Source organism: Kitasatospora sp. NPDC032757, from assembly GCF_055579305.1.
This window is the reverse complement of the sequence record NZ_JBVINN010000003.1, coordinates 185,985-297,232: the sequence shown is the minus strand read 5'-3', so window position 1 is coordinate 297,232 and position 111,248 is coordinate 185,985. Positions and strand designations below refer to the sequence as shown.

Sequence of the window (111,248 nt, the reverse complement as noted above, 5' to 3'; positions counted from 1 at the left end):
CTCCCCGCGCCGGGCCGTGGCCGGGCAGGAGGCCCGGGTCCACCTGCGGGTGGACAACGTCTCCCGGGTGCCCACCGGCCTGTTGCTGCTGGAGGACAAGGTCCCGTACGTGCTCGGGCCGCGCCCGCGGTTCGTGCTGGACCGGGTCGAACCGCGCGGGAACCGCGAGGTGTCCTACCGGGTCCGCTCCGACCTGCGCGGCCGCTACCCGCTCGGGCCGCTCCAGCTGCGGCTCTCCGACCCGTTCGGGATGTGCGAGCTGAACCGTTCCTTCGCCGCCTCCGACGTCCTCACCGTGGTGCCGCAGGTCCAGAACCTGCCGCTCGTGCGGCTCAAGGGCGAGTGGACCGGCCAGGGCGAGAGCCGCACCCGCACCCTGGCGCTGGCCGGCGACGACGACGTCATCCTGCGCGAGTACCGGCACGGCGACGACCTGCGCCGGGTGCACTGGAAGTCCACCGCCCGGTACGGCGAGCTGATGGTCCGCCGCGAGGAACAGCCGCAGAAGGCCCGCGCCACCGTGCTGCTCGACACCCGGGACGCCGGCCACCGCGGCAGCGGCCCCGCCTCCTCCTTCGAGTGGGCGGTCAGCTGCGCCGCCTCGGTCGCCGTCCACCTGCTGGAGCGCGGCTACCAGACCCGCCTGCTCACCGACACCGGTCACTGCGTCCCCGGCCCGGCCGCCGGCGGCGGCAACACCGCCGCCGAATCCTCCGGCCTGATCCTGGACGCGCTCGCGGTGGTCGACCTCTCCGACGGCGGCGGGCTCTCCCGCGCCGAGGAGCCGCTGCGCACCGCCGGCGAGGGCCTGCTGGTCGCCGTCCTCGGCGAGCTGGACGAGGCGCAGACCGCCCGGCTGGCCCGGCTGCGCAACCGCACCGGCGGCGCCGTGGCCTTCCTGCTCGACACCGGCACCTGGTCCGGTCTGCGGATGCTCGCGCCCGAAACCGGCGGGGACGAGTTCCGAGACCGGGTCCGGCAGCTGCGGGAGGCCGGCTGGACGGTGCTCCCGGTGCGCGCCGGGGACTCCGTCCCCGAGCTGTGGCAGGCCGCCGACCGGACCGAGTCGCCCTCCCCCTACCGAGAAGAGGCCGGCGCGTGACCACCCGGGCCAAACTGACCGTGTACTCGGCGCTGGCCACCGCCCTGGCCGCGCTCTGCCTCACCCCGCTGCTCACCGGCAGGAGCTGGATCGCCCACGCCCTCCTGGTGATCACCGTGATCGCGCTGGCCGGCGCGGGCCTGCGCCGGACGCCCTTCTACCGCTGGACGGTGCCGCTCGGGCAGCTGCTCGTCCTGTTCGTGCTGCTGCTGGTCGGCTTCGCGAGCGCCACCAACAAGTTCGGCGGCGTGCTGCCCGGCCCCGAGTCGGTGCACACCCTCAGCAGCGTCCTCGGCCGCGGGCTGGACGACATCCGGCAGTACGCCATCCCGGCGCCGCCCGAGCCGGGCCTGCGGCTGATCCTCGTCGCGTCCGTCGGGCTGATCGCCATCATGGTGGACACCGTCGCGGTGACGTACCGGCGCTCGGCGCTGGCCGGGCTGCCGCTGCTGGCGCTCTACTCGGTCGGCAACGGCCTGGCCGGTGACCACGGCAGCTGGGTCTGGTTCGGGCTCGCCTCCGCCGGCTACCTGGTGCTGCTCTTCGCCGAGGGCCAGGACCGGGTCTCCCGCTGGGGCCGGGTCTTCCGCGGCACCTCGCGCGGAGCCGAGGGCTCCGGCACGCTCAGCCTGAGCGGCCAGCGGATCGGCGTCCTGGCGCTGGCGCTGGCCCTGCTGGTGCCGGTGTTCCTGCCGCACTGGGACGGCGGGCTGATCCACACCGGCTCCAACGGCGCCTCCAACGGCGGCACCGGCACCGGGGGTGTCTCCAGCCTCGACCCGCTGGTCACCCTGGAGTCCGCGCTGACCAAGCCCAGCGACATCGAGCTGCTCACCTACCGGATGGACAGCAGCCTGGCGGACAACGCCTACCTGCGCACCGGTTCGCTGGACTCGTTCGACGGCACCGCGTGGAAGCTCAGCAATCCCGGCACCACCGACTTCAAGGGCTCCTTCGCCGCCCCCGAGGGGCTCGGCAACCTCGAGGTCCCGGCGGTCCAGGGCGACTTCCAGGTCTCCGAGAAGCTGGACTCCGCCTGGCTGCCGATGCCCTACCCCGCCAAGAACGCCACCGTCCCCGTCCCCGGCAACTGGAAAGTGGACACCCTCACCGGGACCGTCCAGCCGACCAAGGACAAGGCGATCAAGGGCCTGCACTACCAGGTCACCGCGTACGACGTCCGGCCCACCGCCGAGGAGCTGCGCCAGGCGCTGCCCGCCCGTCCGCAGATCGCCGGGCACTACACCGACCTGCCCAAGGACCTCCCGCCGGTGGTCCGGCAGCAGGCCGAGGCGGTCACCAGGAAGGCGCCCACCCCGTACGACAAGGCGCTGGCGCTGCAGGACTGGTTCACCGGCCCCGACTTCAGCTACCGCACCGACATCAAGGCCGGCACCGGCAACGACGCGATCGTGGAGTTCCTGCGCAACCGCAAGGGCTTCTGCGTGCACTTCGCCTCCACCATGGCGGCGATGGCCCGCACCCTGGGCATCCCGGCCCGGGTCGCGGTCGGCTTCACCCCGGGCGAAAGCAAGGGCAACGACCGGTACTCGGTCAACGGGCTGATGTACCACGCCTGGCCCGAGCTGTACTTCGAGGGCTTCGGCTGGACGCGCTTCGAGCCCACCAAGGGCCGCGGTGTGGCGCCCCGTTACACCGAGCCGCTCCCCGCGGCCACCACCGCGCCGAGCACCGCGCCCACCGCCGCCGCGCAGAGCAGCGGGCCGGTCGCGGTGCCCTCCAGCAGCAGCGACTGCGACGCGAAGCTGCGACGCATGGGCGAGTGCGGGGACCAGAAGAAGAGCGCCACCGGCGCCCAGGACGAGTCCTGGCTGCTCTCCTGGCAGGTGCTGGCCGCCTTGGCCGGCGTCCTGGTGCTGGTCGCGCTGCTGCTCACCCCGATGCTCTGGCGGACGCTGCTGCGCCGCCGCCGGCTCGGCGCGGGCGGGCGGCGGCGGCCCGGCGCTGACGGCCCCGCGGAGCCGACCGACGAGCAGGTGCTGGCCGCCTGGGACGAGCTGATCGACTCCGCCTGGGACATCGGCATCCAGCCGGACGAGTCGCGCACGCCGCGCGCGACCGCCCGCCGGATCTCCGAGGCCGCCGAACTGGACGAGGCCTCAGCGGCCGCCGCCGGCCGGGTGGCGCTGGCCACCGAGCGGGTGCTCTACGCCCGCTCCGCCCAGGTGTCGGCCCCGGTGGCGGCGGACGTCCGGACCGCCCGGGACGGGCTGCGGGCCGGCGCCGGCCGGGCCGGGCGGACCAGGGCGGTGCTGCTGCCGCCGTCCTCGGCCCAGCTCTGGTGGAAGGTCTCCGACGCCGTGCTGGCCGCGCGGCTCACGGTGCGCGACCGGATGGCCCGGGCGGCCGGCACGGTCACCGGTCCGGTCCGCCGGGCCTGGGGCCGGCTGCGACGCCGGGGCGGTACGGGTGGCCCGGACGGCACCGAGTCCTGAGACCGGACACGCCGAGGGCGGGCAGTCGGATCGACTGCCCGCCCTCGCGGCGTTCGTGCGGTGGTACCCGCAGGCCTCGTGCCCGGAGGCTCAGAAACCGCCGGTCTGCTCGTCCCGGCGGCGCTGCCAGCGTTGCTCGACCCGGTCCATCATCCCCGCCTTGCGGCGCGGAGCAGCGGCCGGACGGGGCCCGGAGGTCTGGCCGGCCGGACCACGGCGCCAGCCCGTCACGGCGAAGACCGCACACCCGAGCATCACCAGGAACCCGACGACACTGACCCAGATCTGGTCGGGGACGACCATGCCGCCCATCAACAGGCCGATGCCCACCACGAAGCCGCCGACGGCCAGATAGACCCGTCGACGGGTGTGGGTGCGCAGCCCGGTTCCCTCAAGCGCCGACGCGAATTTGGGATCTTCGGCATACAGCGCTCGCTCCATCTGGTCGAGCAGTCGCTGCTCGTGCTCCGAGAGCGGCACGGAGTCCTCCTACTCGTCGGTCGCGGGTGCGACCGGTCCGCCGCCCCGGTCGGGGAGGCAAGTCCAATCAGCCTTGAGAACATGCGGTCGGACGCCTGTGCGGGGGCCCGGGCCCGTGTCGTCCATATGCCCCATGCATCCGGCTGTCATGCTTTCCGGCTTTACCCAGATCATACGGTCCACGGGCCCGTTACGGGGTGGTCGGCCACGCGTGGGCCGGGCCACTCCGGGCCGTCCGGGCCGCACTGGGCTCAACGCGGTGAGGCCCGGACAAGTGCCCGACCGGGTGGAATCGGCCGGGACCTGGGGAGCTTCGGAGGAGAGGGGAGGAGAAGAGGGGTGAGACGGGTCGGCGAACGGTGCCGACCGCCCGGGTCAGGCCAGGGTGGCCAGCAGGTGCAGCTGGGTCGCCACGGCGTGGAAGGCGGGCTGCCCGGCGGCGGCCTCCTCCAGCTTGAGCAGCGCCTCCAGCGCGCCCGGCTCGGCGTCGACCAGGACGCCCGGCACCAGGTCGGCGAAGACCCGCACGCCGTGCACCGAGTCCACCCGCAGGCCCGCGCCGACGGCGAGCCGGTCGAGCTCCTCGCCGGTGAAGCGGCGCGGCATCGGGTCGGCCTCGCCCCAGCGACCGTCGGAGGCCTCCAGCACCGTCCGCGCGTCGTTGAAGTGGCCCCCGAGCGCGCGGGCCAGCACGGCGCCGTTGCGGTTGGCGGCCAGCAGGCTGACGAAGCCGCCGCGGCGCAAGGTCCCGGCCAGGCTGCCGAGCGCGTCGGCCGGGTCGTCCACGACCTCCAGCACGCCGTGGCAGAGCACCGCGTCGACGGTGCCGGGCGCGACCAGGTCGGGCAGCGTCTGGGTGTCACCCTGGACGGCGCGGACCAGGTCGGTCACACCGGCCTCGGCGGCCCGGCGCTCCAGCGCGAACAGCGCGTCGGGGCTCGGGTCGACCACGGTGACCCGGTGCCCGAGCCGGGCGACCGGCACGGCGAAGTTGCCGGTGCCGCCACCGGTGTCGACCACGTCGAGCACCGGCTGGTCCAGCTCGGCCGCCCGCTTCTCCAGGGCTGCCCGCACCACCTCCCACACCACGGCGGTACGCAGGGCGCTGCGGGGACGCGTCGGGTACAAGGTGGGACTCCTTGGCACGTGCAGATCGATCAGGACGCCTCCACCTTAGTCCGGGCGGGCGGCCGGGCCGCTGCGGGCCGCCGGGCCGCGCCGCCGGGCGGTGGCCGGTCACCGCCGGGCGCCCGGGTCGTGGGGGCCTCCGGCGTCGTCCGGCGGGAGCCGGGGGGCGGGCGGTGCCGGGTGCAGGCCGAGCAGCCGCTCGACCAGCCGGAGGAAGAGCGCGGAGTTGCGGATCAGGTCGTCGGCGTCTCGGGCCGAGGCGGCACCCCTGATCCCGGCCTCGGCGGCGGCCCGGCGGCGGGCGCCGGCCGCGAAGTACACCGCCCACTCGGCGAGTTCGGGTGCGACCTCGGGCAACACCTCCCAGGCGCTGCGGATCGCCCGGCGCCGCCGGGGGCTCTTCTCCGGCCGGCCCCGGACGGCGAGCACCGCCGCGACGGTGCGCAGCGCGGCGAGGTGGGCGGCGGCGTACCGCTCCAGCGGGTCCTCCAGGGCGCGGGAGCGGGTGAGGGTGCGGTGGGCGTCGGCGAGCAGGTCGAGCGCGGCGGGCGGGGCGGCGACCCGGCGCAGCACCGGGTGGACGTCCCCGCCGGCGGGAAGGTGGGCGCCGGGCCGGTCGGCACCCGGCTGGTGGGTGCCCGGCCGGTGGGCGGCGAGGTGGAGGCGGGCGGTGACGGGCTCAGGCCGGCTGATGGTCATGGTCTCCCCCGTTCCGAGGCAGCGCACGGGCCGGATGATCCGTGCGTCTCCATCGTGAACGGGACCACTGACAATGCGGCCCCGAGGCGTCGCACGCCTGCTCCGGGCAGGACATGCGTGCGGGCGGCGGTCGCCGGCCGCTCCCCCGCCGGCCCGCGTCCCACCGCCCCGCACCCGCCGGAGCGCCGTCCCCCCACCGGCGGCGCTTCGGAGCCCCCCGGGTCACCGGTCCCCCCTGACCCCGCTCCGCCGCCCCGTGTCGGCGGTGCGCGGCCTACGACCGGCTCCGGTGCGGACCCGCCGGTGTCGTCCGCCGGCCCCCGTGGCCGGCGGACGGCACCTGTCCGCCGTCCCGGGCCCGCAGTGCCCGACGCGCCGCCGACCCGGTGCCACCACTCTCCCGTCTCCGCAGGTCGGAGGCCATCCGCTCAGCTACTCAACCGTGCGTCTGAGTATCCGTACTCAGCCCGCCCGGGGAGGGAACCGGAGGGCTCCCGCCCGGCGTCCCGGTACGGTACGGCGAGCCGGGCGGATCCCGGCGGCACTCCGAGGGAGGGAACGGATGACGATCGTTCCGCTGATCTTCACCAGCGGTCTGGCGAGCGGGATCAACGCGTACGCGGTGGTGCTGCTGCTCGGCCTGCTGGGCCGGTTCGCCGGGGCCGACTCGGTGCCGCCCGCACTGGAGCGCACCGACGTGCTGGCCGCAGCGGCCGTGCTGTTCCTGCTGGAGGCGGTGGCCGACAAGATCCCGTACGTGGACAGCCTCTGGGACACCGTCCACACGGTGATCCGCCCGATCGCGGGGGCCACCGTGGGCGCGCTGATCGCGAGCACCGACCCGGGCTCGCTGCCCGAGGTCGCGGCAGGGGCGATGGGTGGTGCCACGGCGCTGGTCAGCCATCTGGTGAAGGCCTCGCTGCGAATGGCGGTCAACACCTCGCCCGAGCCCGCCAGCAACATCGTGGTCAGCCTGGCCGAGGACCTCTCGGTGGCCGGCCTGGTCACCCTGGCGATCTTCCATCCGTGGCTGGCCGCCTCGGTCGCCGCAGTCCTGCTGATCGCCGGCCTGCTCATGGTCTGGTTCGCGATCAACCGCATCCGGCGGTTCCGGGCCCGCCGCCGCGAGCGCAAGGCCGCCCGCGCGGCCGGCGCCCGACCGGCGGAGGAGGCGTCCGTCCTGCGGTCATAGGATGCGGGCCATGGCAAGGATCGTCATCATCGGCGCAGGAATGAGCGGGCTCGCGGCGGCCTCCCGGCTGGCGACCCTCGGACACCGGGTGACGGTCTGCGAGGCGAGCGGGACGTACGGCGGCATGGTCGGCCGGTACGAGCGGGACGGCTTCGCCTTCGACACCGGCCCCGGGCTGCTCACCCTCCCCGCCGTCTACCGCGACCTCGCTCTGAAGACCGGCAAGGAGGCGCTGGAGCAGCTGGTCGGGCTGGCCCCGGTCGACCCGGAGAGCCGGCACGTCTTCCCCGACGGCACCGACCTGACGCTGCCGAACGCCTCCCGCGGCGGCGTCATCCAGGCGCTGGACGCCACGTTCGGCGCCGGTTGGGGCGCCCGCTGGGCCGAGGTGATGAACCACGGCCGCACGGTCTGGGAGGCGACCCGCCGCCCGCTGCTGGAGGAGCCGCTCCCGGCCGACCCCGCACCGCTGCACACCGACCCGTACCCCGGCCCGCCCCGCAAGGGCCTGGCCAGGCTCCTCCGCCCGCGGCCCCGGACGCTCACCGGTGTGGCCGCCCAGGAGCTCGGTGGCCACCCGGCCCTGACCGCCCTGCTGTCCGAGTACGCGCTGCGCTTCGGCCTCCACCCGGACACGGCCCCGGCGAGCGCCACCGTGCTGCCGTACATGGAGCAGTCCTTCGGCGTCTGGTATGTCAAGGGCGGCCTCCGCGCGCTGGCCGACGCGGTGTACCGGCGCTGCGAACTGCGCGCCGTGGACTTCCGCTTCGACACCGAGGTCATCGCGGTGGCCACCAAGGACGGCCGCGCCTGCGGCGTCGACACCACGGCCGGCCGGATCGACGCCGACGTGGTGGTCTCCTCGATGGACGCCTGGTCGTTGTTCAGCCGGCGCATCGCCGAGTGGCCGGACGGCGGCGACCCCGCCGAGTGGGGGCACTACGAGCAGCCGAACGGCCGCTTCGTCGTGCTGCTCGCGCTGCGCGGGGCGCGGCCGGACGGCACCCCGCACCGCACCGTGGTCCACGCCGCCGAGCCGGCGGCCGAGTGGAACGCGCTCACCCTTGGCGCCCAGCCCTGCGAGCACCCGACGGTGCAGGTCCTGCGACCCGACGACTCCTCGCTGCGCCCGGACGACGACCACGAGAGCGTCGTCCTCACCGTGACCGTGCCGGGGCAGGGCGATGTCGACTGGACGGAGCCCGGCCTGGCCGACCGCTACGCCGACCGGCTGCTGGACCACGTCGACGCGGCCGGGCTCGGCCTGCGCGAGCGGGTGCTGTGGCGAGTGGTGCGCACGCCCGAGGACACCCGCCGGGAAACCGGCGCGTTCATGGGAGCCGTCCCCCGCCCCGCGCTGGCCGGGCAGGGCGGGAACTTCCTGCAGTCCGCCAACGAGTCACCCGTCCCCGGCCTCTACCTGATCGGCGGCGCCGCCCACCCCGGCGGCGGGCTGGCCCGGGTCGGCATGTCGGCCTGCATCGCGGCCAACCTCATCGGCCCGGCCTGAGCGCGCCGCGCGGGGGAACCGGCCCGGCCGACTCCCTCTGCGGCGCCGCGCCCGGCTCAGCCCTGCTGCTGCCAGGTGTTCTGCTGCTGGTAGCCGTACTCGTAGACCGGCTGCTGCGGGATGCCCTGCTGCGGCTGCTGCTCGGGCTGCCACTGCTGCTGGGCCTGCTGCGCGTGCTGCGCCTGCTGGTCGTAGCCGTACGGGTCGGGCTGCTGCTGGTACGTGCCGTAGGCGTCGGGCTGCTGCTGGTAGGCCGCGTACTGGTCCGGCTGGACGGCCTGCTGCTGGTAGCCGCCGTAGCCCTGGTCGTAGGCGAAGGCCGGCTGCTGCTGGGTCTGCCACTGCTGCTGTTGCTGGACGTTCTGGTCCCAGGCCTGCTGCTGCGGGGCGTCGTAGCCGGCCTGGTAGGCCTCGGCGTACGGGTCCGGCTGGGCCTGCTGCGGCTGCTGCACCTGCTGCTCGTAGTACCCGGGCGCGTAGACGCCGTCCGCGGCGAGCTCCTGCATCTCGAAGGCGGCGGTCTGCTCGACGGCGGGGGCGTCCTCGGCGGCCGGTGCCGGCTCGGGGCTGCTCTCCTCGACCGCGCTGACCGTGCCGATCCGGTCGACCGCCACCGCGGTGGCCACCACCGCCCCGCCGGTCAGCGCTCCGAGCAGCGGCACCTTGGCGAGCGGGCCGGGCAGGCCGCCGTCGGCGCTGCGCAGCGACCAGCCGGCGGCGTAGCCGCGCTTCACGGAGAGGGTGACGAGGGTCTGGCCGAGCGCGAAGAGGGCCGCGCCGGCGCCGATCACCACGACCGAGCCGAGCGCCATCCCGGCGGGCACCCCGAGGAAGCCGGCCAGGGCCAGGGCCCGCCAGTGCACCGGGGCGCGGTTCTGCAGCAGCAGCTCGGCGACCAGCCAGAGCGCCACCACCGCCAACGCGGCGTACAGCAGCAGGTATCCGATGCCCATCCGCCCGCTACCTCCAGTCGCGTGCCCGCGCGCGCCGCGCGTGTGCGGCGACTGTACCGGTTCAACGGCCGGGGTACCGCATCGCGTTCCCGGCGGCTCCCGCCCGTGCGGGGTGCCGCCGGCCGCCGGCCCGGCCGGGCCGGCGGCGCAGCTCAGCGCTGGTGCAGACCGAGGTTCTGGTAGATCTCCAGGGTCGCGGTCGAGTGGTTGAGCGTGATGAAGTGCAGGCCGGGGGCGCCCTCCGCGAGCAGCCGCTCGGACATCGCGGTGGCGTGCTCCATGCCGACCTCGCGCAGGGCGGCCGGGTCGTCGATGGCCGCGCGCAGCCGGGCCTCCAGCTCGGCCGGGAAGGCCGAACCGCTCAGCTGCGGGAACCGGTCCAGCTGCTTGGCGTTGGTGACCGGCATGATCTCCGGGATGATCGGCGTCTCGCAGCCGGCCGCCGCGACCCGGTCGCGCAGCCGCAGGTAGTCGTCGACCTCGAAGAACATCTGGGTGATCGCGTAGTCGGCCCCGGAGCGGATCTTCGCCACGAAGTGGCGGATGTCCTCGTCCCAGTCGGTCGAGCGCGGGTGCATGTTCGGCGAGGCGGCCACGCCCACGCAGAAGTCGCCGATGCCCTTGATCAGCTCCACCAGCTCGTACGCGTAGGTGACCCCCTGCGGGTGCTTCACCCACTCGCCCATCGGGTCGCCGGGCGGGTCGCCGCGCACCGCGAGGACGTTGCGTACGCCCTGGTCGGCGTACTGGCCGATGATGTTGCGCAGCTCGGCGATCGAGTGGTCGACGGCGGTCAGGTGGGCGACCGGCGTCAGCGTGGTCTCGGTGGCGATCCGGCCGACCATGTTGACGGTGCGCTCGCGCGAGGAGCCGCCGGCCCCGTACGTCATGCAGACGAAGTTGGGGTCGAGCGGTTCGAGCCGGCGGATGGCGTCCCAGAGACGCTGTTCGCCGACCTCGGTGCGCGGGGGCATGAACTCGAAGGAGAAGGATCGCTTGCCGGCCGCCAGAAGCTCGCGGACCGTCAGCGCGCGGTCTGTTCTGGTGGAAGCGACGCCGAGTGCCATGCTGGCAGGTTAACCGTCGGTCGAAGGGCACGGACAACTCGGTCCCACCAATTGAGACAAGTGGTGGACGGTATTCCGCTTCCCGGCCCCGCCGCTCCGGGAGGCCCCGGAGGCTCGTCCGTACAGCTGTTCCCGGCCGCCCGGCTAGGCTTGCTGCACCCCCTGCCAAACTCCCGGAGCCTCATCGTGACCTCGTCCAGCAACCGGCCGGCCAACCCCATTGACGTGGAGGACGTGCGCGGGCGCGTCAACGCGGCCCTCGCCGGCTTCATGGACGGCCAGGCGGCCCTGCTCGGGAAGATCTCCCCGCAGCTGGCGCCCGCGGTCGAGGCGCTGCGCGACTTCCTGCTGGACGGCGGGAAGCGACTGCGCCCGGCGTTCTGCTACTGGGGCTGGCGCGGCGCCGGCGGCCCGGCGGCCGGCGAGGGCATCGCCAACGCGGCGGCCGCCCTGGAGCTCCTCCAGGCGAGCGCGCTGGTCCACGACGACCTGATGGACCGCAGCGACACCCGCCGCGGCCTGCCCTCGGTCCACCGCCGCTTCGAGGCCCTGCACCGCGACAGCGGCTGGCGCGGCGACCGCGAGCAGTACGGCGCCTCGGCCGCGGTGCTGCTCGGCGACCTGCTGCTGATCTGGTGCGACGAGCTGTTCCTGCGCTCGGGCCTGGACCCGGCGGCGGTGCTGGCCGCCAAGCCGATGTTCGACCTGATGCGCACCGAGGTCATGGTCGGCCAGTACCTGGACGTGCTGGAGCCGGTCGCCGGTGACTCCACCGACCCGGGCGCGCTGGACCGGGCGCAGACGGTGCTGCACTACAAGTCGGCCAAGTACACGATCGAGCGGCCGCTCCAGGTCGGCGCGCTGCTGGCCGGGGCGCGGCCGGAACTGGTCGAGGCGTACGGGGCGTTCGGCCTGCCGCTGGGCGAGGCGTTCCAGCTCCGGGATGATCTGCTCGGCGTCTTCGGCGACCCGGCGGTCACCGGCAAGCCCGCCGGGGACGACCTGCGCGAGGGCAAGCGGACCCTGCTGGTCGCGCACGCGATGCGCGGGCTGTCCGCCGCCGACGCCCGCCACCTGGACGAGCGCCTCGGTGCGCCGGACCTCGCGCCCGAGGAGGTGGCCCGGCTGCGGGCCCTGGTCGGGCGCAGCGGCGCGCCCGAGCTGGTGGAGCGGCGGATCGAGGAGCTGATGCGGCAGTCGCTGACCGCGCTGGAGGCCGCACCGCTGGCCGACGGACGGGCCCGCGAGGTGCTGCTGGCGCTGGCCGAGGCCGCCACCGTCCGCAAGTACTGAGGAGTACCCGGGGCGCGGCGGCGGCCTCGTCCGGCGTCTGTGCGTCCGTACGTCTGCGGCGTCAGGCCTGGCGCAGCCGCCGGGCGAGCGCGGCGGCGGCCGCCTGCGGGTCCTCCGCGGCGGTGATGGCGCGCACCACGACGACCCGGCTCGCACCGGCCGCGAGCACCTCGTCCAGGTTGCCGAGGTCGATGCCGCCGATGGCGAACCACGGCCGGTCGGTGGCCCGCCCGGCCGCGTACGAGACCAGGCCGAGGCCGGGCGCGTGGCGGCCGGGCTTGGTCGGGGTGGGCCAGACCGGGCCGGTGCAGAAGTAGTCCACGCCGGGCTCGGCGATCGCCGCGTCCACCTCGGCCTCGGCGTGGCAGGAACGGCCGATCAGCACGTCCTCGCCGAGGATCGCCCGGGCGGCCGCCACCGGCAGGTCGTCCTGGCCGAGGTGCAGCACCTCGGGGCGGGCGGCGTGCGCGACGTCGGCGCGGTCGTTGACCGAGAGCAGCTTGCCGTGCCGGCGGCAGGCGTCGGCGAAGACCTCCAGCGCCGCCAGCTCCTGCTTGGCCTCCAGCCCCTTGTCACGGAGCTGGACGATGTCCACCCCACCGGCCAGCGCCGCGTCCAGGAACTCGGCGAGGTCGCCCTGCTCACGCCGGGCGTCGGTGCACAGGTAGAGCCGGGCGTCGGCGAGCCGCCGGCGCAGCGTTTCCGCGGCCATCAGATCAGCATCGCCTGGGCGCGGCGCTTCACCTCGGTGCCGCGGTTCTCCCGGAGCGCCTGGATCGGGCTGCCCGGCAGCGACGGGTCCTCGGTGAAGAGCCACTCCAGGATCTCCACGTCGTTGTACCCGCAGTCGCGCAGGACGGTCAGGGTGCCGGACAGGTGCTTGACCAGGCCCGGGCCGTCGATGAACGCCGCCGGCACCTGCAGCGACCTGTTCGGGCCTCGCCGGATCGCGATCAGCCCGCCGTTCTTGACCAGGTCACGCACCTCGGTGACCCGGACCCCCCACTGCTCCGAAATGTCGGGCAGGTACATCCACTCGGGGACCAGGGCTTCAATCTTGCTTTCGATCTCACTCACGCCACCAGACTGCCACCTCCGCGGCCCGCCGCGCACCAGCCGGCCGCCCGGGGGCTCGTCCAGCGGCCCCCGGCGCTACCCCGCGGCGGCCGACTTGAGCGGTACCGCCGGGTCCGCGGCCCGGGCCCGGTCCAGCACCGTGGCGCGTTCGACCAGCCGGCGGCCCTGGGTGAGGTCGCGTGGGCGGTCGACGGTGAGCAGGGCCCGCAGCGCGCCGTCGCGCAGCCAGAGCACGGCCCAGGTCGGGTCCGCCGGAGAGCCGCGCCAGACCAGCTCGTCGCCGTCGCCGTGCCGGCCGACGTACTGGACCATCCGGCCGAACTGCTCCGACCAGAAGTACGGCACCGGGTCGTACGGGGCGTCCGCGCCGAGCACCGCGGCGGCCGCGGCCTCGCCGGACTGCAGCGCGTGGTCCCAGTGCTGGACGGTGAGCCGGCCGCCCGTCCGGGCGGAGGGGTAGCTCGCGCAGTCGCCGGCCGCGTAGACGCCGGGCAGGCCGGTGCGCAGCCGCTCGTCCACCAGGACGGCGCCGGCCGCGTCCAGCTCGACGCCCGAGCCGGCCAGCCAGTCCGTCGCCGGGCGGGCGCCGATGCCGACAACCACCTCGTCGGCCGGCAGGTGCGAGCCGTCCGCCAGCAGCACCGCCCCCGGCTCGACGGCAGCGACGGCGGCGCCGCAGCGCAGCTCGACCCCGGCCTCGGCGTACCAGGCGGCCATCGCCCGGCCGATCTCGGTGGGCAGCGCGCCGGGGACGGGCGCCGGGCCCGCCTCGACGACCGTCACCTCGCAGCCGGCCGTGCGGGCGGCGGTGGCGACCTCGGCGCCGATCCAGCCCGCGCCGACCAGCACCAGGCGCAGGCCCGGGCGGAGCAGGGCGCGCAGGGCGAGCGCGTCGTCCAGGGTGTGCAGCAGGTGTGCGCGCTCGGCGCCGGGCAGGACGCGCGGAGTGGCGCCGGTGGCGATCACCAGGGCGGCGTACGGCAGGTCGCCGCCGTCGGTGTGCAGGAGGCCGGGGGTGAGGCCGGTGGCGCGGCGGCCGGTGAGCACCTCGATGCCGAGGTGCGCGAAGTCGATGTCCAGGGTGGTGGCGTCGGCCTTGCCGAGCAGCACCTCCTTGGAGAGCGGCGGCCGGTCGTAGGGCGCGTGCGGCTCGTCGCCCACCAGCACGATCCGCCCCTGCCAGCCGCCCCGCCGCAGGCCCGAGGCGCACTGCGCCCCGGCCAGCCCGGCCCCGACCACGACCACCTGATCCGTCCCGCTCAGCTCTGCCACGCCGTCACTGTACTGGCGCCCGCCGGGCGCGCCAGGGGGCGTCCCACCTTTCGTACCCGCCCCTCGGCAGCACCGGCCACTCCCGCTCCTCCCGGCCCCGCGGCCCACTCCCGCCCCACCCTCGTGCGCGCCTTCGGCGCCGCCGGCCGCCCGGCCTGCTCGGGCCCCGGCCGCCCGCGTCCCACCCTTCGTACGCGCCTTCGGCGGCTCGGACGCCCGGAGTTAAGGTGGGGGCACCATCACGGGAGCCCGGCGGACCGGGCTGAGAGGCGGGCTGACACGGCCTGCGACCGTCCGAACCTGATCCGGGTCATACCGGCGAAGGGAGAGCAGCGACTTTGACACGCTTGGCACCGGACGCCCACGCCGGCGTGCTGGTGATCGGCGGGGGCATCATCGGCCTCGCCGTCGCCTGGCGCGCCGCCCAGCGCGGGCTGGAGAACATCGTGGTGGCCGACCCGCGGCCCGGCGGCGGCGCCGCCCAGGTCGCGGCCGGCATGCTCGCCCCCGTCACCGAGCTCCAGTACGGCGAGGAGCCGCTGCTGCGCCTGGGCATGGCCTCCAACGAGCGGTACGCGGCCTTCGCCGCCGAGCTCACCGAGGCCAGTGGCGGCCAGGACACCGGCTACCGCCCGTGCGGCACCCTCGCCGTCGCCCTCGACTCGGACGACCGCGAGGAACTGCGCGAGCTGCACGCCTTCCACCGGCGGCTCGGCCTGGACTCGCAGTGGCTCACCGGCCGCGAGGCCCGCCGGCTCGAACCGATGCTCGCCCCGGGCGTCCGCGGCGGCCTGCACGTCACCGACGACCACCAGGTCGACGGCCGCCGGCTCGCCAAGGCGCTCGTCCTCGCCTGCGAGCGGGCCGGCGTCCGGCTGCACCGTGCCGAGGCGACCGAGCTGCTGGCCGAGGGCGGCCGCGCCACCGGCGCCCGGCTCGCCACCGGCGAGACCGTCACCGCCGATCAGGTCGTCCTGGCCGCCGGCCCGTGGAGCCACCAGCTGCCCGGCCTGCCCGAGGGCGTGCTGCCGGCCATCCGCCCGGTGAAGGGCCAGATCCTGCGGCTGCGGATCCCGGAGGCGTACCGGCCGTTCCTCTCCCGCAACGTCCGCGCGGTGGTCCGCGGCCGGCACCTCTACCTGGTGCCCCGTGAGAACGGCGAGCTGGTGATCGGCGCCACCAGCGAGGAGCAGGGGTACGACACCACCGTCACCGCCGGCGGCGTGTACGAACTGCTGCGCGACGCCCACGAGTTGGTCCCCGGCATCACCGAACTGCCGCTGGTGGAGACGTCGGCCGGGCTGCGCCCGGGCTCGCCCGACAACGCGCCGCTGCTCGGGCCGACCGCCCTGCCCGGCCTGGTCGCCGCCACCGGCCACTACCGCAACGGCGTGCTGCTCACCCCGGTGACCGCCGACGTGGTCGCCGAGTACCTGGCCACCGGCACGACGCCGGACCTCGCCGCGCCGTTCTCCCCCACTCGCTTCACGACGAAGGTCCCCGCATGAGCGACATCCCCCTCACCGTCAATGGCGAGCCCCGCCAGGTGCCCGCCGCGACCACCCTCGCCGAGGTGGTGGCCACCCTCAGCCGGGCCAACTCCGGCGTCGCCGCCGCGCTCAACGAGGCCGTGGTCCCGCGCAGTTCGTGGCCGCTCACACAGCTCTCGGCCGGCGACCGGATCGAGATCCTCACCGCCGTGCAGGGAGGCTGACCATGGCTGACGACCTGCTCACCATCGCCGGCACCACCTTCGACTCGCGCCTGATCATGGGCACCGGCGGCGCCCCCAGCCTGGAGGTCCTGGAGCAGGCGCTGCGGGTCTCCGGCACCGAGCTGACGACCGTGGCGATGCGCCGGGTCGACGCCACCACCCAGGGCTCCGTCCTGGACGTGCTCACCCGCAACGGCATCCGCATCCTGCCCAACACGGCCGGCTGCTTCACCGCCGGAGAGGCCGTGCTGACCGCCCGGCTGGCCCGCGAGGCGCTCGGCACCGACTGGGTGAAGCTGGAGGTCATCGCCGAGGAGCGGACCCTGCTGCCCGACCCGATCGAGCTGCTGGACGCCGCCGAGACGCTGGTCGACGACGGCTTCACCGTCCTCCCCTACACCAACGACGACCCGGTGCTGGCCCGGAAGCTGGAGGACGTCGGCTGCGCGGCGATCATGCCGCTCGGCTCGCCGATCGGCTCCGGCCTGGGCATCCGCAACCCGCACAACTTCCAGCTGATCGTGGAGGGCGCCAACGTCCCGGTGATCCTGGACGCGGGCGCCGGCACCGCCTCGGACGTCGCGCTGGCGATGGAGCTGGGCTGCGCCGCCGTCATGCTCGCCTCGGCGGTGACCCGCGCCCAGGACCCGGTGCTGATGGCCGAGGCGATGCGGCACGCCGCCGAGGCCGGCCGGCTCGCCCACCGGGCCGGCCGCATCCCGCGCCGCTTCCACGCCGAGGCCTCCTCGGCGATGGCGGGCCGGGCCGACCTGGACACCCGCGAGCGCCCGGCGTTCTGACCCCGAAGGGCCCGGACGGTGTCACAACCCGGGTACAGAGAGCCCCGGGAGCGGTGCCGCCCGGGGCTGAGGGCCCGTCTGCGCCACTAGACTCGCCGGGTGGACAAGGCGGACATGGCATTGCACGACCCCCTGATCGGTTCCCTGCTCGACGGCCGGTACCGGGTCGAGCAGCGCATCGCGGCCGGCGGGATGTCCACCGTCTACCGCGCCACCGACACCCGGCTCGACCGGGTCGTGGCGCTCAAGGTGATGCACCCCTCGCTGGCCGGCGACGAGGGCTTCACCGGCCGGTTCATCCGCGAGGCCAAGGCGGTCGCCCGACTCGCGCACCCCAACGTGGTCAACGTGTTCGACCAGGGCGCGGACGGCGGAAACGTCTTCCTCGCCATGGAGTACGTCCCCGGCCGCACCCTGCGGGACCTGCTCCGCGACCGCGGCGCGCTCTCCATCCGCGCCGCCCTGGACATCCTGGAGCCGGTGCTCGCCGCGCTCGGCGCCGCCCACCGGGCCGGTCTGGTCCACCGCGACGTCAAGCCGGAGAACGTCCTGATCACCGACGGCGGCCTGGTCAAGGTCGCCGACTTCGGCCTGGTCCGGGTGCTGAACGCCGCCGACGGCGCGGCCGCCTCCACCACCGCGACCACCGGCACCGTCCTCGGCACCGTCTCCTACCTGGCCCCCGAGCAGATCCGCCCCGGCGACGGGACCGACCAGCGGGTGGACGTCTACGCCGCCGGCATCCTGCTGTACGAGATGCTCACCGGCCACCGCCCGCACACCGGCGAGAACCCCGTCCAGGTGATGTACCGCCACCTGCACGAGGACGTCCCCGCCCCCTCGCTGACCGTGCCCGGCGTCGTCCCCGAGCTGGACGCCATAGTGGCCGGCGCCTGCGCACGCGACCCGCAGGCCCGCCCGTACGACGCGGTCGAGCTGCTGGCCGCCCTCCAGCGGGTGCGCCGCACGCTCACCCCGGCCCAGCTGGACGCCGAGCCGCCCGCCTCCACGCTGGACAGCCCGCAGTACCCGACCAACGAGCCGACCTCGGTGATCCGGCCCGCCGTCACGGCCCGGGCCGTCTCCGCACAGGCCGTCTCCACACGGACCCACGCGACGGACACCGCGACGGACGCCGCCCCGGACGCCGCCCCGGACGCCGCGCCGGTCGAGCGGACCAGCGTGCTGGACGTCCCGCCGGAGGTCATGGAGCAGCTGCTCGCCGAGCCGCGCCCGTACGACGAGCCGCCGCCGGTGCGCACCGGCCGCCCCGGCCCGCTGCGCCGCCTCCCCCGCAAGCCGCTGGTCTGGGCCTCCGTCCTGGCCGCCCTGGTGCTGCTGGTCGGCGGCACCACCTACGCGCTCTCCGGCGCCCTGTACACGACGGTGCCGGGCGTGCTCGGCAAGGACCGCGCCGAGGCGCAGCGGATCCTGGACGGCGCGGGCATGCACGGGCGGTTCACCGAGGTCTTCAGCGAGACCGTCCCCGCCGGGCAGGTGATCTCCACCGACCCGGGGGTCGGCGCCCGGGCCCGCAAGAGCGACGCCGTCGGCGTCACCGTCTCCCGCGGCCCGAAGCGGATCGCCGTACCGGAGCTGGCCGGAAAGCCGGCCGACCAGGCCGCCGCCGCACTGGCCGGCGTCCAGCTGGCCCGCGGCAACGTCACCGAGACGTACAACGACACCGTTCCCGAGGGCGCGGTGATCAGCAGCTCGCCGGCGGCCGGGCAGCAGCTGGCGGAGAACTCGCCGGTCTCGCTGGTGGTCAGCAAGGGCATGGTGCCCGTCCCGGACGTGACCGGGATGTCCAAGGACGACGCCGCCAAGGCGCTCCAGGCCGCCGGCTTCGCGATGCAGAGCAGCGGCGTCAACCTGTTCGGCACCGGCAAGGTCTCCAGCCAGTCCCCCGCCCCCGGCGAGCGCCGCCCGCAGCACACCGTGGTGACGGTCAACTTCCCCTTCATCTAAGGATTTTGCCAGGCGCCGTGGGGACATGGGGCGTAGCGTGGAGCCAGGCCTGCCCGGCCCCGCCCGCCGTAGAGTCGGGAGGGCTGCGGCGCCGGGACCTCCGGACGGGGCTGCGCGGCGGCCGGTATCCGAGGATGTGGTCGTCATGGGCGGACCCACCGTCGACGGCTTGAGGGAGCGCGTGCGGGGCGCGGTGATCACCCCCGCGGACGAGGGGTACGAGGAGGCCCGCCGGGTCTACAACGGCATGGTGGACCGCCGGCCGGCCGTGATCGTCCGGGTGGCCAACACCGGCGACGTGATGTCCACGGTCGACTTCGCCCGGGACAACGCGCTGGACCTCGCGGTGCGCGGCGGCGCCCACAGCGCACCGGGCTTCGGCACCTGCGACGACGGCGTGGTGATCGACTTCTCCGGGCGGCGGGGCGTGCGGATCGACCCGGAGCGCCGGACGGCACACTGCGAGGGCGGCGTCACCTGGGGCGACCTCAACGCCGCCGGGTACGTCTTCGGCCTCGGGGTCACCGGCGGGATCATCTCCACCACCGGCATCGCCGGGCTCACCCTCAACGGCGGCTTCGGCCACCTGGCCCGCGGGCTGGGCCTGAGCTGCGACAACCTGCTCTCGGCCGACGTGGTCACCGCCGACGGACGGTTCCACACGGTGAGCGAGGAGAAGGAGCCGGACCTCTTCTGGGCGCTGCGCGGCGGTGGCGGCAACTTCGGCGCGGTGACGTCCTTCGAGTACCGGCTGAGCCCGGTGGCCGACGTGATCGCCGGGCCCATGGTCTACGAGCTGGAGCACACGGCCGAGGTGCTGCGGTTCTACCGCGAGTACATCCGGGACGCCCCCGAGCAGCTGGGCCTCTTCCCCGGGTTCCACCTCGCGCCGCCGCTGCCGTTCATTCCGGAGGACCGGGTCGGCGACCCCTTCATCCTGCTGGTCCCCTGCTGGGCCGGGCCGCCGGCCGATGCGGAGAAGGTGCTCGCCGCGCTGCGGGACGCGGCGCCGGTGGTGGCCGAGGGGGTCGGCCCGGCGCCGTACCCGGCGTTCGCCGCCGTCTTCGACCCGCTGCTGCCGCCGGGCCTCCAGCAGTACTGGAAGGGCCTCTTCGCGACCGAGCTCACCGACGGGGCGATCGCCGCCCACATGGAGTACGGCCCGCGGGTGCCGACGGTCAACTCGGCGGTGCACATCTACCCGATCAACGGCGCCTGCCACCGCGTCCCCGCCGACGCGACGGCCTTCTCCCACCGGGACGCGACCTTCGCCACCGTGATCGCCGGCGTCTGGCCGGACCCGGCCGACAACGCCGCGAACACCGCCTGGGTCCGCGACTACTACGCCGCCCTCGCCCCGCACTCCGACGAGGCCGGCTACATCGGCTTCATGGACCACGACGACCAGCACCGGATCGAGGCCAACTACCGGGGCAACTACGACCGCCTGGTGGAGCTGAAGCGGCGGTACGACCCCGGCAACCTGTTCCACCTCAACCAGAACATCCGGGCCTGACCCGCGGACGACTAGCGCAGCGGCCCGTCGCCCGGCTCCTCCTGGTAGGAGTAGCGCTGCTCCTGCCAGGGGTCGGCGAGGTTGTGGTAGCCGCGCTCCTCCCAGAAGCCGCGCCGGTCGGCCCGCATGTACTCGACCGCCCGGACCCACTTGGGCCCCTTCCAGGCGTACAGCTGCGGGACCACCAGCCGGACGGGGAAGCCGTGCTCGGCGGTGAGCGGCTCGCCGTTGCGGTGGGTGGCGAAGACGGTCCGCGGGTCGGCGAAGTCGGCCAGCCGCAGGTTGGCGCTGTAGCCGTACTCGGCCCAGACCATGACGTGGGTGACGTCGGGCGCGGGGGGCACCTGCTCCAGTACGGCGGCGGCGGACACGCCCGTCCACTCGTTGCCGAGCATCGAGAACTTGGTGACGCAGTGCAGGTCGGCCCGGACGGTGGTGCGCGGAAGGGTGCTGAAGCCGGCGAAGTCCCAGCTGTGCTTCTCCGCCGAGGCGGTCGCCCCGAACACCTGGAATTCCCAGGTCAGTGGCTTGAAGCGGGGCACCGGGCCGTAGTGCAGGGCGGGCCAGCCGCGTTGCGGGCGCTGCCCCGGAGGGAGCCTCGGGTCAGACAGGGGAAGCGGTTCTTGTTCGGACTGACCCATGGGTCCATGGTGACAGACGGCGGACAACGCCCGGTGCGCGCCCCTTTCCGGCGCTGCACGCCCGCCCGTACGGGTCAATAGCCAACCAAATCGGATATTCCGACACATGTCCTACTGAGTGTGAACTTACTGGAATTTCGTCCCACCGCGATGCCAGGATGCGTGCAGCCGCAGGCACGGCCGAGGTTCCCGGACGCACAGCAGGAAGGCAGCGCCATGAAGGGCGACGCAGAGGTCATCGAATTCCTCAACGAGCAGCTCACCGCCGAGCTGACCGCCATCAACCAGTACTTCCTGCACGCGAAGATGCAGGAGAACTTCGGCTGGACCAAGCTCGCCAAGCACACCCGGCACGAGTCCTTCGACGAGATGAAGCACGCCGAGGTGCTCACCGACCGGATCCTCTTCCTGGACGGACTGCCCAACTACCAGCGGCTCTTCCACGTCCGGATCGGCCAGACCGTCAAGGAGATGTTCGAGGCGGACCGCCAGGTCGAGGTCGAGGCGATCGACCGGCTCAAGCGCGGGATCGTGGTGATGCGGGCCAAGAACGACGTCACCTCGGCGAACATCTTCGAGTCCATCCTGGCGGACGAGGAGCACCACATCGACTACCTCGACACCCAGCTCGAGCTGCTGGAGAAGCTCGGGGAGGCGCTCTACATCGCCCAGCTGGTCGAGCAGCCGGAGTCCTGAGAGCGGCGGGCGCCCCGAACCGTCAGGCTGCGCGCAGCGGCGCGAGCGGGGCTGCTTCCGACGGCGCGGCCTCCGAGGAGGCGGCCTCCGGGTCGGCCAGCCCCAGCCTGGCGGCCAGCCGGGCGGTCGGGCAGGGCCGCGCGCCGTGCTCGCCCAGCAGGGCCTGGATCCTCCGGACGCAGGAGCCGCAGTCGGTGCCCGCCTTGCAGCCCTTGGCGATCTGGCGCGGGCTGTTGGCACCCGCGTCGATCTCCTTCTTCACCTGGGCCTCGGTGACCGCATGGCACATGCACACGTACATCGCGGTCTCTCCCGGGGGTGCGGCGGAGTGGATCTTGACTAAGGCATGCCTTAGCTCACTAAGCCTCACCTTACCCGGCGATCCGGGCACGAAAAAGCCCCTCCGGGCTCGGGAATCCCGAATCCGGAGGGGCCTTCGTCACATCAGGGGCCGGCCGGGGCCGGTCCGAGCCTCGTGGGCTCAGTGGCCGCCGCGGTACATCTCGGCCACCAGGAACGCCAGGTCCAGCGACTGGCTGCGGTTGAGCCGCGGGTCGCAGGCCGTCTCGTAGCGCTGGTGCAGGTCGTCGACCAGCACCTCGTCGCCACCGCCGACGCACTCGGTGACGTCGTCGCCGGTCAGCTCCACGTGGATGCCGCCCGGGTGGGTGCCGAGAGCGCGGTGCACCTCGAAGAAGCCCTTGACCTCGTCGAGCACGTCGTCGAAGCGGCGGGTCTTGTGGCCGCTGGAGGCCTCGAAGGTGTTGCCGTGCATCGGGTCGCAGATCCAGACCGGCTGTGCACCGGAGGCCGTGACCTTCTCCACCAGGGTGGGCAGGTGCTCGCGGATCTTGCCCGCGCCCATCCGGGTGATGAAGGTGAGCCGGCCGGGCTCGCGCTCCGGGTCCAGCTTCTCGATCAGGGTGAGCGCCTCGTCGACCGAGGTGGTCGGGCCGAGCTTCACGCCGATCGGGTTGCGGATCCGGGAGGCGAACTCGATGTGCGCGTGGTCCAGCTGGCGGGTGCGCTCGCCGATCCAGACCATGTGGCCGGAGACGTCGTACAGCTCGCCGGTGCGCGAGTCCACGCGGGTCAGCGCGGTCTCGTAGTCGAGGATCAGCGCCTCGTGCGAGGAGTAGAACTCGACCGTCTTGAACTCCTCCGGCGCCACGCCACAGGCGTTCATGAACGCCAGCGCGTTGTCGATCTCGCGGGCGAGCTGCTCGTAGCGCTGGCCGGCCGGCGAGTTGCGCACGAAGTCCTGGTTCCAGGCGTGCACCTGGCGCAGGTCCGCGTAACCACCGGTGGTGAACGCGCGCACCAGGTTGAGCGTCGCGGCGGACGCGTTGTACATCCGCTTCAGCCGCTCCGGGTCCGGGATGCGGGACTCGGGGGTGAAGTCGAAGCCGTTCACCGAGTCGCCCCGGTAGACCGGCAGGGTCACGCCGTCACGGGTCTCGGTCGACTTGGAGCGCGGCTTGGAGTACTGGCCGGCGATCCGGCCGACCTTCACCACCGGGACGGAGGCGGCGTACGTCAGCACGGCCGCCATCTGCAGCAGGGTCTTCAGCTTGTTGCGGATGTGCTCGGCCGAAACGCCGTCGAAGGCCTCGGCGCAGTCGCCGCCCTGAAGGAGGAACGCTTCACCACGCGCAACGGCAGCGAGCCGGGCGCGCAGCTGGTCGCACTCGCCGGCGAAGACGAGCGGCGGATAGGCGGCGAGCTCAGCAAGGGTCTTGCGCAGAGCCTCTTGGTCCGGCCACTCAGGCTGCTGCGCCGCGGGCAGGGACTGCCAGGGGTGATTTGTCACGGTCACACGGCAAGGCTACGGGGTGCGACAACCGATTTGTGACCACTGCCCGAGGGATGAGACACCTGCCGGACATTCGTATGACGGCCCCGCCCGGTCCTGCGCATCCGCTACGCTCGACGCATGAACGCGCCGCACACCTACTCCTGGTGGTGGGCCGACCCCTCGGGTGGCCCGCAGATCCCGCGTTCCTAGACGAACACGACGGCCGCCCCTCGGGGCGGCCGTCGGCGTATGAGCAGACGGCCCTCCCGGGAGCGGAACTCCAGTACCGCCCCCCGCCTCCACCCGGAAGGAAGCCGCCACCGTGACCACCGCCACCGACCTGCTCGCCCGACTGACCGGCCCGGACGCCCCCGCCTTCGCCCTGCTGCACCGCCGCACCCCCCGGCTCGCCCCGGACACCGTCGAGGTGCTGCTGGGCACCGTCGGCAGCTACGAGCGGCTGGCCGACCTGCCGGTCCGCGAGGGCGTCCCGGCCGGCGGCCCGGTGCACGACCTGCTCGCGCTCGTCCCGTACCGGCAGATCCGCGAGCGCGGCTTCGAGGCGCACGACGACGCCACCCCGCTGCAGGCCCTCGCGGTGACCGAGCAGTACGCCCTTCCGCTGGCCGAACTGACGCCCGCCCTCCCTCAGCTGCCGGTCTCCCTGTCCGGCGGTGCGTTCGACATCGACGACCAGGAGTACGCCGGCATCGTCCGCCGGGTGATCGAGGACGAGATCGGGCGCGGCGAGGGCGCCAACTTCGTGATCCGGCGGGACTTCACCGCCACCCTGGAGGCCCGCGGCGGAGCCGCCGACGGACATTGCTCCCCCGCCCTCGCGCTCACGCTCTTCCGCCGGCTGCTCCAGCAGGAGCGCGGCGCCTACTGGACCTTCCTGGTGCACACCGGTGACCGCGTGCTGGTCGGCGCCTCCCCCGAGGTGCACGTGCGCCAGAGCGGCGGGACGGTCGTGATGAACCCGATCTCCGGCACCTACCGCTATCCGGCGGGCGGCGCCGACCTCGACTCGCTGATCGCCTTCCTCCACGACCCCAAGGAGCTGGAGGAGCTCACCATGGTGGTCGACGAGGAACTCAAGATGATGTGCACCGTCGGCGACCTCGGCGGCCAGGTGCTCGGGCCGCGCCTCAAGGAGATGTCCCACCTCGCGCACACCGAGTACGAGCTGCGCGGGCGCACCTCGCTGGACGTCCGCGAGGTGCTGAAGGAGACGATGTTCGCCGCCACCGTCACCGGCAGCCCGGTGCAGAACGCCACCCGGGTGATCAGCCGGTACGAGCGCGGCGGCCGCGGCTACTACGCCGGCGCGCTCGCCCTGATCGGCCGCTCGGCCAGCGGCGGCCAGCAGCTGGACTCCCCGATCTGCATCCGCGCCGCCGACATCGACCCCGCCACCGGCCGTCTGGTCGTCCGGGTCGGCGCGACCCTGGTGCGCCACTCGGACCCGGAGTCCGAGGTCGCCGAGACGCACGCCAAGGCCGCCGGGGTGCTCACCGCGATCGGTGCCCGCCCCGCGCCCGACCGGCTGCCGAACCCGTCCGGCCCGCGGCTCGCCGACGACCACCGGGTCCAGGCGGCCCTGGACGCCCGGCGCGCCAACCTGGCCCCGTTCTGGCTGCGGATGCAGGAGCCGGTCAGGATCACCCACGCCGAGCCGACCCTGGTGGTGGACGGCGAGGACACCTTCACCTCGATGCTCGCCCACCTGCTGACCTCGCTCGGCCACCAGGTCACCGTCGTCCGCTTCGACGAGCCCGGCCTGCGCGAGCGGGTCGCCGCCCACCGGGGCCCCCTGGTGCTCGGCCCCGGCCCGGGCGACCCGGCCGCGGCCGACGACCCCAAGATGGCCGTGCTCCGCCCGATCGTCGCCGACGCGCTGGCCGCCGTCCGCTCCGGCGCCCGCACCGCGCCGCTGCTCGCCGTCTGCCTCAGCCACCAGCTGCTCTCGGACGTCCTCGGGCTGCCGCTGGCCCGCAAGGCCGTGCCGTTCCAGGGCGCGCAGGAGAGCGTCGACCTGTTCGGGGTGAAGCGCACGGTGGGCTTCTACAACACGTTCACCGCGCGCTGCTCGGACGCGGACGCCGCCCGGCTGGCCGCCGATGGCGTCGAGGTCTCGCGCGACCCGCTGACCGGCGACGTCCACGCGCTGCGCGGCCCCGGCTTCGCCGGCCTGCAGTTCCACCCGGAGTCGGTGCTCACCCGCGACGGTGTGGACATCGTCGCCGGGCTGCTCCGGGAGGCCGCCGCCGTCCGCGGCTGAGGTTCCCCGCAGGTCCCCGAGCGGTGCGCCGCCCGTGCGGCGCGGCGTACCGCTCAGATCTCGTCGTCCAGGCCCTGCTCTATCGCGTACCGGACCAGCTCGACGCGGTTGTGCAGCTGGAGCTTGCCGAGGGTGTTCTGGACGTGGTTCTGCACCGTGCGGTGGGAGAGCACCAGCCGGTCGGCGATCTGCCGGTACGACAGCCCCTTGGCGACCAGCCGCAGGACCTCGGTCTCCCGGGCCGTCAGCTGCGGGACGGCGGGGGCGGTCGGCGCGGCGGGCTCGGCGGCCAGCCGGCGGAACTCGCCGAGCACCAGGCCGGCCAGGCCCGGGGTGAAGACCGCGTCGCCGACGGCGGTACGGCGCACCGCGTCCAGCAGCTCGTCCCGGCCGGCCGACTTCACCAGGTAGCCGGTCGCGCCGGACTTCACCGCCTCCAGCACGTCCGCGTGCTCACCGCTCGCGGAGAGCACCAGGACACGCACCGACGGGTCCTGGGCCACCACCTGGCGGCAGGCCTCGGCGCCGGAGAGGCCGGGCAGGTTGAGGTCCAGCACCACCACCTGCGGGGCGCAGGCGCGGGCCCGGCGGACGGCCTCCTCGCCGTCACCGGCGGTGGCCACCACGTCCAGCCCGGCTTCGGCGAGGTCCCGCGAGACGGCGTCGCGCCACATCGGGTGGTCGTCCACGACCATGACCCGCACCGGCCGGTCGGGCGTCGGCAGGTCGGTCGTCGGCCGGTCAGTCGGCTGGTCGGTCATCAGAGCCCTTCCTCGGGACGCGGAGTTCGACCTCGACGCCCTCCCCGGGCACCGAGTACAGCTCGGCCGTGCCGCCGAGGTCCAGCAGCCGGCCGCGGATCGACTGGGAGACACCGAGCCGGCCGGCCTGCTCCGCCTCGCCGAGCCGCCCGGGGGCGAAGCCCGGGCCGTCGTCGCGGATGCTGACCGTGACGGCCTCCGGCTCGTCCTCGACCAGGATCCAGGCGCGGGCCCCGGAGCCGGCGTGCTTGCGGACGTTGTCCACGGCGGCGCCGACGGCCGCGGCCAGCTCACCGGCGGCCGGAGCGGGCAGCAGCACCGGGGTGCCGGGGGCGGAGAGCGTGATCCGCTCGTCCGCGTACGCGCCGAGCAGCATGCGGAGGTCCCGCGGCTCCAGCGGTGCGCGCTGGGCCGGCAGCGGGCCGCCGCTCATCAGTGCCCGCAGCGCGCGCTCCTGCTCTCCGGCCAGCCGGCCCAGCTCGGCGAAGTCGGCGTTCCGGCCGTCACCCTTCTCACCGCCCTTGCGCTGGACCAGCGCGAGCACCTGGAGCACGCCGTCGTGGATGTCCCGGGAGAGCCGCTCGCGCTCCCGGTTGGCGGCCTCCACCTGGAGCGCGCGGGTGAGGGTCGCCTCGCTGGCCCGGGCCAGTTCGATCACGTAGCCGATCGCACAGCCGGCCACCATAAGCAGCACGATGTTGTGGATGTTGTCGCCGGTCGGACCGCCGTGGCCGAGGATGTTGGCCACCCCGATCACCGAACCGGCCGCCGCCGCCCAGCGCCAGCCGCCCCGGCCGGCGAAGCCGAGCACGGTGCCCGCCGCCCAGATGGTCGGCAGGGTGGGCGCGCCGTGGCTGATCCGGGCCGGGTCGTCGGTCAGACCGCTCATCACGATGCCGGTGACGGCGAGCGTGAGGTCGGTGCCGAGCACGTACCAGGTGCAGCGCTGCGGCCCGGCGAAGGCACGGGTGCTGGCCAGCGTCCAGAGCGTCAGCGCGCCGAGGTAGATCCAGCCGGCGACGGGGTGCAGGAACTCCAGGTACGAGTTGAAGAAGCGCAGCACCGCGTAGCAGAGCGCCAGGACCCGGAAGAAGGAAATGGCCCGCCAGAGCGGCAGTTCGACGGACATGCCGCCGGCCGCGACCGCCCCGCCGACCGCAGCCGTTCTGCCACCGTCCGTCATCGTCCCCGCCCCTCCCTCGGCGGCCGGGGGCGTGTCCGACGGTCCCCGTCGCGCGCCGGGGCGGGAACCGTCGGACACGCCCTCAGGCCGGGCCGCTCCTGCTGGTCCTACTCGGCGGCCTTCTGGTCCTGCTCCGCGGCCTTCTGCGCCTTCTCCGCCTCGGCCTTCTCAGCCTTGGCGGCGGCCTGCTCGGCCTTCTGGACCGCCTTACGCTCGGCGTCCGCGCGCTTCTTGTCGTCGGCGATCTGCCGCTTGGCGGCCGTCGCGTAGATGTCCACGTACTCCTGGCCGGAGAGCCGCATGATCTCGTACATCACCTCGTCCGTCACCGAACGGAGGATGAAGCGGTCGTTCTCCATGCCGTGGTAGCGGGAGAAGTCCAGCGGCCGGCCGATCCGGATGCCCGGGCGGATGCCGAAGTTGGGGACCACCTGGCCGGGCGGCTGCACCTTCTCGGTGTCGATCATCGCAACCGGGATCACCGGCGCGCCGGTGGCCAGCGCGACGCGGGCCAGGCCGCCGACCTTGCCGCGGTACAGCTTGCCGTCGGGCGACCGGGTGCCCTCCGGGTAGACGCCGAACAGCTCGCCGCGGTCCAGCACCGCGATCGCGGAGCGGATCGCCGCCTCGCCGGCGCCGCGCACGCCCGAACGGTCCACCGGCAGCTGGCCGACGCCCTTGAAGAAGGCGGCCGTCAGCTTGCCCTTCACACCGGGCGTGTTGAAGTACTCGGCCTTCGCGATGAAGGTCACCCGGCGCTTGATCAGCGCGGGGAAGAAGAAGGAGTCCGAGAAGGACAGGTGGTTGCTCGCGATGATCGCGGCACCCTCGGTGGGGATGTTCTCCTCACCCTCGATCCACGGCCGGAAGAAGATCCGAAGCAGTGGCGCGACGATCATCTTCATCAGTCGGTAGAACAACCCGGGCCTCCTGTTATGCGGACCGGTCGATCCTAATGCCCCGCGGCGGCCGCCCGCGCCCCGCCCCGCCCCGGCGGGGCGTCCGGAGGGGGTGTACGGCGGGGGTGTACGGCGTGGGCAGGCACATGGGACGATGCGGTTTCCGCAGCCTGCCGTTGCCGTACCGCCCTTTCCCGCGTCCTCTTCTCAGCGTCCCCGCCCGCGAAGGAGCCCGCCATGCCGCTGCTGCCCGGTGCCGAACCGTACCGCCACCGGGGCGGACCGGTGGGCGTGCTGCTCTGCCACGGCTTCACCGGCTCGCCGCAGTCGCTGCGCCCGTGGGCCGAGGAGCTGGCCGCGGCCGGGTACACCGTCGCACTGCCGCTGCTGCCCGGGCACGGCACCCGCTGGCAGGACATGCAGGTGACCCGCTGGGAGGACTGGTACGCCGAGGTCGAGCGGGAGTTGCTGGCGCTGTCCGCCGAGTGCGAGCAGGTCTTCGTCTTCGCCCTGTCGATGGGCTCCTCGCTGGCGCTGCGGCTGGCCGCCCTGCACGGGCCGGCCGTCTCGGGGCTGGTGCTGGTCAACCCGTCGGTGCGTTCCGACAACCCCGCAAGTGTGCTGCTTCCGGTGCTGCGTCACCTGGTGCCCAGCCTGCCCGGGATCGCCAACGACATCGCCCGCCCGGGCTCGGCCGAGCTCGGCTACGACCGGACGCCGCTGCACGCGGCCTGGTCGCTGACCAGGCTCTGGAAGGACGTCCAGGGCCGGCTGCCGCAGGTGACCCAGCCGGTGCTGCTCTTCCACAGTCCGCAGGACCACGTCGTCTCGCCGGCCAACTCGGAACTGGTGCTGGCCCGGATATCCTCGACCGACGTGACGGAGCGGCTGTGCCAGCGCAGCTACCACGTCGCGACGCTGGACCACGACGCGGCGGAAATATTCACGGCCAGCCAGGACTTCATCCGACGGCTGGCTCCCGCACACGCGGCGGGCGCCACCCGGGTCGAATCCGACGATCACCAAGGCTGAAGGGCCGGAAGTGCACGAGAGCAGCACGGCGGGCGGCGAGGACGAGGCGCCCCGCGAGGACGCGGAGAACGAGAAGGCCGAGGGCGCCGACGGCGCCGACGGCGGTAAGGACACTGGCACGAACCGTGGCCCGGGCACCGGTGCGGACGCCGGCAAGGGCGCCACCGGCGCCACCGGGGCCGCCGAGCCGCCCCGGGTGCGGCGCGCGCCCGAACGCAGCCAGGCCGAACAGGACGAGATCTTCGCCGCGCTGGTCGCCCAGTTCGACGACCCCGTCGACCTCAACAACCCGAACTGGCCGGAGATCGAGAACCTCAGGGCGCGCGGCGAGCTGAAGGGCGGTTTCAAGGACGCCACCGAGCGCCGCAGCGACCCGGACGACCTCTCCGACCTGGCGCCGCAGCCCCGCCCCCGCTCCACCAAGCCCGTGATGCCGGCCGCCGCCTCCGGCCCGCGCGACTTCGAGCTGGCCGAGGAGACGGACGAGGGCCACTTCGTCCCGCCGGAGCCGCCGCCGCTGCCCGCCGCCGACGTCACCGCCAAGTTCGCGTGGCTGGCCGTGCTCGGCGGCCCGGCGCTGCTGCTGTTCGACGCGGTGGTCTGGCGCGAGGTCTCCGGCTGGCCGGCCTGGGTCGGGGTGACGGCCTTCCTGGGCGGCTTCGTCACCCTGGTGGTCCGGATGAAGGAGCGCGACGAGGACGAGCCCGAGGACCCGCACGGCGGTGCGGTCGTCTGACTCCCGGCCGGCCCCGCCCGCCGTTCAGCCGACCGGCAGTTCCAGGACGGCGAGCACCGGGAGATGGTCGGTGGCGGCCCGCAGGTCGGCCTCGGTGACGCCGGGCAGGCCGTGCGGGACGCCGCAGGCGAGGACGCGTACGCCGGGGGTGGCGAAGACGGCGTCGATCCGCTGGTAGGGGTTCTCCGGGACCGACGTGAACTCGCCGCCCCAGGGCGCGACCGCATGGCCGTCCTGGAGCCGCCCGGCCAGCAGCCGCCAGCCGGGGCCGTCCGGGTGTTCGTTGAAGTCGCCTGCCACCACGCCGAGTTCGGCGAGCCTCAGCTGGTCGAGCAGCAGCTCGAACTGCCCGTACCGCTCTGCCCGGTCCAGGCTCAGATGGCAGGCGGTGACGGAGAACGGCACCGAGCCGGCCACCCTGACGACGGCGCCGGCGAAGCCGCGGGCGTGCAGGCCGCGGGTCTTGGGCAGCAGCCGGTCGTGGACGCCGAGCACGTCCACCCCCAGCCGGCCGAGCAGCAGCGGTCCGGCGGCGGTCCGGCCGCCGCCGGACAGGACGACCGTGCCGGTCTGCCGGGCGAGCCACGCCGCCTGGCCCTCCGGCCGCCAGTAGCGCGGCGACTCCTGGACGCAGACCACGTCCGGTTCGCAGGCCCGGATCACCCGGACCAGGGCGTGCCGGTCGTCGCGCAGCGAGCGGACGTTGTAGCTGAGCAGCCGCAGCCGCCCCGGCCCGGGCGGCGGCAGCTCGGCCGGGCCGGCGCTCGTCGGTTCACTCGTCATGGCGGTCCTCCCCTGGCGTCCGGTGGTGATCCGTTGACGACCGTACGGCAGCGGGAGGGCCCGGCGGCGGGAGAACACGAAGGCAGGGGAACGCGGGGACAGGGCACCGGGGAACGCGAGGGCGGGGGAACACGCGCCGGCGGCGGCACGGCCGTGGCCCGGAGGCCGTGGCCGCGCCGCCGCCGCCGCCGGCGTGCGCGTGGTGGGGTCAGACGGTGCGGGCCAGGTCGGCCGCGCCGGAGATGCCGGCGGCCGATCCCATCGAGGCGAGCACCACCTCGGCGCGCGGGCGGTGCACCCCGCCGGTCAGGTAGTACTCGAAGGCCTTGGCGACCGGGTCGAGCAGCAGCCGGCCGGAGTCGGAGACGCCGCCGCCGAGCACGAAGACGCCCGGGTCGAAGAGCGCGGCGAGGTCGGCCATGCCCCGGCCCAGCCAGTCGGCCAGCTCGGCGTAGCACTCCAGGGCGAGCGGGTCGCCCTCTTCGGCGGCCTGGGTGATGTGGATGCCGCGGATGGTCTCGGCGACGCCGTCGTTGAGCTCCAGCATCCGCTTGCCGTGGATCGGGTCGGCGGCGGCCTTCTCGCGGCCGTAGCGGCGCAGCGCCCGGCCCGAGCCGTACTGCTCCCAGCAGCCCCTGCCGCCGCAGCCGCAGGCCAGGCCGTCGGGAACCATGTTGAGGTGGCCGATCTCGCCGGCCACGCCGAACCGGCCGCGGTGCATCCGGCCGTCCAGGACGAGGCCGCCGCCGATGCCGGTGCCGACGGTGATCAGCACCATGTCGTCGTGCCCGGCGGCCGCGCCGAAGCGGTACTCGGCCCAGGCGGCGCAGTTGGCGTCGTTCTCGACCACGGTGTCCAGGCCGGTGAGCTCCTCGATCCGGGTGCGCAGCGGCTCGTCCTCCCAGTCGATGTTGGGGGCGAAGATCACCGTCGAGCGGCCGCGGTCGACGAAGCCGGGGGCACCGACGCCGGCCGCGACCACGTCGGGGTACTGCTCCTTGAGCTCGCGCACGGCCTGCGCGATGGCGTCGACCGCCCACTGCGGGTCGGCCGGGGTGGGCACCCTGGTCCGGGCCAGGATCTCGCCCGCCTCGTTGACCACGCCTGCCGCGATCTTGGTCCCGCCGACGTCGACGCCGATGGTCAGAGCCATGTGTCCCTCAGCTATTCACTCGTTCCCGCTGGACGGAACGGTACCGCCCAACCCTGCCCCCGTATACACCGTCGCATACATTAACCGAAGACAATCGACGCCCAAGCTCGCCGATCCCCTTCAAAAGTCGTACATTCTTACCCGCACCGTCGCAGCGCGCAGCCACTTGGTGACTTTTTCGGGATCAGGGCTTCACAGCTTGTCGGACGGCCCGTCAGGCGTGTCGAGATCGATCCGCTCGCTGCGGGCGCCCTCGCCGGCGGTCCAGCGGTGCTCGTGACCGGCCACGGCGGCCCGGTAGGCGGCCAGCAGCTCGCCGCCGGCCGCGGCCAGCCCGCTGCCCGCGGCGGCCAGGTGCTCGTACACGTCGGGCTGCTTCTCGCGCAGGCGGTCGGCGAGGCCGGCCAGCGAGATCAGGGTCTCGGCGCCGGCCTCCTGGGCCTTCTGGCCGACGGCGCCGGCGAACCGGCGGACCTCGTCCACCAGCGGGCCCAGCTCCGGGCCGAAGGGGTGCTCGGCGGCCTGCTCGGTGCGGTCGTCGGCGGTGGTCATCGCGGGCGTCTCCTCGGCTCCGGCCGCGCCTGCGGCCACTGGCCCCGACGCTACCGGACCGGGCCCGTACCCCCGGGGCCGCTCGGAAGCCCCTGGCCACCCGGGAGTCTCAGCCGCGCGGCCAGAGCGCTGGGTCCGGCGCGAAGCGGACGGCGAGCGCCCCGTCGTGCAGGCCGGCGCCCGCGACGGTGCAGCGGCGCAGCGCCGAGGGCAGGGTGAGGACGCGCCGGTGGGCGCCGAGGCCGACCACCAGCTCGTCGCCGCGTCGCACCAGGTCCAGGTCGGCCCGGTCGGCGCCGGGCAGGGCGAGGTGCCAGACCAGCAGGCCGTCCTCGGCCAGCCGGTCCTCGACCGGCCACGGCTCGGGGGCGAGCGGCGCCGGGCCGGGCCCGGCCCCGTAGAGACGGTCGGCGACGGCCTCCAGGGTGACCTCGGCGAGGCCGGTGACCAGCACCGGCACGTCGCCGGCGGCGGCCAGGGCGGCCAGCTCCTCCTGCCGGCGGCGGGCCAGCCCGGCCAGCCACGGGTCGGGCGAGCCGGCGGCGCCGTCCGGCAGTGCGCCGTGCACCACGACGGCGTCCGGCCGGTGCCCGTGCAGGGCCAGCCCGGCGCGGATCCGGCGCAGTTCCTCGTACGGGTGTCCGTCCGCGGCGGTGACCAGGCGGACGCTGGTGCCGGGCGCGGTGATCGCGGCGCGGGCCTCGGCGAGCGCAGCGGCCGCCTTGGTCCGGGTCTCGTACAGCCAGTCGGCGGGCATCGGGACCCCGGCGAGGCCGGCCAGCAGCGGGCGCAGCGCCCGGGCGGCCTGGCGCTGCTCGGGGACGAGCCGGGCCAGGTAGCGCTCCAGCTGCTCGGGCAGGGCGAGCGTGCCGATCAGTTCGGCGGGCGGCGGGGCGAGCACCACCAGGACGTCCGCGTCGGCGGCGGGCAGGGCGCGCAGCAGGGCGAGCCGGGCGGTGCCGGGGAGGGCGGTGAGCTCCTCGGGGTCGAGCGGCTCGGCGCCGAGCAGGTCGAGGGCGGGCTTGAGCCGGCCGCCGATCTCGCCGAGGGCGTGCCGGAAGGCGGCCTGCTCGTCGGCCCGGGCCACGGTCAGCCCGGGCGCGTAGGCGGCGGGTTCGGCCTCCAGCCGGGTGCCGAGGACGGTGTCCAGGGCGCGGTGCGGGTCGTCGGCGGCCAGCAGCAGGGTGCGGCGACCCTGCCGGGCGGCGTGCAGGGCGGTGGCGGCGGCCACCATGGGCGCCGCAGCGTCGCCGCTGACCAGGATGGTGCGTGTGGCCGTCATGCCGTGCTGCCCCGCTTTCCGGGCGTCAGCCCTCGACGCGCTTCTTCAGGCCGGCCAGCGCCCGGTCGATGATGACCTTCTCGGCCTTGCGCTTGATCATGCCGAGCATCGGGATCTTGACGTCGACGGCGAGCTGGTAGGTGACCTCGGTCCGGCCGCCGTCGAGCGGGGCGAGCGCGTAGGAGCCGTCCAGCGAGCGGAGCATCTGGCTGCGCACCAGCGTCCAGCTGACCTCGCGGTCGTCGTCCCAGGTGTAGGCGAGGACGTGCTCGTCGCGGATGGCGCCGGCGTCGAGCAGCAGGCGCACCTGGGCGGCGCGGCCGTTCTCGGCGTTCTCCAGTACCTCGATCTCCTTGACCTCGCCGGTCCAGGCCGGGTAGGCGGCGAAGTCGGCGATCACGGCCATGACCGTCGCCGGGGTCGCGTCGATGGTGATGCTCGACCTGGTGTGCTCCGCCATGGAATGGCCCTCCGCGTCGTCCCTTGCTGCCGGCCCGGCCGAGCCTGCTCGGTCGGGTGCGCCCGGAGCAGGCTATCGCGCCCGGGGGCGCCCTCCGGTCCAGGGCCCGGTGGCCTGCCACGCCGCCGGGGCCCGGGCTCCGGCGGCGTGGCAGGCTACCGGTCGGTCACTCCGGGGCTGCCGTAGGGTGCCATTCGAACGACCCGGTCACGGCCTGGTCGGACCGGGTAAAGGTGTGACACTTCGAACACCGGAGCCGACCCCCCTGGTCGAAGCTGCCTACCGGGCAGTAACGTCCTGCCGTCCCGCAGCGTCGCGAACGAGGAGCAGTCTTGCTCGACTTCAGCCTTCCGGCCCTCTACCAGGTACCGAGCGGCGGTAACCTCTCCGACCTCGTGCACCAGAACGCCGAGCGGCACCCGAACGTCGCGGTGCTCAGTCGTAAGGTGGACGGCCAGTGGCAGGAGTTGACCGCCACCCAGTTCCTGGTCGAGGTGCACGCCGCGGCCAAGGGCCTGATCGCCGCGGGCATCGAGCCCGGCGACCGGGTGGGCATCATGTCCCGCACCCGGTACGAGTGGACGCTGCTGGACTTCGCGATCTGGTCGGCCGGCGCGATCACCGTGCCGGTGTACGAGACGTCCTCCGCCGAGCAGGTCGAGTGGATCCTCGGCGATTCCGGGGCGGTGGCAGTCCTCACCGAGACCGACCGGCACGCCGAGGTGGTCGAGCAGGTCCGCGAGCGCCTGCCGGAGCTGAAGCACACCTGGCAGATCGAGGCCGGCGCCCTGGCCGCGCTGGCCGAGGCCGGGCAGGACGTCTCCGACGCCACCATCGACGAGCGCCGCTCGGTGGCGACCTCCGACTCGGTCGCGACCATCGTCTACACCTCGGGCACCACCGGCCGCCCCAAGGGCTGTCAGCTGACCCACGGCAACTTCCTGGCCGAGCTCGGCAACGTGACGGCCCGCATGGAGTCGCTGTTCCGGACCGGCGAGGGCTCCGTCCTGCTGTTCCTCCCCCTCGCGCACGTGCTCGGCCGGATCGCCGAGATCGCCGCCGCGATCGCCCCCATCAAGCTCGGCCACGTCTCGGACATCAAGGACGTCACGGCCGAGCTCGCGTCGTTCCGCCCGACGCTGATCCTGGGCGTGCCCAGAGTCTTCGAGAAGGTCTACAACACCGCCCGTGCCAAGGCCCAGGCCGACGGCAAGGGCAAGATCTTCGACAGGGCCGCCGACACCGCGATCGCGTACAGCCGGGCGCTGGACGGCGGGGGTGCGGGCCTGGGCCTGCGGATCAAGCACGCCGTCTTCGACAAGCTGGTCTACAGCAAGCTGCGCGCCGCCCTCGGCGGCCGGGCCACCCACGCGATCTCCGGCGGCGCCCCGCTCGGCGAGCGCCTCGGCCACTTCTACCGGGGCATCGGCTTCACCGTCCTGGAGGGCTACGGCCTGACCGAGACCTGCGCGGCCACCGCCTTCAACCCGCACGACAAGCCGAAGATCGGCACCGTCGGCCAGCCGCTGCCCGGCTCGGCCGTGCGGATCGCCGAGGACGGCGAGGTGCTGCTGAAGGGCCCGCAGATCTTCACCGGCTACTGGAACAACCCGCAGGCCACCGCGGACGCCCTGCAGGACGGCTGGTTCGCCACCGGCGACATCGGCTCGCTGGACGACGAGGGCTACCTGACCATCACCGGCCGGAAGAAGGAGATCATCGTCACCGCGGGCGGCAAGAACGTCGCCCCTGCGGTGATCGAGGACCGGATCCGGGCGCACGCGCTGATCGGCGAGGTGATGGTGGTCGGCGACCGCAAGCCGTTCATCGGCTGCCTGGTCACCGTCGACGAGGACTTCTTCCCCAAGTGGAAGGAGCTGAACGGCAAGCCGGCCACCGCCACCGTCGCCGAGCTGCGCGAGGACGCCGACCTGCTGGCCGCCCTCCAGGCCGCGGTGGACGACGGCAACGCGGCCGTGTCGCACGCCGAGGCGGTCAAGAAGTTCCGCCTGCTGGACACCGTCTTCTCCGAGGAGAGCGGGCACCTGACGCCCTCCCTCAAGCTCAAGCGCAACGTCGTGCTGAAGGACTTCGCGGCCGACGTCGAGGCCATCTACCAGCGCTGAGGCCACACGCGAAGGGCCCCCGCCGAGGCGGGGGCCCTTCGGCGTGCGCTCAGCCCGCCAGCAGCGAGGTGAGCCGGCCGGCCAGCAGGTCCCACCGCCAGGACCGGTCCACCCAGCGCCGGCCGGCCTCGCCGAGGCGTCGGCGCAGCTCCTCGTCGTTCAGCAGCCGGACGATCCGCTCGGCCGCCGCGGCCGGCGAGCCGCCCGGCACCACGTAGCCGGTCTCGCCCTCCAGCACCGCGTCCGGCGCACCGCCGGAGTCCCCGGCCACCACCGGCAGGCCGGTCGCCGAGGCCTCCAGGTAGACGATGCCCAGGCCCTCGACGTCCAGCCCGCCCCGGCGGGTGCGGCAGGGCATCGCGAAGACGTCCCCGGCGCCGTAGTGCGCGGGCAGCTCCTCCCACGGCACCGACCCGGTGAAGCGCACCGAGGCGCGGACGCCCCGGGCGTCGGCGAGCTTCTCGAGGTCCGCCCGGTACGGGCCGCCGCCGACGATCAGCAGCACGGCGTCCGGCACGTCCGCGAGGATCTGCGGCATCGCCTCGATCAGGGTGTCCTGGCCCTTGCGCGGCACCAGCCGGGAGACGCAGACCACCACCGGCCGGTCCGCCAGGCCGAGCCGGCGGCGCAGCTCGGCGCCGCCCGACTCCGGGTGGAAGGTCTGCTCGTCCACGCCCGGCGGCAGCTGCACCATCCGCGCGGCCGCCTCCGGGCCGACCGCGCCGGCGATCCGGGAGCGGGTGTACTCGCCGAGGTAGGTCAGGGTGTCGGTGCCCGCGCCGATCCGGCGCAGCAGCTGCCGCGCCGCCGGGAGCTGGGCCCAGGCGGCCTCGTGCCCGTGCGTCATGCCGAGCAGCCGGCCGGCCCCGGCACGGCGCAGCGCGGGCGCCATCAGCCCGAGCGGGGCGGCCGCGCCGAACCAGACGGAGTCGCACTTCTCGGCCCGGAGGATCTCGGCGGCCCGCCGGGTGACCCGTGGTGTGGGAACCATCACCTTCGTCCGGTCGCGGATCACCTGGAACGGCTGCTCGGCGTCGAACCGGGCGACCTCGCTGCCGTCGCGCCAGGTCGAGGCGTACACCACGATGCTCCCGGCGGGCTGACGGACAGCCATGTTGTGGACGAAGGCCTGGATACCGCCGGGTCGCGGCGGGAAGTCGTTGGTGACGATCAAGGTCTTGTGCATCAGGCCACGGCTCGCTCGGTCGGGGGGTGCTCGGTGTACCGCTGGGTGATCCGTACGATAGGTCAACACCATGACCCGCCGGGAACGGAACCGTGCACGGCAACCGTTTCACCCCCGGGTCTGTCCTAGTACCTAGGCAGCCGGTGGGGCCCGCCCGGACGACGGCGCAGTGCCCGACACCGACCGCCCGGGCGTCCGTCTCGCGACGCCTCCGGTGGGACGTCCGAGACGAACGAGGGAGCGCAGTGGAGTTGGCCCCGGCCACCGAGTCCGGTAACCCCAGCGGCGCCGACGGCCCCGGCACGGCCCTGGCCGTCCGCCGGGAGCCCGTCCAGGCCCCCGCCCGCCCCGCCGGGCGTGCCGGGGCGCTCTGCGCGCTCGGCGGAAGCTGGCTGGCCACCCGGGCACTGCTGCTCCTGCTGGTGACCGGCGTGCTGCGGATGCCCGGCGGGGACGTCACCACCGACGTCTGGCTGATCTACCACGGCTGGTACGGCGTCCTGCAGACCGGCACCTTCCCGCTGGACGACGTCACCTGGCAGTACCCGCCCGGCGCCGCCCTGGTGATCATGCTGCCGGGGCTGCTGCCCTGGTCGTACCTGGTCTCCTTCTGGGTGATCTGCGGGATCGCGGACGCCGCCGCGATGGCCCTGCTGGTGCGGACCGGGCTGCGCAAGGGCCGGGCGCTGACCGGCGCCTGGGTCTGGGTGGCCGGCGTCCCGCTGCTCGGCCCGATGATCTACAACCGGTACGACGTCATCGTCACCGCGGTCGCGGTGGCCGGCCTGCTGGCGCTGATCCGCCGCCCGGCGATCGGCGGACTGCTGCTGGGCCTGGGCGGGATCATCAAGATCTGGCCGCTGATCGGCCTGATCGGCACCCCGTCCGGCCGGCGCACCCGCCGCGCCTGGACGGCCGCGGCGGCCACCGCCGTCTCGGTGGGCTTCCTGCTCGCGGCCGGGATGAACGGCGCGTTCGAGTTCCTGACGTTCCAGAAGGACCGTGGCGTCGAGGTGGAGTCGGTGGGCGCGCTTCCGCTGCACTTCGCCCGGATCGCCGGGGCCTGGGACGGCAAGGTGATGATGAACTACGGCTCGGTGGAGATGCTCGGGCCGTGGGTCAACGTGGTCGGCAAGGTGATGATGGCCGGCACCCTGCTGGGCTTCGCCTGGCTGCTGCTCTGGCGCTTCACCGCCAAGCGCCGCAACGCCGCCACCATGTACGACGCGGCGCTGACCGCGCTGCTGATCTTCACCGTGACCAGCCGGGTGATCAGCCCGCAGTACCTGGTCTGGCTGGTCGGCGTGGCGGCGGTCTGCCTGACCGTACGCGGCAGCAGCCAGCGGCCAGTGGCGCTGCTGATCCTGGCCGCGACGCCGCTGACCCTGGTGGAGTTCCCGCTGATGTTCAGCGAGGTGGTCGGCAGCGAGCCGTGGGCGATCACCTGGCTCACCCTGCGCAACCTGCTGCTGGTGGCCGCCACCGTGCTCTCCTGCATCCGGCTCTGGCGCTCCACCCGCGGCCCCGAGCAGCTGCCGCCCACCGTGGTGCTGGCGCGCCCGGAGCCCGCCTCCGCCTACCCGGTGCGGCCGGGTATCGCGTACGAGCAGGACCTGCTCGACGGCATCGACCGGCCGAGGGCCGGCGAGCGGCGCTAGGTCCTTCCGGCGGCGGACGGATCCTCGGTCCTGCCCGCGGCGGACGGGCCCTCGGTACCGCCCGGTCGATCGCGCGCCCGGCAAGACCGGCCGGACGGCGCCTATCCCCTGAGCCGCCGGACCTCGGCGAGCCAGAGGTCGGTGAACTCGGCGAGCCCGAGGCCCAGTTCGGCCCGGAGCACGCGGTCCAGCCACTGTTCCCGGCCGTCCCCCCGGCCCGCCGCGCCGACCGCACGGTAGAGGGCGACCAGCCGCTCGGGCCCGTGACGGCGGGCGATCAGCTCACAGGCCAGCCAGGACTGCTCGTAGGCCTGGGCGATGCCGGCGGAGCCGGCGGTGAAGTCCTGGTCGGCGGGCAGCGCCGTGGGCAGCCTCCCGGCGGCGACGTCGCGGGCCAGCTCGGGGGCGATCTGCTGCGGGGAGCGGCCCGAGCCCCGGTAGCCCGTCCAGTCGGCGACGCCCTCGGAGAGCCAGAGCGGCGTCCAGGAGCGGGTGTCGGCCCTGGTCGCCACGTGCGTGGCCTCGTGGGTGATCACCACCTGACGGCCGAAGTCGCTGAGCCCGCCGTACGCCTCGGGGTTGACCAGCACCCGGTCGGCCGGGGTGTGCCAGGGCGCGCCGGGCGCCGCGGTGGTGACGGCCGCCATGCCGGTCCAGGCGGCCGGGTCGGCCTCCAGCAGCCGGGCGAACTGTGCCTCGGTGGCGGGCAGTTCCAGCAGCAGCCGGCCCGCCCAGCCGGTGCCCCAGAGCGCGCCGACGGCCGGGACGGCGCGGTCGGCCACGGCGGCGAGCCCGGCCGCGTCCGGTCCGCCCGCCAGGCCGAGCACCAGGGTGTGCTCGCCGCGGGCGGGCGCGACGGTGCCGAGGTCCCAGAACGGCGGCGGGCCCCCGGCGCTCTCCTCCCGCTCGACCCGCCAGCCGCCGGGGGTGCGCAGCAGCGCGAGCCGGCGCGGGTACACCACGGGGTAGTCGTCGTACCCGGCCACCCGGACGGCCAGCTCGGCGGTGGCGCTCAGCCGGTCCGGCGCGCCGGCCGGGCCGAGTACGAGGTTGCGGTAGCCCGCCTCGGCCAGCGGCAGCGCAGGCGGCCCGGCGGCCAGGGCCCGGGCGCGTTCGGCCAGCAGTGCCGTCACCTCGGCCTGCTGGTCCGCCGCCGCCCGCGCGGGCGCCGCCGGGGCGGCCCCGGGCAGCGAGAGCTGGGCCAGCCCGCCGGCGGCGAGCAGCAGGGCACCGCGCCGGGACAGCGTGCAGCGGCGTGCCCCGGCGGCGGTGGAGGAAGGTCTCGGCCCGGACCGGCTCAGAGCCGGATCACCCCCGCGACGGGCATCGCGTTGACGCTCTCGTACCGGACCTTGGCACCCGGGTACGGGGCATGCACGATCACCCCGCCGCCGGCGTACATGCCGACGTGGTGCATGTCCCGGTAGAAGATCACCAGGTCTCCCGGTCGCGCGTCGGAGATGCTGACCCGCTGACCGGCGTACGCCTGGGCCTGCGAGGTGCGCGGCAGGGTCACTCCGGCCTGCCGCCAGCTCCAGTACATCAGACCGGAACAGTCGAACGCGCGGGGCCCGGTGGATCCGTACACATAGGGCGAGCCGATCATCTTCACGGCGGCGGCCAGCGCGGCGGCGCCGCGTTCGGAGGCGGGCGGGGCGGTGCCCAGGTCGAGCCGGTCGGTGCCGCGGGTGGCGCGCTGCTCGGCCTCGCGGGCGTCCTGCGCGGCCATCCGGGCCCGTTCGCCGGCGCCCAGGCTGTTGAGCAGCTTCTGCGCCTCGGCCAGCCGCTGCTGGATCTGCTGTTTGCTGTCGGCCAGGATGCGGCGGGTCTGGTCCAGCTCGGAGAGCTTGGCGGAGGTCTCGGCACGGCGCTGGTCGAGCCGGCGCTGACGGGCCACCACCTCGTGCAGCGTCTCGTTCTGCCGCTCGGCCGCCTGGTCCAGACTGCGGGCCCGGGAGAGGTAGCCCTCGGGGTCGGTGGAGAGCATCAGCTGGACGGTCTGCGCCATGCCGCCGCCGCGGTACTCGGCGCCGGCCACGGTGGCGAGGTCGCCGCGCAGCTGGTTGAGCTCGTCCTGGGCGACGGCGACCTGCTGCTGGAGGGTGCCGGTCTCGTGCTGGAACCGCTGCTGGGCGTCGAGCGCCGCGTTGTGCTTCTCCGAGGCCTGCTCGGCCTCGTCGTAGAGCTGCTCGACCTGCGCCTTGATGTCCTTGCGGCTGGAGGGCGTGTCCGGCGAGCCCGGCGCGGCCTGGGCGGTGCCGCCACCGGCCAGGCCGAGCACGGTGGTGGCCGCCGCTGTCAGCACCAGCGCACGGGCGAGCGCGTGCGCTCCTGACAGCGGGGAACGGCGGTGCACGGCCATGCGACGGTGGCTCCAATCCTGCGGCCCGGCCCCGCCGCCGCACCGGGGGCGGGCGGCTCGTGAGCGGGAGTCCGGTGGCAGACGTTAGCGAGTCCGGGCGATCGAGTCCAAACCCCTCCCAACCAGAATATTTGACCCTCAATCGGACATCTGCTCGAGCCGCCGGAAAAGCCGCAGGCCCGGCCTCCCACGAGGGGAGGCCGGGCCTGTCGGGGCCGATGCGGATCAGACGCGCACGATGGCGGAGATCGGCAGCATGGTGGCGGTCTCGTACCGGACCACCGCGCCGGGCTTCGGCGCGTGGATGACCTGCCCGCCGCCCACGTACAGGGCGACGTGGCTGGCGTCGGCACGGTAGATGATCAGGTCGCCGGGCTGGGCGTTGGCGATGTTGGTGCCGACGTTGGTCCCGTAACCGGCCTGCTGCTGCGAGGTACGCGGCAGCGAGACGCCCGCCTGCGCATAGGCCCAGCCGGTGAGGCCGGAGCAGTCGAAGGAGCTCGGGCCGGTGGCGCCGTAGACGTACGGCGAACCGAGCTTGCTCTCGGCGGCGGCGATCGCGGCGGCGGCGCGCGAGCCGTTGGCGGCCGGCGCGGCGGGCTTGGCGGCGGCCGGCGCCGAGGACGACGCACCGAGGTCGGTGCGGCTGTTGTCGCGGGAGGCGCGGTCGGCGTCGGCCTTGGCCTTCGCCTCGGCCTTGGCGGCGTCCGCCTTGGCCTTCGCCTCGGCGGCGGCCTTCTCCTCGGCCGCGCGCAGCGCCTGGCGCTCCTGCTCGGTCAGCGTGTTGAGCAGGTCCTGGGCCTTGGCCAGCTTGCCCTGGACCTCCTCCTTGGAGGCCTTCAGCTGCTGGGTGGTGGTCTCAAGCTCGCCGAGCTTGGCCTGGGCCTCGTTGCGGTCCTGGTCGAGCTTGCGCTGCTGCTCCTGGAGGTCCTTCAACGCACCGGACTGGGTGCTGCTGGCCTGGGTCAGCGCACCGGCCTGGTTCAGGAAGTTGTCCGGGCTGGACGAGAGCATCAGCTGGACGGTCGACGATATGCCGCCGTTGCGGTACTGCTCGCCGGCGATCTCGGCGAGGCCGCCCTGGGCCTCGGTCACCGAGGCCTGCTGACGGGCCACCTGGTCCTGGAGCTCGCCGACCTGCTTCTGCAGCTCCTGCTGCTTGGCCTGGGCACCGTTGTACTTCTCGGTCGCCTGCTCGGCCTGCTCGTTGAGCTGGTCGACCTGCTCCTTGACCTGGTCCTTGGTCGGCGTCGGGTCGGCGTGGGCGCCGGACTGCGCAGAGAGGGCGACGGCAGCGGCGGCGACACCGGTCAGGATCGAGACCCGGGCGCGGCCGGCAGGCTTGGGACGACGATGGGACGCCACGAAGGCGGACTCCTTCTTCCAACGCCCGCCTACCGGGTGAGCTGACGGGTTCGGGCCGGAAGCGTGCCCTACGACGCCTCACCGGCCGTTCCAGCGGCCGACCTGGCGCCGATTCACCCCGGAGGAACATGGTTCCCCGGCTCCGCTCCACAGCGCCCCCGACTGCTGGGCTCCCCGTCGGACCGGTCTGCGACCCGTCCCGCTGCTTCACGAACTCGGCGGTAAACCCCCGCCGCCACCCAGGCTGGGTGATCGACTGTGCGGTGGTTCGAGGCACGACCCTAGTAACAGAACCGTGATCCGTTCAAATCCTTGTCAGAAAAAAGACGGAAGAATACCCAAGTTCATTTGTGAATATGACCCGGTGTGACCAGCGCCGTACGCGGAGCTGATCATTTCTCACATACGACCGGGAACGCCGACGCCACCCCCGCTCGGAGGTGGCGCGGATCACAGGGCCGGATCCCGACCCCTGGGCGTGTCGGTCCGTCAGACCCGGCGGATGGTGTTGATCTTCATCGCGTCGGCCTTCATCACCTTCACCACGTCACCGGTGTGCGGCGCGTGCACCACCATGCCGTTGCCGATGTACATCGCGACATGGCTGCGGTCGTCGCGGTAGATGATCAGGTCGCCCGGCTGGGCCTCGGCCAGCGAGGGCACCCGCGAGCCGACGTTGCCCTGCGCCTGCGAGGTGCGCGGCAGCGAGACGCCGGCCTTCCCGTACGCCCAGACCATCAGGCCGGAGCAGTCGAAGGTGCTCGGGCCGGTGGCGCCCCAGATGTACGGCGAGCCCTGCTTGCTCATCGCGTTGGAGACGGCCGCCCCGGCGAGACCGGAGGCCTGCGGCAGGCTGCCGAGGTCGGCACGCTCGCTACCGCGCGAGGCCCGGTCGTCCTGCTGCTGGGCGGCCTTCAGCGCGGCCCGGTCCGCCGCACTCAGCGAGTTCAGCAGGTCCTGGGCCTCCTTCAGCTTCTTGTTGACCTCGGCCTTGGACTGGTTCAGGTCCTTGGTCGTGGTGTCCAGCGAGGCGAGGATCGCGGCGGCCTCGGTCTTCTGCTGGTCCAGCCGGCGCTGCTGGTCCTGGAGGCCCTTGAGCGCGTCGGCCTGGCTGGAGCTGGCCTGCTGCACGCTGGAGGCCTTGTCCAGGTAGCCGGACGGGTCGGAGGAGAGCATCAGCTGCACGGACGGGTCGATGCCACCGGTGCGGTACTGCTCACCGGCCACCGCGGCCAGCCCGCCCTGAAGCTGGGTCATCTGGTCCTGGCCGCGTGCCACCTGGTCCTGGAGCTGGTCGGCCTGCTTGCGGAGCTGGTCGGCCCGCTCCTTGGCGCCGTTGTACTTCTCGGTCGCCTGCTCGGCCTCCTCCTGGAGCTGGTCGATCTGCGCCTTCACGTCCTCCTTCTTGGGGGACGGGGTCGGCGCCGCGTGGGCGGCGACCTGGGCGGAGAGGGCGACCGCGGTCGCCGCGGCAGCGGTGAGCACGGAGACCCGCGCGCGGCTCGGCTGCTTGGGACGGCGGTGGGAGGCCAAGTGACCGGCTCCTTCTTTTTACGGACTCACCCAATCGAGTGAGAATCCGGAAAATAGGTTTGACGCCAGACCCTAGTGAAGATCCAGGCTTTGCGCCACTCCCCCGTTGGCGTGAACTCCGCCCCGCCGCCATGACTTCACGAGATCGCCACAGCACCGCAAGCCCGGCGCTGACCAGGCGTCACCCCGTCCGGCGGGGCCCGGGACAGCCTACGGCCGGGCCAGCCGGTTCAGCAGCAGCACCGAGGCGACAGGGCGCGCACCCGCCTTGCGCACGCCCTCCGCAACCTCCCGGTCGGTGGAGACCACGACCACCGGCCGGCCCTGGGGCTCGGCCCGCACCAGGCGTCTGATCAGCTCGTCCGCCGTCTCCCCGGTCCGGCTGAACCGCACCCGGACCCCGCGCGGCGGCGCCATGATCACCGGTACGTCCAGGTCCTGGCCGTCGAACACACAGGTGACCTCCGCCTGGGTGCGCTGCGCCAGCATCGCCAGCCCGCCCAGCAGCCGGATCCGCTGCTGCTCCAGCGGCAGCGCCGGATAGCCGGTCTTGGTCACGTTGTATCCGTCCACCACCAGATGGACCTGCGGGATCGCCAGCAGCTGGTCCAGCAGCGCCGGATCGTCCTCGGCCAGCCCGCGCCGGGCCACGTCGTGCGGCGAGGCCGCGCCCGGCACCACCGCCTCCACCAGGTCGGCCGGCCGGATCTGGGAGACCGGCAGGGCCAGCTCCCGCTGGAGGCCCTGCGCCGACTGCAGCACGGTGTCCAGCAGCAACCGCAGCCGCATGTCCTCGACGCTGCGCCCCTCACGGGCCGACCGGCGGCCCTGCTCGGCGGCGTTCTCCAGCTCGGAGATCCGGTGCCGCAGCCGGCGCGCCTCGTTCTCGGCCGCGCTGCGCTCGGCTCCCGACTGCGTCTTCAGCGCCTCCAGTTCGGCGCTGAGCCGGCGGGTCTCGGCCTGGGCCCGGCGGGTGTCGCTCTCCAGCGACCGCACCTTCCGGCGCAGCGAGTCGGCCTCCTTGCGGACGTCCTCGGACTCGGTCCGCTGCCGGTCCAGATCGGAGCGCGCCGCGGACCGCACCTCGGCCAGCTCCGCCTGCAGCTTCTCCACCAGCCGGGCCGCCTCGGCGGCCGCGCCCTCGGCGCCGGCCCGCTCCGCCTCCTCGCCGGCCTCGGACACCAGCCGGCTCCAGCCCGCCGAACGCACCAGGTAGGCGGCGGCCGCGACGTCCATCGGATCGGCGGCCCCGGGCACGCTGCCGGACTCCAGCGCCTTGACCAGATCGGGCTGGCCCAGCCGCAGCCGCTCCGCTATCCGCACCCGGAAGGCCGGCTCGGACTCCAGCGCGGCGGCCAGCGCGGTGGCCGCGTACTTGGCCCGCCGGGCCGGAGTGAACTTGGCGTACTGGCGCAGCGTCTGCGGCAGCTCGCCCGGCGGCAGCCCGCCGAGCGCGTCCGCGGCGAGGCCGACCACCCGGCGGCGCACGCCCTCGGGCAGCGGCCGGTCGAGCTTCTCGGGCGCCCGCTCGGCGGCGTTCTCGGCGGCCGTCCCCGCCGCCGTCCCGTCGGCGCGGCCTGCCGCCGGCTCGTCACCGCCGGACTCCTCGGCGCCGGCCGTCCCGTCCGACACCGGGTCTCCGGCCGGGGCGGGCGCGGACGGGGCTGCCTCGGCCGCGTCCGGCGCCTGCGCGTCCACAGCGGGCTGCCGCCCCTGCGGCCCGGCGGGCTCCTTCGCTGCGTCCACCACGTCCTCGGCTCCGATCCTGTTCCAGCGGCACGGCCAACGGCGGCCGCCCTCGTCCTCACGCTCCGTGCGCTCTGTCTGTATTGTCCCGTGCGGCGGGCGGCCGTGCCCCGCACCGCCGCCCTCCGCACGGGCCGGGCATCAACCCTGCTCGGCGGCCTCGGCAGCCTCGGCGTCCTCGGCCCCGGGGCGGGCCACGAGCTCGACCTGGTCCACCGCGTTGCACCAGCGGCAGCGCACCGACTCGATGGTCTCGCTGAGCACCTCGGTCTCCTCCACCTTGGACTCGCCGGCCAGGTCGAAGTGGAGGAACTCGGTGACCCGGGCGGAACGGGTAACGTCGAAACGGGTCAGGTTGCCGCACAGGGTGCAGCGCCAACGCGTCTCGGCAGTCAGGGCGGGGACGGTCATCGGGGGTCCTCTCGGGTGGTCCCTGGGTGGGCTCAGGCGCTCCCCCCGGAGCCCCGGCATCGGCGGCGGGAGGCGGGAATGCCCGCCCCAAGCCTATTGCCTGAGGCAACCGTCCCGACCACCGGTCACAGCGATCGGGCGGCCCGGACGCGCCCCCGGGACAGGTCCGCGAACTCCCGCTCGCGGGCGACGCCAGGAGTCCGCGGACAACCCCTCGACCGGACAGGACGTAGCCCACCTGCCGTAAGCCCGGTGCCGCCCGTGCCGGGCGGAGGGATGCTTGGCCGCATGGCGATCCCGGTCCTCGACCACACCGGCGCGCGGGCCGGCCGCCCGGCAGCTCCCGTCCCGGCCGTCAGCTACGCGCTGATCGCGCTCAACACCCTGGTCTTCCTGCTCGGCCCGGCCGCCGGGCTCAACCCGCTGTACGGGCGCGGCCAGGACCGGGTCTGCGCGGAGCAGCGGTACGAGCAGCGCTGGGGCGCCGTCCCGGCCGAGCTGCTGGCCGGGCGCCCGCTGACCGCCGAACAGCTCGCCGAGGCCCCCGACCCGGTGCCCGGCTGCCCGGCCCGGCCGACCCCCGGCAAGCATCCGGCGCTCGCGGTGCTCAGCGCGCTCTTCCTGCACGCCGGCTGGCTGCACCTGCTGGGCAACCTGCTCTTCCTCTATGTCTTCGGCCCCACCGTCGAGGAACGGCTCGGCCGGGCCCGCTTCGCCCTCTTCTACCTGGCCGCCGGCTCGCTCGCCACGTACGGCTTCGCGCTGGCCGAGGCGCACTCGCCGGGCTCCACCCGGGTGCTGATCGGCGCCTCGGGGGCGATCTCGGCCGTCCTCGGCGCCTACCTGAGGCTGCATCCGCGCGCCCGCGTCACCACGCTCGTACCACTCCTGCTCTTCCTCCCGCTGCGGTTCCCGGCCTGGCTGGTGCTCGGTCTCTGGTTCGCCCTGCAGTGGTGGTCGGTGCACTCGGCCGGGCCCGGGGTGGCCTACCTCGTCCACGTCATCGGCTTCTCGGCCGGCTTCCTGTACGCCTGCACGGTGGCCACCCGCCCCCCGCGACGGTCCGGCTGACGCCCGATACCCTGGCCGCACCTCACAAAGGAGCCCGAACAGTGATCACCGCCATCGTCCTGATCAAGACCAGCGTCGACCGCATCCCGGAGATCGCCGAGGCGATCGCGGCCATCGAGGGCGTCAGCGAGGTCTACTCGGTCACCGGCGGCTACGACCTGGTGGCGATGGTCCGGGTGCGCCGGCACGACGACCTGGCCGAGGTGATCCCCGGCCGGCTGAACAAGGTCCCGGGCGTGGCCCACACCGAGACCCAGATCGCCTTCCGCACCTACTCCCAGCACGACCTCGAGGCCGCCTTCGCGCTCGGCCTCGACGAGTAGCGCTCAGCCCTCCCGCCGCGTGTCCACGACGCAGCGGCCGCCCTCGTTGCGGTAGTTCCAGGCCGCGCCGTCCGTGACCAGCTCGCGGACGGCGGTCAGGAAGCGCTCGATGTGCTCGTCCGGGGTGCCGGCGCCGAAACTGACCCGGATCGCGTTCAGGCTCCGCTCACCCGGCAGCGACGGCTCCGGCGCGCCGCACTCGGACGGTGCCACCTCCTCGTCGCCGAGCAGCGTGCGCAGCAGCGGGTGCGCGCAGAACAGGCCGTCGCGCACCCCGATGCCGTACTCGGCGGAGAGCGCGGCCGAGAAGTGCGAGCTGTTCCAGCCCTGGACGACGAAGGAGAGCACTCCCACCCGGGCCGAGCCGGCGCCGAACAGGTTGAGCACCTTGACCTGCGGGACCTCCGCCAGACCGGCATTCAGCCGGGCGACCAGCTGCCGCTCGCGGGCCTCGAGCGCGTCGAAGCCGGCGTCGGTCAGCGCCCGGCAGGCCGAGGCGATGGCGTAGGCGCCGATCACGTTCGGCGAGCCGGCCTCGTGCCGGGCCGGGCCGGTGTGCCACTGGACGGCCACCGAGCCGTCGGTCTCCCGGGCCACCGTACGGGTGGCGCCGCCGCCGGCCAGGTACGGCTCGGCCGCGTCCAGCCAGTCGGCCCGGCCGGCCAGCACGCCGGCGCCGAACGGCGCGTAGATCTTGTGCCCGGAGAAGGCGATCCAGTCCACGTCCAGCTCGCGCACCGAGACCCGGTGGTGCGGGGCGAGCTGCGCGGCGTCAAGCACCACCCGGGCGCCGTACCGGTGCGCGGTCGCGGTCAGCTCGGCGACCGGCCAGAGCTCGCCGGTGACATTGGAGGCGCCGGTGACGCAGAGCAGCTTGGGGCCCTCGGGGGCCGCGGCCAGTGCGGCGTCCAGGGCGGCGACCGCCTCGGCCCGCGAGCGCGGGGCGCGCAGGTAGGTGACGTCCAGTCCGGCGTGCGCCCAGGGCAGCAGCGAGGCGTGGTGCTCGGTCTCGAACGCGAAGACCCGGGTTCCGGCCGGGACGGCACCGGCCAACAGGTTCAGCGAGTCGGTGGTGGCCCGGGTGAAGACCACCTGGTCGCCCTCGCGCAGGCCGAGGAACTCGGCGACGGTACGGCGGCTCTGCTCGAACAGGTCGGTGGAGAGCTGCGACAGGTAGCCGGCGCCGCGGTGGACGCTGCCGTAGTAGGGGGCGTAGGCGGCGACGTCGTCCCAGACCCGCTGGAGCGCCGGGGAGCTGGCCGCGTAGTCGAGCGCCGCATAGGTGACCTTCTCGCCGCTGGCCAGCGGGACCAGGACGTCGTGGCCGAGGACGGGGAGCGGGGCGCAGAGTTCGGTGGCGACGGACATGGGGATGCACTCCTCCTGGGTGAAGGACCCCGGGGAGTGCGTGCCGCCGGCGTCCGCGCTTGTCACGCGGACGGATTGCCGCGGGACCCGGTCCTCACCCAGGGCACCCCGCCACGGACGGAGGGTTGCCGGACAGCAAGCTGGGGCTTGGCGCTGTCACTCATGACCTGCCGGAGACTCTAGGTCGCGTCCGCCGGGTGGTCAAACACAGGTCCACCATCCGGACGGGGCTCGCCCTCCCGCCTGCGGGCCGCCCGGGCCCCGCGCGCTCATGCGGCGGGGCCCGCCCGGGGTCACTCCCCCGCGCGGGCCCCAACTACCGCCTCACGCCTTGCTGGTGGCCTCCGACCAGCGGTTCAGCAGGTCCAGTGCGGCGCCCGAGTCGATGGCGGCCGCGGCCCGCTCCATGCCCGCCGCCAGCTGCTCGGTGAGCGGCGCGTCGGTGAGGTCCAGCGCCACCAGCGCCGCCGCCGTGTTCAGCAGGACGGCGTCCCGCACCGGCCCGCGCTCCCCGGCCAGCAGCCGGCGGGCGACGTCCGCGTTGTACGCCGGGTCCGCGCCGCGCAGCGCCTCGATGCCGACCAGCTCGATGCCGACCTCACGCGGGTCGAAGGTGGTCTCGCCGACCTCGCCGCCACGCACGATCCAGACCCGCGAGGTGGTGGTGATGGTCAGCTCGTCCAGACCGTCGTCGCCGCGGAAGACCAGCGCACTGGAGCCGCGCCGGGCCAGCACCCCGGCGATCAGCCCGGCCAGCCGCGTGTCGAAGCAGCCGATCGCGTGGGCCGTCACCTTGGCCGGGTTGGTCAGCGGGCCCAGGATGTTGAACGCCGTCGGTACCCCGAGGTCGCGCCGGGCCGTGGCGGCGTGCCGCATCGACGGGTGGAACATGGCGGCGGAGCAGAAGGTGAGCCCGATCTCCTCGGCCACCTCGGCGACCCTCCGGGCGGAGAGGTCGAGGGCGATGCCCAGCTTCTCCAGCACGTCCGAGGAGCCGCTCGCCGAGGAGGCGGCCCGGTTGCCGTGCTTGACCACCTTGGCGCCGGCCGCCGCCGCGACGATCGCCGACATGGTCGAGATGTTGACGGTCTTGGCGCGGTCGCCGCCGGTGCCGACGACGTCCACCGCCGGGCCGGGGATCGAGAGCGGCTCGGCGTGCGCGTACATCGCGTCCACCAGGCCGGCGATCTCCCCGACCGTCTCGCCCTTGGCCCGCAGCGCCACCATGAAGCCGGCCACCTGGGCCGGGGAGGCCTCGCCGCTCATGATGCGGTCCATCGCCCACGCGGTGTCCGCCTGGCCGAGGTCCTCGCCCCGCAGCAGCACCGACAGGATGTCCGGCCAGGTGCGGACCACCTGCACGGGGTCCTTGCCGCCGTTCGCAGGGTTCACGTTCACCATGGCTGACTCCAGCTCTCGTCGGTTCCCGGAAAGGGATCTCCGTAGGGTTGGAGTCAGCCTATCGAGCGGCGGGACGCCACCGTCCCGCCGCGACCCTTCTTCTCTCCTGGTGAGATGCGCCCCTCTTACCGGGCCGCCGGTGTCCGCCTTCTACCGGGTGGCCGGTGTCCGCTTCGCCAGCCGGGCCCGGAGCAGGGTGGCGGCGGCCTCGGCCAGCGCCACCGGGTCCACCGGCTGGGAGATCGCCGCGTCGGCCCGGCTCCAGGCGGCCAGCCAGGAGTCCTGCGGCCGGCCGATCAGCACCAGCACGGGCGGGCAGCCGTAGATCTCGTCCTTCAGCTGCCGCCCGAGCCCCAGCCCTCCGGCCGGCACCGCCTCGCCGTCCAGCACGCAGAGGTCCACGCCCCCCTTCTCCAGTGCCTTCAGCACCGCGGGGGTCGTCGCGCACTCCAGGTAGGACAGCTCCGGCAGGTCCGCGGCCGGCCGGCGGCCGAGCGCCGTCAGCACCTGCTCGCGGGTGTTGCGGTCGTGGCTGTAGACGAGAACGGTCAGCGTCTCGTCGGTCGTGTACGCCATGGGCCCTGCTCCCTCGAAGTGTGATCCGGACCACGTTCGCCTCAATCCGGATGCTACTCCCGATCACCGGCCGCCGAGCCCCTCCCGCGAGATCCATCTCAAGCCGCCGCGCCCACGACTCACCCGCCCGGAGGACGGCGCGTCACCCTCAGCGGTGCGGTCCACCCGTACGGCCGACAGAACCGCCCTCCCCTTACTCCCCGCGGGCCGCACGGGCGTGCAGCGACACGCAGGGCAAGAGGGTCGAAGAGACCTTCGAAGAACCATCAGAAAAGGGACACGCCGCTGCTCAGCCCCCGTCCGGACGCTCCGTCGGGTCCCACTGGGGCATACCGCACGCACCGGACACTCCGAGGGACACCCCCCGGCGTGAAGACGGAATAAGGGACCGACATAATGTCCGTCGTGGCGACAGCAACAGCAGTAGAAACCGGGCACGCGCACGGATCGGTCAACCGGCCGAACATGGTCAGCGTCGGAACGATCGTCTGGCTCAGTTCCGAGTTGATGTTCTTCGCGGCCCTCTTCGCGATGTACTTCACGCTCCGCTCCGTCAAGGGAGCCGAGTTCTGGAGCGAGAAGGCGCACGCCCTCAACGTGCCCTTCTCCTCGGTCAACACCACGATCCTGGTGCTCTCCTCGCTCACCTGCCAGCTCGGCGTGTTCGCTGCCGAGCGCGGGGACGTGAAGAAGCTCCGGTCGTGGTTCGTCATCACCTTCGTGATGGGCGCGATCTTCATCGGCGGCCAGATCTTCGAGTACACCGAGCTGGTCAAGAAGGACGGCCTCTCGCTGTCCTCCGACCCGTACGGCACGGTGTTCTACCTCACCACCGGTTTCCACGGTATGCACGTGACGGGTGGTCTGATCGCCTTCCTGCTGGTCCTGGGACGGACGTACGCAGCCAAGCGCTTCACGCACGAGCAGGCCACCGCCGCGATCGTGGTGTCGTACTACTGGCACTTCGTCGACGTCGTGTGGATCGGCCTGTTCGCGACCATCTACCTGATCAAGTAACCAGCTGATCAGGTCGCTGGCCACCGGCCTCGGGCCCCCGCCCTCACCGGCGACGGGCCTCTTTGCCGGTGCCGACGCTCCCACCGACCGACCGCGCGCGCAGCCCTAGACAGGCAGCCTCGTGCCGGCCAGACCGGCCGCCGGGTGCACCCACCAGTCGACCAGATCCTGACACCGGGGTTATTCCGTGAAAAAGCTCTCCGCACGACGGCGCCACCCATTGGCGGCGCTGGTCGTCCTACTTCTCGCCCTGGCGGCAACCGGGGGGCTGTACGCCGCGTTCGCGCCCGCCGACAAGGCGCAGGCCGACGTCGCCGCGCAGTCGCTCGCGATCGATGAGGGCAAGAAGCTCTTCGCCGTGGGCTGCTCCTCCTGCCACGGCCTGAACGGCCAGGGCAGCAGCGATGGTCCCAGCCTGGTCGGCGTCGGCTCCGCCGCGGTCGACTTCCAGGTCGGCACCGGCCGCATGCCGGCCCAGCAGCCCGGCGCCCAGGTGCCGAGCAAGAAGAACATCTACTCGCAGGCGGAGATCGACCAGCTCGCCGCGTTCGTGGCCTCGCTCGGCCCCGGCCCGGTGACTCCGAGGGAGGAGCAGTACACCTCGACCAACCCCGAGGACATCTCCAAGGGCGGCGAGCTGTTCCGCACCAACTGCGCCCAGTGCCACAACTTCGCCGGCCAGGGCGGTGCCCTGACCCAGGGCAAGTACGCCCCGTCGCTGGAGGGTGTGGACGCCAAGCACATCTACGAGGCCATGCAGACCGGCCCGCAGAACATGCCGTCGTTCCCGGACACCACCATGCCCGAGGAGCAGAAGAAGCAGATCGTGGCCTTCGTCCGCCACACCACCAACGATGAGCCGAACCCCGGTGGTCTCACGCTCGGCAGCCTCGGTCCGGTGACCGAGGGTCTGTTCGGCTGGATCTTCGGTCTCGGCGCACTCATCGCGGTCGCGATCTGGGTCGCCGCCCACACCACCAAGGCCAAGAAGTCATGAGCCAGGACATGCCAGAAGAGAAGCTCCCGGAGTCGCACGGCTCCGCCGGGCACCACGAGGTGGCCGCCCACGGCGATCCGTTCGCCGACCCGGGCCTGCCGGCCCACGAACCGCGTCGCACCGACATCGACGAGCGGGCCGCCAAGCGCGCGGAGCGCCAGGTCTCGCTGATGTTCGTGATCTCGATGCTCGCCACGGTGGGCTTCATCGCCTCCTACGTGGCCATCGACCCGGACAAGATCGTCTACGTCTTCCCGCTGGGCCACATCAGCGCGCTGAACTTCGCGCTGGGCCTGACCCTGGGCGTGGCGCTGTTCATGATCGGCGCGGGCGCGGTCCACTGGGCCCGCACGCTGATGTCGGACCACGAGATCCCGGCCGAGCGTCACCCGATCGAGGCCGACGACGAGGTCCGCAACGACGTCATCGAGCAGTTCAGGACCGGCGCCGCCGAGTCCGGCTTCGGCCGCCGCAAGATGATCCGCAACACCCTCATCGGCTCGATGGCCCTGGTGCCGCTCTCCGGTGTGGTGCTGCTGCGCGACCTCGGCCCGCTGCCCGAGGACAAGCTGGAGCACACCGGCTGGGACGAGGCCACCCCGGCCAAGCCCCTGGCGCTCATCAACATGAACACCAACCTGCCGATGAAGGCCGAGGACGTCATCCAGGGGTCGCTGACCTTCGCGATGCCGCAGGGTCTGCACACCCACGACGAGGACTTCCAGCAGCGCATCGCCAAGGACGCCCTGATGCTGGTGCGCATCGCGCCGGAGGACATCAAGGACAACGCGTCCCGGGAGCTGGGCTTCGAGGGCATCCTCGCCTACTCGAAGATCTGCACCCACGTCGGCTGCCCGATCAGCCTCTACGAGCAGCAGACCCACCACGCGCTCTGCCCCTGCCACCAGTCGACCTTCGACCTGGCGGACGGCGCGCGCGTCATCTTCGGCCCGGCCGGCCACCCGCTGCCGCAGCTGAAGATCACCACTGACGAGAAGGGCTTCCTGGTCGCCACCGGCGACTTCGACGAGCCCGTCGGCCCGAGCTACTGGGAGCGTGCTCGATGAGTAGCGCGAGCAGCACCACCTCCGGTGCCTCCAAGCCGGCCAGCACGCGCGCCAAGCCCGCCAACAAGTGGGAGCAGGCCGCTGACTGGACGGACGGCCGGCTGGGGATCTACTCCCTCGCCAAGGCCAACCTGCGGAAGATCTTCCCGGACCACTGGTCCTTCATGCTGGGCGAGATCTGCCTCTACACCTTCGTCATCATCATCCTGACGGGCGTCTACCTGACGCTCTTCTTCAAGCCCTCGATGGGCGAGGTCATCTACGACGGGTCGTACGTCCCGCTCAAGGGCATCCCGATGTCCGAGGCGTACGCGTCGACGATGGACATCAGCTTCGAGGTCCGCGGCGGCCTGCTGGTCCGTCAGATCCACCACTGGGCCGCGCTGGTCTTCGTGGCCGCGATGCTCGTGCACATGCTGCGCGTCTTCTTCACCGGCGCGTTCCGCAAGCCGCGTGAGATCAACTGGGTCTTCGGCTTCCTGCTGCTGGTCCTGGGCATGTTCGACGGCTTCTTCGGCTACTCGCTGCCCGACGACCTGCTCTCCGGCACCGGCATCCGGTTCATGGAGGGCGCCGTCCTGGCGACCCCGCTGATCGGCACCTACATCCAGATGTTCCTGTTCGGGGGTGAGTTCCCCGGCCACGACATCGTGCCGCGGTTCTTCACCATCCACGTCCTGCTGATCCCGGGCATCATGCTCGGCCTGCTGGTCGCGCACCTGATCCTGGTCTTCTACCACAAGCACACCCAGTGGGCGGGCCCGGGCAAGACCGAGAAGAACGTCGTCGGCATGCCGCTGATGCCGGTCTACATGGCCAAGGCCGGTGGCTTCTTCTTCCTGGTCTTCGGTCTGATCGCGGTCATCTCCGCGGTCGCCTCGATCAACCCGATCTGGGCGTACGGCCCGTACCGCCCCGACCAGGTGTCCACCGACGCCCAGCCGGACTGGTACATGGGCTTCTCCGAGGGCCTGATCCGCATCATGCCGGGCTGGGAGATCGGCCTCTGGGGCCACACCCTGAACCTGGGTGTCTTCATCCCGCTGATGGTGGTCTTCCCGCTGGTCCTGGTCTCCATCGCGGCCTACCCGTTCATCGAGGGCTGGGTCACCGGCGACAAGCGCGAGCACCACATCCTGGACCGCCCGCGCAACGCCCCGGTCCGCACCGCGCTCGGTGCCGCCTGGATCAGCCTGTACCTGGTGCTGCTGGTCGCCGGTGGCAACGACCTCTTCGCCACCCACCTGCACCTGTCGCTCAACGACGTCACGTACTTCGTCCGGGTCGGCTTCTTCGTGGTGCCGGTGCTCACCTTCATCATCACCAAGCGCTGGTGCCTCGGCCTCCAGCGCCGGGACAAGGAGAAGGTGCTGCACGGCCGCGAGACGGGCGTCATCAAGCGCCTGCCGCACGGCGAGTTCGTCGAGGTGCACGCGCAGCTGCCGCAGGGCGACCTGCACAAGCTCACCGCGCACGAGCAGCAGCAGCCGTTCGAGCTCCCGGCCCAGACGGACGAGAACGGCGTGGCCCTCAAGGCCGGCATCCTCACCCGCACCCGGGCGAAGATCTCCCGCGGCTACTTCGGCGAGGGCAGCCAGATTCCCAAGCCCACCGCCGAGGAGCACCACGAGATCACCAGCGGCCACGGCCACCACTGATCCCGTACGCACCCCGCGTCACCCCCGAGGGCCGCTGACCAGACTTCGCTCTGGTCGGCGGCCCTCGGGCTTTCCGTCGTCCGTCCCGCCCTCGCCCCACCCTCAGGAGCCCTCGTGGAGCTGTCCGTCGACCCCGCCTCCGCCACTCCCCCGTACGAGCAGGTCCGCGCCCAGATCGCCGAGCGGGCCCGCAGCGGCGAGCTGCCGACCGGGCTGCGGCTGCCCACCGTCCGGGCCCTGGCCGAGCAGCTCGGGCTGGCCGCGGGGACGGTCGCCAAGGCCTACCGGGAGCTGGAGACCGACGGGGTGGTGGAGACCCACGGCCGGCGCGGCACCCTGATCGCCGCGACCGGCGACACCGGCCACCGGCTGGCCGCCGCGGCCGCCACCGAGTACGCCGAGCGGGCCCGGCGCCTCGGGGTGCCGCGAGCGGACGCCCTGGCGGCCGTGGAGACCGCGCTGCGGCTGGCGTACGAGGTGCCGGGCCGGGAGGGCTGAACGCCCCCGTGGCGGGCCCCGTCAGACCTCCGGGCGGATGATCCCGGTGGCGGGGGCCCGGGAGGACGGCGGGGTGGTGCTGACGGACTGTCCGAGGGCGCTGTGCTTGACCCAGTCGGCCCAGGCGACGTTCCAGTCCCCGAAGCCGTTGCCGAACGGCTCCATGGCGGCACCGTGGCTGTTGACCACCGTCACCAGGTCGCCGACCCGGGTGTTGTCGTAGAACCACTTGGCGTTCTCGGTGCTCATGCCGGTACAGCCGTGACTGACGTTCGCCACGCCCTGCGAGGCGACCGACCAGGGTGCGGCGTGCACGTACTCGCCGCTCCAGGTCACCCGGGTGGCCCACTCGACATTGAGGTCGTAGGACTCCGAGCTGCCTGCGGCTATGCCGATCGTCTCGCCGCTCATCCGGACCTGGCGCTCCTGGCCGAGCACCACCTTGACGCCGTTGCGGGTGTCGAAGCCGGGCTTGCCGGTGGTCACCGGGATCGTCCGGACGACCTCGCCGCCGCGCTTCAGGGTGAGCTCGTGGGCGGCGGCGTCCACCACCGACTCCACCCGCTCGCCGATCCGCAGGGCCAGAGCGGCGCGGTCGCCGCCGTAGAGGCCGTCCGAGATCCGGCTGCCGGTGTCGTCGAAGACCAGGCTGACGGTCGTCCCGGTCGGCCAGTACTCCTCCGGCCGGAAGTGCAGGTTCTTGTCGTCCACCCAGTACCAGCCACCGGTGACGGCGGGCTGCGAGGTGACCGTCAGGGCGCGCTCGACCTCCTGGCGGGCCTGCGGGTCCTTCACCGCCTCGGAGAGCTGCACGGTGAGCGGCTGGCCGACGCCGTAGAGGCCGCTGCCGGACGAGTCCGGGCCGAGCTTGGCCGTCAGCAGGCGCTGCCCGGCGAGGGTGGAGAAGCCCGCGGTGGTCTCGCCGCGGCCGCCGTTGCCGTCGGCGGCGGCGATCCTGACGGTGTAGGCGGTGGCCGCCTTGAGCCGCCCGGTGGTCTGCCAGCTGCGCTGGTCCTCCGAGAGCTTCCCGGCCACCACCCGGCCGTCCGGGCCGACCACGGTGACGTCGGTGAGCCGGCTGCCGGGGACGGCGGTCACCGTGACGGGCTGGGACGGGTCCACCGTGCCCTCGGCCGAGACGTGTACGAGCGGGGCCGCGTCGACCTTGTGGACGGCGCCGGTGACGTCGCCGTCCCCACCGGACGTGCAGGCCGCCAGCGGGGCCAGTACTGCGAGAGCCAGCGAGATGCTGCCTATACCTGCGATTCCGCGCCTGTCGGCCATGACCGCCTCCGAGGGGTCGCACGATTGATCAGATCGTAGGAACGGTCGACGGAAGAGCGACATCCGGGGGACCCGCCGTTGACCCACCGGAGTGAGCGCCTCACTCCGGAGACGCAAAAGGGCCGGGCATCCCGTGCGGGATGCCCGGCCCTGTGCGAGAGGGGAGGACCTACTGGTTCTGGTTCTCGCCCCGGTAGAACTCGAAGACCCAGCCGAAGAGGCCGATCATGATGATCGGGATCGACCAGTACAGCAGCCACCAGCCGAAGATCACTCCCATGAAGGCGAGCGCACCGCCGATCGCGAGCGAGAGCGGCTGCCAGCTGTGCGGGGCGAAGAAGCCCAGCTCGCCGGCGTCGTCCGCGACCTCGGCCTCGGGGTTGTCACCGGCGCCGCTGTCCACCCGGCGGGCGGTGAAGGCGAGGTAGTACCCGATGAAGGCGCAGAGCGCGAAGGCGAGGAACAGCGCCGTCGTGCCCGCGGCCTCGATACCGAGGTCGGAGTTGTTGGTCCACAGGCCGTACGTGATCGCCATCGCGAGGATGAAGACCGCGAAGCCGAGGAAGATCTTGCCCTGTTCCTTCATCAGGCGTCGCCCTCCTTCTTGCCCTTGCCCAGCTGCGGAGCGTCGTACTTGGCCGGGGTCACACCGGCGAGGTGCTTGGCCGGCTCACCGTGGTTCTCCAGGTAGTCCAGCGCGGCGATCTCCGGGTAGTGGAGGTCGAAGGCCGGGGATTCGGAGCGGATCCGCGGCAGCGTGAGGAAGTTGTGCCGCGGCGGCGGGCAGGAGGTCGCCCACTCCAGCGAGCGGCCGTAGCCCCACGGGTCGTCGACCTCGACCTTCTCGCCGTACTTGGCGGTCTTCCAGACGTTGTAGAGGAACGGCAGGATCGACAGACCGAGCAGGAACGAGCCGATGGTCGAGACGGTGTTCAGGGTGGTGAAACCGTCCGAGGCCAGGTAGTCGGCGTAGCGACGGGGCATGCCCTCGGCGCCGAGCCAGTGCTGCACCAGGAAGGTGGCGTGGAAGCCGATGAACAGCGTCCAGAAGGTGATCCGGCCGAGGCGCTCGTCGAGCATCTTGCCGGTCATCTTCGGCCACCAGAAGTGGAAGCCGGCGAACATCGCGAAGACGACGGTGCCGAAGACCACGTAGTGGAAGTGGGCGACGACGAAGTACGAGTCCGAGACGTGGAAGTCGATCGGCGGGGAGGCCAGCAGGACACCGGTCAGACCACCGAAGAGGAAGGTGACCAGGAAGCCGACCGTCCAGAGCATCGGGGTCTCGAAGCTCAGCGAGCCCTTCCACATGGTGCCGACCCAGTTGAAGAACTTCACACCGGTCGGGACCGCGATCAGGAAGGTCATGAAGGAGAAGAACGGCAGCAGCACCTGGCCGGTGACGTACATGTGGTGGGCCCACACCGTCACGGACAGACCGGCGATCGCGATGGTGGCCGCGATCAGGCCGGAGTAGCCGAACATCGGCTTGCGGCTGAAGACCGGGATGATCTCCGACACGATGCCGAAGAACGGCAGCGCGATGATGTACACCTCGGGGTGGCCGAAGAACCAGAACAGGTGCTGCCAGAGCAGCGCCCCTCCGTTCGCCGGGTCGAAGACGTGCGCCCCGAATTTACGGTCCGCCTCCAGGGCGAACAGCGCGGCGGCCAGCACCGGGAAGGCCAGCAGGACCAGCACGGCGGTCAGCAGGACGTTCCAGACGAAGATCGACATCCGGAACATCGTCATGCCGGGCGCGCGCATGCAGATGATCGTGGTGATGAAGTTGACCGCACCGAGGATCGTGCCGAAGCCGGAGAAGGCCAGACCCATGATCCACATGTCGGCGCCGACGCCCGGCGAACGGACCGCGTCCGACAGCGGGGAGTAGGCGAACCAGCCGAAGTCGGCCGCACCGTTCGGGGTGACGAAGCCGGCCACCGCGATGGTCGAACCGAAGAGGTACAGCCAGTACGCGAACATGTTCAGACGCGGGAAGGCCACGTCCGGGGCACCGATCTGCAGCGGCATGATCCAGTTCGCGAAGCCGGCGAAGAGCGGCGTCGCGAACATCAGCAGCATGATCGTGCCGTGCATGGTGAACGCCTGGTTGAACTGCTCGTTCGACAGGATCTGGGTCCCGGGACGAGCCAGCTCGGCGCGCATGACCAGGGCGAGGATGCCACCGATCAGGAAGAAGGCGAACGACGTGCCCAGGTAGAGCGTGCCGATCGTCTTGTGGTCAGTGGTGGTCAGCCACTTGATGATGGTCGAACCCGGCTTGCGGGTCCGCTGCGCCCCGACCGTGACGGCCCCGGCGCCCCCGCCGGCCGCGGCGGGCTCGTTGAGGATGGTCACTTCTCTTCACTTCCCATGGTCGTGATGCCGGAGGGCAACGCGCCGGTCTGGCCCTTGGCCCGCAGGTCCGCCAGGTGCTTGTCGTAGTCCGCGCGGTCGACGACCTTGACCTTGAACAGCATGCGCGAGTGGTCCACGCCGCAGAGCTCGGCACACTTGCCGTCGTACTCGCCCTTGACGTTCGGGGTGACCTCGAACTTGTTCACCACACCCGGCACGACGTCCATCTTCATCAGGAAGTTGATGGGCCAGAAGTCGTGGATGACATCACGCGAGGTCAGCCGGAACTCGACGGACTCGTTGACCGGGAGCCACAGCGTCGGCATCTCCGCAGGAGTGCCCACGTCGTACGCGGCGTCCTTGTTGGCCGGGTCCGGATTCTCGGTGTTCTCGTAGTTGAACGCCCAGCTCCACTGGAAGCCGACCACGTTGACCGTGTGCTGCGGCTTCTCGGAGACGGAGATCAGCTTCGACTCGTCGCGGGCGACGAAGTAGAAGAGAACCGAGACGATAATGATGGGGACCGCGGTGTAGAGCGCCTCGATGGGCACGTTGTACCGGGTCTGCGGGGGGATCTGCACACCGGTGCGGCTGCGCCGGTGGAAGATCACGCTCCAGAGGATCAGACCCCACATCAGTGCGCCCACTGCCAGAGCCGCGATCCAGGAGCCCTGCCACATGTGGAGGACCAGGGGTCCTTCCTCGGTGACGGGGCTCGGGAGGCCAAGCCTGGGGAGGTCGTTGGCCGAGCAGCCGGTAGCGGTCGCGATGACGAGGCCCAGTGCCAGCGCCTGAGGCAGCTTCCGCCGCATCGTGCGCCGCGGCGAGCGGTCGGAGCCGTTGGGACTCACGTAGCGCCTTCCCGAAGTCTCGCCCGCCTTCGCGTCGCCCCGCGGAGGATTGTGAGCCTCCCCGGCGACCCGTCCACGGGCACGGTTTGAATGCTTATGCGGGCCAAACCCTACTCCAGCCTTATGCGCTGCTGACGGGCAGGTCCCGGTAACGCGCCGCCCGGTCGCCCGATCAGGCCCCGCAAGGGCTGCGTCGCAGGTCATCGTAGGCATCCGAGGTCCGTACGCCCGATCGGGGGATGACCTCGGACAACGTGGGTGACGGTCCGTCGGACGCGGACGAATCGGACATTCGGGTTGATCGACTGACGGCCGGTGAGTCGTGGAAGGAGGCTGGAATACACCCGGGTGTGTCGTTAAATGTGACCGTGTACTTCGATGTGGCCTCCACCGCACCGCTCCACCCCGTCGCGCGGCAGGCGCTGACCGCCGCGCTGGACGAGGGTTGGGCCGACCCCGCCCGGCTCTACCGCTCCGGCCGGCAGGCCCGGATGCTGCTGGACGCCGCCCGCGAGACGGTGGCCGGGGTGCTCGGCGCCCGGCCGGACGAGATCGCGTTCACCGCGAGCGGGACACAGGCGGTGCAGCTGGGCATGCTCGGCGCGCTGGCCGGGAACCGGCGGCGGGGAGGGCACCTGGTGCACTCGGCCGTCGAGCACTCCAGCGTGCTGCACACCGCGGAGCGATGGGGGTCCCCCCGGCCGGAGGCTTGGGGAGGGACGGCGGGCGGCAGCGTCGCGGTCGTCCCGGTGGACCGGCACGGACGGGTGGACCCCGGGGAGTTCGCGGCGGCGCTGCGTCCCGACACCGCGCTCGCCGTCCTGCAGTCGGCCAACCACGAGGTGGGCACGGTGCAGCCGGTGGCCGAGGTGGCCGGGTTCTGCGGCGAGGTGCCGCTGCTGGTGGACGCCGCGCAGAGCGCCGGGCGGGTGGACGTCCCGGCGGGCTGGTCGCTGCTGACGGCCAGTGCGCACAAGTGGGGCGGACCGGCCGGTGTCGGGGTGCTGGCAGTGCGCAAGGGCGTCCGGTACGCCTCGCCGCTGCCGGCCGACGAGCGCGAGAACGGCCGGGTGCCGGGGTACGTCAACGTGCCGGCGATCGTGGCCGCGGCCGCCTCGCTGCGGGCGGTGCGGGCCGAGGCCGAGCGGGAGAACGCCCGGTTGCACGCCCTGGTCGAGCGGATCCGGGCCCGGGTGCCGCAGCTGGTACCCGAGGTGGAGGTGGTCGGCGACCCGGTACGGCGGCTGCCGCACCTCGTCACCTTCTCCTGCCTGTACGTGGACGGCGAGGTGCTGCTGACCGAGCTGGACAGGGCCGGCTTCGCGGTCTCCTCCGGCTCGTCCTGCACCTCGTCGACCCTGACGCCGAGCCATGTGCTGGCGGCGATGGGCGTGCTCACCGAGGGGAACGTCCGGGTCTCGCTGCCGTTCGGAGCGGCCGAGGAGGACGTCGAGCGGTTCCTCGCCGTACTGCCGGACGTGGTGGCCGGGGTCCGCGCCCCGCTCGGGCTGGACCTGCCGGCCCCGGCGGCGGCCGCGAGCGTCGGCGCCGGGTCCGAGCGCCCGGAGGCGAGCGGGCGGGTCACGGCCCCGCCAACGCCCCGAGCCGAAGGGCGCGCCGGTGCCGAAAGTGAGGAACGACAAGCGACCGACGAAGGAGGGCGCGCCGGAGAGAAGAGCGTCGGCGCCGGGTCCGAGCGCCCGGAGGCGAGCGGGCGGGTCACAGTGATCGATGCGCTCGGCAAGCGGTGCCCGCTGCCCGTCATCGAGTTGGCCAGGCGGATCGGCGAGGTGGCGCCGGGCGGGACGGTCGCCGTGCTGGCGGACGACGAGGCGGCCCGGCTGGACATCCCGGCCTGGTGCGGGATGCGGGAGCAGGAGTACCTGGGCGAGGCCCCGGCCGCCGACTACGGCGGCGACCGGGGCTCGGCCTACCTGGTGAGGCGAACGACCTGAGCCGGCGGGCTACTTGACCAGGTGCGCGCGGATCTCGGCGGCGGCCTCGGCGCCGTAGGCACCCTCGAAGCGCTGCAGGAAGGCGCTCGGGCGCAGCTCGTACTCCTGGGTGCCGACGGTCTCGATCACCAGGGTGGCGAGCATGCAGCCGAGCTGGGCCGAGCGCTCCAGGTCCAGCTCCCAGGAGAGACCGGCCAGGAAGCCGGCGCGGAAGGCGTCGCCGACGCCGGTCGGGTCGGCCTTGGTCTCCTCGGGGGCGCAGCCGACGACCACCGGGGGCTCGCCCTTGCGGTCGATCCGCACGCCCTTGTTGCCGAGGGTGGTGACCCGGGTGCCGACCCGGGTGAGGATCTCTTCGGCGTCCCAGCCCGTCTTGGTCTCGATCAGCGCGGCCTCGTACTCGTTGGTGAAGAGGTACGCGGCGCCGTCGACGATCTCCCGGATGTCCTCGCCGTCCAGGCGGGCCAGCTGCTGGGACGGGTCGGCCGCGAAGGCGTAGCCGCGGGTACGGCACTCCTGGGTGTGGCGGACCATGCCCTGCGGGTCGTCGGCACCGATCAGCACGAGGTCCAGGCCGCCGACGCGGTCGGCGATCGGCTTCAGCTCGATGTTGCGGGCCTCGGCCATCGCCCCGGTGTAGAACGAGGCGATCTGGTTGTGGTCCTCGTCCGTGGTGCACATGAAACGGGCGGTGTGCCGGGTCTCGGAGATGTGGACGGACTGGCAGTCCACGTTGTTGCGCTCCAGCCAGCTGCGGTACTCGGCGAAGTCCGCGCCGGCGGCGCCGACCAGGATCGGACGCAGGCCGAGCACACCCATGCCGAAGGCGATGTTCGGTGCGACACCGCCCCGACGGATGTCGAGGGTGTCGACCAGGAAGGACAGCGACACGGTGTGCAGCTGCTCGGCGACGAGCTGGTCGGCGAACCGGCCGGGGAACGTCATCAGGTGGTCGGTGGCGATCGAGCCGGCGACGGCGATACGCACGGGAGGTCTCCTCAGGATGGCGGCATGGCCACGGAAAGCAGGGGGCGAACCCACCCACGGTACCCGGCGGGGGGCGGCCGGCGGCAAGACCGCGGGAATTGGCACCGGCCACCGTCGAACGTGTACTACCCCCGGGTAGCTCTGGTGGGGGCCGGGTGGTCGGCCTAGGGTCGCTGCCAGGGGCCGGGTCCGGCCCCGACCGAGCCGTGGCAGTGCGGCCGCGGCACCGTGGATCGGAGCGATCACCGATGATGCCCAGTTACCGCCCACTGCGTGTTCCGCCGGCCCTGCGGGGTGACGCGGACGCCGAGACCCTGGACGCGCTGGTGGACTCCTCCCGGCAGCTGCGGCGGTTCTGGCCGCTGCTGGCGACCGGCCCCGAGCCGGCCGCCCCCGCCCGGGCCGGCTTCCGGGTCTCCTCCGGGGCGCAGCGGCTGGTCGCGGGAATGGCCGAATACGGCATGTGAACCGTCCCGGGGGCGGCCTCGCGGCCGGCCCGGCGGAGGGGCCGCGCGGAGGGACGGGAACCGGATTGGTCCGGGGCACGTCACATCCGCGCGGTACGGCCGGGAAGGCGGTGCCGCTGAGCCCTCGGGAGGATGGACAGATGGATCTGTTGGATCTGGAGCCGATGCCCCGGCGCACCGGTGGTGTGCCTGCCCGCCGGTCGCGCGGGCGGCGGACGGTGGCGCTGGCGGGTCTGGTGCTGGCGGCGGCCGTCACGGTCGCCGGGTGCGACGGGGGCGGCAAGTCGGCCTCGGACGCGGCCCCCGGCTCGGCGCAGCCGGTGTCCGCGAGTGCGACGCCGTCGGCGACCGCGTCCCCCGGTGGCGCGTCCTCCGCGGCGGCGCCGTCGGCCGGTGCCACCACGCCGGTGACGCCCCCGCCGGCCGATCCGTCGGCGAGCACCCCCGACCCCCGGCCCTCGTCGACGGCGCAGCCGCCGGCGCCCCCGGCCGATCCCCCGGGCAACGGCATCGCGGTCGGCGAGCCGGCGCCGAACGGGCAGGGGAGCGGAGCGGCGGTCCACCCCGCGGTCACCTACCGGGTGGACGGCAGCAAGCTGACGGTCTGGTTCTACGGCGGCGTCTGCGAGCGGTACGCGCTGAAGGCGGACGAGTCCAAGCCGGGCCGGGTGGACGTCAAGGTCACGCTGGCGGCGCCGGTTCCGGCCGGGCAGGTCTGCGCCGAGCTGGCCAAGCGGCAGACGGTGTCGGCCGAGCTGAAGCAGCCGCTGGCGGGCCGGGCGGTGACGGACCTCGCCACCGGGCAGCCGGTGCCGCTGGAGGCCGACCCGCACGTCGGTCCGGACCCGGCGACCCCGGACGTGTCCGGGAAGTAGGCGGCGGGCAGGCGGCACGGACGGTCCGCAGAAACGGCGAAGGCGGCCCCGGGAGGATCCGGGGCCGCCTTCGCCGTCTGCCGACTAGCTGAACGAGTCGCCGCAGGCGCAGGAGCCGGTGGCGTTCGGGTTGTCGATCGTGAAGCCCTGCTTCTCGATGGTGTCCACGAAGTCGACGGTGGCGCCGCCGAGGTACGGGGCGCTCATCCGGTCGGTGACGACCTTCACACCATCGAAGTCCTTGATCACGTCGCCGTCGAGCGAGCGCTCGTCGAAGAACAGCTGGTAACGCAGGCCCGAGCAGCCACCGGGCTGGACGGCGACGCGCAGAGCGAGGTCTTCGCGGCCCTCCTGCTCCAGCAGGCCCTTGACCTTGGCCGCGGCGGCATCGGTAAGGAGGATGCCACTCTCGACGGTGGTCTCGTCCTGGACGGTCATCTGCTTTCTCCCGGTCTTGACGACGGTCTGCCGCCAGTGCCAACCGATGGCCGTCCGGATTCATTTCCCGGATGGCGGTGTCGTCGGTGGTCTTCTGCGGCGGAATTTCCGTGGGCCGGGTGTACCACCCGCTCCCCTACGCTCCCCATGCTCGCACAACCGGCGGGGGTCGGGCACCGCCCGGCCTGCCGATCCGGACGAACCGGCCCCGTCCGGGCGTCCCGGCGGCCAGGATGGAAGGCATGATCCTGCGACAGGTCCAGGACACCGCCGCCGACGCGGAGGCCGTCCAGTACATCGCCCGCGCCTCCTTCGCCTCACTCCCCGACTCCCCCGGCGCCGGCACCCCGGCCGGCGCCCCGCCGCCGGTCCGCTCACTGGCCCGGACGAGACACCTGGTGCGGACCGACCCGCAGGGCTGCTGGCTGGCGGAGAGCGGCGGCCGGCCGGTCGGGTCGGTGCTGTCGCTGCGCCGCGAGGGCGTCTGGATCCTCGCGCTCTTCGCGGTGGTGCCCGAGGCGCAGGGCAAGGGCGTCGGGCGGCTGCTGCTGGAGCGGGCCGCGACGTACGGGCGGGGGTGCCTGCGCGGGATGCTCTGCGCCTCGCCGTCCCCGGCTGCGGCCAGGCGCTACCGGCTGGCCGGGTTCACGCTGTACCCGGCCATGCGGCTGGCCGGGCGGGTGGACCGGTCCGGGCTGCTCGATCCCGGGGACATCCCGGTGCACCCCGGCAACGCCACCCACCGGCACCTGCTGGACTCGGTGGACCGGCGGCTGCGCGGCGCCGCGCACGGGCCGGACCACGAGCTGATGCTGGCCCACTGCGAGGAGCTGCTGGTGGCGGACGCGCTGGCCGGCAGCGGCTACTGCTACCGGGACGGCGGCGAGGTGAAGCTGCTGGCCGCCACCTCGAAGCGGATCGCCGTGCGGCTGCTGCGCGAGGCGCTGGCCCGGGTGCCGGACGGGGTGGAGGCCCAGGTGGAGTACCTGACCGCCGAGCAGGAGTGGGCGCTGGACGTCGGTCTGGAGGTGGGGCTGGCCCCGCAGACCCGGGGCTATCTGGGCCTGCGCGGGATGCGGCCGCCGACGCCGTACCTGCCGAACGGCGCGCTGCTGTAGCCGGCGCGCCGGACGGCACGGCCGGCGGGGACGGCGCAACCCCCGCCGGGCGCCCCGGCGGGGGTTGCGAAGGCCTGGTCAGACCATGGTGTCCAGGATCTCCCGGACCATGTCCATGGTGGTGCCCGGGTGCAGGAAGGCGAAGCGGGCGACCGTCTCGCCGTCCCAGCCGGTCGGGGTGACGAAGCCGATCTGGTCCGCGAGCAGTTGCTGCGACCAGCGGTAGTAATCCTCGTTGGTCCAGCCGGTGCGCTTGAAGCAGACCGCGGAGAGCTGCGGGTCGAACAGCAGCTCCAGGTGCGCGGTGTCGCGGATCAGCTGCGCGGTGTCCCGGGCCAGCTGGAGGCCGGTCTCGATGGCGTCGGTGTACGCCTGGGTGCCGTGCACGGCCAGCGAGAACCAGAGCGGCAGGCCGCGGGCGCGCCGGGTCAGGTGGTAGGCGTAGTCGGTGGGGTTCCACTCGTCGCCCTCGGTGTGCAGCACGTCCAGGTAGGAGGCGTCCTGGGTGTGCACGGCGCGGGCCAGCTGCGGGTTGCGGTAGATCAGCGCGGCGCAGTCGAACGGGGCGAACAGCCACTTGTGCGGGTCCACCACGAACGAGTCGGCGTGCTCGATGCCGTTGTAGCGCTCGCGCACCGAGGGGGCGAAGAGGCCCGCGCCGCCGTACGCACCGTCCACGTGGAACCACAGGCCGCGCTCGCGGGCGACCTCGGAAAGGCCCTGCAGGTCGTCGACGATGCCCTCGTTGGTGGTGCCGGCGGTGCCGACGACGGCGATCACCGTCTCCGGGTTCGGGTCGGCGGCCAGGGCGGCCCGCAGCGCCTCACCGGTGAAGCGGCGGTCGACGGTCGGGACCTTGAAGGCCTCGACGCCGATGATGTTGAAGGTGTTCTTGACCGAGGAGTGCACCTGGTCGGCGACGGCTATCCGCAGCCGGGCCTCGGGGCCGACGCCGAGCCTGCGCCGGGCGGTGTCGCGGGCGACCACCAGCGCGGAGAGGTTGCCGGCCGAGCCGCCGGAGACGAAGGTGCCGCCGGCCGTCTCGGGCATGCCGGCGCGGTCCGCGATCAGGCGCAGCACCTGGTTCTCGGCGGCGATGGCGCCGGCCGCCTCCAGCCAGGAGATGCCCTGGAGGGAGGCGCAGGAGACGACCATGTCGAAGAGCAGCGCGGCCTTGGTGGGGGCGCACGGGATGAACGACAGGTAGCGCGGGCTGTCGGCGGAGATCACCGCGCGGGAGAGCTCGTGGTCGTAGAGCTTGAGGACGTCGGCCGGGTTGTTGCCGTCCGGGTTGAGCAGGCCGGCCAGCTGGGCGCGCAGGTGCTCGCCGTCACCGGGGTGGTCGAGCGGGACGGGGTCGTACTGCAGCCGCTCCCGCATGTAGTCGAAAACCAGGTCGACCAGTTCGTTGTCGGGCCGGTGCATGCGGTCGGGGGCTGCGGACACGGGGGTCCCTCTCGGCTGTGGGGTGTCGGGGGAGGACCGGCGGCGCGGGGCTCGTCACCGCGTTGCCGGACGTCATCAGCCTAGGCAGCGGGGGACCGGCGCCGCGCGTCGGAACCCGGCCGGTCGGGCAGGATTCGGGCGTCTTCGGGCCGGTCCGCGCAGGATTCCTGCGCCGGGGCCGGCCGGGGCCGTACTGGGCCCTTCGGGGGTCAGCCGATGAGCTGGGAGAGGACGACGGAGGAGCGGCTGCGCTGGACGCCGGGCTCCTTGCGGATCCGCTCGATCACCGCCTGGAGGTGGTGCATGTCGGTGGCGCGCAGGTGGACCAGGGCGTCCGGGTCTCCGGTGACCGTCCAGGCGGCGACCACCTCGGGGAACTGCCGCAGGCTGGCCAGGATCTCCTCGGGGGCGGTCCGCTCGCGGCAGTAGACCTCGACGAAGGCCTCGGTCTGCCAGCCGAGGACGGACGGGTCGAGGACGACGGTGAAGCCGCGGACGACCCCGCGCGCCCGCAACCGGTCGATCCGGCGGCGGACGGCGGTGGCGGAGAGGTTCACCTGGAGGCCGATCTCGGCGTAGGAGGCGCGGCCGTCACCGGCCAGCCGGGCGAGCAGCAGCCGGTCGGTCTCGTCCAGGCCGGCCCCGACCGTCTCGTGCGCTCGGCTGCTGCTCATCGGTGCGGGGCTCCACAGGTCGTACGGGATCGGCGAGGGGCAGCTGGGGGCGGCGGCCGCCGAAACGGTTCTGCACCATTCTGGCGGATGACAGGACCGAGTCCACCGCTGGCAGATGACGACCGGTGGACGGTTGTCAGTCCACCAGCAGGACGATCTTGCCCCGGGTGCGGCCCTCGGCGCTCAGCGCCTGGGCGGAGGCGGCCTGGGCGAGCGGGAAGGTGGAGGCGACGGTGACGGTGAACCTGCCGGCGTCGGCCAGGGCGGCCAGCTCCGCCAGCCCGGCGGCGTCCGGGCGGACCCAGAGGTACCGGCCGCCGAGCGCCTTCACCCGGAAGTCGGCGACCGAGGCGATCCGGGCCGGATCGGCGACCAGGCCGGCGGAGAGCTCGGCGGCGCCGCCGCCGACCAGGTCGAGGGCGGCGTCCACACCGCCGGGGGCCAGCGCGCGGACCCGCTCGGCCAGGCCCTCGCCGTGCGCGACCGGCTCGGCGCCCAGCGCCCGCAGGTAGTCGTGGTTGCGCTCCCCCGCGGTACCGATCACCCGGGCGCCGAAGGCCCTGCCGAGCTGCACCGCGAGGTGGCCGACCCCGCCGGCCGCGGCGTGCACCAGCAGGGTGTCGCCTTCCCGGATCCCCAGCGCCTTGAGCCCCTGGAGCGCGGCCAGCCCGGCCAGCGGCAGGCCGCCGCTCTGCGCCCAGTCCAGCGCGGCCGGCCTGCGGGCCAGGGTGCGGACGGGCGCGGCGACCAGCTCGGCGTAGGTGCCGTGCTCGACCCAGTCCTTGCGGACGTACCCGACGACCTCGTCCCCGGGGGCGAACTCGGTGACCCCGCCGCCGACCGCGCGGACCACCCCGGCCACGTCCCAGCCCATCACCAGCGGGAAGTGGGCGTCCAGCAGCCCGTCCAGGTGCCCCTCGCGGACCCGCCAGTCCACCGGGTTCACCCCCGCCGCCCTGACCTGTACCAGGACCGAGTCCGGCCCGACCTTCGGGTCCGGCAGCTCGGTGTACTCGACCACCTCGGGGCCGCCGTAGCGGCGGATCGCGATTGCCTTCATGGGCCAAGCCAACGCGATCCGGCCCGGATATCGATTCGGCCACGCCGGACCCCTGCCGTATCTTGCTCCCGGCTCCGCCGGAGGGCTCCGAACCGGCAAGCGGTTCTCGTCACATCGACAGGACGGCCATCGTCAGTCTGACGCTAACCGGTTATCATAGATAGCGTCAGATAGACGAGAAGGCTGCACCGACCGATCGGCCGCACAGAAGGGCACCCGCCCGTGACCACCACCATCACCGAGACCTACGGCGTCGACCCCACCCCGACGCCGCTCGCTCTGCTGCTGCTCGGCCGTGAGGCCGACCCGAACAGCGAGCGTGGCGTCGAGTGCCCCGGCGACCTCCCGGCCGCCTCCGACCCGGACCTCGTCGAGCGCGCGCGGGCGGCCAAGGCCGCACTCGGCGACCGCGTCTTCATCCTCGGCCACCACTACCAGCGCGACGAGGTGATCGGGTTCGCCGACGTCACCGGCGACTCCTTCAAGCTCGCCCGCGACGCCGCCGCCCGCCCGGAGGCCGAGTACATCGTCTTCTGCGGCGTGCACTTCATGGCCGAGTCGGCGGACATCCTCACCACCGACGCCCAGCAGGTCGTCCTCCCGGACCTCGCCGCCGGCTGTTCGATGGCCGACATGGCCACCGCCGAGCAGGTCGCCGAGTGCTGGGACGTGCTGACCGACGCCGGCATAGCCGACGTCACCGTGCCGGTCTCGTACATGAACTCCTCCGCCGACATCAAGGCCTTCACCGGCAAGCACGGCGGCACCATCTGCACCTCGTCCAACGCCAAGCGGGCGCTGGAGTGGGCCTTCGAGGAAGGGGCGGCGCGAAGCGCCTCGACCGAGGGCGACGGGGGCCGACGGGTGGGCGAGAAGGTACTCTTCCTGCCGGACCAGCACCTGGGCCGCAACACCGCCGTGCGCGAGATGGGCTTCTCGCTGGACGACTGCGTGCTCTACAACCCGCACAAGCCGAACGGCGGCCTGACCGCCGAGGAGCTGCGGAACGCCAAGATGATCCTCTGGCGCGGCCACTGCTCGGTGCACGGCCGGTTCTCGCTGGACTCGGTGAACGACGTCCGCGCGCGCATCCCCGGCGTCACCGTGCTGGTGCACCCCGAGTGCAGGCACGAGGTCGTCGCGGCCGCCGACATGGTGGGCTCGACCGAGTACATCATCAAGGCGCTGGACGCCGCCGAGCCCGGCTCCAAGTGGGCCATCGGCACCGAGCTGAACCTCGTCCGCCGGCTGGCCAAGGCGCACCCCGACAAGGAGATCGTCTTCCTGGACCGGGCGGTCTGCTTCTGCTCCACCATGAACCGGATCGACCTGCCGCACCTGGTCTGGGCGCTGGAGTCGCTGGTCGAGGGCCGGGTGCCGAACGTGATCAGCGTCGACCCGGAGACCGAGAAGTACGCCAAGGCGGCGCTGGACCGGATGCTCGCCCTGCCGTAGCCCGGCGCCGTACGGACGCCGAAAGGGCGGGCCCCCTCCATCACGGAGGGGGCCCGCCCTTCAGCGCGTCTGGCGTCCGGCGCGAGACGGCAGCTACTCGGGGATACCGGGGATCAGGCCGTCACCCTCGGCCCGAAGCAGCTGCCGGACCTGGTCGATCGTCGCGTCGGCATCCGGGAGGATCAGGTCGGACGGCTCCAGCGAGTCGTCCGCCAGCGGGGTACCGAACTTCTTGACGGCACTCAGCAGTTCACCGAGCGCCCGCCGGAAGTGTTCCTCGTCCCCCGACTCCAGTGCGGCGAGGAGCTCCTCGTCCAGCTCGTTGAGCCGGTTCAGATGGGTCTCGCCCACCTCGAACTGGCCCTCCCCCATGACCCTCATGATCATGCCGTGCGTCTCCCTGGTTGGTGGGGTGAAGCTCAGATCACTTGTTGTAGTTGATACGCGGGGTGTCCTGCTGCGACGCGTCCTGCGCCTTGCCCTGCTCGATGGCCTGCGGGCCGGAGGACGGCGAGCCGCCCGTCAGCTCGGCCTTCATCCGGGCCAGCTCCAGCTCGACGTCCGAGCCGCCGGCCACGCGCTCCAGCTCCGCCTCGATGTCGTCCTTGCGGCCGAGCCCGCTGGCGTCGTCGAGCGCACCGGAAGCCAGCAGCTCGTCGATCGCACCCGCGCGGGCCTGCATCTGGGCGGTCTTGTCCTCGGCCCGCTGGATCGCCAGACCGACGTCGCCCATCTCCTCCGAGATACCGGAGAACGACTCGGCGATCCGGGTCTGTGCCTGGGCCGCGGTGTAGGTGGCCTTGATGGTCTCCTTCTTGGTGCGGAAGGCGTCCACCTTGGCCTGCAGCCGCTGGGAGGCGAGCGTGAGCTTCTCCTCCTCGGCCTGGAGCTGCTGGTACTGCGCCTCCAGGTCGGTGATCTGGGACTGCATGTTCGCCTTGCGGGTCAGCGCCTCGCGCGCGAGGTCCTCCCGGCCGAGCGAGAGCGCCTTGCGGCCCTGGTCCTCGTACTTCGCGGACTGCTGCTGGAGCTGGGTCAGCTGGAGTTCCAGGCGCTTGCGCGAGGTGGCCACGTCCGCGACGCCGCGACGTACCTTCTGGAGCAGCTCGAGCTGCTTCTGGTACGAATAGTCCAGCGTCTCTCGCGGATCCTCCGCCCGGTCCAAGGCCTTGTTCGCCTTGGAGCGGAAGATCAGCCCCATACGCTTCATGATTCCGTCGCTCATGGGCCTCGGGTGCCCCCTTCTCCGGCCTGCGGTCTCTATCTCGTTACCAGACACGACGAGTGTATGTGCAGCGAGCCCGTCGCCGCAGTGCACCTGCCTGCAACAAGACTGCTACAGCGACCCCCGCGACTGCCTCATCCCCGCGGTGGATCCGGCCCTCATCCCACCCACCGTCCTCCGGAGTGATCCCCTACGGGAAGACCCCCGGAAACCCGGCACCGGGCCCGGCCGCACGCGATCGATATGCGTTTGGGTCCGAGGACACCCGAAGAAGCGGTCCCGCACCCCGTACGCTGGTGGTGTGTTCCGACGCCGTTCAGATGATGCCGCCGCCTCCGCCGCTGTGCTGGAGAAGCAGGACGAGACGACCCAGGCCCGCGACCCGCAGGCGAAGAAGGGCCGCCCCACGCCCAAGCGCAGTGAGGCCGAGGCCAACCGGCGTACCCGGGTGACCGTGCCCAAGGACCGCAAGGAGGCCTCCCGCCAGGCGCGCGAGCGCATGCGCGCCGAGCGCGAGAAGCAGCGCACCGCGCTGCTGGAGGGCGACGAGCGCCACCTGCCGGCCCGCGACAAGGGCCCGGTGCGCAAGTTCGCCCGCGACTACGTGGACGCCCGCTGGTCGCTCGCCGAGTTCTTCCTGCCCGCCGCGGTGGTCATCCTGGTCCTCAGCATCGTGAAGGTGCCGGCCCTCCAGCTGCTCTCCACCGTGCTGTTCCTGGCCTTCTTCGTCCTGGTGATCCTGGACTTCGTCCGCCTCGGCTTCGGTCTGCGCAAGCAGCTCGCCGAGCGCTTCGCCGGCCAGAACACCCGCGGCGCGGTCGCCTACGGCGTGATGCGCATCCTGCAGATGCGCCGGCTCCGGCTGCCCAAGCCGCAGGTGCGGCGCGGGGAGAAGCCCTGACCGCCGAACCGGTGGACTCCGGCTGGGCCCCTCCCGCCTGGGAGGGGCCCGGCCTGTACGCGCTGCCGGGCCAGGGGGACGGCGGCCACGACCGGATCGCCCAGGAGCGCCGGCTGCCCTCGCGCAGCGGCTCCTTCGCCGGCGGCACCGGCCCCTGGCTGGACCGGCTCGGCAGCCTGCGCAACCTCGTCCGGCAGGAGATGGTCGCCCGGCAGCTCGCCGAGCAGCTGACCGGCCGCGACGCGCAGCGCGTCCTAGACATCGGCTGCGGCCAGGGCACCCAGGCGCTGCGCCTGGCCCGGGCCGGCCACTACGTCACCGGGATCGACTCCGACCCGGTCGCGCTCGGCGTCGCCCAGGGGGCGCTGGCCGAGGAACCGGCGGAGGTCCGCGGCCGGCTCCAGCTGCTCAGCGGCGACGGCCACCAGTGCGGACGCTGGTTCGGGCCGCGCAGCTTCGACGTCGTGCTCTGCCACGGCGTCCTGACCTACCTGCCGGACCCGGACCCGATGATCGCCTCGCTGGCCCGGCTGCTGGCCCCCGGCGGGCTGCTCTCCCTGCTGGTCCGCAACCGCGACGCGCTGGCCCTGCGTCCCGCCGCCGCCGGCGACTGGCGGGCCGCCCTGCACGCCTTCGAGAGCGACCGGTACTACAACCGGCTCGGGCTGGCCGCCCGCGCCGACCGGCTCGCCGACCTCGCCGTCACCCTCTCCGAGGTGTCCGTGCCGCTGCGGCACTGGTACGGCGTCCGGGTCTTCACCGACAACACGCCCGACGACGCGGCGCCGCCGGTGGACGGGCGGCAGCTGGCCCAGCTGCTCGAAGCCGAGGAGCGGGCCGGCCGCACCGACCCGTACCGGCAGGTCGCCGCGCTGCTGCACGTGTTCGGGGCCAAGTAGCCCGTCACTCGCCCCTGGCCTCCGGGGCGGGCGGCCCTCAGGCCTCGTGCAGGCTCATCGAGTAGATCTCCCGGCCGTCGTCGAGCAGGACCGCGGTGTCCACCCCGTCCTCGGCCAGCTGCTTCCAGGACTCCCCGATCCAGGTCTCGGCGTCCCCCTGGCCGGCGAACTCCTCCTCCTGGCCGCCGCCCGGGGCCACCACGGTGCCGTCCGCCTTCTCGTACCGCCACGTCCACACCATGCCCGGCTCCTCCTGTGTGCTGCCTGCCCTGTACGGCCCTGTGTGCTGCGCACCTTAGCCTGCCCGGTGGGATCTTCCGTATGCCTCGTCCGGCAGGATGAGCGGTATGGCAACTGCTCCCGCACTCCCCCGCACGCTGGTCCTCGGCGGTGCGCGCTCCGGCAAGTCCACCAAGGCCGAGCAGCTGCTCGGCCGGTACGAGGACGTGCTGTACGTGGCCACCAGCGGCACCCGGGACGACGACACCGACTGGGCGCAGCGGGTCACCCTGCACCGCGAGCGGCGGCCGGCGAGCTGGCGCACCGCCGAGACCTGCGACCTGGAGGCCGTACTGGCCGACGACGCGGACCGGGCGCCGGTGCTGATCGACTGTCTGGCGCTCTGGCTGACCGCCGTGATGGACGAGTGCGGTGCCTGGGACGACGCCGTGTGGGCGGAAGGCGGCGAAGCGGCGGTGCAGGCCCGGTGCGAGGCGCTCGCCGAGGCCTGGGCGGCGACCGGACGGCAGGTGGTCGCGGTCAGCAACGAGGTCGGCATGGGCGTCGTCCCGGCGACCGCCGCGGGCCGGCGCTTCCGGGACACGCTCGGAAGGCTGAACATGGCCGTGGCGGACGCCTCGGAACGCGTACTGCTGGTCGTGGCAGGGCAAGCCCTGACCATCAAATCGGTTGGCGTGTAGCCTTCCGACCGGTGACTCCTCCGCCTCGGTGATGAGGTGGCTTCTCACACGACCGCTTGCGCAGTCCCATGACGGCCAAGCCCTGACCGCTGCCTGGGGCAGACCTCGAATGTACTGCGCGTATCCCGCGCTGTGAGCGAGAAACGGATAAATGGACACGACCGTGGATCTCGACACGTTCTCCTCGCTCGTCGAGCGCCCCGACGAGAGTGCCCGGCGGGCCGCCGAGGAGCGCTGGCAGACGCTGGACCGGCCGCGCGGCGGGCTCGGCCGGCTGGAGGAGCTCGGCAGCTGGCTGTCGTCCGTACAGGGGCGCTCCCCGGTGCGGCCGCTGTCGGCCCCCAAGGTGCTGCTGTTCGCCGCCGACCACGGGGTGGCGGCCCTCGGGGTGTCCCGGCTGGCCGCGCAGGGCGGCACGGCCGCCCGGGTCCGGGCGGTCCTGGACGGCACCGCGCCGGTGGCACTGCTCGCCCGTCGGTTCGGCGCCGAAGTACGGGTGGTGGACGTCGCGGTGGACGCGGAACCGTCCGACTTCCCCGACGCGGTGGTCGCGCACCGCGTGCGTCGCGGCTCCGGCCGGATCGACCGCGAGGACGCACTGACGCCGGAGGAGACCGTCAAGGCCTTCCGGGCCGGGATGGCCGTCGCCGACGAGGAGGCCGACGCCGGGACGGACCTGGTGGTGCTGGGCGACCTCGGCGTCGGCTCGACCACGGTGGCGGCGGTGCTGGTCGGCGCGCTCTGCGGGACGGACGCGGCCGCGGTGACCGGGCGCGGCTCGGGCATCGACGACAAGGTGTGGATGGTCAAGTGCGCGGCCATCCGGGACTCGCTGCGGCGGGCCCGGCCGGTGCTCGGCGACCAGCTGGCACTGCTCGGCGCCACCGGCGGCGCCGACTTCGCCGCGATCACCGGCTTCCTGCTCCAGGCCGCGGTGCGGAAGCTGCCGGTCGTCCTGGACGGGGTGGTCTCGGCGGCCTGCGCGCTGGTCGCGCAGCGGATCGCGTTCCGGGCGCCCGAGTGGTGGCGGGCCGGGCAGTCCAGCGGCGAGCCGGCCCAGGCGAAGGCGTACGACCGGCTGACCCTGACGCCGCTCCAGGAGCAGGGGATCATCATGGGCGAGGGCATCGGTGCGCTGATGGCGCTGCCGCTGCTCCAGGCCGCGGCGGACACCCTGGCCGAGCAGGCGCCCGCGCCCTTCGTGCCGTCGGCGCCGAAGGAGCAGCCGAAGCTGCCGTCGGCGGCGGAGCTGCTGGGGCGGGTGTAGCGGGGCCCTGCCCGTTGGGGCAGAGAGCGACGGCCACCGGCCGTCGGCGCTCCAGGACCGATGGCGGCCTTCCGCCGCGCGCAGTTCCCGCCCCTCCCGGGCCGCGGTGCTGGGCGGTGACCGACCGAGGAACGGGTTCGTGCAGAGCAGAGACGACCAGGCCGGCTGGGGGGACGGACTGCGGTTCGGGTTCGGGACGCTGTCGGTGCTGCGGGTGCGGGTCGAGCGGTGGGACCGGGCGGCGGCGGGTCGGGCGATGGCGTCCGCCCCGGTGGTCGGGGTGGTGCTCGGGGCGATGGCGGCGGGCGCGGGGGCGCTGGTCGCGTGGCGTGCGGGCGGGCTGCTCGGCGCGGTGGCGGCGGTCGGGGTGCTGGCCGCACTGACCCGGGGGCTGCATCTGGACGGGCTGGCCGACGTCGCCGACGGCCTGGGCAGCGGCAAGCCGGCCGAGGATGCGCTGCGCATCATGAAGCAGTCGGACATCGGGCCGTTCGGCGTACTCACCCTGGTCCTCGTCCTGCTGGCCCAGATCGCCGCGGTGGCCGGGCAGTTCGACGCCTCGGTGCCGCACGGAGCACTCGCCGTCCTCACCTCGGCCACGGCCGCGCGGTGCGCGCTCGCCTGGGGGTGCCTGCGCTCGGTGCCGGCCGCCCGGCCGGGCGGGCTCGGTGCGATGGTCGCGGGGACGGTTTCGCCGGCCGCCGCGATCACGGCCACGGCCGGGTCGATGCTGGCGGCGGCCGCCGCCGGCATGGCCGACGGATGGTCAGTTCTCCGGCTTCCGCTGGCCGTTGCAGCCGGGCTCGGGTGCGCCTGGCTGCTGTTGCGACGCTGCGTACGGCGGTTGGACGGGATCACCGGGGACGTCCTCGGCGCGATGGCGGAGACCGCCGCGACCGGCACACTCCTGGCGCTCGCGCTGCTGGGCTGAGGCGCACCGGCGAACACCGGCAACGGACGACCGGGCACCGGGCGGCGCGTGATCCCAGCATGCGGACTACCATGCGTGGAGCACCGCAGCCCTGCACCGTCGCAGGTCCTGCCCGGCCGACGCGCGCCGAGGAGCCGGGGCTTCTGGTGTGTGCGGCCGCCGCGACCGGCGGGCGCACGCGCCAGGGGCCCCGGACCCGGCCCGCGCCACCGGGAGGCCCGCGGCGGCGGCTGGCTGCGCCGGTGCGGCAGCCGCGCCGCGACCGGTCGTGGACCGCGAAAGAACAGGACGCATTACGTGACTGCATTGTCTGTGAGCACCTCCTCCGCCGCCTCGCTGCGCGCGGACGCCCTGGTGATCGGTGTCGCGAAGGGCCCGAAGGGCATTGTGCTGGCCCCCGGTGCCGAGGCCGTGAGCGAGGCGTTCGAGGGCAAGCTGGCCGAGGTCCTCAGCACCCTGGGCGCGACCGGCGCCGAGGGCGAGACCGTCAAGGTGCCCTCCCCCGCCGGCCTGAAGGCCGCGCTCGTGCTCGCGGTCGGCCTCGGCGAGGCCGCCGACGGCGGCTACGGGTCGGAGGCGCTGCGCCGCGCCGCCGGTGTCGCCGCCCGCGCCCTGGCCGGCAGCAAGAAGGCCGCGCTGGCGCTGCCGGCCGAGTCGGCCGACGAGGTCGAGGCGGTCGCGCTGGGCGGCCTGCTCGGCTCCTACGCCTTCGGCACCTACAAGGGCAACGGCAACGGCAAGGAGCCGGTCGGCGAGCTCGTCCTGCTGGCCGCCCGCAAGGGCAGCAAGGACGCCAAGGCCGCCGTCGAGCGCGCCCTGGTCGTCGGCGAGGAGATGAACCGGGCCCGCGACCTGGTCAACACCGCCCCCAACGACCTGAACCCGAAGGGCTTCGCCGCGATCGCCCAGGCGGCCGGCAAGGAGCACGGCCTCAAGGTCGAGGTGCTGGACGAGAAGGCGCTGCTCAAGGGCGGCTTCGGCGGCCTGCTGGGCGTCGGCAACGGCTCGGTCAACCCGCCGCGACTGGTGAAGGTGGCCTACACCCACCCGAAGGCCAAGGCCAGCCTGGCGTTCGTCGGCAAGGGCATCACCTACGACTCGGGCGGCATCTCGCTGAAGCCGGCCGGCCACAACGAGACCATGAAGTGCGACATGGCCGGCGCCGCCGCCGTCTTCGCCGCCGTGGTCGCCGCCAAGCGGCTCGGCCTGGCCGTCAACGTCACCGCCTGGCTGGCGCTGGCGGAGAACATGCCGTCCGGCTCGGCCACCCGCCCGGGCGACGTGCTGAAGATGTACGGCGGCACGACCGTCGAGGTGCTGAACACCGACGCCGAGGGCCGTCTGGTGCTCGCCGACGCCATCGTGCGGGCCGGCGAGGAGAAGCCGGACGTGATCGTCGACGTCGCGACGCTGACCGGCGCGATGGTGCTGGCGCTGGGCCACCGCACCTTCGGCGTGATGGCCAACAACGACGAGCTGCGCGAGACGCTGCACACCGTCGCGGGCGAGGTCGGCGAGCAGTCCTGGCCGATGCCGCTGCCGGCCGAGCTGCGCAAGGGCATGACCGAGTCGACCATCGCCGACCTGGCCAACATGGGCGAGCGGATGGGCGGCGGCCTGGTGGCCGGTCTGTTCCTGAAGGAGTTCGTGGCCGAGGGCATCGACTGGGCCCACCTGGACATCGCCGGCCCGGCCTTCCACGAGGGCGCGCCGTTCGGCTACACCCCCAAGGGCGGCACCGCGAGCGCGGTGCGCACCCTGGTCCGCTTCGCCGAGCAGACCGCGGCGGGCAGCAAGGCCTGATCCGGAGCTTCGGAGCGGACGGGGTCCGGCGCGGGTGCGCCGGGCCCCGTCCGGCTTTCCGGGCGCGTCCACCGGGCGTCCGGCCGCCCGCACCGCTGTTACCTGCGGGTAAGGAACGAAGCCCCGCCCCGCACCCTTGTTCGCTGCGGGCGAAACTTTGTTCCACTGTGCGGAACCGGCCCGCCGACAGACAACCCGAAGCACCGTTCACACCGCTGTCAACCCCGCCCTGAGCTGCGATGATGCCCTTCCGTCGGGGGTATTCCCACCCCGGTGACCGCCCTGTGGGACACCCCCGGGGTGGACCCGGACATCAGCCGCCGTGAACAAGTGCGAAGATGTATTTCCGGCACGACTGGGCGCCTCACAAAGGCTTCCGACCCACCGGACCGCGACCGGCCCGGCGACCCACCCCATTGCATGGAGGACGTGACGTGGCGAACGACGCCAGCACCGTTTTCGACGTAGTCATTCTCGGAGGCGGAAGCGGCGGTTACGCCGCGGCGCTCCGCGCCGCTCAGCTGGGCCTGAGCGTCGCCCTGGTCGAGAAGGGTGAGCTGGGCGGCACCTGCCTGCACCGCGGCTGCATCCCGACCAAGGCGCTGCTGCACGCCGCCGAGATCGCGGACGAGACGAAGGAGGCCGCCGAGTTCGGCGTTCTGGCCACCTTCCAGGGCATCGACATCAACGGCGTCCACAAGTACAAGGACGACGTCATCGCCGGCCTGTACAAGGGCCTGCAGGGCCTGGTGGCCTCGCGCAAGGTGACCTTCATCCAGGGCGAGGGCAAGCTCTCCTCGCAGACCTCGGTGGACGTCAACGGCCAGCGCATCGAGGGCCGCCACATCGTCCTGGCCACCGGCTCCGTGCCGAAGTCGCTGCCGGGTCTGACCATCGACGGCGACCGCGTGATCTCCTCCGACCACGCGCTCAAGCTCGACCGCATCCCGAAGTCGGCCGTCATCCTCGGCGGCGGCGTGATCGGCGTCGAGTTCGCCTCGGTCTGGAAGTCCTTCGGCGTCGAGGTCACCATCGTCGAGGCGCTGCCGCACCTCGTCCCGCTGGAGGACGAGAACTCCTCCAAGCTGCTGGAGCGCGCGTTCCGCAAGCGCGGCATCAAGTTCGAGCTGAAGGCCCGCTTCTCCGGCGTCGAGTACACCGAGACCGGTGTGCGCGTCTCGACCGAGAACGGCAAGCAGATCGACGCCGACCTGCTGCTCGTCGCCATCGGCCGCGGCCCGGTCTCGGCCGGCCTCGGCTACGAGGAGAACGGCGTCGCGATGGACCGCGGCTACGTCCTCGTCGACGAGTACATGCGCACCAACGTGCCCACGATCTCCGCCGTCGGCGACCTCGCCCCGACCCTGCAGCTGGCCCACGTCGGCTTCGCCGAGGGCATCCTGGTGGCCGAGCGCCTGGCCGGTCTGAAGGCCGTGCCGATCGACTACGACGGTGTCCCGCGCGTGACCTACTCCAACCCCGAGGTCGCCTCCGTCGGCATCTCCGAGGCGAAGGCCGTCGAGCTGTACGGCAAGGAGAAGGTCGTCACCCTCAAGTACAACCTGGCCGGCAACGGCAAGAGCAAGATCCTGAAGACCGCCGGCGAGATCAAGCTCGTCCAGGTCAAGGACGGCGCCGTGGTCGGCGTCCACATGGTCGGCGCCCGCATGGGCGAGCAGGTCGGCGAAGCTCAGCTGATCTACAACTGGGAGGCGCTGCCGGCCGAGGTCGCGCAGCTCATCCACGCGCACCCGACCCAGTCCGAGGCCCTGGGCGAGGCGCACCTGGCGCTGGCCGGCAAGCCGCTGCACGCGCACGACTGATCGCGCCCCACCTTCCCCCATTCCAGTACGCAAGACTTGATAGGAGTCGCTGAAACCATGGCGGTCTCAGTAACACTGCCCGCGCTGGGCGAGAGCGTTTCCGAGGGCACCGTCACCCGTTGGCTGAAGGCCGAGGGTGAGCGCGTGGAGGTCGACGAGCCGCTGCTCGAGGTCTCGACCGACAAGGTCGACACCGAGATCCCGGCCCCGGCCTCGGGCATCCTGGCCTCGATCAAGGTCGGCGAGGACGAGACCGTCGAGGTGGGCGCCGAGCTGGCGGTCATCGACGACGGCTCCGGCGCCCCGGTCGCCGCTCCGGCCCCCGCCGCCGAGGCCGCCCCGGCTCCGGTCGCCGCTCCGGCCCCGGTCGTGGAGGCGCCCGCCGCCCCCGCTCCGGTCGCCGAGGCCCCGGCCGCGCCCGCCGCCCCGGCCGGCGACGCCACCCCGGTGCTGCTGCCCGCGCTGGGCGAGTCCGTCACCGAGGGCACCGTCACCCGCTGGCTGAAGGCCGAGGGTGACACCGTCGAGGTCGACGAGCCGCTGCTCGAGGTCTCCACCGACAAGGTCGACACCGAGATCCCGTCGCCGGTCGCCGGCACCCTGGTGAAGATCCTGGTCGGCGAGGACGAGAGCGCCGAGGTCGGCGCCCAGCTCGCGCTGATCGGCGCCGCCGGTGCCGTCGCCGCCGCCCCGGCCCCGGCTGCCGCTCCGGCCCCGGTTGCCGCCCCGGCTCCGGTCGCCCCGGCGGCTCCGGCCCCCGTTGCCCCGGCTGCCCCGGTCGCCGCTCCGGCTCCGGTCGCGCCGGCCGCTCCGGTTGCCCCGGCCGCCCCGGTTGCCGCCCCGGCTCCGGTTGCCGCTCCGGCCCCCGTCGCCGCTCCGGCTCCGGTCGCGCCGGCCGCCCCGGTGGCCGACAGCGGTGACGCCTACGTCACCCCGCTGGTGCGCAAGCTCGCCGCCGAGCAGGGCGTCGCCCTGGCCTCCGTCACCGGCACCGGTGTCGGCGGCCGGATCCGCAAGCAGGACGTCATCGCCGCCGCCGAGGCCGCCAAGGCCGCGCCGGCCCCCGTCGCCGTCCCGGCCGCCGCGCCGAAGGCCGCCGCCGCTGCGTCCCCGCTGCGCGGCGAGACGGTCAAGATGACCCGCATGCGCAAGGTCATCGGCGACAACATGCTGAAGGCCCTGCACGAGCAGGCCCAGCTGACCAGCGTGGTCGAGGTGGACGTCACCAAGATCATGTCGCTGCGCGGCAAGGCCAAGGACGCCTTCCTCGCCCGCGAGGGCGTGAAGCTGTCCCCGATGCCGTTCTTCGTCAAGGCCGCCGCCCAGGCGCTGAAGACCAACCCGGTCGTCAACGCCCGGATCAACGAGGCCGAGGGCACCATCACCTACTTCGACACCGAGAACATCGGTATCGCGGTGGACTCCGAGAAGGGTCTGATGACCCCGGTCATCAAGGGTGCGGGCGACCTCAACATCGCCGGCATCTCCAAGAAGACCGCGGAGCTGGCCAGCAAGGTGCGCGGCAACAAGATCACCCCGGACGAGCTGTCCGGCGCCACCTTCACGATCAGCAACACCGGCTCGCGCGGTGCGCTGTTCGACACCGTCATCGTGCCGCCGAACCAGGTCGCCATCCTGGGCATCGGCGCGACCGTCAAGCGCCCGGTCGTCATCGAGGCCGAGGGCGGCACCGCCATCGGCATCCGCGACATGACCTACCTCTCGCTCTCCTACGACCACCGCCTGGTGGACGGCGCCGACGCCGCCCGCTACCTGGTGGCCGTCAAGGAGATCCTGGAGGCCGGCGAGTTCGAGGTCGAGCTCGGCCTGTAAGGCTCCTCCGCCGCACTCCGGCGGAACTCCGGAACCCCGCGTCGCCCCCGGACGGCGCGGGGTTCCGCGTTCCCGGAGCGGACGGAGGAGGCCGGGCATCGGACGAACGGGGCCGGGCATCGGAAGAACGGGCGTTTCGCGGGCCCATCACATGCGCGGGCGCGGGCGAACGGGGATGCTGGAGCGGTGATGGACGAGACCGACTTCTGGCAGATCATCGACGACACCCGGGAGGCCGCCGAGGGCGACCCGGACGAGCAGGCGGAACGGCTGGTGGAGCGGCTCGTCCAACTGACCCCGGACGACGTCATCGACTTCGCCCGGCTCTTCGAGGCGCGGTTCCAGCGCGCCTACCGCACCGACCTCTGGGCCGCGGCGTACCTGCTGCTGGACGGTGCCTCGGAGGACAGCTTCGACTACTTCCGCTGCTGGCTGATCGGCCAGGGCCGGGACGTGTTCGAGGGCGGGCTCCACGAGCCGGACGACCTGGCCGACCTGCTCCCGGACTTCGACGAGGAGGAGGACGGCGAGGCCGAGGACCTCGGCTACGCCGCCGACGAGGCGTACGAGCAGCTGACCGGGCTGCCGCTGCCCGAGGTGGGCGAGCGGCAGCCCGCGCGGCCGTCGGGTGCCTCCCTGGACTTCGACGACCCGGACGCGATGGCGAAACGGTTCCCCAAGCTCTGGGAGCGTTACGGGGACTGAGCCGCCGGCACCGGGCCACGGGCGGGGCCACGGGCACCGGGCTGGGCCGCCGGCGCCGGGCCACGGGCGGGGCCGCGGGCACCGCAGCCGACAACGCTGCGCGGCCCGGGCCGTGGCGGCGCCACCGCCTCAGGCACCCGAGCCGGAGGCGGTGCCGTCCTGCTTGATGCCCTTGAGGATCTGGTCGAGGACGCCCGGGTCGGGCGCGCCCGCCGCGTCGTCCACGCCGCCCTCGAAGGCCACGTAGCCGCCGCCCTTGGCCGGGACGGCCACCATCAGCACGTAGCCCTTGGTGCCGTCCGAGGTGGTGATGTGCCAGCGCACCGCGTACCCGGAGACGCCCGCCACCGTGGTGTTGGAGGAGCCGGCGTCGGTGTGCGAGGTGATCCCGGTGAAGATCGCCCCCGCGTAGGTGGGCATCGCCGCCTCGGCGGCGGCCCGGGCCGACGTGCCGGAGATGGTGTCCTTCTCGACCGAGAACTGGCCGCGGATGCAGGAGCCGCCGGTCGGGCAGGTGTAGCGGCCGCTGCCCAGGAAGACCGTCGAATGCGTGGTGTCGGTCTGCGCGTCCCAGCCCTGGAATATCGGCACGGTGATGGAGTGCTGGGTGTCGGCGGCGGTGTCCTTGATCACCGGCACCGGCGGCAGGCTCGGCGTGGGCGTCGGCGTCGGGGTGGGCGTGCGCTTGGTCGGGCTGGCGGTCGGGCTGTTTGTGACGGTGACCGTCGGCACCGGCGTCGGGTCCGCCCGCGGAGTGTCGCCACCGCTGTTGAGCGCGATCGCGACCACCACGCCGACCACGACCAGCACCCCGGCCACGATGCCGATCACCACGCCGGGTTTGGTCCGCCCGGGCTTCGGGGGCGGCGGGTAGCCGCCCTGCGGGTAGCCGTAGGCGGGCTGGTTCTGTGCCGGGTAGCCGTATCCGGGCGCGCCCTGCTGCGGGGCGCCGTAGCCGTACGCGGGCGGCTGGGCGGGGGCCGCCTGCTGGGGGGTCTGCCAGGAGACCTGTGTCGGGGCGTCGGCGAGCCCGCCGCCGCCCGCCTGGACGGGGCGGACGTCGCTGGTCCAGGCGGTGCCGTCCCACCAGCGCTCATGACCGGCTGTGCCGTCCGCACCCGGTACCGGGTACCACCCGGGAGGCGTCGAGTTGCTCACGGCCGTACGGTACCCGGCGTGGCACTACTCCAGACAGGTTGGGTGTGTCACGACTCTGCTACCGGCCGGACACGAAATCCGACGGGTCGTCAGGGGGTCCGGCACCGGCGGGACGGAGGGTGCCGAGGGTGCCGAGGGTGCGGGCGGCCCCGGGCGGGCGGCGTGGGGCGGGCGGTTCAGGCCGCGAGCGGGCGGGCCATCCAGATGTCGTCCACGTACCGGCCGTCGATCAGGAACTCCTCCGTGAGCGAGCCCTCGACGACGAAGCCGCAGGCCTCGTAGAGGCGCCGGGCCGGGGCGTTGTGCCCGAGCACGCGCAGGGTGATCCGGCGGGCACCCTGCTCCCGGGCGGCCGTGCAGGCGGCCTCGACCAGAGCCCGGCCGAGGCCCCGGCCGCGGGCCGAGGAGTCGACCGCCAGCCCCTGGATCTGGCGCACGTGCCGGTTGCTGGCCAGCGGGGTGGGCGGGACCACCCGGACGTAGCCGACGACCCGGCCGCCGAGCAGCGCCAGCAGGAACTGGTCCGGGGTGTGGCGCTCGTCGAACACCGCGTCCCCCTCGGGCGGCTGCGGGGCGACGTCGCTCAGCCAGGACCAGGCCGCGCGGTTGAGCTCCGACAGCTGCTTCTCGTCCTCGGACCGAGCGGGGCGGATGATCAGATCTTCGTCGTGCATGCGCGTCATGCTAATCAGCGGCCCCCGGCCTGTACACGGAGTTCCGGCCCCCGGAAACTGCGAGGATGACCCCATGCGAATCGCGGTCACAGGCTCCACGGGATTGATCGGCTCGGCACTCGTCCGCTCCCTGCTGGCGGACGGCCACGAGGTGGTCCGGCTGGTCCGGCACCGCTCCCGGACCGGCCCGCAACCGGACGGGTCGACGGCGATCGGCTGGAACCCGCTGCTCGGGCAGGTCGACCGGGACGGGCTCGCCGGGGTCGAGGCGGTGGTCCACCTGGCGGGATCCGGGGTCGGCGACCGCCGGTGGACGGACGCCTACAAGCGGGATATCCGGGAGAGCCGGGTGCTCGGCACCGAGACGCTGGCCGTCGCGCTGGCCGGGCTGAAGGAGCCTCCGCGGGTCTTCGTCAGCGCCTCGGCGGTCGGCCGGTACGGGCAGACCGGGGATGCGGTGATCGACGAGGACTCCCCCGCCGGGGACGACTTCCTGGCCGAGGTCTGCGTCGAGTGGGAGGCCGCGGCCCGGCCGGCCGAGCGCGCCGGGATCCGGGTGGTCCACCCGCGCACCGGGATGGTGCTCTCTGCCAAGGGCGGGGCCGGCGGGCGGCTCTTCCCGCTCTTCAAGCTGGGCCTCGGCGGGCGGCTCGGCGACGGGCGGCAGTACTGGAGCTTCATCTCGCTGGCGGACGAGGTCGCGGCGCTGCGGTTCCTGATCGACCGGGACGACCTGAGCGGCGCGTTCAACCTCAGCGCGCCGGAGCCGGTGACCAACGGCGAGCTGACGGCGGCGCTGGGGCGGGCGCTGAAGCGGCCGACGCCGTTCCCGGTGCCGACGCCGGTGCTGAAGGCGGTGCTGGGCGAGCTGGCGATCGAGGTGGTGGGCAGCCACCGGGTGGTGCCGAAGCGGCTGCTGGAGGCGGGCTTCCGCTTCGAGCACCCGGACGTGGACTCGGCGGTGCGGGCGGCGCTGTAGCGCTCCTGCGGCGGGGCGCGTCGCGTGGTGCCGAGGGGGCGTGTCGCGTAGCAGCGAGCCGCTTCCCGGGCGGGCTGCGTCGTGCCTGCGAGCCGCGTCCGGGGCGGGTCGCCGTCCGCGCGGGTGCCGCAGGCCCGCGTACGCCCGCTCCGGCGGCGACGCCGGCCAGGGGCATATGCCGAGCGGGGGGCGGTCGGGGCTCCGGCTGGGGGCGCACGGGAGCACGAAGTGGGCGCGCCGCACGCCCCCGGTGACCGTGCGCGCCCGCAGACCCCCGAACCCGGCCCCTTGGGCCACAGTCCGTGACGGCGCCGCCATCTCGTGCGGCCGAACCCTCCCCGGCGCCGGATACGGCCCGATGCGCTTGTCTGACGCTCACACTGACTGGGCATCACATCGTCGGACCGTGTCCCGGCACCCCGCTGCCTGCGTCGGCCGAAGCTCCGGGACCAGGGAGGGAGCACGCCAGTGCCCACGTACGACTTCACTCGCCGCGCCCGCCGACAGTCCGACCCGGACGTCGTCGTGGTGGGCGCCGGACTCGCGGGCCTGGCCGCCGCCCGCGTACTGACCGGCCACGGACTGACCGTCCACGTCCTGGAGACCACGGACCGCGTCGGCGGCCGGATGGCCACCCGCGAACTGGACGGTTTCCGGCTCGACCACGGCAGCCAACTGCTCAACACCGCCTACCCGGAGCTACGCCGCGTCCTCGACCTGGACCGCCTCGAACTGCGCCCGCTCGCGCCCGGCGTACTCGTGCACGGCGGCGGCCGCCGCTACCGCGCCGGGGACCCGCAGCTGACCACCGCCCGGCAGGCCGCCACCCGGGCCCCGCTGGGCAACCCGCTGGACAAGGCCCGGCTGGGCAGCTGGCTCAGCCGGCTGGCCGCCACCCCGGCCGGCCGGCTCCAGGCCCGGCCGGAGACCACAGCCGCCCGTGCGCTCACCGAACGCGGCCTCGCCCCGCGCACCGTCGACGGCTTCCTGCGGCCGCTGCTCGCCGCCCTGCTCAGCGACCCGGCCCTGGGCACCTCCAGCCGGATCGCCGACCTGGTGCTGCGCAGCTACGCACGCGGCCGGCTCTGTCTGCCCGCCGGCGGCATAGCGGCGGTGCCGGCCCAGCTGGCCGCCGCGCTGCCCGCCGGGACGGTGCGCACCGGGGTGCAGGTCACCTCGATCGCGGCCGACGGCGTGGAGACCGCCGGGCACGGGCGGATCGGCGCGCAGGCCGTGGTGGTGGCGACCGGGGCGCGGTCCGCCGCCGGGCTGCTGCCGGGCCTGCGGCTGCCGGACTTCCACCCCGTCACGACCTTCTACCACGCGGCCGACCGGGCGCCGATCGGCGAGGCCGTCCTGCTGCTGGACGGCGACCGTCCGGGCGGGCGGCCGCCGCTGGTCTCGCACTCGGTGGTGCTCAGCGAGCTGCACCCCTCGTACGCCCCGGCCGGGCAGGCCCTGGTCGCCACCACGGTGCTCGGACGGCGCTCGTTCGACGCCGGCGGCCCGGCCGCGCTGGAACCGGCGGTGCGCGCGCGGCTGGCGGAGCTGTACGGCGCGCCGACCAAGGGGTGGCAGTTCCTGAGCGTGCGCCACGTCCCCGACGCGGTACCGACCATGCCGCCGCCGCACAACCACCGGCGCCCGGTGCGGCTGCTGGCCGGGCTGTACGTCTGCGGGGACCACCGGGACACCAGCACCGCCCAGGGTGCGCTGGTCTCGGGCCGGCGGGCGGCGCAGGCCGTGGTGCGCGACCTGGGACTGCCGACCGGCGCCCGCGAGGCGGAGGCGGCGGCCTGACGCGGACCCGGACGGGGGCGGGTCACGAGGACCTTCGGGGCCGGCCCCGCCGCGGTGGACGCCGGGCACCTGCCCTCGTCCACCGCGACGGCGCTGGTCGGCGCGGGCATGCTCCGGGTGCTGCCCGACCCGCTCCCGGCGCTGCTCGTGCCGCCGCCGCTCCCGGCGCTGCCCTTCCCGCTGCCGCTCCCGGCGCTGCCCTTCCCGCTGCCGGTGCTGGTCCCCCCGCTCCCGGCGCAGGGGCCGCGCGGCGGCGTCCGCCCGCCGGCCGCCGCGGGTGAGCGCCGGGAGCGGGTGGTCGAGGGTCAGATCACCCCCGCCTGGCGGGCCGTCTCCTCGAAGGCACGGGCCACCGGGCTGCCGCGGTACGGGGTGAGCCGGCGGTGGAAGTCCCGGACGTACTCCAGCGAGCGGGCCGAGCGCATCTCGCCGGCCGCGCGCAGGGCGTCGGTGGCCATGGTGCACGCCTCGTCGAGGTCGCCCATGCCGAGCCGGGCGGTGGCCAGCACCATCCGGCAGAAGATCCGGCTCCGGGCGTAGGCGGGCGAGCGCAGCCGCAGCGACTTCTCGGCGTGCTGGGCGGACGTCCGCCACTGCTGGAGGTCCCGGTAGCAGTGGGCGAACTCGTCGGAGAGCTGGGCCTCGTCGAAGTACCGGGCCCAGGAGGGCAGTTCGTCGCCGGCCCGGGCCGCTGCCAGCGACCGCTCGGAGCGGACCAGCGCGGTGGTGCAGGCCCGGACGTCGCCGAGCAGGCCGTGCCCGCGCGCCTCGGCGGCGTGCAACAGCGCCTGCACGGTGGGCGGTACGGCGGTGCCGACGCCCTGCTGGGCGACCCGGGCCAGCTGGACGGCCTCCCGGCCGTGGCCGAGGTGCACCGCCTGCTGGCTCATCGTCACCAGGACGTAGCCGCCGAGCGCGCGGTCCCCCGCGGCCTGGGAGAGCCGCAGCGCCTGGACGAAGTAGCGCTGGGCCAGGCCGTGCGCGGCGATGTCGAAGGACGTCCAGCCGGCCAGCCTGGTCAGGTCGGCCACCGCGCCGAACAGCGCCCGGCCGATCTGCTCGCCGTACCGGCCGCGCAGCATCGGTTCGGCCTCGCTCTCCAGGTAGCGGACCAGCGCCTGGCGGGCGTGGCCGCCCCCGTAGGCGTGGTCCAGCGCGCGGAAGAGGTCCCCGACGGCGCGGATCGCGGCGATGTCGCCCCGGCCGACCCGCAGCGCCGGACGCTGCTCACGGGCCGGGTCGGTGTACGGCGGCTCGACGGCGACGGGCGGGCGCCGGCTCTGGCTCGGCACCCGGCCGAGCGCGGTCGACGCCGCCTGCCCGGCGGCCGAGGGCGGGACGGAGGCCCGGGAGGAGGGCGCACCGGAGGCCGGGGCCGGGCCGCGCACCGGGGGTGCGGCGGGCGCACCGGGCGCGGCGGCGGACGGTGCGCCGGGGGCGTCCGGGCGGGGCAGGGTGGAGCCGTCCCGGGCGACGCGCTCGTCCGTCCGGCCGATCAGCCAGTCCCGGCTGGGGACGACCAGCCCGGCCGGGGTGAAGGCGATCCGGCGCAGCTCGGACTGCGGGCCGTTGTCCTTGCGCCACATGCTCGCCACGATGTCCACCGCCTCCTGCGGCGTCTCGGCGAACTCCAGGCCCGCGTAGACCGGGGCGCAGGCGTCCAGGCCGAGGTCCTGGGCGGTGAGGCGGCGGCCGAGCCGGCGGGTGAAGACCTCGGCGATCAGGGCCGGGGTGGCGCCGCGCGGCTGCTGGCCGCGGAGCCAGCGGGTGACGGAGGTCTTGTCGTACCGCAGGTCGAGGCCGTGTTCCAGGCCGAGCTGGTCGACCCGGCGGGCCAGGCCGGCGTGCGAGAACCCGGCCTCCTCGATCAGGGCGGCCAGCTGGCCGTTCTGCGGACCCGGGCCGGAGTGGCCGGCCGTGGGCGGGGGCGGTGCGGGTGCGGGCGCGGCAGAGTCGTCCGGGGCGGCGGCAGCGCCCTGGTGCCGTTCGGGCGTGACGGACGTGATCGGCGCGGGCACTCGCAACTCGTCGGCGGTCGGGGCGTCGGGGGCGTCCGGAAGGGCCCGGCCGACCGGACCTCGGTGCTGGTCGAGCGGGTCGAGCGGTCCGTACGCCGGGCTGTCGGTTGCAGGCCGTTGGGGCATAGTCAGTCAACACCTCTCGGACGCCGCACGGCTCCACCAGCACTTCGGCTGCCTGTGGCGGCGCCCCCTGTCGGGAATCGGCGCGAATGTAGCGAGCATTCGGGCGCTATGGGTGGTTCTGGCCGAGCAATCCTCCGAACGGGTGAAGCATCGGCGCCCATTGTGGGGAAGCCCGGACAGGATGGGTTTGGCTCCAGGTGGCCGAACCGCCGATCGATGGTCGTAGTGATGACCGCCATGGTTCACCGGAGTGCTGTAGGCCCCCGCCACATAGGAGCCGGGCCGCAGGATTCCTACCGTTCTCGGCCATGGACACCACTTCAGCCCGCCCGCTCGACGGCCGTACGGCCCTGGTCACCGGGGCCGCCTCGGGCATCGGCCGGGCCTGCGCGGAGGCCTTCGCCGAGGCCGGCGCCCGGGTCTACGTCGTCGACCTCTCGGCCGCCCCGGCCCGGGAGCTCGCCGAGCGGATCGGCGGCGTCGCCCACGTCGCGGACCTCTCCGACCCGGAGGCGGTCGAGGGCCTGCCGGACGACGCCGACATCGTGGTCAACAACGCCGGCCTCCAGCACGTGGCGCCCGTGCACGAGTTCCCGCTGGAACGCTTCACCCTGATCCAGCGGGTGATGGTCGAGGCCCCGTTCCGCATCCTGCGCCGCACCCTGCCGCACATGTACGAGCGTGACTGGGGGCGGGTGGTCAACATCTCCTCCGTCCACGGCCTGCGCGCCAGCGCCTTCAAGTCGGCCTACGTGACCGCCAAGCACGCGCTGGAGGGGCTGAGCAAGACGGTCGCCCTGGAGGGCGCGCCGTACGGCGTCACCAGCAACTGCATCAACCCCGGCTACGTCCGCACCCCGCTGGTGGAGCGCCAGATCGCCGGCCAGGCGCTGGCGCACGGCATCCGCGAGGACGAGGTGGTGGAGCAGATCATGCTCGACCGCACCGCCGTGAAGCGGCTCATCGAACCCGACGAGGTGGCCCAGCTCGCCCTCTGGCTCTGCTCCCCGCACGCCTCCTACATCACCGGTGCCAGCCTCCCCGTCGACGGCGGCTGGACCGCGCACTGATGCTCCCCGCCGTACCCCGCCCGTCCCCCTCCGAGAGGCTTGATCCCATGGCCAGTTCTCCCACCGTCGCGAGACCGGGCTCACCGCTCTGGAAGGTGGTCGGTGCCAGCCTGATCGGCACCACCATCGAGTGGTACGACTACTTCCTGTACGGCACCGCCGCGGCGCTGGTCTTCGGCAAGGTGTTCTTCCCGGCGAGCGATCCGCTGACCGGGACCCTGCTCTCCTTCCTCACCTACGCGATCGGGTTCGCCGCCCGGCCTCTCGGCGCGCTGGTCTTCGGGCACTTCGGCGACCGGATCGGCCGGAAGAAGCTGCTGGTGGTGAGCCTGCTGCTGATGGGCGGGTCGACCACACTGATCGGGCTGCTGCCGACGTACCACCAGGTCGGCGTGGCGGCACCGGTGCTGCTCACCCTGCTGCGGCTGGTGCAGGGCTTCGCGCTCGGCGGCGAGTGGGGCGGCGCGGTGCTGCTGGTGTCCGAGCACGGCGACGCCCGGCGGCGCGGGTTCTGGGCGTCCTGGCCGCAGGGCGGCGCACCGGCCGGGAACCTGCTGGCGGCGGGCGTGCTCTCGCTGCTGACCACCGTGCAGTCCGACGCCACCTTCCTCTCCTGGGGCTGGCGGGTGCCGTTCCTGCTGTCGGCGCTGCTGGTCGCGGTGGGGATGTGGATCCGGCTGGCGGTGGACGAGTCCCCGCTGTTCAAGGCGGCGCTGGCCCGCTCCGAGGCACGCAAGGCCTCGCAGCGGCAGGCCGAGCAGCCGCCGCTGGTCGCCGTGGTGCGGCACCACTGGCGGGAGGTGCTGGTGGCGATGGGCGCCCGGATGGCGGAGAACATCTCCTACTACGTGATGACCACGTTCGTCCTGGCCTACGCCGTGACCCGGGTGCACCTGCCCAAGCAGACCGCGCTGAACGCGGTGCTGATCGCCTCGGCGGTCCAGTTCGCGCTGATCCCGCTCTTCGGGGCGCTCTCCGACCGGGTCGGCCGCAAGCCGGTGTACCTGGTCGGCGCGGTGGGCGTCGGGATCTGGGCGTTCGTCTTCTTCGGGCTGGTGGACACGAAATCGTTCGGCTCGCTGGTGCTGGCGGTGACCGTCGGGCTGGTCTTCCACAGCGCCATGTACGCACCGCAGGCGGCCTTCTTCTCCGAGATGTTCGCCACCCGGATGCGGTACTCGGGTGCGTCGATCGGCGCCCAGTTCGCCTCGGTGGCGGCCGGCGCGCCCGCGCCGCTGATCGCGACCGCGCTGCTGAAGGACTACGGCAGTTCCACCCCGATCGCGGTGTACGTGGCGATCGCCGCCGCGGTCACCGTCCTCGCGGTGCTCTGCGGCCGGGAGACCCGCGGCAGCGACCTCACGGAGATCGAGCCGGAGTCCGCTCCCGAGGCCGTGGCGCTCGCCAAGCCCGCGACCGCCTGACACCCCGTTCCACGGCCGGCGCTCATGACCGGATGGGCGCCGGCCCGCTACGGCCACCGGGGCTGAGCAGCTACGATCGCGCTTCCGTCCCTGGGGCCTGTCCCCGAAGCAGCGTCGTCCGCCCGGACGCCGCCGGGAAGGCGGGACTTCGACGACAGGGACCGAGGCCTGTGACCCACTGCCGATTGGCGGCCGTACCGTGAACGACCCCGTCCCCCACACCAGCTCGGCGCCCGCGCTGCGGCGGCTGCTCGACCTGCTCGCCTCCGGCGCCGCCACCGAGGACTTCGCCGACGTGCTGGCCGACGCGCGCCGTCAGGGGGCGCCGGGCGCCGTGCTGAGCGAGATCGACGACGCCACCTGGCAGGCGCTGCGGGTGCACCGGACGCTGCGTCAGCACCGCCGCCGCGAGGCCGAGCTGACCGCCCTTTTCGACACCGCCGGGGATCTCGCCGCCTCCCGGGACCTGGACACCGTGCTCCAGGCGATCGTCCGCCGGGCCCGGATGCTGCTCGGCACCGACACCGCCTACCTGACCCTCCCGGACGAGGCCGCCGGCGACACCTACATGCGGGTGACCGACGGCTCGGTCTCCGTGCTCTTCCAGACCCTGCGGCTCAGCCTCGGCGACGGCCTCGGCGGCCTGGTCGCCCAGACCGCCCGCCCGTACGCGACCCCCGACTACCGGACCGACGAACGCTTCCACCACACCGGCACCATCGACGCCGGGGTGCTGGACGAGGGCCTGGTCGCGATCATCGGGGTGCCGCTGCTGCTCGGCGGCCGGGTGATCGGGGTGCTCTTCGCCGCCGACCGCTCGCCGCGCGCCTTCTCCCCCGACGAGGTCGCGCTGCTCTGCACCCTGGCCGCGCACGCCGCGATCGCCCTGGACACCGCCAAGTCGCTGGCCGACACCCGGGCCGCGCTCGCCGAGCTGAACAGCGCCAACGAGCTGATCCGGGCTCACTCCGCCGCCGTCCAGCGCGCCGAGCAGGGCCACGACCGGCTCACCGACCTGGTGCTGCGCGGCGCCGAGGTACCGGACGTCGCCGCCGCGGTGGCCGCGCTGCTGGGCGGCGAGATAGCCGTCCTGGACACCGGCGGCGAGCCGCTGGCCGGCCGGGCCGCACCCGCCGAGGGGCTGGCCGAGGCGGTCGCGGCGTCCCGGTCCGAGGGCCGGTCGGTGCGGCACGGCGACGCCTGGGTCTGCGCGGTCCTTGCCGGCCAGGAGCCGCTGGGCACCCTGGTGCTGCTCGGCCGGCCGGGCCTGGACGACGCCGACCGCCGGCTGTTCGAGCGGGCCGGTGTGGTCACCGCGCTGCTCCTGCTGCTGCGCCGCTCGGTCGCCGAGACCGAGAACCGCGTCCGCGGCGAGCTGCTCGCCGACCTGCTCACCACGCCCGACCGCGACCCGGCCGGCCTCACCGCGCGCGGCCGCCGGCTCGGGGTGGACCTCGGCCGCCCGCACCTGGTGCTGGTCGCCGAACCGGCCGCTGCCGCCGGCGCCGCGCCCAGCGCCGCCACGGCGGCCGCCGACCGCGGCCGGCTGGCGGGCGCCGCCGGGCGGTACCTGTTCGGCTCGCGCGGCATCAGCGCGGAGCACGGCGAGGCCGTCGTCCTGCTGCTCCCGGACGACGGCTCGGCGGGCGCCCCGCAGGAGGCGGCCGAGCAGGCGGCCGAGCGGCTCGCCCGGCTGGCCGGGTTCCCGGTCACCGTGGGCGCCGGCCGGCCCGCCGCCGGCCCGCTCGCGCTGGCCGCCTCGTACGCCGAGGGCCTGCGCTGCGTCCGCGCGCTGCGCGTGCTCGGCCGGGCCGGGGACGGCGCCTCGGCCCGGGCGCTGGGCTTCCTGGGGGTGCTGCTCGGGGACGGCCACGACGTGGACGGCTTCGTCGGCGCGACGCTCGGCCCGCTGCTGGACTACGACGCCCGGCGCGGCACCGAGCTGGTCCGCACGCTTCGCGCCTACTTCGACTGCGGCGGCAGCCTGACCCGGGCCAAGGACGAGCTGCACGTCCACGTGAACACGGTGGTGCAGCGGCTGGACCGGGTCGAGGTGCTGCTCGGCCGGGACTGGAACCACCCCGAACGCTCCCTGGAGCTGCAGCTGGCACTGCGGCTCCAGCTGCTCGCCGGCAACTGACCGGACGGGCCGGACCGGGGCTGCCCGCGGGCACCCGGACGGCCGATCGCGGCCGGGGCGTACAGTGGCGAGGTTGGTCTCGAACGCCTGGCAAGGAGCAGCAACGGTGAGCGAGCGTAGCGAGCAGACGGTCGGACGGTGCGCGTCGCGCGAAGTGACCGCCGAGTGCGGCGGGGTGCGCGCATGAGCGAGAACGTGCGGTTCGTGCGGATGGGCATGGGCGAGGGCGCGGTCCCCTACCAGGAGGCTTGGGAGGAGCAGCAGCGGCTGCACGCGCTGCGGGTCGCGGACGAGATCCCCGACACCGTGCTGCTGCTGGAGCACCCGCCCGTGTACACGATGGGCAGGCGCACTAACCCGGCCGACCTGCCGCTGGACGGCACGCCGGTGGTCGAGGTCAACCGGGGCGGCGAGATCACCTGGCACGGCCCCGGCCAGCTGGTCGGCTACCCGATCGTGAAGCTCCCCGAGCCGATGGACGTCGTCGCGTACGTGCGCCGGCTTGAGGAGGCCCTGATCCGGGCCTGCGGCGAGTTCGGCGTGGAGACCACCCGGGTCGAGGGCCGCAGCGGGGTCTGGGTACTGGGCGAGGCCATCCCGGACGCGGTGGTGGACCCGTCGCAGGTGGTGGACCTCGGCAAGCTGACCCTGCGGATGGGCCTGCCGCTGGGCATCGACCCCCGCCTGGCCGGGCCGGAGTACGCGCCCTCCAACGCCGGGCAGCGCGGCGACGACCGCAAGCTCGCCGCGATCGGCGTGCGGGTCTCGCGCGGGGTGACCATGCACGGCTTCGCGCTGAACTGCGATCCGGACATGACCTGGTTCGACCGGATCGTGCCCTGCGGCATCCGGGACGCGGGCGTCGCGTCGCTCTCCGGCGAGCTGGGCCGGGATTTCCCGGTCGGCGAGGCGCTGTCCGCGGTCGAGAAGCACCTGGCGGACGTGTTCGCCGAACTGCCGGAGCCGGCGCTCAGCCGCTGACCCGGGACGACCGGGCAGGTCCGGGGAATCCACCCCGGCACATCCGGGAATCCGCCCGGAAGGTCCGGGGAATCTACCCGCCGGTAGCGATGTTGCCCTGCGATTGCGGGCCACCGGCCCGGCGAAGGCCGTACAAGCACAGGCGTACCCTGGGGGTACCCCGTCTAGTTCTAGGAGTCGCACGTGTCCGCTGTCGCACCCGACGGCAGGAAGCTGCTCCGCCTGGAGGTCCGCAACAGCGAGACCCCCATCGAGCGGAAGCCCGAGTGGATCAAGACCCGCGCGAAGATGGGCCCGGAGTACAACGCCCTCCAGTCGCTGGTGAAGAAGGAGGGGCTGCACACGGTCTGCCAGGAGGCCGGCTGCCCCAACATCTTCGAGTGCTGGGAGGACCGCGAGGCGACCTTCCTCATCGGCGGTGACCAGTGCACCCGCCGCTGCGACTTCTGTCAGATCGACACCGGCAAGCCCGCCGAGTTCGACCGCGACGAGCCGCGCCGCGTCGCCGAGTCCATCGTCACCATGGACCTCAACTACGCCACCATCACCGGCGTCGCCCGCGACGACCTGGAGGACGGCGGCGCCTGGCTGTACGCCGAGACGGTGCGGCAGGTGCACGCGATGACGGCCGGGCGCGAGGCCGGCCGCACCGGCGTCGAGCTGCTGATCCCCGACTTCAACGCGGTGCCCGAGCAGCTGGCCGAGGTCTTCTCGTCCCGCCCCGAGGTGCTGGCGCACAACGTCGAGACGGTCCCGCGGATCTTCAAGCGGATCCGGCCCGCGTTCCGCTACGAGCGCTCGCTGGACGTCATCACCCAGGCCCGCGCGGCCGGGCTGGTCACCAAGTCCAACCTGATCCTGGGCATGGGCGAGACCCGCGAGGAGGTCAGCCAGGCGCTGGCCGACCTGGTCGGGGCCGGCTGCGAGCTGATCACCATCACCCAGTACCTGCGCCCCTCGGTGCGCCACCACCCGGTGGAGCGCTGGGTGAAGCCGCACGAGTTCGTCGAGCTCCAGCAGGAGGCCGAGGAGCTGGGCTTCGCCGGCGTCATGTCCGGCCCGCTGGTGCGCTCCTCGTACCGCGCCGGACGGCTGTACCGGCAGGCGCTGGAGCGCCGCGAGCAGGCGTCAGTCTGACCGGCCGGCGACTTCTGACCACCGAAGGGCGGAGCCTCGGCTCCGCCCTTCGGGTTCTTCGGGTTCATCAGGCTTTGACTGCCAGGTCACGGCCTGGTAACACGGGGTGGTGACAATGGGACCGTTCGAATCATTTCCGCCACGGACCCTGTCACCGGGTCCGTCACGAGGGGAGCTGTTCGACATGCAGGTCGGCATCCGGTCGGTGGGCACCGCGCTGCGACTGGCCGAGAGCGTGCTACTGGCGGGCGGCCAGCGACAGGCCCGCCGCAACGCCTGGGCGGCGGTCTGCGAGAACCGCCGGTACGCGGCGGACCGCGAGCGCGACGCGCGGCCCGGCGGCGCCGTCGCCGAGTCCGCGCACGGCTAGCGGGCTCCGCCCCGGCGGCTGCGCACCGCCCTCGGAACCCCCGCGTTCGTACCCGTACGGAGTCGCGCGGGTTCACCCGAGTCACGGTTGGGGACGAACGGGTACCCGGGCTTGGATATCCCGTACCCGTGGCACGTACCATGAGCGTTATGGCGAGGGAAACATCCGAAAACCCCGGGCGGCTGAAGCAGATCCGCCAGGCGTACACCATGACCAAGAAGGTCGACACCAAGATCGGCCTGATCATCGCCGGCGTCGGCCTGCTGACCTTCGGCGTGTTCCTCGCCATCGGCTTCGCAATCGACCACCCCATCTACCTGGGCATCCTGGGCTTCATCGTGGCCTTCCTGGCCATGGCGATCGTCTTCGGGCGCCGGGCCGAACGCGCCGCGTTCGGACAGATGGAGGGGCAGCCGGGGGCCGTGGCGGCCGTGCTGAACAACATCCGGCGAGGCTGGAGCGCCAGCTCCACCCCGGTCGCGGTGACCCGTAGCCAGGACGCGGTCTACCGCGCCGTGGGCCGGGCCGGCATCGCGCTGATCGGCGAGGGCAACCCGAACCGCGTGCGCCAGCTGCTGGCCTCGGAGAAGAAGAAGATGGCGCGGGTCGTCGGCGACGTGCCGGTGCACGACATCGTGGTGGGCAACGGCGAGGGCGAGATTCCGCTCAAGAAGCTGCAGATCCACCTGATGCGTCTGCCGCGCGCCATCACCCCGGCCCAGGTCACCGAGACCAACGACCGGCTGCGCGCCCTGGGCGACCTGCTCTCGAAGGCGCCGATCCCCAAGGGCCCGATGCCCAAGGGTGCCCGGATGCCCAAGGGCGGCCAGGCCCGCTGACCCACCCCTCCCCATTCGCACGAAACGGCCCCGCCGCGGAAGCTCCGCGGCGGGGCCGTTCGACGTTCTCGAGACCTGGCTCCGGGCACCGGCCCGGCTTCCGGACACCGGCCCGGCCTCGGATCCGGGATTCGGGACTCGGGATTCGGGACTCGAAGCTCAGCCTCGGGATCCGGGACTCGAAGCTCAGCCTCGGGATCCGGGCCTCGAAGCTCAGCCTCGGGATCCGGGCCTCGGAACCGAGGCCCCAGGGCCGGACCTCAGATCCGCACCTCGGCGGTGCCGACCGCCTTGTCGTGCAGGCCGCGGGTGTCGCGGTCCCAGACCAGGGCCGGCACCAGCAGGCAGAGCAGCAGCGTGCGCAGCAGCACCTGGGGGATGGTGGCGCGGCTGCCGTCCAGGCGCACCACCCGCAGGCCGAACAGCCGCTTGCCGACGGTCGTCCCCGTGGTGGCGAGCAGCAGCGCGGTGACGGCGAAGAAGAGCGGGGTGGTCCACATGTTGGCCGAGCCCGGGGAGCCCTTGGCGATCAGCCCGTAGGCGACCAGGGAGACCAGCCAGCCGTCGACGAAGAGCGCGCCCAGCCGGCGGCCCGGACCGGCGATCGAGCCGGTGCCCTCCTTGGGGAGTCCGAGGCGCTCGCCGCGGTGGCCGAAGTCGGTGCCCATCTTCTCGGCGGCCGCCTTCGGGCCGTCGATCCACGATCCCAACGCTTCTCTGGTGTCCACGAATCCACACTAACCGGGCGGACGGTCCGGGCCTGCACCGGCTCCCCCGGAGGGTGAATCGCGTCTTCCGGCACCTCCCAAGTGGTCCAGACCACTCAGACGGCCCGACCAGGGCGGGCGAAGCGTTTTGCCCCGGAGCGTACGACTTTGCCGCCCGTTCAACGACGGCGGTTAACATTCAGGAAACGACCGGGTCACCGGTTGGAAACGGGCCATTCCTAGGGTGAGCCCCATTCGCACGCCGAGGAGGATGGATGTTCAACAACGCCGCCGAAGTGAAGCAGTTCATTCAGGACAACGATGTGAAGTTCATCGACGTCCGGTTCTGTGATCTCCCGGGCGTCATGCAGCACTTCTCCGTGCCCGCGGCGACCTTCGACCCGTCCGAGACCCTGATGTTCGACGGTTCGTCGATCCGCGGCTTCCAGGCCATCCACGAGTCCGACATGGCACTCGTCCCGGACCTGGCCACGGCCCGGCTCGACCCGTTCCGCAAGGAGAAGCACCTCAACATCAACTTCTTCATCCAGGACCCGGTCACCGGCGAGGCCTACAGCCGCGACCCGCGCAACGTCGCCAAGAAGGCGGAGGCCTACCTGGCCTCCTCCGGCATCGCCGACACCGCGTTCTTCGGTCCCGAGGCCGAGTTCTACGTCTTCGACTCGGTCCGCTTCGACACCAGCGCCAACGCGTCGTACTACCACATCGACTCCGAGGCCGGTGCCTGGAACTCAGGCTCCGCCGAGGGCGACGCCCGCGGCTACAAGGTCAAGTACAAGGGCGGTTACTTCCCGATCCCGCCGGTCGACCACTTCGCCGACCTGCGCGCCGAGATGTCCCTGGAGCTGGCCTCGGCCGGCCTGGAGGTCGAGCGCCAGCACCACGAGGTGGGCACGGCCGGCCAGGCGGAGATCAACTACAAGTTCAACACCCTGCTGCACGCCGCCGACGACCTGATGCTGTTCAAGTACATCATCAAGAACGTCGCCTGGCGCAACGGCAAGACCGCCACCTTCATGCCGAAGCCGATCTTCGGCGACAACGGCTCGGGCATGCACGTCCACCAGTCGCTGTGGACGGAGGGCTCGCCGCTCTTCTACGACGAGCAGGGCTACGCCGGGCTCTCCGACACCGCCCGCTACTACATCGGCGGGCTGCTCAAGCACGCCCCGTCGCTGCTGGCGTTCACCAACCCGTCGGTGAACTCCTACCACCGCCTGGTCCCGGGCTTCGAGGCACCGGTCAACCTCGTCTACTCGCAGCGCAACCGCTCGGCCGCGATCCGCATCCCGATCACCGGCTCCAACGCCAAGGCCAAGCGCATCGAGTTCCGCGCACCGGACCCGTCGTCCAACCCGTACCTGGCCTTCGCCGCGATGCTGATGGCCGGCCTCGACGGCATCAAGAACAAGATCGAGCCGCTGGAGCCGGTCGACAAGGACCTCTACGAGCTGGCCCCCGAGGAGCACGCCAACGTGCCCCAGGTGCCGTCCTCGCTCCCGGCGGTCCTGGAGGCCCTGGAGGCCGACCACGAGTACCTGCTCGCGGGCAACGTCTTCACGCCCGACCTGATCGAGACCTGGATCGACTTCAAGCGCACCAACGAGATCGCCCCGATCGCCCTGCGCCCGCACCCGCACGAGTTCGAGCTCTACTACGACCTGTAGGCCGTCGCGGCCGAACGCCGTCGCCGCGTGCTCCCGGAGCCCCCTCCCCGACATCGCCTGCCGGGGAGGGGGCTCCGGCTTGCGGAACCGGCGGGGCGGGGAATCGGGCGGGGGCAGGCCGACGGTGACCTCGGTCACTCCCGCGTGAGGGCGAGGACGGCGAGGTCGTCGGCGAACAGGCCGCCGTACTCGTGGACGTCGTGGGCGAGGAAGGAGACCAGGCGCTCCGGGGTTGCCGTGCCGAGCGTGGTCAGACGGCCGGCCAGCGGGTAGAAGGCGCCGGTGGCATCGCGGGCCTCGCTCACGCCGTCCGTGTAGAGCAGCAGGGTGTGACCGGGCGGGAGGGGGACGGCCGCAGGGTCGGACCGCCGGGAGGGGGCCGGCCGAGGCGGCCGGGGCCGAGCGGCAGCTCGTACGGGCAGTGCACCGGGGTGGCGCCGTGGTCGGAGAGCAGCAGCGGCGTGACATGGCCCCGGTTGACGATCTCGGCGTGCTCCGCCCCGGCGCGGTACTGGAGCAGGACGGCGGTCACGAACAGCTCGTCGTCACCCCGGGCGGCGGCGTCGCGCAGCACCGCGCGGTCCAGCTCCTCGGCCACCGGCTGCGGTGGGCGGGGCGCTGTGGGCACGGCGGAGACCTCCTGGCCGGCCGGTGGGGGCGCCGGTCCGGGGCGAACCGGTCCGGAGCGACCGGTTCGTCCTTCCATGCTCCCCCACCTGCGGCGCACCGGCCCCTTGCTTCGGTCCCGGCCGCCCCCTCTGGGCCGAACGCCCCTGGCCCCGGGGGCCGCAGTTCAGCGGACCGTGACCGGCAGCGTCTCGTAGCCGCGCAGGACGAGGCGGTCCCGGCGGGTGGAGACGCCGCCGGGAGCCAGCCGGGGGAAGCGGTCGAGCAGGGCCGGTACGGCGACCTCGGCCTCCATCCGGGCCAGCCGGGAGCCCAGGCAGAAGTGCGGGCCGCCGCCGAAGCTGAGCGGCTGGCTGTCGGTGCGGCCGGGGTCGAACAGCTCCGGACGGTGGTAGCGGGCCGGATCGCGGTTGGCCGCGCCCAGCAGGACCAGCACCACACTGCCGGCCGGCGCCGGCACCCCGGCCACGGCGAGCCCCTCGGCGGCCGCGACCCGGGTGGTGAGCTGGACCGGCGAGTCGTGGCGGAGCACCTCGTCGGTGAGCAGCTCGGGCGCCACCGCGCCGGTGCGGAGCCCGTCCATCGCCTCCGGGTGGCGGAAGAGCAGGGCGAGACCGTTGCCCAGCAGGTTGGTGGTGGTCTCGAAGCCGGCCACCAGCAGCAGCACCAGGTTGGCCAGCAGCTCGGCGCCGGATATCCGGTCGGGGGCGTCGGCGGCGATCCGGGCCAGATCGCTGACCAGGTCGTCCTGCGGGCGGGCCAGGCGCTCGGCGACCAGCGCGGTGAAGTAGCCGGACAACTCCTCGGCGGCCTCGTCGGCGACGGTGAGCTCGTCGAGGTCCTGGATCAGCTCCAGCGCGATGGTGAGGTCGCCCGCCAGGCTCCGGAAGCGGTGGCGGTCCGGCCCGGGGACGCCGAGCAGCTCGCAGATCACCTCGACCGGCAGCCGGAAGGCGAAGGCGTCCATGAAGTCGACGGGCGAACCGTCGGCGCCGCGCTGCGCCATGCCGTCCAGCAGCCGCCCGACCGTCGCCGCCACGGCCGGCCGCAGCGCGGCCACCCGGCGGGCGTTGAACGCCGAGGCGATCAGCGAGCGGACCCGGCCGTGGTCGGGCGCGTTCCGCTGGAGGATCGAACGGCCGAGCAGGGTGACGGAGGAGTGCCGGGCGACGGCGGCGTCCGACAGGGCCAGTTCCCCGGTGTCCTCCAGTGCGAAGGCCGGGTTTCGCAGCACCTGGTTGGCGGCGGCGTGCCCGATCGCCAGGACGGTGCCCGGCCCGGCGGGGGCGGCCGCGCCCAGCTCGTGCGCCCGCGCGTACAGCGGGTACGGATCCGCCCGGCCCTCGCTGGTCATCAGCTGTCCGATGATCGATGCGCCGTCCATCCGGTGCTCCCCTCCCGAGACCCGACCCCTGGCCTCTCAACCCTCCGTGGGCGGACGGAAGTTCCCGTCCGGCGCAGGCCCTGCGCCGGACGGCCAGCGCCCGGTTCACCCGCGCCGGACCGGGCGGTCGGTACGCTGGCCGCATGGAGATCTGGATCAACCCGCGCTGCGGGAAGTGCCGAACGGCGCTCGGCGAGCTGGAGGCCGTGGGCGCCGAGTACACCGTGCGGCGCTACCTGGAGGACCCGCCGACCGCCGCCGAACTGGAGAAGGTGCTGGAGCGGCTGGGGCTGGAGCCGTGGGACATCACCAGGCTCGACGAGCAGTCCGCCAAGGACCTCGGGATGAAGAAGTGGACCAGGGAGCCGGGTGACCGGGCGCGCTGGATCGCGGCGATGGCCTCGCACCCGATCCTGATCCAGCGCCCGATCATCACCGCGGACGACGGCCACGCCGTCGTGGCCCGCACGCCCGAGGTGCTCAAGTCCGTACTGCCGAAGAAGGGCTGACCCGCGCGGGAGCCGCTCCCGGTGCCGGTGCGGCCGCCGGCACCACGGTCGGTGCCGCGGCCGGTACCGCCGTCAGTGCCGCTGGATGCGCTGCACCGGCTCACCCGGGCGCCAGGACGTGATCCAGAGGTGGTCCTCGCCCACCGTGGTGTGCACCACCTGCTCCAGCTCCAGCCGGAAGGCGTGGAACGGGCCGGGCGGCGGCTCCGGCAGATCGGCCTCGTAGGCGGCCAGCTCGGCCTCGTCGGTGATCTCGACGGCGCGGCCCGAGATCTTGGAGTCCCCGCCCTCCATCGTCTCGTCGCCCGGGTGGGCGTGCAGGGCGAAGCGGTCGTCCCGCTGGAGGTCGCGGGCCTTCACCGCCCCGTACATCGACCCGAGGGTGAGGTCGGCACCGATGAAGTCCACCTCGATGCCGCTCACCCGGGGTGAGCCGTCCTTGCGCAGCGTCGCCAGGACGTGGTGTTTGTTGGCCTCGAAGCGGGCCCGCACGGCGGGGGCCAGATCCGGTGCCTCGTGCTCGAAATCCTGCCAGGTAGCCATGGCGTCAGTGTGGCACCGACCGGTGACGATCCCGGTGAACCGGGGCGTTGTCGGCCCCTGGTGCCAGACTGACCGGATGACCACCACGACCACGTACATCGCCTTCCTGCGGGCCGTCAACGTCGGCGGCCGGACGGTGAAGATGGAGCGGCTGCGGGCCCTCTTCACCGAGCTGGGCCTCGGCGACGTGCGCTCGTACATCCAGAGCGGCAACATCTTCTTCACCACGGACGAACCGGACCGAGTCGCGCTCACCCGGCGCATCGAACAGCACCTGACCGAGGCGCTCGGCTACCCCGTCCCGGTGATGCTGCGCACCGTCGAGGAGGTCGAGACGGTGCTCGCCGCCGAGCCGTTCGCGGGCGTCGAGGCCACGCCGGACCTCCGACTGATGATCAACTTCCTCTCCGAGCCGCTGCCGGCGGACTTCCCGGTCCCGTTCACCTCGCCGAAGGGCGACTACGAGGTGATCGGCGCCGACCCGGCCACCGCCTACGTGGTGGTCCGCCTCCAGGACGGCCGGCTGAAGAGCACCGGCAACCTCTTCGGCAAGTCCTACCGGGGCTCGGCCACCGCCCGGTTCCTGCACACCACCGTCAAGATCCTGGCCGCCGCGAGGAAGAGCTGACCCCGCCTCAACGCGCGCGGAGCCCGGTCCGCGTCGGCGGCGCCGCCCCCTGGGGCCCGGCCGCAATCTGGACAGGTGGGGGCGGCTGAGCCGACAATCGGGCCATGACGTCTCCTGAGATCCGGACGCACGTGGTCCGGCCGTCCGAGGTCGAGCGCGAGCAGGCGCTCGGAGTGCTGCGGGAGGGCGCGGGCAGCGGCCGGATCTCGCACGACACCTTCCTCGGCCGGATGGAGCTCGTGCTGCACGCGAGCAGCCGGGCCGAGCTGGACGAGGCGATGGCGGGCCTGCCGGCCGGCAACCCCGTCGGGCGGTTCCTGCTGCGGACGGTGGGCCAGGTCTCGGCGTTCGGCGTGCGGCTGCGCGGGGCGTGGCGGATCGAGCGGCTGCCCGGACTGAGCCTGCCGCAGGGCGGGGAACGTCAGCTGACGATCGGACGGGTCCCCGGCTCGGGGCTGCGGCTGCACGACATCTCGGTGTCGCGCCACCACGCCGAGCTGCGGCGGGAGGGCGACAGCTGGGTGCTGTACGACCTCGGCTCGACCAACGGCACCCATGTGAACGGCCTCCGGATCGCGGGCGGGGTCCGGGTCCGCCCGGGCGACCAGGTGCGCTTCGGCAACCTGGAGTTCCGGCTCGCCTCGGGCTGAGCGGCGACCGGCGTGAACGGCACGTCGCGGAACTCCTCGGCTACCGTGCCGATCTGACGTTGCATCACGGTAAGCCCGATCGGCTCCAGGCAGTGGCGACCGGTCACCACTGGTGCAGTCGGCGGCCAGGTGGTGCACCCGCTTTGCCGGCCGCGCACAGGGCGGGCGGCCGGCGGCAGGCCCGCGTACACGGCGGAGCCGGCGCCGGCGGTCAGGCTGCGGTCGGCACCTGGCAGACGGGTGATCAGGGGGCAGTCGGAGACCGGAGAACACCGGCGGACGGCAGCCCCGGGCCCGGCGGCGGGAGTGTCGGTGGGCGGTGCGAGGATTCGGGCATGAACCAGGAGACCGAGCTCACCTTCGATGTACGGCGCGAGGCCGAGGAGCGTGCCCGCGAGTTGATCCGGTGCGGCTTCCAGGAGTCCGACGAGATAGCCGACTCCCTGGTCGACGAGTTCGAGGACCGGGGGCTGGAGGAGGAGGACGCCGAGGAGATCGTCACCCCGCTCTGGCGGGAGCGGCTGGCCGAGCAGGCGTCCTGGCCGGAGACGACGGACGTGGACCGGCTGGAGGAGGCGTTCGACGCACTGGAGGACCAGGGCATCGTCGCGGCCATGGACTTCACCTGCTGCGCGAGCTGCGGCTACGAGGAGATCGGCGGCGAGGCCGAGGAGGACTCCCGCGGCTTCGTCTTCTTCCACCAGCAGGACACCGAGGGCGCCGCCGCCGGGCGCGGGCTGATGCTGCGGTACGGCGGGTTCCGCGCCGAGGGCGAGTCGAAGGAGTCGGCGGAGCGGCGGACGGTGAAGATCGGCCGCGAGGTGGTCGCGGCGCTGGAGGCGGCGGGCCTGCCGGTGGAGTGGGACGGCTCGCCGGGCAAGGCGATCGCCGTCACTCCGCTGACCTGGCTCAACCGCCTGCCGGAGTAGACTCCCGTCGTCCGCTCGGGCGGTCAGCGGCCGACGAGGCGTGCCGGGCATATGCCACGCGCGTAGATCACCGGCCCGGAAAAACGGCCGCCGGTCACTCGGCGGCGCCGTCCCGGACGTCGGGCGGGCCCCAGAGCGGGGCGGTGCAGCGCTGGTAGGTGGACTGCCAGTGCGGCCAGCTGCGGGCCACGTCGTCATCGCAGTCCGCGATCAGCCGCTCGACCTGCGCCGGCTCGACGCCGTCCAGCAGCCAGGCGAGCGCGTCCGCCGTGCCCGGGCCGTCGGCGGAGCGCAGCAGGTCCAGCAGCTCGGGCAGGCCGCCGACCCGGGAGGTGGTCTTGAACACCAGCTCCATCCGGGGCAGCAGCTGCCGCTCCTCGATCCGCAGGTGGGTCTCCAGCCGGGCCGCGAGGTCTTCCATGGCGTAGGCGACCGGCCAGGCGCTGCCCGCGTCCCGGCTGGCGATCCGGACCAGGGTGCCGACCCGGGTGAAGGAGTGGTCGAGGTTGTGGTGGTCCTCCTCCAGCCAGTTGAGCAGCAGCCGCAGATCGGGCGCGAAGCGGCGGACGATCGGCCAGACCCGGCCGTCCTGCTGCTCGTGGTGGCAGGTCAGCATCGCGTTGACGAAGTGCCAGTGCCGCAGCAGTGCCGCGCCCTTCTCGTCCTCGCCGGGCTGGAGCAGGCGCAGCGCGTTGGGCAGCCGCGCCAGGTCGCGGCGGAGCGCCGCGTGCACCAGCCGCAGCCCGGCGAACCGGACGGCCTGCGGCTCCTCGCCGGCGGCCTGCACACGGTCGGAGCCCCGCTGGGCGGGGGCTGCGGGCGGGGACGCTACGGGCAGCAGATGGCTCGGCATGACACTCTCTTCACGACTTGGCACGGCTGGTGGACGGCGGTTCCACCAAAGTGCTCACAGTCGATCAGGGCCGAATCAATGTCCGATTGACGTGCAGGTCAGCGGGCCGGCCGGGGCCGCCCACCTCGCCGGAAAGGCGTCGGCGCCGGGGGCCACGGAGGCACTCCCGGCGCCGGCGGGGCGGCACGGACCGGGTCAGTCGCTCGCCGGGCCCGCCAGGTTCTTGCTGAGCCACTGCAGGGTGTCCGGGATCATCTTCTTGAAGTCGCTGGTGAGGTGCTTGCCGCCGGGCTGCTCGTAGTACTCGACGGAGAGCGGCGGCGCGGCCTTGGCGACCCACGCCTTGACCAGCTTGGTCTCGTAGCCGTTGGCACCGCCGGCGGTGGCCAGCATCTTCACGTCGGCCTTGCCCTGGGCGACCATCACGTCGGGGCTGTTGGCCTGCCGCTCGGCCTCGTGGCCCTTCCAGAACCCGGAGTCCGGGTTGAAGTAGCCGTCGATCGGGACGGCGGCCTTGAACTTGTCCGGGTACTGGAGAGCGAGCTTCGCGCTGCAGAAGGCGCCGGTGGAGGCACCCATCAGGCCCCAGCCGTCACGGCCCTTCACGGTGCGGAAGTTGGCGCGGACGAAGTCCGGGATGTCCTCGGCCATCCAGGTGCCCATCTTGGGCTGGCCGGGGATGTCGGAGCAGTCCAGGGCGTTCTTCTCGTCGGAGGTGAAGTTCTGCACCGGCATGATCATGATGAACGGGTGTGCCTTGCCGGCCTTCGACAGTTCGGCGTCCTGCTGCTGGATCGGCAGCTGGTCGTCGGTCCAGGTGTTGTAGCCGTTGCTCTGGCCGCCCGCGTAGAGGGTGAGCACGGGGAAGCCCGACTTGGCGAACTTCGGGTCGTTGTACTCGGGCGGCAGCCAGACCCAGACCTTGCCGGAGACCCCCGACTTGGGACCGGCCAGCGTGGTCACGAGGATCTGGCCGACGGGGGTGTCCCGGGCCTTGGCGAGGGCGGCGGTCGGACCGGTGGGCATCAGGACCTTGCCCGAGGCGGCCGGGGTGGCGCCGGCGGGCGTGGCGGAGGTGCTGCCCCCGGCCGTGGGGCTGCCCGGTGCGCTGCTGCTCGTGCTCGGCGTACCGGCGGCCTTGGCGGAGTCCCCCTTCTTCCCGCCGCCGCTCTCCGTACTGCCGCAGGCCGCCAGCGAGGCGGCCAGGGTGAGGGCGGCGACGCCGGTCAGGACGGCGCGAATACGGGTGGGCTGCGGCTGCACGGTGAGGACTCTCCGACCGGTGTCGCGCCCGCTCCGTCGGGAGTCGGGCGGTGGCCCCCGGGTGGGGCCGGACAGGCCCGGGGCGCGACGACGTCCGTGACCCCCGGGAGTCGGCGCGCCCTCCCTCGCGGCGGCGCGCCGTCCTGCGATCTTATGACGTGGGCCGGGGCGGGCCGGTTGCGGTACGACCGACGTCGGTCCAACGTTTGATCCTGATCCGGTAAAGACTTCCGGCACCCCCTGCCGACCGGCGGGGAGGCGTCCCCGCCGGACGGTGGGGAGCACAGTCGCGCAGGTGCCGCGCCCGCCGCGTTTTGGGCCCTCGTACCAGTGACTCCAGGAGCCGGATCGGGGACGATCGGCTCGCCCGTACCACCGTCCGAGGAGTCCGCCATGCCCCAGCAGATCGCCGTCGTCACCGGAGCCGGGAGCGGGGTGGGCCGCGCCGTGGCCGTGGAGCTGGCCGCCGCCGGCTGGCGGCCGGTGCTCGCCGGACGGCGGGAGGCGCCGCTGCGCGAGACGGCCGGGCTCTGTGATGCGGCCGCACCGGGGGCGGCGGCCGGGACGGACGACGGCGGGGCCGCCGTGGTACCGACCGACGTCACCGACCCGGCGGCGGTGGACGCGCTCTTCGCGGCGGCCGCCGAGCGGTTCGGCCGCGTCGACCTGCTGTTCAACAACGCCGGGACGTTCGGTGCGCCGACCCCGGTGGACGAGCTGGACATCGCCGAGTGGCGGGCCGTGGTCGACCTCAACCTGACCGGGGCCTTCCTCTGCGCACGGGCCGCGTTCCGGCAGATGAAGGCCCAGGACCCACAGGGCGGCCGGATCATCAACAACGGCTCGATCTCGGCCCACGTGCCGCGCCCCCAGTCGATCGCGTACACGGCGACCAAGCACGCCGTGACCGGGCTCACCAAGTCGCTCTCGCTGGACGGCCGCCCGTACCGGATCGCCTGCGGGCAGATCGACATCGGCAACGCCGCGACCGACATGACCGCGGTGATGAGCGTCGGCGTCCGGCAGGCGGACGGGCGGGTCGCGGTGGAGCCGACCATGGACGTCGCCGACGTGGCCCGCACCGTTCGACACATGGCCGGGCTGCCGCTGGAGGCCAACGTGCAGTTCGCCACCGTGATGGCGACGGCCATGCCCTACATCGGGCGCGGCTGAGCGCAGTCCCCGGCGGCCACGAGGCCGGCCCTACTCGTCGTGGGAGTACCGGTAGCGCCACCGGGCGCCGTGCTCGTCGAGCCGGTACACGCTGGTGGTCGGCCAGTACTCGCCGGCCTCGGTGACGGGCAGTTCGGCGCGGAGCACCATCCGCAGCGAGGGCGGCGGGGCGGTGGCGTTGACGCGCTTGCGGTGGCCGTCCCAGCGGCCGCCGCAGAGTTCGACGTCGAGGACGACGGGGAGGGCTCTCATTCCGTGATGCTGGCAGCGTTCACCCGATACGGGAGGTTTGACCCGGCGACGCCACCCGCAAGGGGGAACCGTCGAACGACGTGCCGACGGCCGCCCCTTCCCCGTCGGGAAGGAGCGGCCGTCAGCACGTGTCACGGACGCCAGGTGTCGTTCAGCGTCACCGCGCCCGAGGCGGGCACCGTCGCGGTCCGGTTGGCGCCGGACTCCCAAGTGACGTTCCCGGCGGCGTCCTTGCGGATGTACTTGTACTCGAACGCCGTCCCCGCGGACATCGCCACGTCCAGCTTCCAGACCGGGTAGGCCGCCGAGGAGAGCAGCAGCGCCTTACCGGTGTCCCAGCCGCCGAGCGCCGCGGTGCTGCCGGCCACGTAGATGTTCTGGCCCAGGACGGTGGTGGCGTTGACCGCGAAGGAGGCGCCGCCGCTCACCGGGTTGCCGCCGCCGGAGCCGCCCGGGGCGCCCACGTACAGCGCCACCGCGTCGCCCGCGCCGACGGTCGCGGTGAACCGGCCGTCCGAACCGACGGTGTACGACGGCCCGGTGCAGCCGCCCGCGGCCGGGTCGCCGTGCTGGACGTCGCAGTACGAGCCCGCCGGCAGCGACGTCTGGAAGGTCTGGGTGACCGGTCCGGACTCGCGGTTGACCGCCACGAAGCCCTTGTTGCCGCGCCCGAAGGCGATCGCGTTGTTGCCGTTGGACCACCAGTTGGTGACCCCGGTGCCCGCCACCGCGTTGCGGAAGCCGACCATGTTGGCCACCTGCCGCCACGCGTGCGTGCAGTTCCAGCCGTCGCTGTAGCAGGCGTTGACGGTGCCGCCGTTCGGCGGGCCGTCGTCGTGGCCGGTGAAGGCGTAGCCGGAGTAGACGTTGGGCGCGCCGTACGGGTACGCCAGCATGAAGACGTTGGCCAGGGTGTAGGCGGAGCCGTCCTTGTAGGTCAGGGTGGAGCCGTTGCGCTCGGTGTCCCAGTTGTCGACGAAGGTGCGGGCCTTGTCGCTCGACAGCAGGCCGGAGCCCCAGTTCGCCAGGTCGGCGATCCGGCCGCCCTGGAAGGCGCTCTTCAGCCAGGTGCCGGAGCGGAACTCGTCCACGTCGCCGGTGCCGGTGTACTCGGAGGGCTGGATCGGCTCGCCCGCGCCGTAGATGACCTCCTGGACCCAGTACGCGTTGGGGTTGGCCGTCTTCGCCTTGATCGCGGCGAGGT

Annotated in this window: 104 protein-coding genes, 1 pseudogene and 3 riboswitches (2 of these 108 cut by a window edge); of the genes and pseudogenes, 52 read left to right on the top strand and 53 right to left on the bottom strand. The window is 73.3% G+C overall.

The genetic code is table 11. The features are described 5' to 3' along the window. On the top strand, positions 1-1,102 hold the 3' portion of the coding sequence (locus ACZ5WK_RS06875; protein WP_465545679.1) for a DUF58 domain-containing protein. The gene continues 221 nt to the left of window position 1, outside the view; the window shows 1,102 of its 1,323 coding nt (coding positions 222-1,323); the start codon falls outside the window, past its left edge; its stop codon occupies positions 1,100-1,102. Further along, the gene (locus ACZ5WK_RS06870) at positions 1,099-3,558 is read left to right on the top strand and encodes a transglutaminase TgpA family protein (RefSeq protein WP_465545677.1); all 2,460 of its coding nucleotides are present in this window, start codon (positions 1,099-1,101) and stop codon (positions 3,556-3,558) included. The genes ACZ5WK_RS06875 and ACZ5WK_RS06870 overlap by 4 nt, the downstream gene beginning before the upstream one ends. Before the next feature lie 90 nt (positions 3,559-3,648). On the opposite strand, the gene ACZ5WK_RS06865 is transcribed toward ACZ5WK_RS06870, so the two are convergent. The 3 genes and pseudogenes from ACZ5WK_RS06865 to ACZ5WK_RS06855 all read right to left on the bottom strand — a co-directional run bounded on the left by ACZ5WK_RS06865 (position 3,649) and on the right by ACZ5WK_RS06855 (position 5,789). Further along, on the bottom strand, positions 3,649-4,038 hold the full coding sequence (locus tag ACZ5WK_RS06865) for a DUF3040 domain-containing protein (RefSeq protein WP_396319385.1): 390 nt from the start codon (positions 4,036-4,038) through the stop codon (positions 3,649-3,651). A gap of 375 nt (positions 4,039-4,413) precedes the next feature. Further along, complete coding sequence (locus tag ACZ5WK_RS06860; protein WP_465545675.1) at positions 4,414-5,166, bottom strand: methyltransferase domain-containing protein; 753 nt, start codon at positions 5,164-5,166, stop codon at positions 4,414-4,416. Between the two features lie 108 nt (positions 5,167-5,274). Then, a pseudogene (locus ACZ5WK_RS06855) lies at positions 5,275-5,789 on the bottom strand (SAV_6107 family HEPN domain-containing protein). A gap of 638 nt (positions 5,790-6,427) precedes the next feature. Between ACZ5WK_RS06855 and ACZ5WK_RS06850 the strand changes: the two are divergent. Then, entirely contained in the window at positions 6,428-7,057 is a 630-nt protein-coding gene (locus tag ACZ5WK_RS06850) for a DUF4126 domain-containing protein (RefSeq protein ID WP_465545673.1), read from the top strand. 10 nt (positions 7,058-7,067) lie between these two features. After that, on the top strand, positions 7,068-8,567 hold the full coding sequence (locus tag ACZ5WK_RS06845) for a phytoene desaturase family protein (RefSeq protein ID WP_465545671.1): 1,500 nt from the start codon (positions 7,068-7,070) through the stop codon (positions 8,565-8,567). A 56-nt stretch (positions 8,568-8,623) separates the two neighbouring features. Here ACZ5WK_RS06845 and ACZ5WK_RS06840 read toward each other — a convergent pair whose 3' ends face one another. Next, the gene (locus ACZ5WK_RS06840) at positions 8,624-9,520 is read right to left on the bottom strand and encodes a hypothetical protein (protein WP_465545669.1); all 897 of its coding nucleotides are present in this window, start codon (positions 9,518-9,520) and stop codon (positions 8,624-8,626) included. A gap of 152 nt (positions 9,521-9,672) precedes the next feature. Then, positions 9,673-10,587 (bottom strand): methylenetetrahydrofolate reductase [NAD(P)H], encoded by a 915-nt coding sequence (metF, locus tag ACZ5WK_RS06835; RefSeq protein WP_465545667.1) that lies wholly within the window; start codon positions 10,585-10,587, stop codon positions 9,673-9,675. A 186-nt stretch (positions 10,588-10,773) separates the two neighbouring features. Here metF and ACZ5WK_RS06830 point away from each other — a divergent pair, with 186 nt between their 5' ends. Continuing rightward, positions 10,774-11,880: a polyprenyl synthetase family protein gene (locus tag ACZ5WK_RS06830; RefSeq protein ID WP_465545665.1), complete on the top strand. Its 1,107-nt coding sequence runs from the start codon at positions 10,774-10,776 to the stop codon at positions 11,878-11,880. Between the two features lie 61 nt (positions 11,881-11,941). Here ACZ5WK_RS06830 and thiE read toward each other — a convergent pair whose 3' ends face one another. From thiE to ACZ5WK_RS06815, 3 genes are all read right to left on the bottom strand, one after another. Continuing rightward, a complete protein-coding gene (gene thiE, locus ACZ5WK_RS06825) occupies positions 11,942-12,592 on the bottom strand; it encodes a thiamine phosphate synthase (RefSeq protein ID WP_465545663.1) in 651 nt (216 codons plus the stop codon). After that, complete coding sequence (locus ACZ5WK_RS06820; RefSeq protein ID WP_396319394.1) at positions 12,592-12,957, bottom strand: Rv2175c family DNA-binding protein; 366 nt, start codon at positions 12,955-12,957, stop codon at positions 12,592-12,594. Before ACZ5WK_RS06820 ends, thiE begins: the two co-directional genes overlap by 1 nt. A 75-nt stretch (positions 12,958-13,032) precedes the next feature. Further along, a complete protein-coding gene (locus ACZ5WK_RS06815) occupies positions 13,033-14,229 on the bottom strand; it encodes an NAD(P)/FAD-dependent oxidoreductase (RefSeq protein ID WP_465545660.1) in 1,197 nt (398 codons plus the stop codon). Between the two features lie 231 nt (positions 14,230-14,460). Beyond that, positions 14,461-14,573: riboswitch (TPP riboswitch) on the top strand. On the opposite strand from ACZ5WK_RS06815, the gene thiO reads away from it, so the two are divergent. The 5 genes from thiO to ACZ5WK_RS06790 all read left to right on the top strand — a co-directional run bounded on the left by thiO (position 14,568) and on the right by ACZ5WK_RS06790 (position 20,227). Further along, on the top strand, positions 14,568-15,737 hold the full coding sequence (thiO, locus tag ACZ5WK_RS06810) for a glycine oxidase ThiO (RefSeq protein ID WP_465545658.1): 1,170 nt from the start codon (positions 14,568-14,570) through the stop codon (positions 15,735-15,737). Its footprint overlaps the riboswitch before it by 6 nt. Then, positions 15,734-15,943: a sulfur carrier protein ThiS gene (thiS, locus tag ACZ5WK_RS06805; RefSeq protein ID WP_396319397.1), complete on the top strand. Its 210-nt coding sequence runs from the start codon at positions 15,734-15,736 to the stop codon at positions 15,941-15,943. Before thiO ends, thiS begins: the two co-directional genes overlap by 4 nt. Before the next feature lie 2 nt (positions 15,944-15,945). Continuing rightward, entirely contained in the window at positions 15,946-16,743 is a 798-nt protein-coding gene (locus ACZ5WK_RS06800; RefSeq protein ID WP_465545656.1) for a thiazole synthase, read from the top strand. 99 nt (positions 16,744-16,842) lie between these two features. Then, positions 16,843-18,711, top strand: coding sequence for a Stk1 family PASTA domain-containing Ser/Thr kinase (pknB, locus tag ACZ5WK_RS06795; RefSeq protein ID WP_465545654.1), 1,869 nt, complete (start codon positions 16,843-16,845; stop codon positions 18,709-18,711). A gap of 145 nt (positions 18,712-18,856) precedes the next feature. After that, a complete protein-coding gene (locus ACZ5WK_RS06790) occupies positions 18,857-20,227 on the top strand; it encodes an FAD-binding oxidoreductase (protein WP_465545652.1) in 1,371 nt (456 codons plus the stop codon). A gap of 11 nt (positions 20,228-20,238) precedes the next feature. Here the strand turns inward: ACZ5WK_RS06790 and ACZ5WK_RS06785 are convergent, their stop codons facing one another. Then, complete coding sequence (locus tag ACZ5WK_RS06785) at positions 20,239-20,868, bottom strand: sulfite oxidase-like oxidoreductase (RefSeq protein ID WP_465545650.1); 630 nt, start codon at positions 20,866-20,868, stop codon at positions 20,239-20,241. A gap of 216 nt (positions 20,869-21,084) precedes the next feature. On the opposite strand from ACZ5WK_RS06785, the gene bfr reads away from it, so the two are divergent. Next, on the top strand, positions 21,085-21,564 hold the full coding sequence (gene bfr / locus ACZ5WK_RS06780) for a bacterioferritin (protein ID WP_465545648.1): 480 nt from the start codon (positions 21,085-21,087) through the stop codon (positions 21,562-21,564). A 22-nt stretch (positions 21,565-21,586) separates the two neighbouring features. Here bfr and ACZ5WK_RS06775 read toward each other — a convergent pair whose 3' ends face one another. Continuing rightward, a complete protein-coding gene (locus tag ACZ5WK_RS06775; protein WP_465545646.1) occupies positions 21,587-21,865 on the bottom strand; it encodes a (2Fe-2S)-binding protein in 279 nt (92 codons plus the stop codon). A gap of 180 nt (positions 21,866-22,045) precedes the next feature. Then, on the bottom strand, positions 22,046-23,380 hold the full coding sequence (locus tag ACZ5WK_RS06770; RefSeq protein WP_465545644.1) for a class II 3-deoxy-7-phosphoheptulonate synthase: 1,335 nt from the start codon (positions 23,378-23,380) through the stop codon (positions 22,046-22,048). 301 nt (positions 23,381-23,681) lie between these two features. Between ACZ5WK_RS06770 and ACZ5WK_RS06765 the strand changes: the two genes are divergently transcribed. After that, the gene (locus ACZ5WK_RS06765) at positions 23,682-25,640 is read left to right on the top strand and encodes an anthranilate synthase family protein (protein WP_465545642.1); all 1,959 of its coding nucleotides are present in this window, start codon (positions 23,682-23,684) and stop codon (positions 25,638-25,640) included. A gap of 53 nt (positions 25,641-25,693) precedes the next feature. Here ACZ5WK_RS06765 and ACZ5WK_RS06760 read toward each other — a convergent pair whose 3' ends face one another. The 3 genes from ACZ5WK_RS06760 to ACZ5WK_RS06750 all read right to left on the bottom strand — a co-directional run bounded on the left by ACZ5WK_RS06760 (position 25,694) and on the right by ACZ5WK_RS06750 (position 28,489). Beyond that, the gene (locus tag ACZ5WK_RS06760) at positions 25,694-26,401 is read right to left on the bottom strand and encodes a response regulator (RefSeq protein ID WP_465545640.1); all 708 of its coding nucleotides are present in this window, start codon (positions 26,399-26,401) and stop codon (positions 25,694-25,696) included. Then, positions 26,382-27,584 (bottom strand): MacS family sensor histidine kinase, encoded by a 1,203-nt coding sequence (gene macS, locus ACZ5WK_RS06755; RefSeq protein ID WP_465545638.1) that lies wholly within the window; start codon positions 27,582-27,584, stop codon positions 26,382-26,384. Before macS ends, ACZ5WK_RS06760 begins: the two co-directional genes overlap by 20 nt. A gap of 107 nt (positions 27,585-27,691) precedes the next feature. After that, positions 27,692-28,489 carry a lysophospholipid acyltransferase family protein gene (locus ACZ5WK_RS06750; protein ID WP_465545942.1) on the bottom strand — a complete coding sequence of 266 codons (798 nt, stop codon included), beginning with the start codon at positions 28,487-28,489 and terminating at the stop codon, positions 27,692-27,694. Positions 28,490-28,720: 231 nt separating this feature from the next. On the opposite strand from ACZ5WK_RS06750, the gene ACZ5WK_RS06745 reads away from it, so the two are divergent. After that, positions 28,721-29,515 (top strand): alpha/beta hydrolase, encoded by a 795-nt coding sequence (locus tag ACZ5WK_RS06745; RefSeq protein WP_465545636.1) that lies wholly within the window; start codon positions 28,721-28,723, stop codon positions 29,513-29,515. A 10-nt stretch (positions 29,516-29,525) separates the two neighbouring features. Continuing rightward, the gene (locus ACZ5WK_RS06740) at positions 29,526-30,251 is read left to right on the top strand and encodes a hypothetical protein (protein WP_465545634.1); all 726 of its coding nucleotides are present in this window, start codon (positions 29,526-29,528) and stop codon (positions 30,249-30,251) included. Positions 30,252-30,275: 24 nt separating this feature from the next. Here the strand turns inward: ACZ5WK_RS06740 and ACZ5WK_RS06735 are convergent, their stop codons facing one another. The 5 genes from ACZ5WK_RS06735 to ACZ5WK_RS06715 form a co-directional block, all read right to left on the bottom strand. After that, entirely contained in the window at positions 30,276-31,034 is a 759-nt protein-coding gene (locus tag ACZ5WK_RS06735) for an endonuclease/exonuclease/phosphatase family protein (protein ID WP_465545633.1), read from the bottom strand. Between the two features lie 208 nt (positions 31,035-31,242). Further along, a complete protein-coding gene (locus ACZ5WK_RS06730) occupies positions 31,243-32,187 on the bottom strand; it encodes an ROK family glucokinase (RefSeq protein ID WP_396319410.1) in 945 nt (314 codons plus the stop codon). Positions 32,188-32,379: 192 nt separating this feature from the next. Next, positions 32,380-32,739 (bottom strand): DUF5304 family protein, encoded by a 360-nt coding sequence (locus ACZ5WK_RS06725; RefSeq protein WP_465545631.1) that lies wholly within the window; start codon positions 32,737-32,739, stop codon positions 32,380-32,382. Positions 32,740-32,848: 109 nt separating this feature from the next. After that, the gene (locus tag ACZ5WK_RS06720; RefSeq protein WP_465545629.1) at positions 32,849-34,021 is read right to left on the bottom strand and encodes an ArsA family ATPase; all 1,173 of its coding nucleotides are present in this window, start codon (positions 34,019-34,021) and stop codon (positions 32,849-32,851) included. Positions 34,022-34,046: 25 nt separating this feature from the next. Next, a complete protein-coding gene (locus ACZ5WK_RS06715; RefSeq protein ID WP_396319413.1) occupies positions 34,047-34,481 on the bottom strand; it encodes an SRPBCC family protein in 435 nt (144 codons plus the stop codon). Positions 34,482-34,813: 332 nt separating this feature from the next. On the opposite strand from ACZ5WK_RS06715, the gene ACZ5WK_RS06710 reads away from it, so the two are divergent. Then, positions 34,814-36,607, top strand: a complete 1,794-nt coding sequence (locus tag ACZ5WK_RS06710; RefSeq protein WP_465545626.1) for an AMP-dependent synthetase/ligase — start codon at positions 34,814-34,816, stop codon at positions 36,605-36,607. 49 nt (positions 36,608-36,656) lie between these two features. On the opposite strand, the gene ACZ5WK_RS06705 is transcribed toward ACZ5WK_RS06710, so the two are convergent. Next, a complete protein-coding gene (locus ACZ5WK_RS06705) occupies positions 36,657-37,793 on the bottom strand; it encodes a glycosyltransferase family 4 protein (protein ID WP_465545624.1) in 1,137 nt (378 codons plus the stop codon). 245 nt (positions 37,794-38,038) lie between these two features. Between ACZ5WK_RS06705 and ACZ5WK_RS06700 the strand changes: the two genes are divergently transcribed. Then, complete coding sequence (locus ACZ5WK_RS06700) at positions 38,039-39,451, top strand: glycosyltransferase 87 family protein (RefSeq protein WP_465545622.1); 1,413 nt, start codon at positions 38,039-38,041, stop codon at positions 39,449-39,451. A 101-nt stretch (positions 39,452-39,552) separates the two neighbouring features. Here ACZ5WK_RS06700 and ACZ5WK_RS06695 read toward each other — a convergent pair whose 3' ends face one another. The 6 genes from ACZ5WK_RS06695 to ACZ5WK_RS06670 form a co-directional block, all read right to left on the bottom strand. Further along, a complete protein-coding gene (locus ACZ5WK_RS06695; protein WP_465545620.1) occupies positions 39,553-40,584 on the bottom strand; it encodes a hypothetical protein in 1,032 nt (343 codons plus the stop codon). Positions 40,585-40,748: 164 nt separating this feature from the next. After that, complete coding sequence (locus tag ACZ5WK_RS06690; RefSeq protein WP_465545618.1) at positions 40,749-41,813, bottom strand: C40 family peptidase; 1,065 nt, start codon at positions 41,811-41,813, stop codon at positions 40,749-40,751. 225 nt (positions 41,814-42,038) lie between these two features. After that, entirely contained in the window at positions 42,039-43,178 is a 1,140-nt protein-coding gene (locus tag ACZ5WK_RS06685) for a C40 family peptidase (protein WP_396319419.1), read from the bottom strand. 10 nt (positions 43,179-43,188) lie between these two features. Further along, positions 43,189-43,343: riboswitch (cyclic di-AMP (ydaO/yuaA leader) on the bottom strand. A 324-nt stretch (positions 43,344-43,667) separates the two neighbouring features. Further along, entirely contained in the window at positions 43,668-44,711 is a 1,044-nt protein-coding gene (locus ACZ5WK_RS06680; RefSeq protein ID WP_465545616.1) for a C40 family peptidase, read from the bottom strand. A gap of 210 nt (positions 44,712-44,921) precedes the next feature. Further along, entirely contained in the window at positions 44,922-46,343 is a 1,422-nt protein-coding gene (locus ACZ5WK_RS06675) for an NYN domain-containing protein (RefSeq protein ID WP_465545940.1), read from the bottom strand. Positions 46,344-46,598: 255 nt separating this feature from the next. Beyond that, complete coding sequence (locus tag ACZ5WK_RS06670) at positions 46,599-46,868, bottom strand: hypothetical protein (protein ID WP_396319421.1); 270 nt, start codon at positions 46,866-46,868, stop codon at positions 46,599-46,601. A 288-nt stretch (positions 46,869-47,156) separates the two neighbouring features. On the opposite strand from ACZ5WK_RS06670, the gene ACZ5WK_RS06665 reads away from it, so the two are divergent. Both ACZ5WK_RS06665 and ACZ5WK_RS06660 read left to right on the top strand, forming a co-directional pair. Further along, on the top strand, positions 47,157-47,939 hold the full coding sequence (locus ACZ5WK_RS06665) for a rhomboid family intramembrane serine protease (RefSeq protein WP_465545613.1): 783 nt from the start codon (positions 47,157-47,159) through the stop codon (positions 47,937-47,939). A gap of 41 nt (positions 47,940-47,980) precedes the next feature. Beyond that, positions 47,981-48,262, top strand: coding sequence for an Lrp/AsnC ligand binding domain-containing protein (locus ACZ5WK_RS06660; protein WP_030240061.1), 282 nt, complete (start codon positions 47,981-47,983; stop codon positions 48,260-48,262). 3 nt (positions 48,263-48,265) lie between these two features. Here the strand turns inward: ACZ5WK_RS06660 and ACZ5WK_RS06655 are convergent, their stop codons facing one another. The 3 genes from ACZ5WK_RS06655 to ACZ5WK_RS06645 form a co-directional block, all read right to left on the bottom strand. Continuing rightward, positions 48,266-49,630 carry an aminotransferase class V-fold PLP-dependent enzyme gene (locus ACZ5WK_RS06655; RefSeq protein WP_465545611.1) on the bottom strand — a complete coding sequence of 455 codons (1,365 nt, stop codon included), beginning with the start codon at positions 49,628-49,630 and terminating at the stop codon, positions 48,266-48,268. A 50-nt stretch (positions 49,631-49,680) separates the two neighbouring features. Further along, a riboswitch (SAM riboswitch) is annotated at positions 49,681-49,798 on the bottom strand. A gap of 156 nt (positions 49,799-49,954) precedes the next feature. After that, complete coding sequence (gene trpD, locus ACZ5WK_RS06650) at positions 49,955-51,031, bottom strand: anthranilate phosphoribosyltransferase (protein ID WP_465545609.1); 1,077 nt, start codon at positions 51,029-51,031, stop codon at positions 49,955-49,957. 150 nt (positions 51,032-51,181) lie between these two features. Next, entirely contained in the window at positions 51,182-51,607 is a 426-nt protein-coding gene (locus tag ACZ5WK_RS06645) for a hypothetical protein (RefSeq protein ID WP_396319425.1), read from the bottom strand. Between the two features lie 396 nt (positions 51,608-52,003). Between ACZ5WK_RS06645 and ctaE the strand changes: the two genes are divergently transcribed. The 5 genes from ctaE (at position 52,004) to ACZ5WK_RS06620 (ending at position 56,844) form a co-directional block, all read left to right on the top strand. Then, positions 52,004-52,624: an aa3-type cytochrome oxidase subunit III gene (ctaE, locus tag ACZ5WK_RS06640; protein ID WP_073923280.1), complete on the top strand. Its 621-nt coding sequence runs from the start codon at positions 52,004-52,006 to the stop codon at positions 52,622-52,624. Between the two features lie 187 nt (positions 52,625-52,811). Then, positions 52,812-53,621, top strand: a complete 810-nt coding sequence (gene qcrC, locus ACZ5WK_RS06635) for a cytochrome bc1 complex diheme cytochrome c subunit (protein WP_465545606.1) — start codon at positions 52,812-52,814, stop codon at positions 53,619-53,621. Continuing rightward, positions 53,618-54,688, top strand: coding sequence for a cytochrome bc1 complex Rieske iron-sulfur subunit (gene qcrA / locus ACZ5WK_RS06630; protein WP_396319427.1), 1,071 nt, complete (start codon positions 53,618-53,620; stop codon positions 54,686-54,688). The genes qcrC and qcrA overlap by 4 nt, the downstream gene beginning before the upstream one ends. Further along, positions 54,685-56,346, top strand: a complete 1,662-nt coding sequence (qcrB, locus tag ACZ5WK_RS06625; RefSeq protein ID WP_465545603.1) for a cytochrome bc1 complex cytochrome b subunit — start codon at positions 54,685-54,687, stop codon at positions 56,344-56,346. Before qcrA ends, qcrB begins: the two co-directional genes overlap by 4 nt. Positions 56,347-56,460: 114 nt before the next feature. Further along, positions 56,461-56,844, top strand: coding sequence for a GntR family transcriptional regulator (locus tag ACZ5WK_RS06620; RefSeq protein ID WP_396319429.1), 384 nt, complete (start codon positions 56,461-56,463; stop codon positions 56,842-56,844). 21 nt (positions 56,845-56,865) lie between these two features. Here the strand turns inward: ACZ5WK_RS06620 and ACZ5WK_RS06615 are convergent, their stop codons facing one another. From ACZ5WK_RS06615 to ctaC, 4 genes are all read right to left on the bottom strand, one after another. Continuing rightward, the gene (locus ACZ5WK_RS06615; RefSeq protein WP_465545601.1) at positions 56,866-58,128 is read right to left on the bottom strand and encodes a L,D-transpeptidase; all 1,263 of its coding nucleotides are present in this window, start codon (positions 58,126-58,128) and stop codon (positions 56,866-56,868) included. 169 nt (positions 58,129-58,297) lie between these two features. Beyond that, complete coding sequence (locus ACZ5WK_RS06610; protein WP_465545599.1) at positions 58,298-58,714, bottom strand: cytochrome c oxidase subunit 4; 417 nt, start codon at positions 58,712-58,714, stop codon at positions 58,298-58,300. Then, a complete protein-coding gene (gene ctaD, locus ACZ5WK_RS06605; RefSeq protein WP_396319432.1) occupies positions 58,714-60,489 on the bottom strand; it encodes an aa3-type cytochrome oxidase subunit I in 1,776 nt (591 codons plus the stop codon). Before ctaD ends, ACZ5WK_RS06610 begins: the two co-directional genes overlap by 1 nt. Further along, positions 60,486-61,340: an aa3-type cytochrome oxidase subunit II gene (gene ctaC / locus ACZ5WK_RS06600; protein ID WP_396319433.1), complete on the bottom strand. Its 855-nt coding sequence runs from the start codon at positions 61,338-61,340 to the stop codon at positions 60,486-60,488. Before ctaC ends, ctaD begins: the two co-directional genes overlap by 4 nt. Positions 61,341-61,702: 362 nt before the next feature. Here ctaC and ACZ5WK_RS06595 point away from each other — a divergent pair, with 362 nt between their 5' ends. Continuing rightward, positions 61,703-63,295 carry an aminotransferase class V-fold PLP-dependent enzyme gene (locus ACZ5WK_RS06595; protein WP_465545938.1) on the top strand — a complete coding sequence of 531 codons (1,593 nt, stop codon included), beginning with the start codon at positions 61,703-61,705 and terminating at the stop codon, positions 63,293-63,295. Positions 63,296-63,304: 9 nt separating this feature from the next. Here ACZ5WK_RS06595 and ACZ5WK_RS06590 read toward each other — a convergent pair whose 3' ends face one another. Further along, positions 63,305-64,282: a carbohydrate kinase family protein gene (locus ACZ5WK_RS06590; protein WP_396319435.1), complete on the bottom strand. Its 978-nt coding sequence runs from the start codon at positions 64,280-64,282 to the stop codon at positions 63,305-63,307. 248 nt (positions 64,283-64,530) lie between these two features. Here ACZ5WK_RS06590 and ACZ5WK_RS06585 point away from each other — a divergent pair, with 248 nt between their 5' ends. After that, positions 64,531-64,749, top strand: a complete 219-nt coding sequence (locus ACZ5WK_RS06585) for a hypothetical protein (RefSeq protein ID WP_465545596.1) — start codon at positions 64,531-64,533, stop codon at positions 64,747-64,749. A 140-nt stretch (positions 64,750-64,889) separates the two neighbouring features. Continuing rightward, positions 64,890-65,624, top strand: a complete 735-nt coding sequence (locus ACZ5WK_RS06580) for a hypothetical protein (RefSeq protein ID WP_465545594.1) — start codon at positions 64,890-64,892, stop codon at positions 65,622-65,624. Positions 65,625-65,708: 84 nt separating this feature from the next. On the opposite strand, the gene erpA is transcribed toward ACZ5WK_RS06580, so the two are convergent. After that, positions 65,709-66,062, bottom strand: coding sequence for an iron-sulfur cluster insertion protein ErpA (erpA, locus tag ACZ5WK_RS06575; RefSeq protein ID WP_209411899.1), 354 nt, complete (start codon positions 66,060-66,062; stop codon positions 65,709-65,711). Between the two features lie 242 nt (positions 66,063-66,304). On the opposite strand from erpA, the gene ACZ5WK_RS06570 reads away from it, so the two are divergent. Next, entirely contained in the window at positions 66,305-67,180 is an 876-nt protein-coding gene (locus ACZ5WK_RS06570; RefSeq protein ID WP_465545591.1) for a GNAT family N-acetyltransferase, read from the top strand. 78 nt (positions 67,181-67,258) lie between these two features. Here the strand turns inward: ACZ5WK_RS06570 and ACZ5WK_RS06565 are convergent, their stop codons facing one another. The 3 genes from ACZ5WK_RS06565 to ACZ5WK_RS06555 all read right to left on the bottom strand — a co-directional run bounded on the left by ACZ5WK_RS06565 (position 67,259) and on the right by ACZ5WK_RS06555 (position 70,360). After that, on the bottom strand, positions 67,259-68,626 hold the full coding sequence (locus ACZ5WK_RS06565) for a pyridoxal phosphate-dependent decarboxylase family protein (protein ID WP_465545589.1): 1,368 nt from the start codon (positions 68,624-68,626) through the stop codon (positions 67,259-67,261). Between the two features lie 209 nt (positions 68,627-68,835). Beyond that, complete coding sequence (locus ACZ5WK_RS06560; RefSeq protein ID WP_465545587.1) at positions 68,836-69,300, bottom strand: Lrp/AsnC family transcriptional regulator; 465 nt, start codon at positions 69,298-69,300, stop codon at positions 68,836-68,838. Positions 69,301-69,436: 136 nt separating this feature from the next. After that, entirely contained in the window at positions 69,437-70,360 is a 924-nt protein-coding gene (locus ACZ5WK_RS06555) for an NADP-dependent oxidoreductase (RefSeq protein WP_465545585.1), read from the bottom strand. 222 nt (positions 70,361-70,582) lie between these two features. On the opposite strand from ACZ5WK_RS06555, the gene nadA reads away from it, so the two are divergent. Continuing rightward, positions 70,583-71,815 carry a quinolinate synthase NadA gene (gene nadA / locus ACZ5WK_RS06550; protein WP_465545583.1) on the top strand — a complete coding sequence of 411 codons (1,233 nt, stop codon included), beginning with the start codon at positions 70,583-70,585 and terminating at the stop codon, positions 71,813-71,815. Positions 71,816-71,908: 93 nt separating this feature from the next. On the opposite strand, the gene pspAA is transcribed toward nadA, so the two are convergent. Beyond that, on the bottom strand, positions 71,909-72,202 hold the full coding sequence (gene pspAA, locus ACZ5WK_RS06545; protein ID WP_396319443.1) for a PspA-associated protein PspAA: 294 nt from the start codon (positions 72,200-72,202) through the stop codon (positions 71,909-71,911). Positions 72,203-72,239: 37 nt separating this feature from the next. Next, positions 72,240-73,040 carry a PspA/IM30 family protein gene (locus ACZ5WK_RS06540; RefSeq protein ID WP_465545581.1) on the bottom strand — a complete coding sequence of 267 codons (801 nt, stop codon included), beginning with the start codon at positions 73,038-73,040 and terminating at the stop codon, positions 72,240-72,242. A gap of 301 nt (positions 73,041-73,341) precedes the next feature. Between ACZ5WK_RS06540 and ACZ5WK_RS06535 the strand changes: the two genes are divergently transcribed. After that, positions 73,342-73,941: a DUF3043 domain-containing protein gene (locus ACZ5WK_RS06535; RefSeq protein ID WP_396319445.1), complete on the top strand. Its 600-nt coding sequence runs from the start codon at positions 73,342-73,344 to the stop codon at positions 73,939-73,941. 200 nt (positions 73,942-74,141) lie between these two features. Beyond that, on the top strand, positions 74,142-74,840 hold the full coding sequence (locus ACZ5WK_RS06530) for a methyltransferase domain-containing protein (RefSeq protein WP_465545936.1): 699 nt from the start codon (positions 74,142-74,144) through the stop codon (positions 74,838-74,840). 37 nt (positions 74,841-74,877) lie between these two features. On the opposite strand, the gene ACZ5WK_RS06525 is transcribed toward ACZ5WK_RS06530, so the two are convergent. Then, complete coding sequence (locus tag ACZ5WK_RS06525; RefSeq protein WP_359802666.1) at positions 74,878-75,081, bottom strand: hypothetical protein; 204 nt, start codon at positions 75,079-75,081, stop codon at positions 74,878-74,880. Between the two features lie 106 nt (positions 75,082-75,187). Here ACZ5WK_RS06525 and cobU point away from each other — a divergent pair, with 106 nt between their 5' ends. The 7 genes from cobU (at position 75,188) to ACZ5WK_RS06490 (ending at position 84,122) form a co-directional block, all read left to right on the top strand. Next, positions 75,188-75,760 carry a bifunctional adenosylcobinamide kinase/adenosylcobinamide-phosphate guanylyltransferase gene (gene cobU / locus ACZ5WK_RS06520; RefSeq protein WP_465545578.1) on the top strand — a complete coding sequence of 191 codons (573 nt, stop codon included), beginning with the start codon at positions 75,188-75,190 and terminating at the stop codon, positions 75,758-75,760. 151 nt (positions 75,761-75,911) lie between these two features. Then, a complete protein-coding gene (locus ACZ5WK_RS06515) occupies positions 75,912-77,027 on the top strand; it encodes a nicotinate-nucleotide--dimethylbenzimidazole phosphoribosyltransferase (protein ID WP_465545576.1) in 1,116 nt (371 codons plus the stop codon). Between the two features lie 139 nt (positions 77,028-77,166). Beyond that, the gene (locus tag ACZ5WK_RS06510; protein WP_465545574.1) at positions 77,167-77,958 is read left to right on the top strand and encodes an adenosylcobinamide-GDP ribazoletransferase; all 792 of its coding nucleotides are present in this window, start codon (positions 77,167-77,169) and stop codon (positions 77,956-77,958) included. 297 nt (positions 77,959-78,255) lie between these two features. After that, entirely contained in the window at positions 78,256-79,761 is a 1,506-nt protein-coding gene (locus tag ACZ5WK_RS06505; RefSeq protein ID WP_465545572.1) for a leucyl aminopeptidase, read from the top strand. Positions 79,762-80,195: 434 nt separating this feature from the next. Continuing rightward, on the top strand, positions 80,196-81,584 hold the full coding sequence (gene lpdA, locus ACZ5WK_RS06500) for a dihydrolipoyl dehydrogenase (RefSeq protein ID WP_449770487.1): 1,389 nt from the start codon (positions 80,196-80,198) through the stop codon (positions 81,582-81,584). Positions 81,585-81,641: 57 nt separating this feature from the next. Then, on the top strand, positions 81,642-83,417 hold the full coding sequence (gene sucB / locus ACZ5WK_RS06495; protein WP_465545570.1) for a 2-oxoglutarate dehydrogenase, E2 component, dihydrolipoamide succinyltransferase: 1,776 nt from the start codon (positions 81,642-81,644) through the stop codon (positions 83,415-83,417). Between the two features lie 189 nt (positions 83,418-83,606). Beyond that, the gene (locus ACZ5WK_RS06490; RefSeq protein ID WP_396319453.1) at positions 83,607-84,122 is read left to right on the top strand and encodes a DUF4240 domain-containing protein; all 516 of its coding nucleotides are present in this window, start codon (positions 83,607-83,609) and stop codon (positions 84,120-84,122) included. 129 nt (positions 84,123-84,251) lie between these two features. Here ACZ5WK_RS06490 and ACZ5WK_RS06485 read toward each other — a convergent pair whose 3' ends face one another. Then, a complete protein-coding gene (locus tag ACZ5WK_RS06485; protein ID WP_465545567.1) occupies positions 84,252-85,280 on the bottom strand; it encodes a DUF2510 domain-containing protein in 1,029 nt (342 codons plus the stop codon). Positions 85,281-85,456: 176 nt separating this feature from the next. Beyond that, positions 85,457-85,954, bottom strand: a complete 498-nt coding sequence (locus ACZ5WK_RS06480; RefSeq protein ID WP_465545565.1) for a GNAT family N-acetyltransferase — start codon at positions 85,952-85,954, stop codon at positions 85,457-85,459. A gap of 73 nt (positions 85,955-86,027) precedes the next feature. Between ACZ5WK_RS06480 and ACZ5WK_RS06475 the strand changes: the two genes are divergently transcribed. Beyond that, on the top strand, positions 86,028-86,933 hold the full coding sequence (locus ACZ5WK_RS06475; protein ID WP_465545563.1) for a TIGR01777 family oxidoreductase: 906 nt from the start codon (positions 86,028-86,030) through the stop codon (positions 86,931-86,933). 468 nt (positions 86,934-87,401) lie between these two features. Further along, a complete protein-coding gene (locus tag ACZ5WK_RS06470; RefSeq protein WP_465545561.1) occupies positions 87,402-88,733 on the top strand; it encodes an NAD(P)/FAD-dependent oxidoreductase in 1,332 nt (443 codons plus the stop codon). A 305-nt stretch (positions 88,734-89,038) separates the two neighbouring features. Here the strand turns inward: ACZ5WK_RS06470 and ACZ5WK_RS06465 are convergent, their stop codons facing one another. Continuing rightward, complete coding sequence (locus ACZ5WK_RS06465; RefSeq protein ID WP_465545559.1) at positions 89,039-90,877, bottom strand: regulator; 1,839 nt, start codon at positions 90,875-90,877, stop codon at positions 89,039-89,041. 308 nt (positions 90,878-91,185) lie between these two features. Between ACZ5WK_RS06465 and ACZ5WK_RS06460 the strand changes: the two genes are divergently transcribed. From ACZ5WK_RS06460 to ACZ5WK_RS06430, 7 genes are all read left to right on the top strand, one after another. Then, positions 91,186-91,947: a 3-hydroxybutyrate dehydrogenase gene (locus ACZ5WK_RS06460; RefSeq protein ID WP_465545557.1), complete on the top strand. Its 762-nt coding sequence runs from the start codon at positions 91,186-91,188 to the stop codon at positions 91,945-91,947. Between the two features lie 47 nt (positions 91,948-91,994). Then, on the top strand, positions 91,995-93,371 hold the full coding sequence (locus ACZ5WK_RS06455) for an MFS transporter (RefSeq protein ID WP_465545555.1): 1,377 nt from the start codon (positions 91,995-91,997) through the stop codon (positions 93,369-93,371). A 199-nt stretch (positions 93,372-93,570) separates the two neighbouring features. Further along, positions 93,571-95,511, top strand: coding sequence for a helix-turn-helix domain-containing protein (locus ACZ5WK_RS06450; protein ID WP_465545553.1), 1,941 nt, complete (start codon positions 93,571-93,573; stop codon positions 95,509-95,511). A 183-nt stretch (positions 95,512-95,694) separates the two neighbouring features. After that, a complete protein-coding gene (gene lipB, locus ACZ5WK_RS06445; protein WP_465545551.1) occupies positions 95,695-96,492 on the top strand; it encodes a lipoyl(octanoyl) transferase LipB in 798 nt (265 codons plus the stop codon). Between the two features lie 183 nt (positions 96,493-96,675). Continuing rightward, positions 96,676-97,629: a lipoyl synthase gene (gene lipA, locus ACZ5WK_RS06440; RefSeq protein ID WP_396319463.1), complete on the top strand. Its 954-nt coding sequence runs from the start codon at positions 96,676-96,678 to the stop codon at positions 97,627-97,629. 184 nt (positions 97,630-97,813) lie between these two features. Continuing rightward, positions 97,814-97,999: a hypothetical protein gene (locus tag ACZ5WK_RS06435; protein ID WP_396319464.1), complete on the top strand. Its 186-nt coding sequence runs from the start codon at positions 97,814-97,816 to the stop codon at positions 97,997-97,999. Between the two features lie 140 nt (positions 98,000-98,139). Continuing rightward, positions 98,140-98,838, top strand: a complete 699-nt coding sequence (locus tag ACZ5WK_RS06430; RefSeq protein WP_396319465.1) for a DUF4191 domain-containing protein — start codon at positions 98,140-98,142, stop codon at positions 98,836-98,838. Between the two features lie 260 nt (positions 98,839-99,098). Here the strand turns inward: ACZ5WK_RS06430 and ACZ5WK_RS06425 are convergent, their stop codons facing one another. After that, positions 99,099-99,566 (bottom strand): RDD family protein, encoded by a 468-nt coding sequence (locus tag ACZ5WK_RS06425; protein WP_396319466.1) that lies wholly within the window; start codon positions 99,564-99,566, stop codon positions 99,099-99,101. 254 nt (positions 99,567-99,820) lie between these two features. On the opposite strand from ACZ5WK_RS06425, the gene glnA reads away from it, so the two are divergent. Further along, positions 99,821-101,233, top strand: a complete 1,413-nt coding sequence (gene glnA, locus ACZ5WK_RS06420) for a type I glutamate--ammonia ligase (protein WP_396319467.1) — start codon at positions 99,821-99,823, stop codon at positions 101,231-101,233. 134 nt (positions 101,234-101,367) lie between these two features. Here the strand turns inward: glnA and ACZ5WK_RS06415 are convergent, their stop codons facing one another. The 3 genes from ACZ5WK_RS06415 to ACZ5WK_RS06405 form a co-directional block, all read right to left on the bottom strand. After that, positions 101,368-101,538: a hypothetical protein gene (locus tag ACZ5WK_RS06415; RefSeq protein WP_465545548.1), complete on the bottom strand. Its 171-nt coding sequence runs from the start codon at positions 101,536-101,538 to the stop codon at positions 101,368-101,370. After that, complete coding sequence (locus ACZ5WK_RS06410; RefSeq protein ID WP_465545546.1) at positions 101,535-101,861, bottom strand: SpoIIE family protein phosphatase; 327 nt, start codon at positions 101,859-101,861, stop codon at positions 101,535-101,537. Before ACZ5WK_RS06410 ends, ACZ5WK_RS06415 begins: the two co-directional genes overlap by 4 nt. Positions 101,862-102,026: 165 nt before the next feature. Beyond that, entirely contained in the window at positions 102,027-103,244 is a 1,218-nt protein-coding gene (locus ACZ5WK_RS06405) for a cytochrome P450 (protein ID WP_465545544.1), read from the bottom strand. A 143-nt stretch (positions 103,245-103,387) separates the two neighbouring features. Between ACZ5WK_RS06405 and ACZ5WK_RS06400 the strand changes: the two genes are divergently transcribed. Further along, positions 103,388-103,753 (top strand): arsenate reductase family protein, encoded by a 366-nt coding sequence (locus tag ACZ5WK_RS06400; RefSeq protein WP_396319471.1) that lies wholly within the window; start codon positions 103,388-103,390, stop codon positions 103,751-103,753. A gap of 72 nt (positions 103,754-103,825) precedes the next feature. Here the strand turns inward: ACZ5WK_RS06400 and ACZ5WK_RS06395 are convergent, their stop codons facing one another. Then, positions 103,826-104,296, bottom strand: a complete 471-nt coding sequence (locus tag ACZ5WK_RS06395; protein ID WP_465545541.1) for a pyridoxamine 5'-phosphate oxidase family protein — start codon at positions 104,294-104,296, stop codon at positions 103,826-103,828. A 76-nt stretch (positions 104,297-104,372) separates the two neighbouring features. On the opposite strand from ACZ5WK_RS06395, the gene ACZ5WK_RS06390 reads away from it, so the two are divergent. The 3 genes from ACZ5WK_RS06390 to ACZ5WK_RS06380 all read left to right on the top strand — a co-directional run bounded on the left by ACZ5WK_RS06390 (position 104,373) and on the right by ACZ5WK_RS06380 (position 106,503). Continuing rightward, the gene (locus ACZ5WK_RS06390) at positions 104,373-104,924 is read left to right on the top strand and encodes a DUF1697 domain-containing protein (RefSeq protein ID WP_465545539.1); all 552 of its coding nucleotides are present in this window, start codon (positions 104,373-104,375) and stop codon (positions 104,922-104,924) included. Positions 104,925-105,028: 104 nt separating this feature from the next. Further along, complete coding sequence (locus ACZ5WK_RS06385) at positions 105,029-105,574, top strand: FHA domain-containing protein (protein WP_396319475.1); 546 nt, start codon at positions 105,029-105,031, stop codon at positions 105,572-105,574. A gap of 335 nt (positions 105,575-105,909) precedes the next feature. After that, positions 105,910-106,503 (top strand): DUF6891 domain-containing protein, encoded by a 594-nt coding sequence (locus tag ACZ5WK_RS06380; protein WP_465545537.1) that lies wholly within the window; start codon positions 105,910-105,912, stop codon positions 106,501-106,503. A 94-nt stretch (positions 106,504-106,597) separates the two neighbouring features. On the opposite strand, the gene ACZ5WK_RS06375 is transcribed toward ACZ5WK_RS06380, so the two are convergent. Together ACZ5WK_RS06375 and ACZ5WK_RS06370 are read right to left on the bottom strand one after the other, a co-directional pair. Next, a complete protein-coding gene (locus ACZ5WK_RS06375) occupies positions 106,598-107,356 on the bottom strand; it encodes a hemerythrin domain-containing protein (RefSeq protein WP_465545535.1) in 759 nt (252 codons plus the stop codon). Positions 107,357-107,551: 195 nt separating this feature from the next. Continuing rightward, a complete protein-coding gene (locus ACZ5WK_RS06370) occupies positions 107,552-108,619 on the bottom strand; it encodes an alpha/beta hydrolase (protein ID WP_465545533.1) in 1,068 nt (355 codons plus the stop codon). Between the two features lie 393 nt (positions 108,620-109,012). Here ACZ5WK_RS06370 and ACZ5WK_RS06365 point away from each other — a divergent pair, with 393 nt between their 5' ends. After that, positions 109,013-109,792: an SDR family oxidoreductase gene (locus tag ACZ5WK_RS06365; RefSeq protein WP_465545531.1), complete on the top strand. Its 780-nt coding sequence runs from the start codon at positions 109,013-109,015 to the stop codon at positions 109,790-109,792. Between the two features lie 30 nt (positions 109,793-109,822). On the opposite strand, the gene ACZ5WK_RS06360 is transcribed toward ACZ5WK_RS06365, so the two are convergent. Further along, positions 109,823-110,044: a hypothetical protein gene (locus ACZ5WK_RS06360; RefSeq protein WP_465545529.1), complete on the bottom strand. Its 222-nt coding sequence runs from the start codon at positions 110,042-110,044 to the stop codon at positions 109,823-109,825. A gap of 131 nt (positions 110,045-110,175) precedes the next feature. Beyond that, on the bottom strand, positions 110,176-111,248 hold the 3' portion of the coding sequence (locus ACZ5WK_RS06355; RefSeq protein ID WP_465545527.1) for a carbohydrate-binding module family 20 domain-containing protein. 673 nt of this gene lie beyond the right edge of the window; the window shows 1,073 of its 1,746 coding nt (coding positions 674-1,746); its start codon lies beyond the right edge, outside the window — the gene reads right to left on this strand; it ends in the stop codon at positions 110,176-110,178.

What these genes read in the sequence shown, in the direction of transcription:
- ACZ5WK_RS06375 (WP_465545535.1), bottom strand. Translation starts at nt 107,356, where the DNA reads ATGCCGAGCCATCTGCTGCCCGTAGCGTCCCCGCCCGCAGCCCCCGCC.
- ACZ5WK_RS06725 (WP_465545631.1), bottom strand. Translation starts at nt 32,739, where the DNA reads ATGACCACCGCCGACGACCGCACCGAGCAGGCCGCCGAGCACCCCTTC.
- ACZ5WK_RS06515 (WP_465545576.1), top strand. Translation starts at nt 75,912, where the DNA reads ATGGACACGACCGTGGATCTCGACACGTTCTCCTCGCTCGTCGAGCGC.
- ACZ5WK_RS06560 (WP_465545587.1), bottom strand. Translation starts at nt 69,300, where the DNA reads ATGAGCAGCAGCCGAGCGCACGAGACGGTCGGGGCCGGCCTGGACGAG.
- ACZ5WK_RS06670 (WP_396319421.1), bottom strand. Translation starts at nt 46,868, where the DNA reads ATGACCGTCCCCGCCCTGACTGCCGAGACGCGTTGGCGCTGCACCCTG.
- ACZ5WK_RS06400 (WP_396319471.1), top strand. Translation starts at nt 103,388, where the DNA reads ATGGAGATCTGGATCAACCCGCGCTGCGGGAAGTGCCGAACGGCGCTC.
- ACZ5WK_RS06690 (WP_465545618.1), bottom strand. Translation starts at nt 41,813, where the DNA reads ATGGCCGTGCACCGCCGTTCCCCGCTGTCAGGAGCGCACGCGCTCGCC.
- ACZ5WK_RS06615 (WP_465545601.1), bottom strand. Translation starts at nt 58,128, where the DNA reads ATGGCCGACAGGCGCGGAATCGCAGGTATAGGCAGCATCTCGCTGGCT.
- ACZ5WK_RS06580 (WP_465545594.1), top strand. Translation starts at nt 64,890, where the DNA reads ATGGATCTGTTGGATCTGGAGCCGATGCCCCGGCGCACCGGTGGTGTG.
- trpD (WP_465545609.1), bottom strand. Translation starts at nt 51,031, where the DNA reads ATGGTGAACGTGAACCCTGCGAACGGCGGCAAGGACCCCGTGCAGGTG.
- ACZ5WK_RS06380 (WP_465545537.1), top strand. Translation starts at nt 105,910, where the DNA reads ATGAACCAGGAGACCGAGCTCACCTTCGATGTACGGCGCGAGGCCGAG.
- bfr (WP_465545648.1), top strand. Translation starts at nt 21,085, where the DNA reads ATGAAGGGCGACGCAGAGGTCATCGAATTCCTCAACGAGCAGCTCACC.
- ACZ5WK_RS06720 (WP_465545629.1), bottom strand. Translation starts at nt 34,021, where the DNA reads ATGACGGCCACACGCACCATCCTGGTCAGCGGCGACGCTGCGGCGCCC.
- ACZ5WK_RS06430 (WP_396319465.1), top strand. Translation starts at nt 98,140, where the DNA reads ATGAGCGTTATGGCGAGGGAAACATCCGAAAACCCCGGGCGGCTGAAG.
- ACZ5WK_RS06405 (WP_465545544.1), bottom strand. Translation starts at nt 103,244, where the DNA reads ATGGACGGCGCATCGATCATCGGACAGCTGATGACCAGCGAGGGCCGG.
- thiE (WP_465545663.1), bottom strand. Translation starts at nt 12,592, where the DNA reads ATGGCCGCGGAAACGCTGCGCCGGCGGCTCGCCGACGCCCGGCTCTAC.
- ACZ5WK_RS06745 (WP_465545636.1), top strand. Translation starts at nt 28,721, where the DNA reads ATGCCGCTGCTGCCCGGTGCCGAACCGTACCGCCACCGGGGCGGACCG.
- thiS (WP_396319397.1), top strand. Translation starts at nt 15,734, where the DNA reads ATGAGCGACATCCCCCTCACCGTCAATGGCGAGCCCCGCCAGGTGCCC.
- ACZ5WK_RS06475 (WP_465545563.1), top strand. Translation starts at nt 86,028, where the DNA reads ATGCGAATCGCGGTCACAGGCTCCACGGGATTGATCGGCTCGGCACTC.
- ACZ5WK_RS06705 (WP_465545624.1), bottom strand. Translation starts at nt 37,793, where the DNA reads ATGCACAAGACCTTGATCGTCACCAACGACTTCCCGCCGCGACCCGGC.
- ACZ5WK_RS06735 (WP_465545633.1), bottom strand. Translation starts at nt 31,034, where the DNA reads ATGACGAGTGAACCGACGAGCGCCGGCCCGGCCGAGCTGCCGCCGCCC.
- erpA (WP_209411899.1), bottom strand. Translation starts at nt 66,062, where the DNA reads ATGACCGTCCAGGACGAGACCACCGTCGAGAGTGGCATCCTCCTTACC.
- macS (WP_465545638.1), bottom strand. Translation starts at nt 27,584, where the DNA reads ATGACGGACGGTGGCAGAACGGCTGCGGTCGGCGGGGCGGTCGCGGCC.
- ACZ5WK_RS06490 (WP_396319453.1), top strand. Translation starts at nt 83,607, where the DNA reads ATGGACGAGACCGACTTCTGGCAGATCATCGACGACACCCGGGAGGCC.
- ACZ5WK_RS06360 (WP_465545529.1), bottom strand. Translation starts at nt 110,044, where the DNA reads ATGAGAGCCCTCCCCGTCGTCCTCGACGTCGAACTCTGCGGCGGCCGC.
- pspAA (WP_396319443.1), bottom strand. Translation starts at nt 72,202, where the DNA reads ATGATCATGAGGGTCATGGGGGAGGGCCAGTTCGAGGTGGGCGAGACC.
- ACZ5WK_RS06555 (WP_465545585.1), bottom strand. Translation starts at nt 70,360, where the DNA reads ATGAAGGCAATCGCGATCCGCCGCTACGGCGGCCCCGAGGTGGTCGAG.
- ACZ5WK_RS06530 (WP_465545936.1), top strand. Translation starts at nt 74,142, where the DNA reads ATGGTCGCCCGGCAGCTCGCCGAGCAGCTGACCGGCCGCGACGCGCAG.
- qcrB (WP_465545603.1), top strand. Translation starts at nt 54,685, where the DNA reads ATGAGTAGCGCGAGCAGCACCACCTCCGGTGCCTCCAAGCCGGCCAGC.
- ACZ5WK_RS06460 (WP_465545557.1), top strand. Translation starts at nt 91,186, where the DNA reads ATGGACACCACTTCAGCCCGCCCGCTCGACGGCCGTACGGCCCTGGTC.
- ACZ5WK_RS06525 (WP_359802666.1), bottom strand. Translation starts at nt 75,081, where the DNA reads ATGGTGTGGACGTGGCGGTACGAGAAGGCGGACGGCACCGTGGTGGCC.
- ctaE (WP_073923280.1), top strand. Translation starts at nt 52,004, where the DNA reads ATGTCCGTCGTGGCGACAGCAACAGCAGTAGAAACCGGGCACGCGCAC.
- ACZ5WK_RS06665 (WP_465545613.1), top strand. Translation starts at nt 47,157, where the DNA reads ATGGCGATCCCGGTCCTCGACCACACCGGCGCGCGGGCCGGCCGCCCG.
- ACZ5WK_RS06465 (WP_465545559.1), bottom strand. Translation starts at nt 90,877, where the DNA reads ATGCCCCAACGGCCTGCAACCGACAGCCCGGCGTACGGACCGCTCGAC.
- ACZ5WK_RS06610 (WP_465545599.1), bottom strand. Translation starts at nt 58,714, where the DNA reads ATGAAGGAACAGGGCAAGATCTTCCTCGGCTTCGCGGTCTTCATCCTC.
- qcrA (WP_396319427.1), top strand. Translation starts at nt 53,618, where the DNA reads ATGAGCCAGGACATGCCAGAAGAGAAGCTCCCGGAGTCGCACGGCTCC.
- ACZ5WK_RS06655 (WP_465545611.1), bottom strand. Translation starts at nt 49,630, where the DNA reads ATGTCCGTCGCCACCGAACTCTGCGCCCCGCTCCCCGTCCTCGGCCAC.
- ACZ5WK_RS06790 (WP_465545652.1), top strand. Translation starts at nt 18,857, where the DNA reads ATGGGCGGACCCACCGTCGACGGCTTGAGGGAGCGCGTGCGGGGCGCG.
- ACZ5WK_RS06750 (WP_465545942.1), bottom strand. Translation starts at nt 28,489, where the DNA reads ATGAAGATGATCGTCGCGCCACTGCTTCGGATCTTCTTCCGGCCGTGG.
- ACZ5WK_RS06390 (WP_465545539.1), top strand. Translation starts at nt 104,373, where the DNA reads ATGACCACCACGACCACGTACATCGCCTTCCTGCGGGCCGTCAACGTC.
- ACZ5WK_RS06395 (WP_465545541.1), bottom strand. Translation starts at nt 104,296, where the DNA reads ATGGCTACCTGGCAGGATTTCGAGCACGAGGCACCGGATCTGGCCCCC.
- ACZ5WK_RS06840 (WP_465545669.1), bottom strand. Translation starts at nt 9,520, where the DNA reads ATGGGCATCGGATACCTGCTGCTGTACGCCGCGTTGGCGGTGGTGGCG.
- glnA (WP_396319467.1), top strand. Translation starts at nt 99,821, where the DNA reads ATGTTCAACAACGCCGCCGAAGTGAAGCAGTTCATTCAGGACAACGAT.
- ACZ5WK_RS06850 (WP_465545673.1), top strand. Translation starts at nt 6,428, where the DNA reads ATGACGATCGTTCCGCTGATCTTCACCAGCGGTCTGGCGAGCGGGATC.
- ACZ5WK_RS06455 (WP_465545555.1), top strand. Translation starts at nt 91,995, where the DNA reads ATGGCCAGTTCTCCCACCGTCGCGAGACCGGGCTCACCGCTCTGGAAG.
- ACZ5WK_RS06730 (WP_396319410.1), bottom strand. Translation starts at nt 32,187, where the DNA reads ATGGCTCTGACCATCGGCGTCGACGTCGGCGGGACCAAGATCGCGGCA.
- lipB (WP_465545551.1), top strand. Translation starts at nt 95,695, where the DNA reads ATGAGCGAGAACGTGCGGTTCGTGCGGATGGGCATGGGCGAGGGCGCG.
- ACZ5WK_RS06385 (WP_396319475.1), top strand. Translation starts at nt 105,029, where the DNA reads ATGACGTCTCCTGAGATCCGGACGCACGTGGTCCGGCCGTCCGAGGTC.
- ACZ5WK_RS06845 (WP_465545671.1), top strand. Translation starts at nt 7,068, where the DNA reads ATGGCAAGGATCGTCATCATCGGCGCAGGAATGAGCGGGCTCGCGGCG.
- ACZ5WK_RS06760 (WP_465545640.1), bottom strand. Translation starts at nt 26,401, where the DNA reads ATGACCGACCAGCCGACTGACCGGCCGACGACCGACCTGCCGACGCCC.
- ACZ5WK_RS06785 (WP_465545650.1), bottom strand. Translation starts at nt 20,868, where the DNA reads ATGGGTCAGTCCGAACAAGAACCGCTTCCCCTGTCTGACCCGAGGCTC.
- ACZ5WK_RS06775 (WP_465545646.1), bottom strand. Translation starts at nt 21,865, where the DNA reads ATGTACGTGTGCATGTGCCATGCGGTCACCGAGGCCCAGGTGAAGAAG.
- ACZ5WK_RS06435 (WP_396319464.1), top strand. Translation starts at nt 97,814, where the DNA reads ATGCAGGTCGGCATCCGGTCGGTGGGCACCGCGCTGCGACTGGCCGAG.
- ACZ5WK_RS06585 (WP_465545596.1), top strand. Translation starts at nt 64,531, where the DNA reads ATGATGCCCAGTTACCGCCCACTGCGTGTTCCGCCGGCCCTGCGGGGT.
- sucB (WP_465545570.1), top strand. Translation starts at nt 81,642, where the DNA reads ATGGCGGTCTCAGTAACACTGCCCGCGCTGGGCGAGAGCGTTTCCGAG.
- ACZ5WK_RS06715 (WP_396319413.1), bottom strand. Translation starts at nt 34,481, where the DNA reads ATGGCGGAGCACACCAGGTCGAGCATCACCATCGACGCGACCCCGGCG.
- ACZ5WK_RS06570 (WP_465545591.1), top strand. Translation starts at nt 66,305, where the DNA reads ATGATCCTGCGACAGGTCCAGGACACCGCCGCCGACGCGGAGGCCGTC.
- ACZ5WK_RS06480 (WP_465545565.1), bottom strand. Translation starts at nt 85,954, where the DNA reads ATGCACGACGAAGATCTGATCATCCGCCCCGCTCGGTCCGAGGACGAG.
- ACZ5WK_RS06365 (WP_465545531.1), top strand. Translation starts at nt 109,013, where the DNA reads ATGCCCCAGCAGATCGCCGTCGTCACCGGAGCCGGGAGCGGGGTGGGC.
- metF (WP_465545667.1), bottom strand. Translation starts at nt 10,587, where the DNA reads ATGGCACTCGGCGTCGCTTCCACCAGAACAGACCGCGCGCTGACGGTC.
- cobU (WP_465545578.1), top strand. Translation starts at nt 75,188, where the DNA reads ATGGCAACTGCTCCCGCACTCCCCCGCACGCTGGTCCTCGGCGGTGCG.
- ACZ5WK_RS06645 (WP_396319425.1), bottom strand. Translation starts at nt 51,607, where the DNA reads ATGGCGTACACGACCGACGAGACGCTGACCGTTCTCGTCTACAGCCAC.
- ACZ5WK_RS06800 (WP_465545656.1), top strand. Translation starts at nt 15,946, where the DNA reads ATGGCTGACGACCTGCTCACCATCGCCGGCACCACCTTCGACTCGCGC.
- ACZ5WK_RS06540 (WP_465545581.1), bottom strand. Translation starts at nt 73,040, where the DNA reads ATGAGCGACGGAATCATGAAGCGTATGGGGCTGATCTTCCGCTCCAAG.